This window comes from Haloarcula sp. 1CSR25-25, from assembly GCF_032027985.1.
Taxonomy (GTDB): domain Archaea; phylum Halobacteriota; class Halobacteria; order Halobacteriales; family Haloarculaceae; genus Haloarcula.
Genome location: NZ_JAHYBW010000008.1, coordinates 55,499 through 165,462 on the forward strand (window position 1 = coordinate 55,499; position 109,964 = coordinate 165,462).

At 66.1% G+C, this 109,964-nt stretch carries 121 protein-coding genes and 1 pseudogene (2 of these 122 running past the window's edge); 72 read left to right on the forward strand and 50 right to left on the reverse strand.

Annotated elements, in window-relative coordinates:
- On the forward strand, positions 1-1,614 hold the 3' portion of the coding sequence (gene ligA / locus KZ498_RS19275; RefSeq protein WP_312620862.1) for an NAD-dependent DNA ligase LigA. It extends 459 nt beyond the left edge of the window; 1,614 of the gene's 2,073 nt are visible here — the last part of the coding sequence; its start codon lies beyond the left edge, outside the window; the stop codon is at positions 1,612-1,614.
- On the opposite strand, the gene KZ498_RS19280 is transcribed toward ligA, so the two are convergent.
- From KZ498_RS19280 to KZ498_RS19290, 3 genes are all read right to left on the reverse strand, one after another.
- Positions 1,615-2,619: an ABC transporter permease gene (locus KZ498_RS19280; protein ID WP_312620864.1), complete on the reverse strand. Its 1,005-nt coding sequence runs from the start codon at positions 2,617-2,619 to the stop codon at positions 1,615-1,617.
- On the reverse strand, positions 2,616-3,554 hold the full coding sequence (locus KZ498_RS19285) for an ABC transporter ATP-binding protein (RefSeq protein WP_312620865.1): 939 nt from the start codon (positions 3,552-3,554) through the stop codon (positions 2,616-2,618). The genes KZ498_RS19280 and KZ498_RS19285 overlap by 4 nt, the downstream gene beginning before the upstream one ends.
- 93 nt (positions 3,555-3,647) lie before the next feature.
- A complete protein-coding gene (locus KZ498_RS19290) occupies positions 3,648-3,923 on the reverse strand; it encodes a hypothetical protein (protein ID WP_312620866.1) in 276 nt (91 codons plus the stop codon).
- 118 nt (positions 3,924-4,041) lie between these two features.
- Between KZ498_RS19290 and KZ498_RS19295 the strand changes: the two genes are divergently transcribed.
- Genes KZ498_RS19295 through KZ498_RS19310 form a run of 4 tightly spaced genes read left to right on the forward strand, consistent with a single transcriptional unit; the run spans position 4,042 to position 10,371 of the window.
- A complete protein-coding gene (locus tag KZ498_RS19295) occupies positions 4,042-6,774 on the forward strand; it encodes a transglutaminaseTgpA domain-containing protein (RefSeq protein ID WP_312620868.1) in 2,733 nt (910 codons plus the stop codon).
- Entirely contained in the window at positions 6,774-7,373 is a 600-nt protein-coding gene (locus KZ498_RS19300; RefSeq protein WP_312620870.1) for a hypothetical protein, read from the forward strand. Before KZ498_RS19295 ends, KZ498_RS19300 begins: the two co-directional genes overlap by 1 nt.
- Before the next feature lie 2 nt (positions 7,374-7,375).
- Entirely contained in the window at positions 7,376-8,755 is a 1,380-nt protein-coding gene (locus tag KZ498_RS19305) for a DUF58 domain-containing protein (protein ID WP_312620872.1), read from the forward strand.
- A gap of 2 nt (positions 8,756-8,757) precedes the next feature.
- Entirely contained in the window at positions 8,758-10,371 is a 1,614-nt protein-coding gene (locus tag KZ498_RS19310) for a hypothetical protein (protein ID WP_312620873.1), read from the forward strand.
- Between the two features lie 86 nt (positions 10,372-10,457).
- Here KZ498_RS19310 and KZ498_RS19315 read toward each other — a convergent pair whose 3' ends face one another.
- Positions 10,458-11,411 carry a MoxR family ATPase gene (locus KZ498_RS19315; RefSeq protein ID WP_312620874.1) on the reverse strand — a complete coding sequence of 318 codons (954 nt, stop codon included), beginning with the start codon at positions 11,409-11,411 and terminating at the stop codon, positions 10,458-10,460.
- A gap of 143 nt (positions 11,412-11,554) precedes the next feature.
- Between KZ498_RS19315 and KZ498_RS19320 the strand changes: the two genes are divergently transcribed.
- The 3 genes from KZ498_RS19320 (at position 11,555) to KZ498_RS19330 (ending at position 14,462) form a co-directional block, all read left to right on the forward strand.
- A complete protein-coding gene (locus KZ498_RS19320; protein ID WP_312620875.1) occupies positions 11,555-12,841 on the forward strand; it encodes an O-acetylhomoserine aminocarboxypropyltransferase/cysteine synthase family protein in 1,287 nt (428 codons plus the stop codon).
- The gene (metX, locus tag KZ498_RS19325; RefSeq protein WP_312620876.1) at positions 12,838-14,040 is read left to right on the forward strand and encodes a homoserine O-acetyltransferase; all 1,203 of its coding nucleotides are present in this window, start codon (positions 12,838-12,840) and stop codon (positions 14,038-14,040) included. Before KZ498_RS19320 ends, metX begins: the two co-directional genes overlap by 4 nt.
- Positions 14,041-14,159: 119 nt before the next feature.
- The gene (locus tag KZ498_RS19330) at positions 14,160-14,462 is read left to right on the forward strand and encodes a rubredoxin-like domain-containing protein (RefSeq protein WP_312620877.1); all 303 of its coding nucleotides are present in this window, start codon (positions 14,160-14,162) and stop codon (positions 14,460-14,462) included.
- A 79-nt stretch (positions 14,463-14,541) separates the two neighbouring features.
- Here the strand turns inward: KZ498_RS19330 and KZ498_RS19335 are convergent, their stop codons facing one another.
- Positions 14,542-15,099 carry a hypothetical protein gene (locus KZ498_RS19335; protein ID WP_312620878.1) on the reverse strand — a complete coding sequence of 186 codons (558 nt, stop codon included), beginning with the start codon at positions 15,097-15,099 and terminating at the stop codon, positions 14,542-14,544.
- An 89-nt stretch (positions 15,100-15,188) separates the two neighbouring features.
- On the opposite strand from KZ498_RS19335, the gene KZ498_RS19340 reads away from it, so the two are divergent.
- The 3 genes from KZ498_RS19340 (at position 15,189) to KZ498_RS19350 (ending at position 18,269) form a co-directional block, all read left to right on the forward strand.
- Entirely contained in the window at positions 15,189-16,070 is an 882-nt protein-coding gene (locus tag KZ498_RS19340) for a ketopantoate reductase family protein (RefSeq protein WP_312620879.1), read from the forward strand.
- Between the two features lie 213 nt (positions 16,071-16,283).
- Complete coding sequence (dgoD, locus tag KZ498_RS19345) at positions 16,284-17,459, forward strand: galactonate dehydratase (RefSeq protein WP_312620880.1); 1,176 nt, start codon at positions 16,284-16,286, stop codon at positions 17,457-17,459.
- A 150-nt stretch (positions 17,460-17,609) separates the two neighbouring features.
- Positions 17,610-18,269, forward strand: coding sequence for a DUF502 domain-containing protein (locus tag KZ498_RS19350; protein ID WP_312620881.1), 660 nt, complete (start codon positions 17,610-17,612; stop codon positions 18,267-18,269).
- A 9-nt stretch (positions 18,270-18,278) separates the two neighbouring features.
- Here KZ498_RS19350 and KZ498_RS19355 read toward each other — a convergent pair whose 3' ends face one another.
- The 5 genes from KZ498_RS19355 to twy1 all read right to left on the reverse strand — a co-directional run bounded on the left by KZ498_RS19355 (position 18,279) and on the right by twy1 (position 22,517).
- Positions 18,279-19,211: a branched-chain amino acid transaminase gene (locus KZ498_RS19355; RefSeq protein WP_312620883.1), complete on the reverse strand. Its 933-nt coding sequence runs from the start codon at positions 19,209-19,211 to the stop codon at positions 18,279-18,281.
- Between the two features lie 189 nt (positions 19,212-19,400).
- A complete protein-coding gene (locus KZ498_RS19360; protein ID WP_312620884.1) occupies positions 19,401-19,844 on the reverse strand; it encodes an RDD family protein in 444 nt (147 codons plus the stop codon).
- Positions 19,845-19,976: 132 nt separating this feature from the next.
- Positions 19,977-20,651 carry a 3,4-dihydroxy-2-butanone-4-phosphate synthase gene (gene ribB, locus KZ498_RS19365; protein WP_312620885.1) on the reverse strand — a complete coding sequence of 225 codons (675 nt, stop codon included), beginning with the start codon at positions 20,649-20,651 and terminating at the stop codon, positions 19,977-19,979.
- On the reverse strand, positions 20,638-21,336 hold the full coding sequence (locus tag KZ498_RS19370; RefSeq protein ID WP_312620886.1) for a DUF120 domain-containing protein: 699 nt from the start codon (positions 21,334-21,336) through the stop codon (positions 20,638-20,640). The genes ribB and KZ498_RS19370 overlap by 14 nt, the downstream gene beginning before the upstream one ends.
- 200 nt (positions 21,337-21,536) lie before the next feature.
- The gene (gene twy1, locus KZ498_RS19375; protein WP_312620887.1) at positions 21,537-22,517 is read right to left on the reverse strand and encodes a 4-demethylwyosine synthase TYW1; all 981 of its coding nucleotides are present in this window, start codon (positions 22,515-22,517) and stop codon (positions 21,537-21,539) included.
- A gap of 251 nt (positions 22,518-22,768) precedes the next feature.
- Here twy1 and KZ498_RS19380 point away from each other — a divergent pair, with 251 nt between their 5' ends.
- On the forward strand, positions 22,769-24,007 hold the full coding sequence (locus KZ498_RS19380) for a hypothetical protein (protein ID WP_312620888.1): 1,239 nt from the start codon (positions 22,769-22,771) through the stop codon (positions 24,005-24,007).
- A gap of 33 nt (positions 24,008-24,040) precedes the next feature.
- A complete protein-coding gene (locus KZ498_RS19385) occupies positions 24,041-24,466 on the forward strand; it encodes a hypothetical protein (RefSeq protein WP_312620889.1) in 426 nt (141 codons plus the stop codon).
- 99 nt (positions 24,467-24,565) lie between these two features.
- On the opposite strand, the gene KZ498_RS19390 is transcribed toward KZ498_RS19385, so the two are convergent.
- The gene (locus KZ498_RS19390) at positions 24,566-24,703 is read right to left on the reverse strand and encodes a hypothetical protein (RefSeq protein WP_004964745.1); all 138 of its coding nucleotides are present in this window, start codon (positions 24,701-24,703) and stop codon (positions 24,566-24,568) included.
- Positions 24,704-24,848: 145 nt separating this feature from the next.
- Between KZ498_RS19390 and KZ498_RS19395 the strand changes: the two genes are divergently transcribed.
- A complete protein-coding gene (locus tag KZ498_RS19395) occupies positions 24,849-25,016 on the forward strand; it encodes a zinc ribbon domain-containing protein (RefSeq protein WP_312620895.1) in 168 nt (55 codons plus the stop codon).
- Positions 25,017-25,027: 11 nt separating this feature from the next.
- On the opposite strand, the gene KZ498_RS19400 is transcribed toward KZ498_RS19395, so the two are convergent.
- Positions 25,028-25,600 (reverse strand): peroxidase-related enzyme, encoded by a 573-nt coding sequence (locus tag KZ498_RS19400; RefSeq protein ID WP_312620896.1) that lies wholly within the window; start codon positions 25,598-25,600, stop codon positions 25,028-25,030.
- Between the two features lie 148 nt (positions 25,601-25,748).
- Between KZ498_RS19400 and KZ498_RS19405 the strand changes: the two genes are divergently transcribed.
- Positions 25,749-26,222, forward strand: coding sequence for a DUF6789 family protein (locus KZ498_RS19405; RefSeq protein WP_312620898.1), 474 nt, complete (start codon positions 25,749-25,751; stop codon positions 26,220-26,222).
- Positions 26,223-26,234: 12 nt separating this feature from the next.
- Here the strand turns inward: KZ498_RS19405 and KZ498_RS19410 are convergent, their stop codons facing one another.
- Complete coding sequence (locus KZ498_RS19410) at positions 26,235-26,759, reverse strand: helix-turn-helix domain-containing protein (protein WP_312620900.1); 525 nt, start codon at positions 26,757-26,759, stop codon at positions 26,235-26,237.
- Between the two features lie 134 nt (positions 26,760-26,893).
- Between KZ498_RS19410 and KZ498_RS19415 the strand changes: the two genes are divergently transcribed.
- The 7 genes from KZ498_RS19415 (at position 26,894) to KZ498_RS19445 (ending at position 32,291) form a co-directional block, all read left to right on the forward strand.
- Positions 26,894-27,268 (forward strand): NifU family protein, encoded by a 375-nt coding sequence (locus tag KZ498_RS19415; RefSeq protein WP_058993009.1) that lies wholly within the window; start codon positions 26,894-26,896, stop codon positions 27,266-27,268.
- 391 nt (positions 27,269-27,659) lie between these two features.
- A complete protein-coding gene (locus tag KZ498_RS19420; RefSeq protein WP_312620902.1) occupies positions 27,660-28,205 on the forward strand; it encodes a CDP-2,3-bis-(O-geranylgeranyl)-sn-glycerol synthase in 546 nt (181 codons plus the stop codon).
- Positions 28,199-28,387: a hypothetical protein gene (locus KZ498_RS19425; RefSeq protein ID WP_312620904.1), complete on the forward strand. Its 189-nt coding sequence runs from the start codon at positions 28,199-28,201 to the stop codon at positions 28,385-28,387. The genes KZ498_RS19420 and KZ498_RS19425 overlap by 7 nt, the downstream gene beginning before the upstream one ends.
- Positions 28,384-29,538 (forward strand): hydroxymethylbilane synthase, encoded by a 1,155-nt coding sequence (gene hemC / locus KZ498_RS19430; protein WP_312620905.1) that lies wholly within the window; start codon positions 28,384-28,386, stop codon positions 29,536-29,538. Before KZ498_RS19425 ends, hemC begins: the two co-directional genes overlap by 4 nt.
- Positions 29,535-30,287 carry a uroporphyrinogen-III C-methyltransferase gene (gene cobA / locus KZ498_RS19435; RefSeq protein WP_312620907.1) on the forward strand — a complete coding sequence of 251 codons (753 nt, stop codon included), beginning with the start codon at positions 29,535-29,537 and terminating at the stop codon, positions 30,285-30,287. The genes hemC and cobA overlap by 4 nt, the downstream gene beginning before the upstream one ends.
- Positions 30,287-31,087 (forward strand): uroporphyrinogen-III synthase, encoded by an 801-nt coding sequence (locus tag KZ498_RS19440; RefSeq protein WP_312620908.1) that lies wholly within the window; start codon positions 30,287-30,289, stop codon positions 31,085-31,087. Before cobA ends, KZ498_RS19440 begins: the two co-directional genes overlap by 1 nt.
- A 19-nt stretch (positions 31,088-31,106) precedes the next feature.
- Positions 31,107-32,291 (forward strand): MFS transporter, encoded by a 1,185-nt coding sequence (locus KZ498_RS19445; RefSeq protein ID WP_312620909.1) that lies wholly within the window; start codon positions 31,107-31,109, stop codon positions 32,289-32,291.
- A gap of 8 nt (positions 32,292-32,299) precedes the next feature.
- Here KZ498_RS19445 and KZ498_RS19450 read toward each other — a convergent pair whose 3' ends face one another.
- A complete protein-coding gene (locus tag KZ498_RS19450; RefSeq protein ID WP_312620910.1) occupies positions 32,300-33,022 on the reverse strand; it encodes a PspA/IM30 family protein in 723 nt (240 codons plus the stop codon).
- 215 nt (positions 33,023-33,237) lie between these two features.
- Between KZ498_RS19450 and KZ498_RS19455 the strand changes: the two genes are divergently transcribed.
- The 6 genes from KZ498_RS19455 to KZ498_RS19480 all read left to right on the forward strand — a co-directional run bounded on the left by KZ498_RS19455 (position 33,238) and on the right by KZ498_RS19480 (position 38,658).
- A complete protein-coding gene (locus tag KZ498_RS19455; RefSeq protein ID WP_312620912.1) occupies positions 33,238-33,492 on the forward strand; it encodes a hypothetical protein in 255 nt (84 codons plus the stop codon).
- A gap of 4 nt (positions 33,493-33,496) precedes the next feature.
- Positions 33,497-34,144: a hypothetical protein gene (locus KZ498_RS19460; RefSeq protein ID WP_312620913.1), complete on the forward strand. Its 648-nt coding sequence runs from the start codon at positions 33,497-33,499 to the stop codon at positions 34,142-34,144.
- Positions 34,145-34,209: 65 nt separating this feature from the next.
- On the forward strand, positions 34,210-35,730 hold the full coding sequence (locus KZ498_RS19465; RefSeq protein WP_312620915.1) for a DHH family phosphoesterase: 1,521 nt from the start codon (positions 34,210-34,212) through the stop codon (positions 35,728-35,730).
- A 106-nt stretch (positions 35,731-35,836) separates the two neighbouring features.
- Positions 35,837-36,070: a hypothetical protein gene (locus KZ498_RS19470; protein WP_312620916.1), complete on the forward strand. Its 234-nt coding sequence runs from the start codon at positions 35,837-35,839 to the stop codon at positions 36,068-36,070.
- A 42-nt stretch (positions 36,071-36,112) separates the two neighbouring features.
- Positions 36,113-36,430, forward strand: a complete 318-nt coding sequence (locus KZ498_RS19475; protein ID WP_312620917.1) for a DUF5783 family protein — start codon at positions 36,113-36,115, stop codon at positions 36,428-36,430.
- A 218-nt stretch (positions 36,431-36,648) separates the two neighbouring features.
- On the forward strand, positions 36,649-38,658 hold the full coding sequence (locus KZ498_RS19480) for a heme-binding protein (protein WP_312620919.1): 2,010 nt from the start codon (positions 36,649-36,651) through the stop codon (positions 38,656-38,658).
- A gap of 211 nt (positions 38,659-38,869) precedes the next feature.
- On the opposite strand, the gene KZ498_RS19485 is transcribed toward KZ498_RS19480, so the two are convergent.
- The 5 genes from KZ498_RS19485 to KZ498_RS19505 form a co-directional block, all read right to left on the reverse strand.
- Positions 38,870-39,298, reverse strand: a complete 429-nt coding sequence (locus tag KZ498_RS19485) for an iron-sulfur cluster assembly scaffold protein (protein ID WP_312620921.1) — start codon at positions 39,296-39,298, stop codon at positions 38,870-38,872.
- A 169-nt stretch (positions 39,299-39,467) separates the two neighbouring features.
- The gene (locus KZ498_RS19490) at positions 39,468-40,715 is read right to left on the reverse strand and encodes a cysteine desulfurase (protein WP_312620922.1); all 1,248 of its coding nucleotides are present in this window, start codon (positions 40,713-40,715) and stop codon (positions 39,468-39,470) included.
- An 83-nt stretch (positions 40,716-40,798) separates the two neighbouring features.
- Positions 40,799-41,257, reverse strand: coding sequence for a hypothetical protein (locus KZ498_RS19495; RefSeq protein WP_312620924.1), 459 nt, complete (start codon positions 41,255-41,257; stop codon positions 40,799-40,801).
- 90 nt (positions 41,258-41,347) lie between these two features.
- A complete protein-coding gene (locus KZ498_RS19500) occupies positions 41,348-41,638 on the reverse strand; it encodes a DUF424 domain-containing protein (protein ID WP_312620926.1) in 291 nt (96 codons plus the stop codon).
- Positions 41,635-42,363: a tetratricopeptide repeat protein gene (locus KZ498_RS19505; RefSeq protein WP_312620927.1), complete on the reverse strand. Its 729-nt coding sequence runs from the start codon at positions 42,361-42,363 to the stop codon at positions 41,635-41,637. The genes KZ498_RS19500 and KZ498_RS19505 overlap by 4 nt, the downstream gene beginning before the upstream one ends.
- 200 nt (positions 42,364-42,563) lie before the next feature.
- Here KZ498_RS19505 and thpR point away from each other — a divergent pair, with 200 nt between their 5' ends.
- Both thpR and KZ498_RS19515 read left to right on the forward strand, forming a co-directional pair.
- On the forward strand, positions 42,564-43,127 hold the full coding sequence (thpR, locus tag KZ498_RS19510) for an RNA 2',3'-cyclic phosphodiesterase (protein ID WP_312620928.1): 564 nt from the start codon (positions 42,564-42,566) through the stop codon (positions 43,125-43,127).
- A 302-nt stretch (positions 43,128-43,429) separates the two neighbouring features.
- Positions 43,430-44,242 carry a ZIP family metal transporter gene (locus KZ498_RS19515; RefSeq protein WP_312620929.1) on the forward strand — a complete coding sequence of 271 codons (813 nt, stop codon included), beginning with the start codon at positions 43,430-43,432 and terminating at the stop codon, positions 44,240-44,242.
- 21 nt (positions 44,243-44,263) lie between these two features.
- On the opposite strand, the gene KZ498_RS19520 is transcribed toward KZ498_RS19515, so the two are convergent.
- Positions 44,264-44,716 (reverse strand): hypothetical protein, encoded by a 453-nt coding sequence (locus tag KZ498_RS19520; protein WP_312621119.1) that lies wholly within the window; start codon positions 44,714-44,716, stop codon positions 44,264-44,266.
- Between the two features lie 186 nt (positions 44,717-44,902).
- On the opposite strand from KZ498_RS19520, the gene KZ498_RS19525 reads away from it, so the two are divergent.
- Genes KZ498_RS19525 through KZ498_RS19535 form a run of 3 tightly spaced genes read left to right on the forward strand, consistent with a single transcriptional unit; the run spans position 44,903 to position 46,001 of the window.
- A complete protein-coding gene (locus KZ498_RS19525; RefSeq protein WP_004518346.1) occupies positions 44,903-45,055 on the forward strand; it encodes a 50S ribosomal protein L39e in 153 nt (50 codons plus the stop codon).
- On the forward strand, positions 45,055-45,333 hold the full coding sequence (locus tag KZ498_RS19530) for a 50S ribosomal protein L31e (protein WP_312620934.1): 279 nt from the start codon (positions 45,055-45,057) through the stop codon (positions 45,331-45,333). Before KZ498_RS19525 ends, KZ498_RS19530 begins: the two co-directional genes overlap by 1 nt.
- Positions 45,334-45,335: 2 nt before the next feature.
- The gene (locus tag KZ498_RS19535) at positions 45,336-46,001 is read left to right on the forward strand and encodes a translation initiation factor IF-6 (RefSeq protein WP_312620935.1); all 666 of its coding nucleotides are present in this window, start codon (positions 45,336-45,338) and stop codon (positions 45,999-46,001) included.
- Between the two features lie 15 nt (positions 46,002-46,016).
- Here the strand turns inward: KZ498_RS19535 and KZ498_RS19540 are convergent, their stop codons facing one another.
- Positions 46,017-46,181: a hypothetical protein gene (locus KZ498_RS19540; protein WP_312620936.1), complete on the reverse strand. Its 165-nt coding sequence runs from the start codon at positions 46,179-46,181 to the stop codon at positions 46,017-46,019.
- Positions 46,182-46,277: 96 nt separating this feature from the next.
- Here KZ498_RS19540 and KZ498_RS19545 point away from each other — a divergent pair, with 96 nt between their 5' ends.
- The 7 genes from KZ498_RS19545 (at position 46,278) to KZ498_RS19575 (ending at position 52,949) form a co-directional block, all read left to right on the forward strand.
- Positions 46,278-46,415 carry a hypothetical protein gene (locus KZ498_RS19545; RefSeq protein ID WP_312620938.1) on the forward strand — a complete coding sequence of 46 codons (138 nt, stop codon included), beginning with the start codon at positions 46,278-46,280 and terminating at the stop codon, positions 46,413-46,415.
- 131 nt (positions 46,416-46,546) lie between these two features.
- A complete protein-coding gene (gene rpl18a, locus KZ498_RS19550) occupies positions 46,547-46,720 on the forward strand; it encodes a 50S ribosomal protein L18Ae (protein WP_004964648.1) in 174 nt (57 codons plus the stop codon).
- The gene (gene pfdA / locus KZ498_RS19555; RefSeq protein ID WP_312620942.1) at positions 46,717-47,178 is read left to right on the forward strand and encodes a prefoldin subunit alpha; all 462 of its coding nucleotides are present in this window, start codon (positions 46,717-46,719) and stop codon (positions 47,176-47,178) included. Before rpl18a ends, pfdA begins: the two co-directional genes overlap by 4 nt.
- Positions 47,179-47,184: 6 nt before the next feature.
- Positions 47,185-48,519: a signal recognition particle-docking protein FtsY gene (ftsY, locus tag KZ498_RS19560; RefSeq protein ID WP_312620944.1), complete on the forward strand. Its 1,335-nt coding sequence runs from the start codon at positions 47,185-47,187 to the stop codon at positions 48,517-48,519.
- Between the two features lie 230 nt (positions 48,520-48,749).
- Positions 48,750-50,489, forward strand: a complete 1,740-nt coding sequence (locus KZ498_RS19565; protein ID WP_312620946.1) for a ferredoxin--nitrite reductase — start codon at positions 48,750-48,752, stop codon at positions 50,487-50,489.
- Positions 50,482-52,062, forward strand: a complete 1,581-nt coding sequence (locus KZ498_RS19570) for a Coenzyme F420 hydrogenase/dehydrogenase, beta subunit C-terminal domain (RefSeq protein ID WP_312620947.1) — start codon at positions 50,482-50,484, stop codon at positions 52,060-52,062. Before KZ498_RS19565 ends, KZ498_RS19570 begins: the two co-directional genes overlap by 8 nt.
- A 440-nt stretch (positions 52,063-52,502) precedes the next feature.
- Positions 52,503-52,949, forward strand: a complete 447-nt coding sequence (locus tag KZ498_RS19575; protein ID WP_312620949.1) for a cell wall anchor protein — start codon at positions 52,503-52,505, stop codon at positions 52,947-52,949.
- Positions 52,950-53,012: 63 nt separating this feature from the next.
- On the opposite strand, the gene KZ498_RS19580 is transcribed toward KZ498_RS19575, so the two are convergent.
- From KZ498_RS19580 to KZ498_RS19590, 3 genes are read right to left on the reverse strand one after another with little or no spacing between them, the layout of a single operon-like run.
- The gene (locus tag KZ498_RS19580; RefSeq protein WP_312620950.1) at positions 53,013-53,663 is read right to left on the reverse strand and encodes a bifunctional 4-hydroxy-2-oxoglutarate aldolase/2-dehydro-3-deoxy-phosphogluconate aldolase; all 651 of its coding nucleotides are present in this window, start codon (positions 53,661-53,663) and stop codon (positions 53,013-53,015) included.
- 56 nt (positions 53,664-53,719) lie between these two features.
- On the reverse strand, positions 53,720-54,094 hold the full coding sequence (locus KZ498_RS19585; RefSeq protein ID WP_312620951.1) for a cupin domain-containing protein: 375 nt from the start codon (positions 54,092-54,094) through the stop codon (positions 53,720-53,722).
- Between the two features lie 45 nt (positions 54,095-54,139).
- Positions 54,140-55,048: an AEC family transporter gene (locus tag KZ498_RS19590; protein WP_312620952.1), complete on the reverse strand. Its 909-nt coding sequence runs from the start codon at positions 55,046-55,048 to the stop codon at positions 54,140-54,142.
- A gap of 162 nt (positions 55,049-55,210) precedes the next feature.
- Between KZ498_RS19590 and KZ498_RS19595 the strand changes: the two genes are divergently transcribed.
- Positions 55,211-56,620 carry a signal recognition particle protein Srp54 gene (locus KZ498_RS19595; RefSeq protein WP_312620953.1) on the forward strand — a complete coding sequence of 470 codons (1,410 nt, stop codon included), beginning with the start codon at positions 55,211-55,213 and terminating at the stop codon, positions 56,618-56,620.
- A gap of 108 nt (positions 56,621-56,728) precedes the next feature.
- Positions 56,729-57,124 carry a universal stress protein gene (locus tag KZ498_RS19600; protein WP_312620955.1) on the forward strand — a complete coding sequence of 132 codons (396 nt, stop codon included), beginning with the start codon at positions 56,729-56,731 and terminating at the stop codon, positions 57,122-57,124.
- An 8-nt stretch (positions 57,125-57,132) separates the two neighbouring features.
- On the opposite strand, the gene KZ498_RS19605 is transcribed toward KZ498_RS19600, so the two are convergent.
- The 6 genes from KZ498_RS19605 to KZ498_RS19630 form a co-directional block, all read right to left on the reverse strand.
- The gene (locus KZ498_RS19605) at positions 57,133-57,816 is read right to left on the reverse strand and encodes a thioredoxin family protein (protein WP_312620957.1); all 684 of its coding nucleotides are present in this window, start codon (positions 57,814-57,816) and stop codon (positions 57,133-57,135) included.
- The gene (locus KZ498_RS19610) at positions 57,817-58,560 is read right to left on the reverse strand and encodes an ABC transporter ATP-binding protein (RefSeq protein WP_312620959.1); all 744 of its coding nucleotides are present in this window, start codon (positions 58,558-58,560) and stop codon (positions 57,817-57,819) included. It lies immediately after the preceding gene.
- Complete coding sequence (locus KZ498_RS19615) at positions 58,557-59,315, reverse strand: ABC transporter ATP-binding protein (RefSeq protein ID WP_312620960.1); 759 nt, start codon at positions 59,313-59,315, stop codon at positions 58,557-58,559. The genes KZ498_RS19610 and KZ498_RS19615 overlap by 4 nt, the downstream gene beginning before the upstream one ends.
- A complete protein-coding gene (locus KZ498_RS19620) occupies positions 59,312-60,403 on the reverse strand; it encodes a branched-chain amino acid ABC transporter permease (RefSeq protein WP_312620962.1) in 1,092 nt (363 codons plus the stop codon). Before KZ498_RS19620 ends, KZ498_RS19615 begins: the two co-directional genes overlap by 4 nt.
- The gene (locus KZ498_RS19625; RefSeq protein WP_312620964.1) at positions 60,400-61,338 is read right to left on the reverse strand and encodes a branched-chain amino acid ABC transporter permease; all 939 of its coding nucleotides are present in this window, start codon (positions 61,336-61,338) and stop codon (positions 60,400-60,402) included. Before KZ498_RS19625 ends, KZ498_RS19620 begins: the two co-directional genes overlap by 4 nt.
- Positions 61,339-61,470: 132 nt before the next feature.
- Complete coding sequence (locus KZ498_RS19630) at positions 61,471-62,883, reverse strand: substrate-binding protein (RefSeq protein WP_312620966.1); 1,413 nt, start codon at positions 62,881-62,883, stop codon at positions 61,471-61,473.
- A gap of 131 nt (positions 62,884-63,014) precedes the next feature.
- Between KZ498_RS19630 and KZ498_RS19635 the strand changes: the two genes are divergently transcribed.
- The 4 genes from KZ498_RS19635 to KZ498_RS19650 all read left to right on the forward strand — a co-directional run bounded on the left by KZ498_RS19635 (position 63,015) and on the right by KZ498_RS19650 (position 66,234).
- On the forward strand, positions 63,015-63,863 hold the full coding sequence (locus tag KZ498_RS19635; protein ID WP_312620968.1) for a hypothetical protein: 849 nt from the start codon (positions 63,015-63,017) through the stop codon (positions 63,861-63,863).
- Positions 63,864-63,917: 54 nt separating this feature from the next.
- A complete protein-coding gene (locus KZ498_RS19640) occupies positions 63,918-64,496 on the forward strand; it encodes a magnesium transporter (RefSeq protein WP_312620969.1) in 579 nt (192 codons plus the stop codon).
- On the forward strand, positions 64,497-65,063 hold the full coding sequence (locus KZ498_RS19645; RefSeq protein ID WP_312620970.1) for a magnesium transporter: 567 nt from the start codon (positions 64,497-64,499) through the stop codon (positions 65,061-65,063). It begins immediately after the preceding gene.
- Positions 65,064-65,187: 124 nt separating this feature from the next.
- Positions 65,188-66,234 (forward strand): nucleoside recognition protein, encoded by a 1,047-nt coding sequence (locus KZ498_RS19650; RefSeq protein ID WP_312620972.1) that lies wholly within the window; start codon positions 65,188-65,190, stop codon positions 66,232-66,234.
- A gap of 21 nt (positions 66,235-66,255) precedes the next feature.
- Here KZ498_RS19650 and KZ498_RS19655 read toward each other — a convergent pair whose 3' ends face one another.
- Positions 66,256-66,990, reverse strand: a complete 735-nt coding sequence (locus tag KZ498_RS19655) for a GNAT family N-acetyltransferase (protein ID WP_312620974.1) — start codon at positions 66,988-66,990, stop codon at positions 66,256-66,258.
- Positions 66,991-67,099: 109 nt separating this feature from the next.
- Entirely contained in the window at positions 67,100-67,993 is an 894-nt protein-coding gene (locus KZ498_RS19660; protein WP_312620975.1) for a CBS domain-containing protein, read from the reverse strand.
- An 87-nt stretch (positions 67,994-68,080) separates the two neighbouring features.
- Between KZ498_RS19660 and KZ498_RS19665 the strand changes: the two genes are divergently transcribed.
- From KZ498_RS19665 to KZ498_RS19675, 3 genes are all read left to right on the forward strand, one after another.
- Positions 68,081-69,043 carry a lamin tail domain-containing protein gene (locus tag KZ498_RS19665; protein ID WP_312620977.1) on the forward strand — a complete coding sequence of 321 codons (963 nt, stop codon included), beginning with the start codon at positions 68,081-68,083 and terminating at the stop codon, positions 69,041-69,043.
- Between the two features lie 48 nt (positions 69,044-69,091).
- Positions 69,092-70,147: a molybdopterin-dependent oxidoreductase gene (locus tag KZ498_RS19670; protein ID WP_312620979.1), complete on the forward strand. Its 1,056-nt coding sequence runs from the start codon at positions 69,092-69,094 to the stop codon at positions 70,145-70,147.
- A 236-nt stretch (positions 70,148-70,383) separates the two neighbouring features.
- Entirely contained in the window at positions 70,384-70,728 is a 345-nt protein-coding gene (locus tag KZ498_RS19675) for a hypothetical protein (protein WP_312620981.1), read from the forward strand.
- 55 nt (positions 70,729-70,783) lie between these two features.
- Here the strand turns inward: KZ498_RS19675 and KZ498_RS19680 are convergent, their stop codons facing one another.
- From KZ498_RS19680 to KZ498_RS19710, 7 genes are all read right to left on the reverse strand, one after another.
- Complete coding sequence (locus KZ498_RS19680; protein WP_312620983.1) at positions 70,784-71,407, reverse strand: HAD family hydrolase; 624 nt, start codon at positions 71,405-71,407, stop codon at positions 70,784-70,786.
- Positions 71,404-71,826 (reverse strand): RNA-binding domain-containing protein, encoded by a 423-nt coding sequence (locus tag KZ498_RS19685; protein ID WP_312620985.1) that lies wholly within the window; start codon positions 71,824-71,826, stop codon positions 71,404-71,406. Before KZ498_RS19685 ends, KZ498_RS19680 begins: the two co-directional genes overlap by 4 nt.
- Complete coding sequence (locus KZ498_RS19690) at positions 71,823-72,386, reverse strand: AAA family ATPase (RefSeq protein WP_312620987.1); 564 nt, start codon at positions 72,384-72,386, stop codon at positions 71,823-71,825. The genes KZ498_RS19685 and KZ498_RS19690 overlap by 4 nt, the downstream gene beginning before the upstream one ends.
- 49 nt (positions 72,387-72,435) lie before the next feature.
- The gene (locus tag KZ498_RS19695) at positions 72,436-73,278 is read right to left on the reverse strand and encodes a polyprenyl synthetase family protein (protein ID WP_312620989.1); all 843 of its coding nucleotides are present in this window, start codon (positions 73,276-73,278) and stop codon (positions 72,436-72,438) included.
- A gap of 61 nt (positions 73,279-73,339) precedes the next feature.
- Complete coding sequence (locus tag KZ498_RS19700) at positions 73,340-74,290, reverse strand: electron transfer flavoprotein subunit alpha/FixB family protein (protein ID WP_312620990.1); 951 nt, start codon at positions 74,288-74,290, stop codon at positions 73,340-73,342.
- Entirely contained in the window at positions 74,290-75,081 is a 792-nt protein-coding gene (locus KZ498_RS19705; RefSeq protein WP_312620992.1) for an electron transfer flavoprotein subunit beta/FixA family protein, read from the reverse strand. Before KZ498_RS19705 ends, KZ498_RS19700 begins: the two co-directional genes overlap by 1 nt.
- Before the next feature lie 85 nt (positions 75,082-75,166).
- Entirely contained in the window at positions 75,167-76,264 is a 1,098-nt protein-coding gene (locus tag KZ498_RS19710; protein ID WP_312620994.1) for a hypothetical protein, read from the reverse strand.
- 154 nt (positions 76,265-76,418) lie between these two features.
- Here KZ498_RS19710 and KZ498_RS19715 point away from each other — a divergent pair, with 154 nt between their 5' ends.
- On the forward strand, positions 76,419-77,651 hold the full coding sequence (locus tag KZ498_RS19715) for a hypothetical protein (protein WP_312620996.1): 1,233 nt from the start codon (positions 76,419-76,421) through the stop codon (positions 77,649-77,651).
- Between the two features lie 231 nt (positions 77,652-77,882).
- Here KZ498_RS19715 and KZ498_RS19720 read toward each other — a convergent pair whose 3' ends face one another.
- A complete protein-coding gene (locus KZ498_RS19720; RefSeq protein WP_312620998.1) occupies positions 77,883-78,503 on the reverse strand; it encodes a methyltransferase domain-containing protein in 621 nt (206 codons plus the stop codon).
- A gap of 115 nt (positions 78,504-78,618) precedes the next feature.
- On the opposite strand from KZ498_RS19720, the gene ahaH reads away from it, so the two are divergent.
- From ahaH to KZ498_RS19775, 11 genes are all read left to right on the forward strand, one after another.
- Positions 78,619-78,951, forward strand: a complete 333-nt coding sequence (gene ahaH, locus KZ498_RS19725; protein ID WP_312621000.1) for an ATP synthase archaeal subunit H — start codon at positions 78,619-78,621, stop codon at positions 78,949-78,951.
- The gene (locus tag KZ498_RS19730; protein WP_312621002.1) at positions 78,938-81,166 is read left to right on the forward strand and encodes a V-type ATP synthase subunit I; all 2,229 of its coding nucleotides are present in this window, start codon (positions 78,938-78,940) and stop codon (positions 81,164-81,166) included. The genes ahaH and KZ498_RS19730 overlap by 14 nt, the downstream gene beginning before the upstream one ends.
- Positions 81,167-81,384: 218 nt before the next feature.
- On the forward strand, positions 81,385-81,645 hold the full coding sequence (locus tag KZ498_RS19735; RefSeq protein WP_004518385.1) for a F0F1 ATP synthase subunit C: 261 nt from the start codon (positions 81,385-81,387) through the stop codon (positions 81,643-81,645).
- 22 nt (positions 81,646-81,667) lie between these two features.
- Positions 81,668-82,252, forward strand: a complete 585-nt coding sequence (locus tag KZ498_RS19740) for a V-type ATP synthase subunit E (protein WP_312621010.1) — start codon at positions 81,668-81,670, stop codon at positions 82,250-82,252.
- Complete coding sequence (locus KZ498_RS19745) at positions 82,249-83,322, forward strand: V-type ATP synthase subunit C (protein ID WP_312621012.1); 1,074 nt, start codon at positions 82,249-82,251, stop codon at positions 83,320-83,322. Before KZ498_RS19740 ends, KZ498_RS19745 begins: the two co-directional genes overlap by 4 nt.
- Positions 83,319-83,642: a V-type ATP synthase subunit F gene (locus KZ498_RS19750; RefSeq protein WP_312621013.1), complete on the forward strand. Its 324-nt coding sequence runs from the start codon at positions 83,319-83,321 to the stop codon at positions 83,640-83,642. The genes KZ498_RS19745 and KZ498_RS19750 overlap by 4 nt, the downstream gene beginning before the upstream one ends.
- Positions 83,643-83,644: 2 nt before the next feature.
- Positions 83,645-85,405, forward strand: a complete 1,761-nt coding sequence (locus KZ498_RS19755) for an ATP synthase subunit A (RefSeq protein ID WP_312621015.1) — start codon at positions 83,645-83,647, stop codon at positions 85,403-85,405.
- Positions 85,406-85,407: 2 nt separating this feature from the next.
- Positions 85,408-86,820, forward strand: a complete 1,413-nt coding sequence (locus KZ498_RS19760; RefSeq protein ID WP_312621017.1) for an ATP synthase subunit B — start codon at positions 85,408-85,410, stop codon at positions 86,818-86,820.
- 94 nt (positions 86,821-86,914) lie between these two features.
- Positions 86,915-87,667 (forward strand): cruxrhodopsin Cop3, encoded by a 753-nt coding sequence (gene cop3 / locus KZ498_RS19765; RefSeq protein WP_312621019.1) that lies wholly within the window; start codon positions 86,915-86,917, stop codon positions 87,665-87,667.
- Positions 87,668-87,779: 112 nt separating this feature from the next.
- Entirely contained in the window at positions 87,780-88,472 is a 693-nt protein-coding gene (locus tag KZ498_RS19770) for a V-type ATP synthase subunit D (protein WP_312621021.1), read from the forward strand.
- Positions 88,473-88,527: 55 nt separating this feature from the next.
- Positions 88,528-88,920 (forward strand): DUF6276 family protein, encoded by a 393-nt coding sequence (locus tag KZ498_RS19775; RefSeq protein ID WP_312621023.1) that lies wholly within the window; start codon positions 88,528-88,530, stop codon positions 88,918-88,920.
- A 22-nt stretch (positions 88,921-88,942) separates the two neighbouring features.
- Here the strand turns inward: KZ498_RS19775 and KZ498_RS19780 are convergent, their stop codons facing one another.
- Positions 88,943-90,232: a hypothetical protein gene (locus tag KZ498_RS19780; RefSeq protein WP_312621025.1), complete on the reverse strand. Its 1,290-nt coding sequence runs from the start codon at positions 90,230-90,232 to the stop codon at positions 88,943-88,945.
- Between the two features lie 112 nt (positions 90,233-90,344).
- Positions 90,345-91,601 (reverse strand): peptide chain release factor aRF-1, encoded by a 1,257-nt coding sequence (prf1, locus tag KZ498_RS19785; RefSeq protein ID WP_312621027.1) that lies wholly within the window; start codon positions 91,599-91,601, stop codon positions 90,345-90,347.
- A 483-nt stretch (positions 91,602-92,084) separates the two neighbouring features.
- On the opposite strand from prf1, the gene KZ498_RS19790 reads away from it, so the two are divergent.
- The 3 genes and pseudogenes from KZ498_RS19790 to KZ498_RS24745 all read left to right on the forward strand — a co-directional run.
- Positions 92,085-92,897 (forward strand): P-loop NTPase, encoded by an 813-nt coding sequence (locus KZ498_RS19790; protein ID WP_312621029.1) that lies wholly within the window; start codon positions 92,085-92,087, stop codon positions 92,895-92,897.
- 188 nt (positions 92,898-93,085) lie between these two features.
- Positions 93,086-93,484 carry a universal stress protein gene (locus tag KZ498_RS19795; RefSeq protein ID WP_312621030.1) on the forward strand — a complete coding sequence of 133 codons (399 nt, stop codon included), beginning with the start codon at positions 93,086-93,088 and terminating at the stop codon, positions 93,482-93,484.
- 212 nt (positions 93,485-93,696) lie between these two features.
- A pseudogene (locus KZ498_RS24745) lies at positions 93,697-93,824 on the forward strand (ATP-binding protein); the annotation flags it as partial.
- Positions 93,825-93,859: 35 nt separating this feature from the next.
- On the opposite strand, the gene KZ498_RS19800 reads toward KZ498_RS24745, so the two are convergent.
- The 4 genes from KZ498_RS19800 to KZ498_RS19815 form a co-directional block, all read right to left on the reverse strand.
- Positions 93,860-95,038, reverse strand: coding sequence for a PAS domain-containing sensor histidine kinase (locus tag KZ498_RS19800; RefSeq protein ID WP_312621032.1), 1,179 nt, complete (start codon positions 95,036-95,038; stop codon positions 93,860-93,862).
- 41 nt (positions 95,039-95,079) lie between these two features.
- The gene (locus KZ498_RS19805) at positions 95,080-96,282 is read right to left on the reverse strand and encodes an FIST N-terminal domain-containing protein (protein WP_312621034.1); all 1,203 of its coding nucleotides are present in this window, start codon (positions 96,280-96,282) and stop codon (positions 95,080-95,082) included.
- 400 nt (positions 96,283-96,682) lie between these two features.
- A complete protein-coding gene (gene argS, locus KZ498_RS19810) occupies positions 96,683-98,422 on the reverse strand; it encodes an arginine--tRNA ligase (RefSeq protein WP_312621036.1) in 1,740 nt (579 codons plus the stop codon).
- Between the two features lie 134 nt (positions 98,423-98,556).
- Positions 98,557-100,323 carry a site-2 protease family protein gene (locus tag KZ498_RS19815; protein ID WP_312621037.1) on the reverse strand — a complete coding sequence of 589 codons (1,767 nt, stop codon included), beginning with the start codon at positions 100,321-100,323 and terminating at the stop codon, positions 98,557-98,559.
- A gap of 103 nt (positions 100,324-100,426) precedes the next feature.
- Here KZ498_RS19815 and KZ498_RS19820 point away from each other — a divergent pair, with 103 nt between their 5' ends.
- Positions 100,427-101,323 carry a universal stress protein gene (locus KZ498_RS19820; protein ID WP_312621038.1) on the forward strand — a complete coding sequence of 299 codons (897 nt, stop codon included), beginning with the start codon at positions 100,427-100,429 and terminating at the stop codon, positions 101,321-101,323.
- Between the two features lie 85 nt (positions 101,324-101,408).
- Positions 101,409-101,585, forward strand: coding sequence for a hypothetical protein (locus KZ498_RS19825; RefSeq protein ID WP_312621039.1), 177 nt, complete (start codon positions 101,409-101,411; stop codon positions 101,583-101,585).
- A gap of 54 nt (positions 101,586-101,639) precedes the next feature.
- Here the strand turns inward: KZ498_RS19825 and lysS are convergent, their stop codons facing one another.
- Positions 101,640-103,277: a lysine--tRNA ligase gene (gene lysS, locus KZ498_RS19830; RefSeq protein WP_312621040.1), complete on the reverse strand. Its 1,638-nt coding sequence runs from the start codon at positions 103,275-103,277 to the stop codon at positions 101,640-101,642.
- Complete coding sequence (gene pyrH / locus KZ498_RS19835; protein ID WP_312621041.1) at positions 103,278-103,964, reverse strand: UMP kinase; 687 nt, start codon at positions 103,962-103,964, stop codon at positions 103,278-103,280. It abuts the gene before it with no gap.
- A 438-nt stretch (positions 103,965-104,402) separates the two neighbouring features.
- Between pyrH and KZ498_RS19840 the strand changes: the two genes are divergently transcribed.
- Both KZ498_RS19840 and KZ498_RS19845 read left to right on the forward strand, forming a co-directional pair.
- On the forward strand, positions 104,403-104,651 hold the full coding sequence (locus tag KZ498_RS19840) for a hypothetical protein (protein WP_312621042.1): 249 nt from the start codon (positions 104,403-104,405) through the stop codon (positions 104,649-104,651).
- A gap of 96 nt (positions 104,652-104,747) precedes the next feature.
- Positions 104,748-105,974, forward strand: coding sequence for a site-2 protease family protein (locus KZ498_RS19845; RefSeq protein WP_312621043.1), 1,227 nt, complete (start codon positions 104,748-104,750; stop codon positions 105,972-105,974).
- A gap of 25 nt (positions 105,975-105,999) precedes the next feature.
- Here the strand turns inward: KZ498_RS19845 and thiL are convergent, their stop codons facing one another.
- A complete protein-coding gene (gene thiL / locus KZ498_RS19850; protein WP_312621044.1) occupies positions 106,000-106,866 on the reverse strand; it encodes a thiamine-phosphate kinase in 867 nt (288 codons plus the stop codon).
- Positions 106,867-106,962: 96 nt separating this feature from the next.
- Between thiL and KZ498_RS19855 the strand changes: the two genes are divergently transcribed.
- From KZ498_RS19855 to KZ498_RS19870, 4 genes are all read left to right on the forward strand, one after another.
- On the forward strand, positions 106,963-107,997 hold the full coding sequence (locus tag KZ498_RS19855) for a lysylphosphatidylglycerol synthase transmembrane domain-containing protein (protein ID WP_312621045.1): 1,035 nt from the start codon (positions 106,963-106,965) through the stop codon (positions 107,995-107,997).
- A 114-nt stretch (positions 107,998-108,111) separates the two neighbouring features.
- On the forward strand, positions 108,112-108,573 hold the full coding sequence (locus tag KZ498_RS19860; protein WP_312621046.1) for a 30S ribosomal protein S19e: 462 nt from the start codon (positions 108,112-108,114) through the stop codon (positions 108,571-108,573).
- 87 nt (positions 108,574-108,660) lie between these two features.
- The gene (locus KZ498_RS19865; protein ID WP_312621047.1) at positions 108,661-109,005 is read left to right on the forward strand and encodes a DNA-binding protein; all 345 of its coding nucleotides are present in this window, start codon (positions 108,661-108,663) and stop codon (positions 109,003-109,005) included.
- Complete coding sequence (locus KZ498_RS19870; RefSeq protein ID WP_312621048.1) at positions 109,006-109,623, forward strand: alpha hydrolase; 618 nt, start codon at positions 109,006-109,008, stop codon at positions 109,621-109,623.
- A 38-nt stretch (positions 109,624-109,661) separates the two neighbouring features.
- Here the strand turns inward: KZ498_RS19870 and KZ498_RS19875 are convergent, their stop codons facing one another.
- Positions 109,662-109,964, reverse strand: partial view of a transcriptional regulator gene (locus KZ498_RS19875; RefSeq protein ID WP_312621049.1) — the 3' portion only. It continues 363 nt past the right edge of the window; 303 of the gene's 666 nt are visible here — the last part of the coding sequence; its start codon lies beyond the right edge, outside the window; it ends in the stop codon at positions 109,662-109,664.

Below are 109,964 nucleotides of genomic sequence, written 5' to 3' on the forward strand. Positions count from 1 at the left end.
TACCAGCGGGCGGCGACCCGCGGCGACGGGGCGGTCGGCGAGGACGTGACCGAGAACGTCCGTACCATCGCCAGCGTCCCCCAGCGGCTCCGCGGCGAGTACCCCGACTTCCTGGCCGTCCGCGGCGAGGTGTACATCCCGCGGGACGCCTTCACGGCGTTCAACCGCGAGCGCGTCGAACGCGGCGACGACCCCTTCGCGAACCCGCGCAACGCCGCCGCCGGGACGCTCCGCCAGCTCGACCCCTCGGTGACTGCAGAGCGGCCGCTGTCGGTGTTCTTCTTCGGCGTCCTCGACGCTTCCGTCGACTTCCAGAGCCACAGCGCGATGCACGAGCAGTTCCCCGAGTGGGGACTGCGGGTCTGTGACCGGACCGCCGTCGTCGAAGACATCGACGCCGCCATCGGCTATCGGAACGAGCAACTGGCGGCCCGGGACGACCTCGACTACGAGATCGACGGCGTCGTCCTCAAGGTCGACGACATGGATGCCTGCGAGGAACTCGGGTCGACGTCCCGCGCCCCGCGGTGGGCCTTCGCCTACAAGTTCCCGGCCCGCAAGGAGGAGACCACCGTCCGGGACATCGTCGTCCAGGTCGGCCGGACCGGCCGGCTCACGCCCGTCTCGCTCATGGACCCCGTCGAGGTCGGCGGGGTCACCGTCTCGCGGGCCTCGCTGCACAACCCCTCGCTCATCGCCGACCTCGGCGTCGACGTGGGCGACCGCGTCCGCATCAAGCGGGCCGGCGACGTCATCCCGGACGTCGTCGAAGTGCTCGACGACGACGGCGACGGCCACTTCGAGTTCCCCGAGACGTGTCCGGTCTGTGACAGCCCCGTCGAGCGCGACGGGCCGATGGCCTTTTGCACCGGCGGCCTCACCTGCCCTGCCCAGCGCGAGCGCAGTGTCGAGCACTACGCCAGCCGCGACGCGCTGGACATCGAGGGCCTGGGAGAGAAAGCCGTTCAGCAACTGCTGGACGCCGGCCTCGTCTCGGACCCTGCGGACCTCTATGAACTCACCGTCGCGGCCCTCACCGACCTGGAGGGATGGGGCGAGACAAGCGCCCGGAACCTCGTCACGGAGATGGAGGCTGCCCGGGAGCCACCGCTCGCTGACTTCCTCGTCGCGCTGGGCATCCCCGACGTGGGGACCGTCACGGCGCGGAACCTCGCCCGAGAGTTCGGCACCTTCGAGGCGATACTGGACGCCGCCGACGACGGCGACACCGACGCCTTCGAGGCTGTGCCCGACGTCGGCCCGACCGTCGCGCGCTCCATCGTCGAGTTCTTCGAGGGCGAGGGTAACCGCGCCGTCATCGACCGCCTGCTCGACCACGTCGACCCGCAAACCGCCGCGGAGACGGGCGGCGACGCCTTGGACGGTCTGACGTTCGTCTTCACCGGCTCGCTCGAGGGCTACACCCGCAGCGACGCCCAGGAACTGGTCGAACGAAACGGCGGGTCGGCGACGAGTAGCGTCTCCGGCAACACCGACTATCTCGTCCTCGGCGAGAACCCGGGACAGCGGAAACGCGACGACGCTGAGGAACACGGCGTGGAGACACTCGACGAGGACGAGTTCGAAGAACTGCTGGACGACGCTGGCGTGTAGCTACAGGTCCTTCGCTTCGAAGACGTAGTAGCCGGCGACCAGCGGGACGACCAGCCACAGCAGGAGGTAGGCGATGACCGCGACGGTTCCGTACTGGGGCGGCAAGGCGGCGTTGGTACACTCGGCACCGGTCTGTGTTATTTCCAGTGTCCCACCCAGCATCTCCTCACAGGTCACCTGCGGGTTCGACGTCAGGAGGAGCCGCGAACGTATCGGTGACCCCTGCAGTATCTCCTGGACGAGCGTGCGGTACGCCGTAATGGGGCTCAACAACGAGACGAACAGCTCGACGTGGAGCTGGGTCACCTGGTCGATGTTCGCGTGGTCCGACAGCAGGTTCCCGAGGCCCGCGCCCAGGTTCGACCAGAACACCTGCAGGTAGACGTAGATCCCGAGCGACGCCGCCATCGTCCGGCGCGCGGTCTTCATCGCCGCCGAGAGGCCGATTGCAAAGGCCGTGAACACGACCCCGTAGACCATCGTGGCCAGCGCAAACAGCAGGAACGACTCCCACGCGATCTCGATTTCCGACGGGAGGAGTACTAACAGGGTCGTCAGGAACCCGACGGTGACCGGGATGAGCGTGATCGCGCTCCGGCCGACGAACTTGCCCGCGAGCAGTTCACCCCGCGTGTACGGGAGCGACAGCAGTATCTTCAGGGAGCCGCGCTCGCTCTCGCGGGCGATTGCGGCGTAGCCGATGACGATCGCGACCGCGGGGAGCAGCGGCGCCGCGATCGGCAGCGCAAAGCGGACGTACGCGTCCGTCGTCAGCGACGCTCCGGCCTGGGCAAACTGCTGGCCGATGTTGAAATACAGGCCCAGCACCGCCGGGAGCGCGAAGAGTACGATGAAGATGAACGAGAGGACCCAGATCCACGGCGAGCGGACCGTGTCGCGGAACTCCTTTTTCGAGATGGGGTACCAGTCGACGAACTCGGAGTTCTTGATGCTCGTGTCGATGTCGCCGAGGAAGCGCTTGAGGGGGTTCTGTTCGGCGCTCATGCGTCGACCTCCGGTTGCTCTTGGTCCTGTTTCTCGGTGTAGGCGGCGAACACCTCGTCCAGCGAGGCCTCCTCCGTCTCGAAGTTTGCCACCTCGCTCCCGCTCTCCTCGACGGCGTTGAGGACGGCCATCTTCGCGTCGCTGTCACAGCCGACGGTGAGCGTGGTCCCGTCCGCGGTCACGGTCGACACCTCGTCGAGCCCTTCGATAGCCGCGACGGCGTCGTCGGTTCCGTCGCCGTCTGCAAGCGTCACGCGGAGGACGGTGTCCCCGGCGGCGGCCTCGCGCAGCCCGTCGACGCTGTCTTTCGCGATGAGGCGGCCGTCCTGGAGGATTCCGACCGTGTCACAGACGGCCTCGACCTGGCCGAGGATGTGACTGGAGAAGAAGACGGTCGCGCCGCGTTCGTTCTCCTCGCGGATGAGTTCCCGCATCAGCCGCGCCCCGTTCGGGTCGAGCCCGGTCGTCGGCTCGTCGAGGATGAGGAGGTCGGGCTCGCCGACCAGCGCCATCGCCAGCACGAGGCGCTGTTGCATTCCCTTGGAGTAGCCGCCGGCCTTGCGGTCGATGGCGTCGGCGATGCCGACCCGCTCGGCCAGTTCCTCGGGTGCGTCGTCCGCGTCTTTCGACTCGATGACAAAGGAGAGGTGCTGACGACCGGTGAGCCGGTCGTACACGTCGTAGCCTTCGGGGAGGACGCCAGTGCGGGCACGGATCTGCTTCGGTTCTTCGTGGATGTCGTGGCCGAGCACCGTCGCCGACCCGTCGGTCGCGCGGACGAAATCAAGGAGGATGTTTATCGTCGTCGACTTCCCGGCCCCGTTCGGGCCGAGGAAGCCGAAGATTTCGCCCTCCTCGACGGTGAGATCGACCCCTTGCAGCGCGGTGAGGCTGCCGAACTGCTTGGTGACGCCATCCAGTTCTATCGCTGCCATACGGCCGGTTTGTGACGGCCGCCTGTATAGTCTTTCGTGTTCGAAATATCAGTCGAAACGGGAGTACAGGGCCTCAACTGCTACAGCGGCCGTTCACACTTCGGCGTCCGGGTCGTGGCGCTCGGCCATCCGCTGGGCCTCCGTGGCGTAGCGCTCCCGCGTCTCCTCGTCGTTTACCGGTTCGAGCCGTTCGGGTTCGACGTCGGTGGCCGCCGTAATCCGTTTGCGCCTGAGCAGGTTCGGCGAGAGCTGTTTCGTCAGGTGGCGGTCGCCCGCCGGGGGCGCGTAGATGAGCGTCACCATGCGCTCGTCGCCGAAACTGGAGCGTTCGACCAGCCAGCACTGGACCGTCTCCTCGTCGTCGGTCATTGCTCTCCGGTTGCCGCGCCGACGGTTTATATCTTACAGCCGGCACGTCGGAGTCACTGTTACCCCACGCTGACAGCAGATTTATACCGACTGCGCCGGGACGGTACGGTAATCCGACGTGGGCTCCGACGACTCGCCGTTCGACGACGTTTCGGCTGGCCGGGACTACCTCCGGGTCCTGCTCACTGCCGTGTGTGTCGTCGCCGTGGTGCTGGCGGCGGCGACGCTCCCGATTCTGTCTCCCGGTGGGACACAGAGCCCGATGGAGTCTCTGGTCCCCCTCCCACAGGAGAACCCGTTCGGGTCGGCAGGGGGGGCCTCGACCGGCGGCAGCGGAGGGCAACTGGGCGCGCTGAACCCGGGGAGCCAGACCAGCGTGGGCGGGTCGCTCGACAGCGGCGACAGCCCCTACCGGTCACAGGACACGGAGCCGCATTTCACCGTCACGAGCTCGGAGCCGGCGTACTGGCGGACCGGGGCCTACGAAACCTACACCGGCACGGGGTGGGACGGACGGGCGGACCCGCAGGCCTACGAGGGGCCGATGGCGGTTGCGGGAATGGCCGACACGAGAGTCGAGTACGAGGTGCGACTGTCCAAGTCCGCCACGGCGCTGCCGACCGTCTGGCGGCCGAGATCGGTGTCCCGGGACGACGTGATGGTCACCGAGTACGGCGCGGTCACGTCCGAGCGGCCCCTGCCCGCCGGAACGACCTACAGCGCGACCAGCGTCACGCCGCCCGACGACCCCGAGGTGCTACAGACGAGCGACCGGGACTACCCCGACGGAATTGAGTCCCGTTACACCGGCGTGCCGGCGTCGACCTCGGCCCAGGTGGGGCCGTTCACCGACCGGCTGACCGAAGACAGCGACTCGCCCTACGAGACGGCGGCGACCATCGAGCAGTGGTTGGAGGCGAACAAGAACTACTCCCTGAACGTCAGCCAGTCGCCCGAGGACGACGTGGCCTCGGAGTTCATCTTCCAGATGGACGAGGGGTACTGCGAGTACTTCGCCACCTCGATGGTGGTGATGCTGCGGAGCCAGGACATCCCGGCCCGCTACGTCGTCGGCTACTCGACCGGCGAGCGGACCGGTCAGAACGAGTACACCGTCCGCGGGATGAACGCCCACGCGTGGGTCGAGGTGTACTTCGAGGGCGTGGGCTGGGTGCAGTTCGACCCGACGCCGGGCCGGGAGCGCCTGGAATCCGAACAGCAGGCGATGGAAAACAGCAGCCAGGAGTACAGCGCGGCGGAATCGGGGAGTCCCGACGAGGAGTTCGCCGTGGGGACGCCGGCGGACGAGGCCCGGACCGAAGCCCCGACCGGCGGGGCGGAGCAAGAGTCCGGCAGTGAGGGAACCGAGACAGGCGACAGCGAAACAGGCGACTCGGGCGACGGCCGGACGGTCTCTCAGTCCGGCGAGTTCGTCATCGAACTCAACCGGACGGCGACGCCGGGCGCGGCGGTCGCGGCGACGGTGACCCGCGACGGCGCGCCGGTCGAGGGCGCGACCGTCTCGTTCAACGGCGAGCCGGTCGGGACGACTGGGCCGGACGGCACCGTTGCCGGGACGGTCCCCTACGAAGACGAACTGACGATTACCGTCGACCCACCGGGCGACGAGGACTTACTCGCCGTTCCGTCGGTCCCGCGTGACAGCGACCGCGCCTTCGCCGTCGCCGGCCCGCAATCACAGGGGTCGACGAACGCGAGCTACGAACTGAACACGAGCGCGTCGGTGAGCGTCACCGGCGAACAGGTCACCGGCGGTGAGGTCACCGTCACCGCGACCGTCGACGGCGTCCCGGTACGGGACGGCGCCGTGGTGCTCGACGGCGACCGGGTGGCGGCGACGGACCGACGGGGACGTGCGGCGGTCACGCTCCCGACCGAGCCCGGCAACGTCACGATCGCCGTCGAGCGCGGCGCCGTCAGCGGCAACACGACCGTTGTGCTCGAACGGCTCTCGGTAGCGACGTCGCCGACGCTGCCGCTGGCGCTGCCCGTCGCCGGCCAGACTGTGAACGCGACGATGGGCGGGGCCCCTGTCGCGAACGCGACGGTGGCCGTGGGCGGGGAGCCGGCGGCCCGGACCGGCGCGACCGGTCTGGCGACGGTCGGGCTGCCGCTCGCGTCCGGGACCACGATTGCGGTCTCGAAGTACGGCCAGACGGCCACGACGACTGTGGGCGGGCTGTTGGTCAACGCCGCGGGCGTCGTGCTCGCGCTCGGCATTCTCCTCGCCGGTACGTTCGTCGGCGCTCGTCGGCGGAACGTCACGCCGGGGACGGTCGGGGCGTGGGTGCGGGCCGGGCGCGAACTCGCCGTTTCCGCGCTGGTGGGCGCTGCCGTCGCACTCGATGACCTGCTGGGCCGCCTCCGAACCAGAGCGAATCTGACCGCCGGGGCGCTCCGGGACCTGCTCGCCGGCCGCCGGTCGCCCGCGGCGCTGCTCGATGCGTTTCGCGCGTGGCTCGATGCGCGGCTCTCGGCGGCCGAAGACGCCGCCAGCACTGCGGTGGCGGCCGTCTTCGCGACCGAACCCGGCGGGGACGCGGAGACGCCCGCCGCTCGCGTCACCATCCGCGAGGCGTGGACGCGCTTCCTGACCCACGTCTCGCTCCGGCGGTACCGGACGCGGACGCCGGGTGAGATTGCGACCCACGCTATCGAACGGGACGGCCTCCCGCCGGCCGCGGTGCGGACGGTCCGGGACGCCTTCCGGGCGGTCGAGTACGGCCGGCGGGACCCACAGGAGCACGTGGCGGCCGTCGAGGACGCGATTCGGCGCATCGAGGCACAAGCAACCGACGACGCCGACGACGCGACGGAGGGGCGGCCCTGATGCGACTGCGGACCGTCGTCTTCGGGACTGTGGGGCTGCTGGCGACCGCCGCCGCGGTCGTCCTGACAGTCGCCCCGGCGGTCGCCGGCGAGTCGCTGGTCGCCGTGCTCGGCACCGTCTCCCCGACGACTGCCCTCCTCGCGGGGAGTCTGGTCGTCGGCGTCTGTGCGGCCGTCGCGGGCTGGCTCGGCGGGCTCTTCGGCAGTGGCTCGCCGACCGCCTTCGACGTGGCCGCCGACAGCCCGCCGGAGGCCGTCACAGCGACGGAGAGTCGGCTGGTCGCCGCCGACATCGACGCGGCCATCGACGACGCGGTTGCGGGCGACGACGCGGCGATGGACGCCGTCACCGAGCGACTCGCCGCCGCGGCGACCACAGCCTACGCTGTCGGCAGCAGCACCTCGCAGGCCTCCGCCCGCCAGGCGGTGCGCGCGGGGACGTGGACCGACGACGCCGTCGCGGCGGCCCTGCTCTCGCCGACAGAACCCCAGTCGCTTTTAGCTCGGCTGCGCCTGTGGCTCGACCCGGAGAGCGAGCGCCGCCGCCGCATCCGCCGGACGGTCGGCGCTATCGAGCGGGTGTCGGGAGGTGAGCGCTGACGATGCACCGCCGCGTGCGACGCTGGAGCGGCGGGCTCGCGGCCGCGCTGTTTCTCGTCAGCGTCTCGCTTCTGACCGCCGAGCCGCTGTTGCTCGCGGCCACCGCGATTCCGCTCGGCTACGTCGCCTACGGCGCACTGTCGCGGGTACCGCCGGGGACCGACCTGCAGGCGACACGCTCTGTCTCTGACGCCCAGCCGACGCCGGGCGAGCCGGTCGCGGTCGAACTGACCGTGACAAACACCGGCAGCGATTCGCTGACCGACGTGCGGGTCATCGACGGCGTCCCGGAGGAACTGGCCGTCGTCGAGGGGTCGCCGCGGCTCTGTACCTCGCTGCGGCCCGACGAGAGCGCGACGCTTTCCTACGCCGTGATGGCAAAGCGCGGGACCTACACGTTCGACGCCGCCGCGGTGCGGGTGCGGACGCTGTCGGCCAGCGACGCGGTGACCGTCGACCTGCCCGTCGCCGGCGACGGGACGCTGACGTGCTCGAACACCGTCTCGGAGGTACCGATGGCCGACGCGACGCTCCCGCGAGCGGGGACGCTCCCGACCGACACCGGCGGGAGCGGGCTGGAGTTCCACTCGACGCGGAGCTACCAGCCCGGGGACCCGGTCAACCGCATCGACTGGCGGCGCTACGCCAAGACCGACGAACTGACTACCATCGACTACCGGGAGGAACAGGCCGTCAGGACGGTGCTGGTCGTGGATGCGCGACCGCCGGCCCGCGTGACGCCGGAGCCGGGGTTCCCGACCGGAGCCGAGCTGTCGGCCTACGCCGCCGAGCGCCTGTTCGACGCCCTCTCCCGGACCAGCGTCGTCGCCAGCGTCTGTGCCGTCGGACTGGCCGAGTCGGATGTCCCCGGCGGGCTCGGTCCCGACGGGCTGGCGTGGGTCGACGCCTCGGGCGGTCACGCAGCCGCCCACGCGAGACAGGTGTTCGACAGCGTGGGCCGCGCCGCTGCCCGGCAGTCGGAGGCCGACGCGGCCGGTGACGCCGGGGGCGAATCAGAACGACAGCCCCACGCGAGCGACGCGCAGGTGACGACGGCCGACGGCGGGACAATCGAGGACCCAGATCTGCTCGCCGTGCTCGCCCGCTTGCCGCCGACCGCGCAGGTGGTCGTGTTCTCGCCGGCCGCCGACGACTGGTCCGTCTCGCTGGTGTCGTCGCTCGCGGTCCGTGACTACCCGACGACCCTGGTCAGTCCGTCGCTGGCTCGCGGGGACTCGCTCGGGGCGGCCGTCGCCGGCATCGAACGACGGGCCCGGCTCCAGCGGGCCGAACTGTCCGGCGCGACCGTCATCGACTGGGACCTCGACAGCCCCATCGACGTGGCGCTTCGGGCCTCGCTCGCGGACCTGTTCAGCGTGTAACTATGGACGACCCCACCACACTCTCGACCCGGATGCCCCGGACCAGCTTCGCGACCGTCGTCGGCGTGACGGCGCTGCTCGTCGTGGGACTGCTCCGGACTGTCGGCGCCGACCGAGTCGCGCTCGTCGGCGCGGCAACCGGCGTCCTGCTGGCGCTGTCGCTGTGGCTGAGCGGCTGGGACCGCTGGCGGGCGGTCGGCACCGTTCTGGCCAGTGTCCTCGCGCTGCCGGTCGCCGTCGGGCTCACGGCCGCCAGCGCCGGCACGGTCGTCTCGCTCGGTGCCGAGCTGTTTCCGGTCTCTTCACAGGCCGGCGTCAGACCGGCGGTCGTCACACTGGTGTCGCAGGTGGTCGTCGTCTTGGGCTGTCTGACCGCGGTCTTCGGTGCGGCCGCGGCCACCCGCGGCGTCGTCGACACCGAGCGGGTGGCGACCTACGGCGGCGTCGTCGTGCGGACGACCCTCGTTCCGTTCGTCGTCGCCCTCGCGCTGTTTACGCGGGGCGCCGTCGACTTCCTGCAGTCCAGCGCCGGGACACCGGGCGTCCAGCAGCTGACCGGCGAGGTCCTCACTCAGGTACTGGGGCCGGTGTTCGACCCGGTTCCCGGCCGAACGCATATCGCCATCTTCAGCCTGTTGCTCGCGCTCGCCACCGCGGCGCTTGCCCGTGGCGTTGATTCTCTGCCGCTTGCCGAACTCGTTCCGGAGACGAGCGACGCGCCCGACATCGAAACGACTGTCGACGCCGTCGGGCAGACGTTGCGGTGGACCGGACGGCTGGCCTTGCTGGTCGCTCCGGTCGCCGGACTGGTCGAACTGGCTCTCGGCCAGCAGTTCCTCGCCGGGATGCTCCCGGGCGGGCTGTACGACCTCGCCGTCGGGGTCACGGCCGCGCCGGGCCTCCGCGGACTCCTCTGGTGGCTGTTCCTCGGCGGGACGGCCGTCTCGGTGGCCGTCTGGTTCCTCCGGCGGGCGGTCCAGAGCTCGGCCGACCGCGTCGGAACCGTCCTCGCACCGTACGTCGGCGGGGTCGTCGTCACGCTCGCCGCGGTTGCGGTCGCGGGGCCGGCAATCGACGCCATCCAGACGGCGCTCCGGGCGACGCCGGCCGCGGCGGCCGTCGACCAGCTCCTCGTTCCGGTACTGGACGTGTACGGCCCGGAGACCGTCACGCTGGTCCTGGTCGTCGTGGCGCTGTTTTCGGTCATCGGCGCAGCCGGACAGCTGTGGGTGGCGCTGGCGACGAGCTACCTGCGCGAGCGGACGGCCGGCGTCACGCTCGCCGCGGCCGGCCTGTTCGGTGCGAGCGCCTTCGCCGCGACGCTTTCGACGCCGACGTGGCTGGTCCTGGCGGGTCTGGTCGGGGCGGTGGTCGTCTGGGACGCCGGCTCCTTCGGGACGACGCTCGGACACGAGGTCGGCACCGGGGCCGCGACGCGCCGCGCGGAACTCGTCCACACCGGCGGAACCGTCGCGGTCGGCGGCGTCGGCGCGGCGGCAACGCTGGGTCTGGCCGGCGTCGCCCGGGGTTCTATCGCCGTCGCCCCATCGGTCGCCGTGGCGGGACTTGTTGTCTGTCTCGTCGCCGTGCTGGCGCTGGCGGCCGCGATACGGTAGGGACGGCAAGCCACTGTGGCGTGTTGTCGAGACGAGGGTGTGACCGAGCGGTCCCTGCAAGCGCGAAACCGGGCGGTCCCCGGAGCTCAGGGACTGACCGCCGGCACTTCGACGCGGTCCAGCACGTCGTCGACGACGGTCGCCGGGTCGACGCCGCGGACCCCCGCGTCGGCGGTCAGCACGAGCCGGTGGGCGAACGCCTCCTCGACGACGCTCTTTACGTCGTCCGGGACGGCGTAGTCGCGGCCGTTGAGGACCGCGGCGGCGCGGGTGGCCTCGAACAGCCGCTGGATGCCCCGCGGGGAGACGCCGACCTCGACGCGGTCGTCCTCGCGGGTGGCGCGGCCGAGTTCGACGACGTAGTCCCGGAGCGTGCCGTCGACGGTGACCGATTCGACGGCCCGCTGGAGCGCCGGCAGGCGGTCGCCGTCGATGACGCTAGTGACGCTCGGCGCCTGTGCCGTCCGGTCGGCCCGACGGTCGATGAGTTCGCGCTCGCCGCCGAAGTCGGGATACCCCATCGACGTCTTGACGATGAAGCGGTCCCGCTGGGCCTCGGGCAGGCCGAAGGTCCCCTCCTGCTCGACGGGGTTCTGCGTGGCGATGACGAAGAAGGGGTCGGGCAGGTCGTGGGTCACGCCGTCGACGGTCACCTGCTTCTCGCCCATCGCCTCGAGCAGCGCGGCCTGGGTCTTTGGTGGGGCGCGGTTAATCTCGTCGGCCAGCACGACGTTGGCGAAGACGGGGCCGGGCTGGAAGTCGAACTCGCCGGTGGCCTCGTTGAACACGTTCGAGCCGGTGATGTCGGAGGGCAGCAGGTCCGGCGTGAACTGCACCCGCTTGAAAGATAGGTCGAGCGCCGTCGCGAACGACTGGGCGGTGAGTGTCTTCCCCGTGCCCGGCACGTCCTCCAGCAGGACGTGCCCCCGGGCGAGAATCCCGGTCATGACAGTTTCGAGGAAGTGGTCGTCAGCGATGACGGCACTGCCGACGGCGTCGAGGATCTGTCGGCTGGTTCGTCCGGCAGTGTCGTGGTCCATACCGGCGTGTAGACAGCCACCGACAAATACCCTCTCCCTCGGTTTCGCCGGCCGGCGGACCGATGGCGTGACACCCGGTCACAATCAGAGAGTATTGCCGTAACTCTCAGTTATAGATATCTGGAGATATATGCATACTGCACATGACCGACGACTACGGATTCGGGACGCGCTGTGTCCATGCCGGCCAGGAGGAGCCGGACCCGGCGACAGGGGCACGCGCGCCGCCCATCTATCAGACCTCCTCGTACGTCTTCGAGGACGCCGACACCGCGGCCGACCGGTACGCCCTGGAGGACGACGGCAACGTCTACTCGCGGTTCGACAACCCGACCGTGCGGATGCTCGAGAACCGCATCGCATCCCTGGAAAACGCCGTCGACGCCGTCGCGACGGGGTCGGGGATGGCCGCGCTCGACGCCGGGACCTCCGTCCTCGCGGCCAGCGGCGACAACATCGTGACGGCGTCCTCAATCTACGGCGGCACCCACTCCTACTATTCCAGTACTGCCAGCCGCCGGGGCATCGAGACGCGGTTCGTCGACACGCTCGACCCGGACGCCTACGCCGAGGCCATCGACGGGGACACGGCCTACGTCCACTTCGAGACCATCGGCAACCCCTCGCTGGTCGTCCCGCCGATAGAAGAGATTGCCGAGGTTGCTCACGACCACGGTGTCCCCGTTTTCGTCGACAACACGTTCGGGACGCCGGCGCTCTGTAACCCGCTGGACCACGGCGTGGACCTCCTCTGGGAGTCGACGACGAAGTGGATCCACGGTTCCGGGACGACCGTCGGCGGCGTCCTCGTCGACGGCGGCTCGTTCCCGTGGGCGGAGTACCCCAAGAAGTTCCCTGAACTGGGCGGTGAAAACGAGTCGTTCGGCAAGAACTTCGCCGACGCCTTCGGCGACCGCGCGTTCTCCGTGGCCGCCCGCCACCTCGCGCTCCGGTCGCTCGGAGACGGGCAGAAGCCGTTCGACGCCTGGGCGACGCTCCAGGGGGCAGAGACGCTCTCGCTCCGGATGGAGCGCCACTGCGAGAACGCGATGACTGTCGCGGAACACCTCGAATCCCACCCCGAGGTCGCCTGGGTCACCTATCCCGGACTGGAGAGCCACGAGACCCACGACCTGGCACAGCAGTACCTCTCCGGCGGGTTCGGCGGCGTCGTCACCTTCGGGCTGGAGGGCGGCTACGACGCCGGCCGGCAGTTCTGCGAGCAGACGGAGCTCGCCCAGTTCCTCGCCAACATCGGTGACGCCAAGACGCTGGTCATCCACCCCGCTTCGACGACCCACGCCCAGCTCACCGAGGCGGAACAGCATGCCAGCGGCGTCACACCGGACCTGGTCCGGATGAGCGTCGGCATCGAGGACCCCGAGGACATCGTCGCGGACATCGACGACGCCATCGCCCGTGTGACATGAACGTCGAACACAGCTCCGTCTCGCTGGGCGAGTTCGAGTTCGACTGCGGGGAAACGGTTTCCGACCTCGAAATCACCTACGAGGCCTACGGGGAGTTCGACGGCGACAACGCGGTGCTGGTCTGTCACGCGCTGACCGGCAGCGCCCACGTCGCCGGCCGTGACCGCGTCGACAGCGCCGACCAGGCCCGCGCCTGGTGGGACGACATCGTCGGGCCGGGCAAGGCCATCGACACCACGGAGTACTACGTCGTCTGTGCGAACGTTCCGGGCTCCTGTTACGGTTCGACGGGACCGAAAAGCGAACACCCCGAGACCGGCGAGCCCTACGGCACCGACTTCCCGCCGGTCACCGTCGGCGACTGGACCGAGGCCCAGCGCGCCCTGCTGGACGAACTCGGCATCCCTCACCTCCACGCCGTCGTCGGCGGCAGCGTCGGCGGGATGAACGTCCTGGAGTGGGCCAAGCGCCACCCGGACCACGTCGACCGCATCGTCCCTATCGCCGCCGCCGCGCGACTGGACACGCAGTGTCTCGCGCTGGACGCCATCGCCCGCCGGGCCATCACGACCGACCCGAACTGGAACCAGGGCCACTACTACGACGGCGACCCGCCCAGCGACGGCCTGGCGCTGGCCCGCCAGCTGGGCCACGTGATGTACCTCTCGAAGGCGTCGATGGAGCAACGGTTCGGCCGCCGCGCCGCCGGCCGTGACGCCGTCCGTACGTTCCCCACCGACGCCGCGGGCGCGTTCTTCCCGTACCGCGACGTGGAGTCGTATCTCGACTACAACGCAGAGAAGTTCACCGAGCGCTTCGACGCCAACAGCTACCTCTACCTGACGCGGGCGATGGACAACTACGACCTCGCCGCCGGGTTCGAGTCCGACGCGGACGCGCTGGCGGCGTTCGACGGCGACGCCTTGGTGATGTCCTTTACCGCCGACTGGCACTTCACCACCCAGCAGGCCGAGGCGCTGGCGGACTCGCTCAGGGAGGCCGACGCGAACGTCGCCCACCACGTCATCGATTCCGACCACGGCCACGACGCCTTCCTCGTCGAACCGGACAACGTCGGCCCGCCGCTCGCGGACTTCCTCGCCGACGGCGTCGCCGGCAAGGCTGTCACCGACTCGGTCGTCGAGGACAGTCAGGAGAGCGACTTCGCGCCGGTCCACAACAGCCTGTTCTCGCGGTAGCGACGCCGGCGTGCCGATTACCGGCGTGCAGACGTGCCGGATACCGGTTCGGCCCGCCAATCATGCATCGCACTATTCATGCTAGCATTTATCATATCTCGCTGCGACTAGGTCTACGCATGGCTGACATGACAACGAACATTGAAAGCGACGAGTACTCGTTCGGACAGACGGTGTACGACGAGGACGGCACCGAACTCGGGACCATCCGCGGGTTCGACGAACACGGGTTCTACGTCACGGTCGAGGACGGTATCGAGGCGCTGTCGAGCGAGCACCTCAGCGCCGGGACCGCGGGCGAGGCCGAACTGATGTGGCGGTGCTGGGAGTGTGGCGAGATGGGACAGATAGAGGACATCCCCGACGAGTGCCCGTCCTGTAACGCGCCCAAAGAGGACATCTACTACTGGCAAGAGGACTGATACGGACCGCTGTCGCTGTTTGTCGTCGATTTCTCACTGCGTGACCAGACGACGAGAGACGACACCAGCCCCGACGAGATTACGCCTGCTCGAACCGCTCTGTGTCGGCCGCCCCGACCGCTTCCTGTACTGTCTCGACGGCTGCCGGCGGAAGCGAGAACCGTAGCGTCGTCCAGTCCCGCTCGAGAATCGCCCGCCCGTCGTCGTCACAGACGACCGCGTACACCAGTGTCCGGCCGTGGACGCGCGCCAGCGCGTCGAACGTGTCTGCCGTCATCGGCACCGTCCCGGTCGTGTGGGTGTCGGCGGCCGAGACGTCGGTGTGGCCCGCAATAGTCTCGACAGCGAACCGTTCGTCCCCGGGGTTGTTCCGCCGCCCGAGTCCGAGGTGGACGAACGCGTCTGCGGGGAGTCGCGGTGACGCGTCCAGCACCGCCGCGAGCACGTCCAGCCCGACCGCTTCGTCAGGGGCGGACAGTTCGAACCGATACCTGGTCTCGTCCTGTGGCCAGGTCGGGCCTGGTTCGATACCGCTGCCGAGTCCCTCCCACGCCGCGACGATTGTCTCGGTCAGCCGGTCGATACCGATCTCGTCGATGGCCCGAACTACCGCCTCGGCGTCGTCGGAGTCGCCCATGGCCGCCCGTTCGTCGCTCGCGGGCAAGTGCGTGCTGATTCCGACCCGGCGGTGGTGGGTTTTTGTCCGGGCCGTCCCTGCCCGTCGACATGGATATCGTCGTCGTCGGGGCGGGGAGCCTCGGCAGCCTCGTCGGTGGCCTGCTGGCGCGGGCCCACGACGTGACGCTCGTGGGCCGTGACCCACACGTGGGCACCGTCAGCGAGGACGGCCTCTCGGTGGTCGGGACCGAGCAGTTCCGGGTCCACCCCAGCGCGCAGACGACGGTTCCGCGGCGTGCCGACCTCGCGCTGGTGACGGTCAAGGCCTACGACACCGCCGCCGTCGGGGCGGACCTCGCCGATTGTGCGCTCGACGCCTGTCTCTCGCTGCAGAACGGGATGGGCAACGAGGAGCGGCTGGCAGCCGAACTCGACTGTCCGGTGCTTGCGGGGACGTGTTCCTACGGCGCGAGACTTCGGGAGCCGGGCACCGTCGCGTTCACCGGTCGCGGCGAGGTCGTGCTGGGGGACCGAAACGGCGGCCGGTCCGCGGTCGCCGACGACGTCGGGACGGCGTTCCGTGCGGCCGGCATCGAGACGACCGTCGCAACGGACATGCCGACCCGCCTCTGGGAGAAACTCGCGGTCAACGCCGGCATCAACGCGGTGACGGCGCTCGCTCGCGTGGAGAACGGCGCGCTGGCCGACTCGCCGGCCGACGCTATCGCGGCGGACGCCGCCCGGGAGACGGCTGCCGTCGCCCGCGAGCAGGACATCGACCTCTCTGACGAGCGCGCGGTGTCGCTCGTCGAGCGCGTCGTCCGTGACACCGCCGCCAACCACTCCTCGATGTATCAGGACGTCTCGGCCGACCAGCAGACGGAGATCGACGCGATCAACGGCTACGTCGCCGACACCGCGACGGTGCCGGTCCCAGTCAACGAGACGCTTGCCGCCCTCGTGCGCACGTGGGAGCGACACCGCGGGTAGGGCGGCCGGCGCTCCACCCCCGCGACGTGACGGAGGACCATCCAGCCAGGCCTTCACGCCGGGTATCGGAGGCGATGAGGATGACACAACGGCTAAATATCGCGTCACCGATGTCTCTCGTATGACCGCAGAAACCGCCGGACGGCGTCTGGAACCGCCGCGTCGTCCTGCCGGCCGGACCCCTTCGGGGACCACAGCGGGGAGGCCACTGGCATGACAGCGGACGACCCGACCGGGAACCGCATCGTCGACTACGAACTGTTCGAAGCGCCGCCGCGCTGGCTCTTCCTTCGACTGGAGACGGCCGACGGCACCGTCGGCTGGGGCGAACCCGTCGTCGAGGGCCGGGCCCACACGGTGCGTGCGGCCGTCGAGGAACTGCTCGAGGGTTATCTCGTGGGGCAGAACCCCGAGACCATCCAGGACCACTGGCAGGCGATGTACCGCGGCGGGTTCTACCGCGGCGGCCCGGTCCTGATGTCCGCCATCGCCGGCATCGACCAGGCGCTGTGGGACATCAAGGGGAAGCAACTCGGCGCGCCGGTCCACCAGCTCCTGGGCGGCCAGGCACGGGACCGCATCCGCGTCTATCAGTGGATCGGCGGCGACGAGCCCTCGGACGTGGCCAGCGCGGCCCGGGAGCAGGTCGAGGCGGGGTTCACGGCACTGAAGATGAACGCGACGCCCGAAATCGAGCGCGTCGACACCCCGGCGACGGTCGAGGCCGCTGCGACGCGGTTGCGGGAGGTCCGCGAGGCTGTCGGGCCCGACATCGACATCGGCGTCGACTTCCACGGCCGCGTGACGAAACCGATGGTCAAACGGCTCGCGTCCGCGCTGGAGCCCTACGAGCCGATGTTCATCGAGGAGCCGGTGTTGCCCGACCACAACGACGCGCTGCCGGCGCTTGCGGCCCACACCGACATCCCGATTGCGACCGGCGAGCGGATGTACTCGCGGTGGGACTACAAGGAAGTGTTCGAGGACGGCGCCGTCGACGTGATACAGCCGGACCTCTCTCACGCCGGCGGCATCACCGAGGTGTACAAGATCGCGGCCATGGCCGAGGCCTACGACGTGGCGATGGCCCCCCACTGCCCGCTGGGCCCGGTCGCCCTGGCGTCGTGTGTCCAGGTCGACGCCTGCTCGCCCAACGCCCTCATCCAGGAGCAGAGCATCGACATCCACTACAACGAGACCACCGACGTGCTCGACTATCTGGCCGACCCGTCGGTGTTCGACTACGAGGACGGCTTCGTCACCGTCCCGACCGACCCCGGACTGGGAATCGACATCGACGAGGCGTTCCTCCGCGAGCAGTCCAAGCAGGACGTGGACTGGCACAACCCTGTCTGGCGACACGACGACGGCAGCGTCGCCGAGTGGTAGCCCGGCAGCGACCCCGAGTGGAGCCCGGCAGCGACCCAGCAGTGGTGGCCGACCGCCCTTCCACCTCATTCCGTCGACGGAGACCGTGAGACTGCCGTCGCGGACGCGTCAAAGGAAAGGGCTCATATCCCGCGCCCGATACGTACCTGTATGGCCACGTCAACGTCGTGGAAGCGCGATTTCGCGAGCGGCCTCATCGTCCTGTTGCCCCTGCTGGTGACGATTTACGTCATCCTCTACCTCTACTCCATTCTCGCGTCTGCGGCGGTCATACCGGCGATTGACGCCGAGTTGCTGGCGGCGCTCGGACTCCCGTCTGGCAACTCCACTGTCGAACTCGCCCGGGTGTTCACGACACTCATCATCTTCATCCTCATCGTGTTCTCCATCGGCTATCTGATGCGGACGGCCTTCGGCGACATCGTCGAACGGGCTATCGACGACGCGATGAACCACGTCCCGGGGCTTCGGGTGGTGTACAACGCCTCGAAGATGGCGGTCGAAACGGCCGTCTCGGGGACCGAGGACCTCCAGGCGCCGGTGAAGCTCGAAGTGTGGGACGGGATGCGGATGACGGCGTTCAAAACGGGCCAGACGACCGACGACGGCCGCGACGTGCTCTTCCTGCCGACCGCGCCGAACATCACGACCGGCTACGTCGTCGAGGTCGAACCCCACCGCTACGAGGAGGTCGACGAACGCGTCGAGGAAGCGCTGACGCGCATTCTCAGCGCCGGGTTCGGCGACACGGACCGCAGCAACGCCACGCCGATTCCGGTCGCCGACGAGGAAGAACTCGCGGACGACTGACTGCCCCACTCAGATGTAGCGGAACCACTCTTCGCGGTCGCCGCTCTCGATGACGTCGAAGAACGCCGACTGGATGTCGTCGGTGACCGGACCCTTCGTCCCCTCGCCGACCTCGTTGTCGTCGACGCTCCGGATGGGCGTGACTTCCGCGGCCGTGCCGGTGAAAAACAGTTCGTCAGCGGTGTATAGCTCACCGCGGGAGATGGTGGCCTCCTCGTGGACGGTGTACCCCATCTCCTCGGCGAGCGTGATGGCGGTGTTGCGGGTGATGCCTTCGAGGATGCTCTCGGCCAGGCCGGGCGTGTAGATTTCGCCGTCCCGGACCATGAAGATGTTCTCGCCGGGCCCTTCGGCGACGTTGCCTTCCTTGTTCAGGACGATAGCCTCGGTGTAGCCGTTCCGGCGGGCCTCCTCGCCGGCGAGCATGCTGTTGACGTATAATCCTGTGGTCTTGATGTTGGTCGGAATCTGGCTGGAGGCGTGCTTGCGCCAGGACGACACCATCACGTCGACGCCGTCTTCCAGCGCTTCCTCGCCCAGATACGCGCCCCAGGGCCACGCCGCGATGGTGGTCTTCGTCGGGCAGTTCTTCGGGCTCACGCCCAGCGAGTTGAAGCCGTAGTAGACGATGGGGCGGATGTAACACGACTCGAACCCCTCGGTCTCGATGAGTTCCGTCGTCGCCTCGGTGAGCTCCTCCTTGCTGAACTCGATGTCGAGGTCGTAGGGTTTCGCGGACTTGTACAGGCGGTCCAGGTGCTCCTCCCAGCGGAAGATAGCCGGCCCCTGTTCGGTGTCGTAACAGCGGACGCCCTCGAAGACGCCGGTCCCGTAGTGCAGCGCGTGCGTGAGGACGTGGGTCTGTGCGTCCTCGAAGTCGACGAACTCGCCGTCCATCCAGATGCGGTCGGCCCCTTCGAACATCTCCGGACGGTCGCTCATCGGCCGTCCCTCCCGGCGAGTCGGCAGTCGCGATACCCGCGGGCGATGCATCCTGCTGTCTCGTCGTGTGTCATATCTACTCCATTGATTCCCGTGTTTAAGAGTGTTGACGGTCCGAGCGAGAGCGCCCTCCCGCCGGCTGCGCTCGACAGCAGGGCTGCAGTTCGGTCGGGAACCCCGACCCGCGTCTCACATCCCTCCGGGTTCGCCGGCGCGGACGACGACCGTATCCGCGACGAGGTCACCGAGCCGCTGCTTGCGGTCCGTGACGAGAACGGCGACGATACCGACCAGGTAGAACGCCGGTAGTATGTCGACGATTCGCAGAAGGGTTCTGATAGCCGCCGGCCCGTAGTCGATCGGGTCGCCGTCCTCCGTCACGACGACGATGTCGAGAGCCATCTTACCGATCGTCTGGCCGTACGTCCCCTCCAGGTAGATGTAGTAGCCGAACCCGATGATGAGTCCGAAGAGATTCCCGAGCACTCCGAGCCGAATCTGCCCGAGGACGACGATGATGGCTGTCGAGACGACTCCGATAAGCACTACGTCGATTATTATCGCGACGATACGCCGCCAGACCACGTCGCCCTCGGTGCCCATCTCGGGCCGTGGGCGTTCGAACCAGGCCATACTCACCGGGTGACACGCCACTGATATAAATCCGTGTCAGGCGGTACTCCCGGAACCTTCCCTAACCTCTATACGATAGCCCGGTAAACGGTTTCGCGGTCAATTTTCGCCGCGGTGGGGGTCACGCCGGCGTCACTCGAACCGCTCTAGCAGATTGGCGCCTTCGACGTACACCAGCCCCTCGCGGTCGGCGTAGGCCCGTGCCGCCGCCGGGGGCAGCGCCGCGCCGGTCTCGTCGTCGAGCATCTCACAGACGACGGCGGCCTCTGGCAGGTCGGCCGCGTCGGCGAGTTCGAGCGCGAGTTCGGTGTGGCCCTCTCGGTCGGCCAGACCGTCCGGGGCTGCCCGGAGAAGGTGGACGTGGCCAGGCGACCGGAACGCCTCGCTGAAGGCCCCGGGCTCGGGGTCCGCCGCGACGGCGGCCAGTTCCCGAATCGTCAGCGAGCGGTCGTCGTCGGTGATGCCGGTGAACGTGTCGCGGTGGTTCACCGTCAGCGAGAACGACGAGCGCTCGTCGTACGCGAGGTCGTGGTCGGCCGACGTGGGGTGGTCGAGGACCTCCTGCATGAACGGCAGTTCCAGCGCCTCGGCGACGCGGTTCGAAAGCGCGACGCAGACGAGGCCGCCGGCGTCGTTGCGCATTCGGGCGACTGCCTCGGGGGAGACGGCACCGGCCGGATAGACGAGGTCCGTCTCGCCTTCGCGGTCGGCGGCGTCGTGGATCAACACCGGCTCGCCGCGGGCGAAGGCGGCGACGGCGTCGGCCACGCTGTCGGCCTCGACGGCGGCGTCCTCACTCCGAGACATGGACGATCACCTCGTCACCGTCGGCCAGTTCCAGCACCTCGCGGAGCTTCTCGGGCGCGATGACTTCGAGTTGCTCCTCGCCGTGGTGGGTCCGCTCGGGCGCGATGACGTGGGCCGGCTCGTACTCGCCGTCGTTCCCCTCTATCGAGGCGGGGTAGCAGTACGCGGGGCCGTACGTCCGCTCGTCGTCCTCCCAGCCCTCGATGGTGACCGGTTCGATAGCGCTCATCCGCGCTCGCTTGCGGACGCTCTCGGCCGTGAGCTCGAGGTTGAGCGTGCCCGCGAACGGCTCGTACCCCAGCCGCTCGATGAACTGCTTCATGTAGCCCGGCAGCGTGATGTAGTGTCGTCCCTCCCCCATCCCCGAGGTGACGACGCCGGTCAGGTCGACGCTGGCGTCGGATTCGAAGATTCGCCGGTAGTCGGCGTACTCTGACTGGAGGCGTCGCTCGCCGTCATCGGTCAGTTCGACCTCCTGACCGTCGCTGACGATGTTTCGGCCCAGCAGCCCGGCGTCTTCGAGCCGCTGGAGCCGCCGCGAGGCGGTCTGGTTCGAGGCGTCCAGCCGTTCGGCGAGATCGGCACAGGACACCTTGGTCGACTCGTCGAGCGCACCGTCGAGGGCGAGCAGTTTCAGCGTCGCCAGCTCGTCCCGACCGACGCCCTGTCCCGTTGATTCAGCCATGTGCCGACGTAGGGATTCCCGTCGCATAAGCATACCGAAGGTGGGATGCATCCCACATCTGGAACAGCATGAAACCCGCTTGGAGTTGGTAGCGGAACCGTACTGTTCTTTGATGCTGGACACGATTCAACCCGGGGGCTATCGACCGTCACACTGCTGTGACGGCGCTTTCTCATCACTGCTGGCGTCTCCTCGTCGCCTCAATACTCCACGAGCGAATCCTGTTCCCAGAACTCGCTGGACTTCTCCAGTTTCGGGACCCACGTGTTCTCCTCCTCGGCGAGCATCGCCACGCGGGAGTCCTCGACCTCTTTCAACACGTCGTGGTCGGGGAGGTACTCGCCCATCTCCCGGGCGAACTCCCGGACCTCGCTGTGGTCGGGCATCGAGTCGCGGTCGAGACGGCCCCGCGAGTGGCCGACGTGCATGTACGCCTTCATCTCGACGAAGTCCGCGTCGGCCCGGTCACACATCGCCGCGTACCACTCGGGGTGGTGCATGTTGTGCCCCTTGACCAGCGTCGTCCGGATGACGGTGCGGGTGTCTTCTTTCTCGGCCAGAGCGTCCAGCGTGTCGATGAGCGAGTCCCAGGCGTCGTCCTCCATCGCCTGCACCGTCGAATCGAAGGTCTGCCGGTCGGCGGCGTCGACGGAGACGTACAGCTGGGTCGGGTCACACCGCTCCAGCATCTCCGTGTTGGTCCCGTTGGAGACGAGGAAGGTGGTGATGTCGCGGTCGTGGAACTCCTCGATGAGTTCCGGCAGGTGCGGGTAGAGCGTGGGCTCGCCGTCCAGCGAGATGGCGACGTGGCGGGGCTCCATCGCCTGGTCGAACACCTCGCGGGGGACCTCGTCGTTGCCGCCAAAGCCCGACAACAGCTTCCGCTGGAGTTCCACGGAGGCGTCGGCGACCGCCGCGGGGTCGTCCCACTCTACGTCGCCGAGTTCGTAGGCGTGGCCCGCGTGGTCGCGCCAGCAGAACACGCACCGCTCGTTACATTTGACGACCGGCGTCATCTGGATGCAGCGGTGGGACTCGATACCGTAGAAGATGTACTTGTAACATTTCCCCTCCCCACGCAGGGCGTTTTTCGTCCAGCCGCAGGTCTGGGCGGCCGTGTGGTTCTCGCTGTGGTAGGCCGGGTCCGAGACCTGTTTCGGACCGCCGTCGGCGTCACTCATTGGACACTGGTTCAACAGCCAGCGGCAAAAACTGTTGGGAGATGGGTCGCTCTTCTCGGCGGACCCGCTTTTTGTAATACGACACGACTGAGCGGACTCAAGTACAATTCAATAGACTGTACTATCAGTGCAAGGTACTTACCAATTCAATAGATTTAATTGAAGTGAGTATACATCATGCAAATAGCCACGGGTGGAATGGCTCTCGTGGTGCGGTGCTGTTCCCCGTAGGGGGGGGAAAGGTGCAAACAATGTCAGAAGGTAGTTCAGGAGACGACAGTCTCTCCGTCGACAGGCGAAGCGCTCTGAAAATGCTCGGAACGGCCGGTGTCGCAGTGGCCGGCACGGGGCTCGGGTCGATCGCGTTCTCGGGCAGCAGTGCAGCGGCATCAGTCGATATCGGCGCGACGAACCCGGGCAGCGTCACAAACGACCGGGGTGACCTGAGTAAGGTCACCATTGACCCGACGTTTCGGGTGGAGTGGGACAACTTAGATACTGCCGTCGGGAAGGTGTTCTACGTCATCGAAGGCCGGACCAGGGATAACGGTACCTGGAGCGACTGGTCGCCGGTGTTCCGTTCGACGCCGTGGTTGACGCCACAATCGGGTAAGCCCGCCGGTGTGACTGTATCGAAGCCAGGAACCTCCGGCCATCTCGACTTCTACGTACCGCTGTCCACGTTTTTGAACCGGTCGTCGGCGAATCGAGACAACGATAACCCCAGTCCCGGTTTCGGGTCGACCGGGAAGGCCGAGGACCCGCGACCGCTGCCCCGTCCAATCGAGGTCGTCAACGAGCTCGGCCGGCCGGACTACGAGAACGCAGACGTAAACTACCCCAACGGTCACGAGTCGTACTTAGCTGGAAACTCCGTGGGGAGTGCGGACGACGCTTACTCCGAGCTTGATAACGGGAAACTCTCTCGGACGGCTGGTGGCGAAATTGAAACCGGTGACTCGTCGCTGACTGACAACGGGGGGACGCTCCCGCTGGTCAACAACTTCCCCGGCGCTGAAAGCGGCTACTACGGCGCGGCCGACGACACGTCCCGGTTCGACGTCGACGAGGACGGCGCTTCAGACACCGACACCGTCGAAATCAGGTACACGTTCGCGCTCCAGACACTGACCGAGGGTGATGTTCCGTACTTCACTGGGAGCAACTTCGATGAGAACTACAGCTCAGCGGAGGACCCAGTAGATACGGCTGTCAGGGAGGATTCGTGGCTCGAAAACGTCCGTCCAGCGGATGTCAACACCGGAAACTCCGAACTGGTGATGGACGGCACCGACGGCTATCCCTCGATAACGAACAACGGCGCAAACACAGCAGCGTCGAACGTCTACGACGCGTACCAGGCGATTGCCGACTCCCACCCGGCCGTTATCAGTACCACCGCGCAGTTCACCGTCTCCGTGACGAACGAGGCTGGTGACAGCGGTGTCACCGGGGATACTGGTGCGGGGGCAAGCGGCGGCGGACAGTAACCCCGCTACAGGACTCGGTCTTCCTCCGTTTCAATGAGCCCAGACCTCTCACTGGCATCCCCGCGGGCCGCGTTTCTGACCGTCGCTGTAGTCGTTGCGTTACTCGGCGTCGGACTCGGAACGTCGCCGTTCGGTGGCGGCGGCCAACAGCCTGGTGTGGTGCCCGCAACCGACACAGCAACTCCCGGCCCACAACCGGGGGCAGCCGGCAGTGGTGCCGGTTCGGAGCAACCGATGCAGACAACCCCGGCAGCGACGGCAACGCCAGTGCCCGAGACACCGCCGGAACCAGCAGAACCCGAGCCAGAAACCGACGGTGGAGCCGGCCCCGGCGACTCAATCGCTTCGGACGGTACGGATGGCGGCAACAGCGGCGCAACTGACGACTCGAACACACCGCAAACGGATGGGAAACCGAGTTCCGGAGTCGCCGGGTCGACTAACGCCAGCGTCCAGTAACGTCGGCCCGTCCGGTAGTCGTCGGCCGCTGTTTGCCGGACGGTGGGTCAGGAAAGTACGGTGCTTGCCAGGCGGTTCGATTCGGCGACAGTCAGCCGCTCACGTCAGTTTGACGATGGGGTTGCTCATGTGGTGGCCGACGACGTTGCCGTTCTCCATAATCCGGTCGTAGCCGTCGTCGTCGACTTCGATCCGCGTTTCGCTGTCCTTCTGCATCAGGTAGAGTGTTTTGTTCATACACCGGTGGATGCCCCTGATAGGCAAGACCGGAACTACTAGGTGTATAGATACGCGCTGTGATGTATGCTATATGTATCAAATCCCGGTGAAGATGTATCTCAGCCGGAAGATTTTGGGGGCTTGGGATACTGAGTACACTAGTATGGGAGTGCTTGACACAGTCTCCGAGCTGTTCGGCTCCGGGGACCACCACTACAGGTTCCGCTGTGACGACTGCGGGACCGAGTTCGCACAGCGCGCGGCGACGGTCGAGGACCTGACCTGTCCGGAGTGTGGCGCTGGGGCGGTGCGGCAGGCCGATACGGCGTGAGGCAGGTCTCGTCAGCGGCCCAGGTCGTAGAACTCGTCGTTCGGGCGGATGTCGGCGAGGTGTGCCAGGCGGTTCGAGAGGTTGAAGAAGGCGGCGACGCTGCCGATGTCCCAGACAGCGCGGCGGCTGTAGCCGTGCTCTTCTAATCGTTCGAGGTCCGCGTCCTCGATACGGGCGGGCGATTCAGTCAGTTTCACCGCGAAATCGAGCATCGCCCTGTGCGTCTCGTTGATGTCGGCCGTCCGGTGGTTCGCGGCGACCTGCTCGGCGAGTTTGGGCGCGTCGGCGTAGATCCGCAGGAGCGCGCCGTGGGCGACGATGCAGTAGAGGCAGTCGTTGACGCCGCTGACGGCGACGATTATCAGCTCGACTTCCTCCCGTTCCAGTTCCGTCTCCTCGACCAGGGCGTCGTGATACGCAAAAAAGGCCCGGAAATGCGAGGGTCGATACGCCATCGCCGGGAAGATGTTCGGCGTGAAGCCGGCGCGGTCGGTCTCCTCCGCGATGCGCTCCTGCAGGTCCTCGGGGAGGTCGTCGACATCAGGCGTCTCGAAGCGACTCATCACCGTGTCGGAGTCTACCATAGCGCATGTCGGGCCGCCCCCGGCTTGAAAGTTCGCCGCCTGCCTGGTCATGGCCGCCGAGCGCTGGCGTATAGTTCTTGCGGGGGCGTGGCCCGGGGCCGAACAGCCACGCCGGCTCTTTTGACAGACGGCACGACCAGTCGTATGCATGTCAACGACTACGGAAACGACACAGACGTACGAGTTCGGGACCGGCAACTGGAAAGCGGGCGTGCTCGGCGGTGTCGTCGGGAGCGCCGTCATGGGGGCACTGATACTGGTGATGAACCCGCCGACACTGGCCGTCGCAATCCCGTCCCTGTACGGGCTCGCGCCGCCGCCCAGTCCGGGGGCCGGGCTCGTCGTCCACCTCTCACACGGGGCTGTGATGGGCGTGATGTTCGCTGGACTGGCGAGTGTGTTGCGTCTGGAGACGTCCGGGAAACTGCTCGGGCTCGGCGTCGGCTGGGGCGTCGTCACGTGGGCCGTCTTCGCCGCGCTCGTGATGCCGGTCTGGCTGGGTGTCGTCGGCTCGCCGGCCTCGCCGCCGTTCCCGAACTTCGCGCCGCCGTCGCTGCTGTGGCACGTCGTCTACGGCGTCGTTCTCGGCGGCGTTTACGCCGCGACCGCCGACCGGCTCTGAAACGGCCGCTCCTTACTCTTCCTGGAACACGGTCCACTGGCGCTCGTCGGTCCCGGCGTCGGCTATCGCCTCGACTTTCTCGCGCTGCAGGCCGCCCAACTGCGCGGTGGCCAGCCGAACCCACGACAGGAACTCCCCGCGGAGCCGCTCCCGCACGACCTCGGGCGGCTGTGGGGTGTAGACGTACACGTGCCCGCCCTCCGGTCTGATGCGCCGGCGCTTCTCGACGACACCGAACTCGGCGAGGTGGTTGAGATGCCGCGCGACGACGCTCCGGTCGTAGCCGATCTGCTCGGCCAGTTCTGTCACGGTCAGCTCACCGCCCTCCATCACGCAGAGACAGACGTCCAGTTCGGTGCCGGACATGTCAAAGACGGTCCGCAACAGGGTTTCCAGCGACGGCTCGTCCACTGCCGCGTCCCCCGTCTCGACCGCGTCCATCGGCCCGCCACAGCACTCCGGCCGGTTGTCGCCGATGCCGACGCCGCCACAGGTCACACACTCGAACAGCCGCGTTTCGTCAGCGGAGGGTGTCATACGACGAGCTACTCGTCCCGCCCGTAGAAGCTTCAGGTATGTTCGGAGTAACTGACACGGGCCTCGGTCTGTGCCCCGTGATAGATATGTTAGTCCAAAGGTCTAAGCCCTCCCGGGACGGAATACAACTCACTATGAGCACTGAGACTGAGGACGCCAACGACCTGCGCGAGCGAATCACGAACTTCCTGCGCCGCAACTTCCCCCAGATCCAGATGCACGGCGGGAGCGCGGCCATCGAGGAGATCGACCGCGAGGAGGGTAGCGTCACAATCCGCCTCGGCGGCGCCTGTTCCGGCTGTGGCATCTCGCCGATGACCATCCAGGCCATCAAGACGCGCATGACCAAGGAGATTCCGGAGATCAACGAGGTCACCGCCCGAACTGGGATGGAACAGCAGGAAGGGATGTCCGGCGGCAGCGGCGGCATGAGCCCCTCGTTCCCCGGCGAGTCCCGCGGCGGCGACGTCGGCGGCGACGAGGACGAAGGCCCCGAAGCGCCGTTCTGAGGTCAGCTCTCGCTCTTTTTTAGAACCGTGGCTAGCCGCAGGTGTGGAAGCGTCTGCGCAGGTCGCCGTCTCTGTGTTCAACAGCCAGAAAGGGGCCGAGTTATCGACTCCCGTGGCTCGCTGTCGTTCGAAAGACGCTCTGTGTCTTTCGTGATGACGAGAGACCTGCGGTCTCTCGAACCACGTTCCTCCGTCGTTGCACTCCCTGCGGTGCTTTCGGCACCGAGGTCCGTCGATAACTCGGCTCCTTTCAGTCCGACCCGTTCCTGCTGGCTAAACAGCTACGGGTGGACCGAAAGGGGCGGCTGGCTCAACGTATTCACAGACATTGAGACACCTATCCCAGCAGCGAGTCACACAGATTAAGACGACGGGGGCAGACGGCGGGGGTATGGAGACGGTCGACATTGTCGTCTGGGCGCTGTGGGCGATGTTGCCGGCGTACATCCCGAACAACGCCGCGGTACTCGCCGGCGGTGGGAGACCGATAGACGGCGGCCGAACGTGGGGCGGCCGACGGGTGCTGGGCGACGGCAAGACCTGGCGCGGGACGCTGATCGGCACCGCCGCCGGAACGTTGCTCGCGCTCGGACTGACCCAGATGGCGCCCAGTGTGAGCGCCACACTGGGAATCGAGCTCCCGACGTTCCCGCTCCGGGCGGGGCTCGGACTCGCTTTCGGCGCGATGCTCGGGGACATCGGCGCGTCCTTCCTCAAGCGCCGGACGGGGCGCGAGCGCGGGGCCGCGTTCCCCGGCCTGGACCAACTGGATTTCGTCGTCGGGGCGTTGCTCTGTGCGCTCGTGGCCGCGCCGTCGTGGTTCACCGAGACGTTCACGGTCCCGGTGCTGGTCGCCGTTGTCGTCGCGACGCCGGTGTTACACGTCGTCACCAACGGTATCGCGTATCTGCTCGGGCTGAAAAACGAGCCGTGGTAACACGAAATGCCGACGCGCTCGACGGACTGACCGACTTCGCCACCGGTGGCGTGACGACGTTCGTTGCGCGGGTCGTTCCGCAGTGCGTGCTCGAACCCGTCCCCGCTGAGTCGACTGCGTACCGACATCGAACCGACGAAGAAGTGCGTTTTTACGCGCTGACCGAGGAGTGTCGGGTATGACAACACGCGGGGAGACACTGCAACTGGCGACGCGGGGCTCGGACCTCGCGTTGCGCCAGGCGGCGACGGTCCGGGACTCGCTGAGCAGTCGCCGGCTGACGGTCGAACTCGTCGAGGTGGAGACGACGGGCGACCAGATACGGGACGAACTCATCCACCGACTCGGGAAGACCGGCGCGTTCGTTCGCAGCCTCGACGAGAAGGTCCTCGACGGCGAACTCGACGCGGCGGTCCACTCGATGAAGGACATGCCGACCGAACGGCCCGACCGTCTCGTCGTCGCGGGGGTCCCCGAGCGGGCCGCCGCCGAGGACGTGCTGGTGACGCCCGATGGCCGCTCGCTCGACGAACTCCCGGAGGGCGCGACCGTCGGCACGTCGAGTCTCCGCCGCCGGGCGCAGCTGCTCGCCGAGCGCGACGACCTCACAGTCGAACCGCTCCGGGGCAACGTCGACACGCGCATCGCGAAACTGCTGGCTCCGTCGCTCCAGCGGGAACATCAGGAGCGCCACGAGGCCGAACAGGAGCGGAAGGGCAACGCCGGCGACCCCGACACCGACGAGGAGGCGGAACACCCCTACGACCGCACGGTCGAGGAGTGGTTCGACGACCTCACCGAGTTCGAGCGTCGAGCGATGGAACGGGACCCGGACACCGAGTACGACGCCATCGTGCTGGCGAAGGCAGGGCTCCACCGGGCCGGGCTGACGCGCTACGTCGGGATGGCCGACCTCGACCCCGACCGGTTCGTACCCGCCCCGGGCCAGGGTGCGCTGGCGGTGACTGCCGTCGACGGCGACCTCGCGCTGGACATCAAGGACAGGCTGGACGACCCACAGACCCGCGTCGAGACGACCGTCGAGCGGACGATTCTGGAGGAGCTCGGCGGCGGCTGTGTCGCGCCCATCGGCGTCCACGCCCAGCTCGAGGGCGGCGTCGTCCACACGCGGGTGCGCGTGCTCTCACAGGACGGCACGGAGGAGGTTTCGGTCGGGCGCGACGTCCCGGCCGAGCGCCACATCGACGCGGCTCAGGACCTCGCGGCGGAACTCGCCGAGCAGGGCGCCGACGACCTCATCGCCGAGGCCAAGCGCGACTCGACAGGAGCGGACGACGACGCCGCGACGGCGCGGGAGGAAGACGAGGAATGACCACAGGCAAGGTGTATCTGGTCGGCTCCGGCCCCGGCGACCCGGACCTGCTGACGGTCAAGGCAAAGCGCCTGCTTGAGGAGGCCGACGTGGTGTTACACGACAAGCTCCCCGGCCCCGAAATCATCGGGCTGGTCCCCGAGGAGAAGCGCGAGGACGTGGGCAAGCGCGCCGGCGGCGAGTGGACGCCCCAGGAGTACACCAACGCCCGGCTGGTCGAACTCGCCGAAGCGGGCAACACGGTCGTCCGGCTGAAAGGCGGCGACCCGACGGTGTTTGGCCGCGGCGGCGAGGAGCTGGCCCACCTCGCGGACAACGGGATTCCGGTCGAGGTCGTCCCCGGCATCACGAGCGCCATCGCCGGCCCCGAAGCCGCCGGCATTCCGGTCACGCATCGGGACTACACCTCCTCCGTCTCCTTTGTCACCGGCCACGAGGACCCCACGAAGGACGAATCGGCCGTCGACTGGGCGGCGCTGGCTGCGACCGGCGGCACGCTCGTCGTCCTGATGGGCGTCGGCAAGCTCCCGCAGTACACCGAGGCCCTTCGCGAGGCGGGGATGGACCCCGACACCCCCGTGGCGCTCGTCGAACGCGCGACCTGGCCGGACCAGCAGGTCGCCACCGGCACGCTCGACACCATCGTCTCGGTCCGCGACGAGGCCGGTATCGAACCGCCCGCCATCACCGTCATCGGCGACGTGGCCGGCGAGCGCGAGCGGGTGGTGGAGTTCCTGGAGGGGTACTGATGCGCGAGAAACCCCGCCTCCGCGTGGCCGCGTTCCGCCCCGCCGACGACCGACTCGATAGCGCGGTCGAACTGCTGGAGTCGCTCGGCGCCGACCCGGTCCCGGACCCTATGCTGGCGATAGAACCGGCGACGGCGGTCGAGGACAGCGACACCGGCGATGGCGACGATAGCGACGACCAGGTCACGCCGCGTACCGACGCCGACTACGTCGTCCTGACGAGCAAGACCGGCGTCGAACTCGCCGCCGCGGCCGGCTGGGACCCCGGCGAGGCGACGGTGTGTGCCATCGGCGAGGCGACCGCCGCGGCGCTCCACGAGGCCGGCTACGGCGTCGATATCATCCCCGCGGAGTACTCCTCGACGGGACTGGTCGAAACGCTGGCCGGGCCGGTGGCCGGCGCGAGAGTCGAGGTCGCCCGGTCGGACCACGGCTCCGCGGTGCTGACTGACGGGCTGGAGGACGCCGGCGCGTACGTCCACGAAACCGTGCTGTACCGGCTGGTCCGGCCGCCGGAATCGGGCGAATCAGCGGCGCTGGCAGCCGACGGGGACCTCGACGCGGCGCTGTTCACCTCCTCGCTCACCGTCGAGCACTTCCTCGATGCAGCCGCCCAGCGCGGCGTCCGCGAGGCCGCCATCGACGGGCTGAACGAGGCGACCGTGGGCGCTATCGGCGAGCCGACGCGAGAGGCGGCCGAAGCCGCCGGCATCTCGGTCGACGTCGTCCCCGACCAGGCCGACTTCGAGGCGCTGGCCTGCGAGGCCGTCGAAGCGGCGGCCCCGTCACACCACGAATGACGGGCGCAGCGACCCGATAATGGGGTCCTCGGCACGGCAGCTTGGACTCCTGACCGGCTGGCAAACGGTCGCGAGCACCTGCTTCTACGCCCTGTTCGCGGGCACAGCCCTGCTGAGCGACGCCATCGGGCTCTCCCGGTTCCAGGTCGGGCTCGTCGTGACAGCCGGAACGCTCGGGTACACCGTCGCCCTGTTCCCGGTGGGTGCGGCCGTCGACGGAGCCGGTGAGAAGCCGGTGCTGGTGGGCGGGCTGCTCGCGCTGGCGCTTGGCGTCGCTGCCGTCGGGCTCGCGGGCTCGTACTACCCCCTGCTCGCGGCGGCCTGCGTTCTCGGGGCCGCCTACGCAACGGCGATGCCGGCGACGAACCGCGCGATCGTGACCACCATCCCCGCGGCCATCCGCGGCCGCGCGATGGGAATCAAGCAGGTGGGCGTCACCGGAGGGAGCGGCGTCGCGGCTGTGCTCGTCGTCAGTTTCGCCCCCTCGGTCGGTGCCTGGAACCTGGGCTTTCTCCTTGTCGGTGGCCTTGCGGTCGTGGTGGCGCTCCTGTTCGCGCTGGGATACAGCGGGACGCCGGGCGGGGAGTGGCGACTGCCCGACGTCCGGGCGCTCGGTCAGAACACCGCCTACGTCTCGCTCGCGGGGGCCGGGTTCTTCCTCGGCGCGGCGCTTTTCACCACGGTCGGCTACGCGACGCTGTACCTGACCGACGCTGTGGAGGTGTCCGTCGCCGTCGCCGGCGCGGGCTTCGCCGCGATGCAGGTGTCCGGGAGTGGCGGCCGCGTCGTCGCCGGGTGGGTGGCCGACCGCCGAACGGAGCCGGAGGCGCGGGCCAACGCTCTCGTACTGCTGGGACAGGCAACCCTCGGCGTCCTCCTGCTGGCTGCGCTGGCGACCCCCGGGCTTCCGAAACCGATTGCGATGGCGGCGCTGGTCGGTGTCGGCGCGACAGTGCTGGGCTTTACGGGACTGTACTACGCCTGCATGACCGCGCTGGTCCCGACTGACGAAGTGGGCGCGGCCACTGCCGGCGGCCAGACGGCGCTGAACGGCGGGGCGCTCCTGGCGCCACCGGCGTTCGGGTTCCTGGCGGACACCATCTCGTTTCGGGCCAGTTGGGCGCTGCTCGCCGGCGTCGCGACGGTCGGGGTCGCGCTACTGGCGGTCACTGTCCGCCGCACGGGCGACCCGACCGCCGGATGACTAGTCCGTTACGCGGCTTCCTCGACTGCCTCGCGCTCGTCCATCTCGGCCCGCAGCGTCGCCAGTTCGTTCTCGACGGCCCGCTCGCTGGAGAGGCGGTCGAGCTCCTGGTCGATTGAATCGCCTTCGTCGAGCACGGATTCGAGCTGGCCGCTTTCTTCGAGTTCCTCCAGCGCGGCCGCACGCGCCTCCATCTGGTCCGTGCGCTCCGTCGCTCGCTCGATGGAGCGGTGCACGTCGGCCATCGTATCGCCGGCGCCGGTAAACGCCTCCGAGACCCGCGCCGAGGCCTCGGCGGCCTGATACCGGGCTTTCATCGTCTCCTTTTTGGTGCGGAACTGCTCTATCTGGCTGCTGAGTTCGGCCCGCTTGCCGACCAGGCGGTCCTGCGTCTCCTGCAGGTCGTCTATCTGGCCCGTCAGCTCCGTTATCTGGCTGACGTTGACCTGTTTCTTCTCAAGCGCCCGGCGCGCGAGGTCGTCGCGCCCCTCCTGCAGGGCGGCGCGGGCCTGTGTGTCGTGTTTCTCGACGTTGGACCGCAATCGGGTCCGGTGTATCTCCAGGCGCTTCTTCTGGGTCGTCACGTCGGCGATACCGCGGGTCACGTCCTGCAGTTCGTCCCGGAGTTGCTCGTAGGAGTAGTCCAGTTCAGCCGCCGGGTCCGACGTCCGGTTGAGCAGGGCGTTGAGTTTGGCGCGAATCGCGAACGCGAACCGCCGGAGCAGGCTCATCGCGGCCGCTCCGGCCGGCAGGTAACTCGAGGCGATTCCGACTGTGGCTCGGTCGTGACAGCGGGCATATCATCTCGTATGACTGACACGGTTATAATAGACGGTGTTACTCGATTTAACAGGGGTTTAATCGGGTAAATCGAGGGCAAACCGGCGGAATTCGACCTTATCGTCTGGTTACTTGATGGGGCCGCGGGGCCAACGAACAGGTGACGATGACACGAACTCTACTGCACACGGTCGGCACGCTGGTGCTCGGGCTGACACTCATCACCGGTGCGGCCGCGGCCGCACCCGCGGTGGACACCGACGACGCGACGAGCGCCGTCGGCCCGCCCGGCGGTCTCCCGGACCAGGTCCCCGACTTTGTGACGTCGATCATCGAAGCGATCCAGGAGTTCCTCACCGGCGGGAACGACGCCAGCCCCGGCTCGGACGTGAGTGGGGCGGCGACAGGGGCCGGTACGTAGGCCGATGAACGGGAAGCTACTCGCCGTCGGCGGTGTCCTCGTGCTCTTGCTCGCGGGCGTCGGCGGGGCGTTCGTCGCCGGCCTGGGCCCGTTCCAGGGGAGTAGCAGCAGCGAGGACATCTCTGAGTTCCCGACGGCGACTGCTGACGGCGGGACCGTCAGTGCCGACGACGGGACCGTCAGTGCCGACGACGGGACCGTCAGTGCCGACGACGGGACCGTCAGTGCCGACGACGGGACCGTCAGTGCCGACGACGGGACCGTCAGTGCCGACGACGGGACCGATTCCGACGGCAGCGCGGCCAGCACCCCGCCGTTTGCGTTCACCGTCGACGCTATCGAGGAGTGCGGCCAGACCTGCCGCGACGTGACCTCGACGCTGACGAACCAGCAAAACAGCACGGCCGAGGCCGTCACCGTCTCCACGCGGATTTACGCCGGAAACGACACCGACGGTGACGTGGTCTGGGAAGGCTCCGAAGACGTGGGCACGCTCGAAGCGGGGGAGTCTTACTCCACGACTCGGCGCGTCGACCTGTCGTTCCGTGACGCCTACGCCATCCAACGGGCGGACGGCCGGATAACCGTCCGAACGACCGTCGAGACGACCGACCGGACCGTCACGTTCACTGACCGGCGGACGGTCGCCTGAGGGGCTGCTGGGAGCGACCGTGCGTCTGAACGTTTTTATGCCAGAGCGCACCAATCTCCGGTACGATGACTACGACCGGCCCCGTTCCAGCGCTCGCCGACCGCGCGGCCGCATGTGCCGACCGGCTTCGGGCCGCCGACCGCGTGTTGCTGGCCTCCCACATCGACGCCGACGGGCTGACCAGCGCCGCCATCGCCACCGCGGCGCTGTCGCGGGCCGGCATCCCCGTCGAGACCGTGTTCAAGAAGCAACTCGACGCCACAGAAATCGAAAGCATCGCCGCCCGCGAGTATGATACCGTCCTGTTCACCGACTTCGGCTCGGGCCAGCTCGATGTCATCTCCGGGCACGTCGCCGCGGGCGATTTCGAGGCAATCGTCGCCGACCACCACCAGCCGTCGGACCCGGACGACTGCCACCCCGACGCGGTCGTCGACACCGACGGCTACGCCGACTTCGAGACCCATCTCAATCCGCTGCTCGAAGGTATCAACGGCGCGTCGGAGCTCTCGGGTGCGGGCGCGGCGTACGTCCTCGCCCGCGCACTCTCGACCGGGGAGACGGACAACCGCGACCTCGCCGCGCTCGCGGTCGTCGGCGCAGTCGGGGACATGCAGGCCGTCGGTGGCGAACTCGTCGGGGCCAACGCCGGCCTCGTCGAAGAGGGAATCGACGCCGGTGTCCTGGAAGAGGGCACCGACCTCTCGCTGTATGGCAAACAGACCCGACCACTGCCGAAACTGCTCGAGTACGCTACGGAGGTCCCGATTCCGGGCATCTCGAACGACCAGGCCGGCGCGACTCGGTTCCTCGAAGGCCTCGGGCTTGACCTGAAAGCTGACGGCGGCCGGTCGAGCGACGAGAGACCGGGTTCGGGAGGCGCGCGGAGCGCGTCTGCCGGCGACTGGCGCACGTGGGCGGACCTCTCCGACGACGAGCGCCGGACCGTCGCTAGCGGGCTGGTCCGGCGCGCCGTCGAGCGGGGCGTCCCGGCGGACAAGATAGAGACGCTCATCGGCACGACCTACACGCTGACCGCGGAACCGCGCGGGACGGAGCTCCGCGACGCGAGCGAGTTCTCGACGCTTCTGAACGCCACGGCCCGATACGAGCGGGCGGACGTGGGGCTGGCGGTCTGTCTCGGCGAGCGCGATGACCCGCTGAAACGCGCGCGGACGCTGCTGTCGAACCACCGCCGGAACCTCTCGGAGGGACTCACGCTCGTCAAGGAGCGCGGCGTCACGGAGGCGGGCTCCGTCCAGTGGTTCGACGCCGGCGACGCCGTCCGCGAGACCATCGTCGGCATCGTCGCCGGGATGGCGCTGGGGACCGACGGCGTCGATTCGGACAAGCCAATCATCGCGCTGGCCAGCACTGACGACGACGAGACGAAGGTGTCCTCGCGGGCGACCGGCCCGCTGGTCGGCCGGGGCGTCGACCTGTCGGTCGTGATGCGTGAGGCCGCCCAGTCCGTCGGCGGCGACGGCGGCGGCCACGACATCGCGGCGGGCGCGACCATCCCGACAGGGGAGGAATCGACGTTCATCGATGCGGCCGACGAGATTATCAGCGAGCAATTATCGTAGCGGCCCCCTCGCTTCAGCGGCGATATACGGATTGAGCGGCCGGGTTGTAACTCACTGCCAGTATCAGCAATAAAAGCTATACGTCCGCTTCTCCGAACACTCCACGATGGACTCTCGGGGCCTGTTCGATATCGCACTCGTCGTGGTCGCCGGCATCCTAGCCTACACTGAGACGTTCGGCCTCGCGAACCCGCGGACGACGCTCGAAGAGATCATCGCAGCCATCGCCGGCCTGGACATCCGCGTCTATCTCGTCCTGGGCGGCATCTTCGGCATCTGTTTCGTCGCGTATCTCACGATGTACCTGCCCCAGAAGGACGCACGAACGATACAACGGTGAACATCGGGCCATCTTTATTCCCGGCCCTGTACGGTTTTGCCAATGACGGAGTTCGACCCAGAGAAGTTCGAGGACAAGTACGCGAACTACTTCACGGAGCTGCAGAAGGCGTACAAGAACGCCTTCGAGCGGATGAACGACACGTACGACTCCGAACTGGTCCACGCCATCGACCAGCAGGTCCTCAACGAGTCAGAGCCGTTCTACGAGGACGGCGGATTCACGGTCGAACTGCCTGAGAACCCGGCTGATCGCCTGTCGGCGGTCATCGTCGACGACGAGAAACTCGACGCCGTCCTCTCCGAGTACGTCGACGAGATAGAGCGCGAACTGCGCCGCGTGTTCGACATCGACGACTGACTTCGCTCGCCGGAGGCCGGCAGCCCCTCGCTTGTATTCTTCAGGCGGCTCAGTCACAGTGGCCCCTGGCTCGGATGGGGTGGGCTGCCACTGGGGCTCGACACCGTCTCCGACTCGCCGACACGTCACTACACACACCGTTTGAGCCACTGGCCGAGAAGTCGCCGTCCCGGAACGACATGAGAAGCTTCCTTACTATCGACCTGTAACCGGCATCTATGGACCAACGCAAGCCTCCAGCCACGGAAGAGGGCTGGTATGCGCTACACGACTGTCGGAGTATCGACTGGGATGCCTGGCGCGAGGCCCCCCAGCGGGTCCGCGACCGTGCGCTCTCGGAGGGTATCGGCTTCCTCGACGCGTACGAAGCCGTCGAGGACGCCGAGGAGGGCCAGACGGCGGTCTACACCGTCATGGGTCACAAGGCCGACATCATGATTCTCCACCTGCGGCCGACGATGGGCGACCTCGACGCGGCCGAACGGCACTTCGAGCAGACGGAGTTCGCCGCCTTCACCGAGCGGGAGTTCTCCTACGTCTCCGTGACGGAGGCCTCGGGCTACACCGAAAAGTCCCGCGAGTACTTCGAGGGCGAGGTCGACGACGACTCCGGGCTGGCTCAGTACATCCAGGCCCGGCTCCACCCCGACGTGCCCGACGAGGAGTTCGTCTGCTTCTACCCGATGAGCAAGCGCCGCCAGCCCGACCAGAACTGGTACGACACGTCCTTCGAGGAGCGGGCGGCCCACATCAAGCGCCACGGCGACATCGGCCGCACGTACGGCGGCGACGTGAACCAGATGATCGCCGGCTCAATCGGTTTCGACGACTGGGAGTGGGGCATCACGCTCTGGAGCGACGACATGCGCCATATCAAGGAGCTGCTGACCGAGATGCGCTTTGACCCATCGACCTCGCAGTTCGCCGACTTTGGCCCCTTCTACGTCGGTCGGAAGTTCGACCCCGCCGAGTTGCCGGCCGTCCTGGCCGGCCAGCGGGTGCCGACCGACGACGAGTCGGTTCCGGAGACGCCGGCGGACGTTGCGGGACAGGAGCACGCTCCGGCCGACGCCGGTGCGAGTCACAGCCACGCCGAGGAGCCGGCTGCGAGTGACGCGCAGGCGGGGACACACGCCGGCGGCGACACCGGGAGCCACGGCGGTGCCCATCCCGGGAGCGCCAGCGAGGGCGACCATCCGCATTCGGAGGCGTCGCCTGAGGAGGACGAAGCGGACTCGTCGAGTAGCTCGGGCGGCCGGCCGGACGTCTCGGCCGACTTCGAGGAGGTCGAGGACGCCACACAGCGGCTCGGTCGACTGGGCCTGCACGAGGGCGACGCCTACGACGCCGGGGACTACGCGCTGGTGTTTCACTCCTCGGCGGACGCGGAGGACATCGTCGACGACGTGTCCGACCTCGAGAGCAGCTTCGACCACTACGACCGCCACGTCCGGACGGCCGTGCGAGCCGACAGCGGCCAGACCTACGTCGTCAGCATCTGGACGGCGAAAGACGCCGCCGAGACGGCGGCCGGGTTCCTGACCGACATCGACGGCATCGAGGAGCAACTCGGCGGTCCACTCGGCGAGGCTGACGAGAACGGCGAGGCCGAGGACGACAGTGAGGCCCAGACAGCCGAGTCCTCGAAGTCCATCCGCGAGACGCTCGAATCGGCGGGCGTCTACGCCGGGAAACCACACGGCGAGGACGTGTACGCGCTGGTCGTCTACTCCGAGGCCGACGCGGGGACGCTCGACGACGAAGTCTCGGACCTCCGGAGCGCGTTCGAGCGCTACGACACCCACGTCCAGACGACGGTGTACGGCGACACCGACGGCGACCTCTCGGCCGTCGCGTCGCTGTGGGACACCGAGGACGCCGCCGAGACCGCCAGCGACTACCTCACCGACCTCCCCGGCGTCGTCGGCCGCCACGGCGGGGGCGACGGGTTCGGGACGATGGGGATGTTCTACACGGTCAAGCCCGAGTACCACGAGGACTTCGTCGAGAAGTTCGACACTGTCGGCGGCCTCCTCGAAGAGATGGACGGCCACCGCGAGACGTCACTGCTTTTCAACCACGACGACGAGAACGACATGTTCATCGCGAGCCAGTGGGACTCACAGGAGGACGCGATGGCTTTCTTCCGCTCCGAGGAGTTCTCGGAGACGGTCGACTGGGGCCGTGACGTGCTGGCCGACCGACCGCGGCACGTCTTCCTGGCCTGAGGAACTGTCCGCTACCGGCCGGCGACGAACCGTAGCCGCCGGTAGTCGGCCACCCAGGTATCGCCGTCGAACAGGGTCGGCCGTCGAGGCGCTCCTCGACGGCCGACAGCACCGCGTTCCGCTCGTCGAGGTCGGTGCCCGTCGCTATCTGACACGGCCTCGGCTGTTCCGGGAGGAAGCGCAAAGAATACCGACGGTGCCTGAGTACGCCTCAGTCGTCGTCTTCGGTGGTCGTCCGGTCGATGTCCTTCTTACCGAAGTAGATCTCCGCCCCGTCCTGTGCCACCTTCTCGGCGAGGACGGCACACTTCACGCGCATCGGCGAGATGTCGACGCCGAGCATCTCCGTGATGTCGTCGCGGTCCATCGCTTCCAGGTCCTCGACCGCCATCCCCGCCAGTTCCTGTGAGAGCATCGACGCGGAGGCCTGGGAGATGGCACAGCCGTCGCCCTGGAAGGCGACCCGCTCGATGGTCTCCTCGCTCTCGTCGAGGACGACGTCCATCCGTATCTCGTCGCCGCACATCGGGTTCTCGCCGATGTGGGTAAACGTCGGGTCCTCGATCTCCCCGTAGTTACGGGGGTTCTTGTAGTGATCGAGGATCTGCTGCCGGTACATGTCCGAGCCACCGATACCCATAATTAGACTGTGATACGGCTGTCAATCGGAAAAGGCTTCCGAGCCACCTTTTTCATCGTCGGGTCGCCGAAGGCGACCACCCCTCGAAAAACGTGGGCGAAAAAGGCCGGACGCTCACTTTGTTCGCGTCCGGGGAAACCGCGCGCCGATGGCGCCCGGTAGAGGTTGACTACGCGAACAACTGCCGGGCGTCGTCGATAGCCGAAACGAGCTTGTCCACTTCTTCCCGCGTATTGTAGATGTAGAACGAGGCACGCGCGGAGGCCGGGACGCCCATCTTGTCGTGGAGGGGCTGGGTGCAGTGGTCGCCGGCACGGATGGCGACGGCGGAGTCGTTGAGAATCGAGGAGAGGTCGTGGGCGTGGACCGAATCGAGGTTGAACGCGACCAGACCGCCCCGTTCTGTTCCCGCGGGCGGGCCGTACGTCTCCACGTCGCCCTCGTCTCTGAGCTGTTCCAGCGCGTACTGGGCGAGCTGTTCCTCGTGGCGCTGGATTCGTTCCATGCCGATGTCGTCGAGGTAGTCACAGGCCTCGGCCAGCGCGATACCCTGACAGATGACCGGGGTGCCGGCCTCGAACTTCCAGGGGAGGTCGTTCCAGGTGGAATCCTCGAAGGTGACCTTCTTGATCATCTCGCCGCCGTAGAGGTACGGCTCCATCTCCTCGAGAATGTGTTTCTTGCCGTAGAGGACGCCGATGCCCGTCGGGCCGGCCATCTTATGTCCCGAGAAGGCCAGGAAGTCGGCGTCGATGGCCTCCACGTCGACGGGGCGGTTCGGGACCGACTGTGCGCCGTCGACGAAGATGTAGGCGTCGTGGTCGTGGGCGATGTCCGCCAACTCCGAGACGGGATTGACCGTCCCCAGCGTGTTCGAGACGTGGACGACGCTGACCATTGCAGTGTCGTCGGTGATGATCTCGCGGGCGTGGTCCATATCGAGCGTGCCGTCCTCGTCGACGCTGATGTAGCGACAGGTCGCGCCGGTCTTCTTGGCGATCTGCTGCCACGTCACGAGGGAGGCGTGGTGCTCCATCTCCGTGAGAACGACCTCGTCCTCGGGACCGAGTTCGTTCAGCCCCCAGGCGTAGGCGACCAGGTTCTCGCTCTCCGTGGTGTTCTTGGTGAAGACAATCTCCTCGCGCTCGCCGGAGGCGCCGATGAACTCGGCGACGCGGTCGTGGGCGTCCTCGTAGGCGACGCTGGCCTCCTGACTGAGCTGGTGGAGGCCCCGATGGACGTTGGCGTTGGTCGTCCGGTAGTAGTCCGCGATGGTCTCGACGACCGGCTCGGGCGTCTGCGTGGTGGCCGCGTTGTCGAGATACACCACTTGCTCGCCGCCGAACTCCCGCTGGAGGATGGGGAAGTCCTCGCGGATACGCCCCACGTCGAGCAGTTCGGATTCAGAATGTCCCATTACCTCCGTACAGGGGCTCGACGGTCAACATTCCTTCGGTTCACCTAGAACTCTGTCGGTGCGGCAGCGGTCGGTCCCCCGACCTATCCCGAGTCGGAGTCGGACACGGACTCGGCGGCCATCGCGTGCTGTTCCCGGTAGGTCTCAAGCAGGTAGTTGTCCCAGACGAGGTCGCCGAGGACGTGTGCGTACAGGACGACGGCGGTAAACAGCGCCAGTGGCTCGGAGACTAGCCAGAGCCCGAACACGACCGTGCCGCCGATGAGGTGGTGGCTGAGTAGTCGCTGGAGCGGCCAGAGGTCCTGTGGGCCGAAGATTTCGTCCTGGTCGAGCAGCACGATCTCCGGGTTTCGGAGACAGCGGCGGAGCGCGGCCCAGTCGCCGGTCTCCAGTCGAGCCACGGCGAAGTGGTCGAAGTCGATGGCGACGCCGACGACGGCCGCGTAGCCGACGGCGGCCCACCAGGGAAGGGGGACCGGCAGGGTGGCGACGCCGGCGGCCCCGACGGCCACAGAGACGATGGCGTGGTCTCGAGAATACATACGTGTCCCCCTCGTCGGGCGTGCGCAAAGACTGTCGTGGTCGAGCGGCATCGACCGGCTACATCCTCGGGGTCGAGCAAAAACGACCGGCTACATCCAGAGCAGCTGTGCGTGGCGCGTCTCGCCCAGGTCGAGCACGTTCTCCTCGTCGACGAAGCCGTGCTCGACGGCGACGCTGACAGCGTCGTCGCCGACGATGTTGGCGACGGAACAGCGGGCGAGGCTGTCGACGATCTCGTCTTCGGTGGCTGATTCGCCGCCGTAGAACTCCTCGTTGACCGTGAGCGATACGGGGCCGTTCTCGAACGTTTCGCCCATGATATCGGGGTCACAGACCGAGACGAGCAATCCCTCTTGAGTATCGCGTTCGTTGAGTATCATTCCAGCAGTTGCTGTTCGGCCTCCTCGCGCATCTCGTCGACTTCCTCGGCCAGTTCCTCGGCGCGGTCGAACTCGCCGACCTCTTCGAGGGCGCGGGCCTTCTCTTCGAGGATATCGGCGTTCCGGAAGCCGAGCCGGATGGCGTTGTCGAACGCGTCGATAGCCTCGTCGGCCAGCCCGCGTTCGAGCAGGAAGAAGCCGCGGTTGTACCAGCCCTCGCCGAAGCGGGGGTCGACCTCGATGGCGCGTTCGGCGTGTTCGAGCGCCTGTTCGGAGCGACCGGACTTCCAGAGCGCGTACGCGAGGTTCGTCTCCGCCGTGGCGGCGTGGTCGGACTCCTCGTCGAAGTTGAGCGCTTCCCTGTACGCGCCGATGGCGGCATCCCACTCTTCGAGTTCCGCGTGGGCCGCCCCCTTGTTCGTCCAGGCCTCCTGCTTGAGCCGGTCGTCGTCCGTGTACTGGGCGACGCGCTCGAAGGTCTCGGCGGCCTGTTCGTGGCGGTTGATGTGCATGTACTCCAGGCCGACGTCGAGCAGTTGCTCGGGGTCGACAGCATCAGAGGAGATGTTCCGCTGGTCCAGCAGGTCGGTGACGACACGGGAGTCGACGGGGTCGACCTTGTCCGGGTCCACTTCGAACTCAGGCGGCTCGAGGTCGAACCCCTCGTAGGGGTCGTCGAACCCCTGCCCCTCGGAGAACGCGTGGTCGTCGTCGTGGTCTGTCATACCTGCTGATTGACGGCCAATCCGGTTAAGGGCTACGTCCACGGCTCGCCAGGATTTCGGCGGCAAGCGACCGGATTTCCGGCTATGCGGGACCCGCTGGTGCTGGATGCGTTCCCCGTCTTCCGCGGGGTCGTTTTTCCCGTGAGTCCCCGACCGGGGTGCCCGGTGGTTTCTTGCGGACCGAGCCGGAATCTCCGACCATGTCAAAACGCCTGTTCGTCAGCGTCGACCTCGACGGGCTGGGCGACGCCGTGGCGGCCGTTCAGGAGCGGTTCGCCGGCGTGTCAGGCCTTCGACTGACCGACCCCGAGCAAGCCCACGTCACGCTGAAGTTCCTCGGTGACACCGACCCGGCTCGCGTTGACGACATCGTTGGCGCCCTCGAAACCGCGGTTGAAGACAGCGGTGTCGGCCCGTTCGAAGCCGGTTTCGGCGGTCTCGGCGTCTTTCCGTCACTGTCCTACATCAGCGTCGTCTGGGTCGGCGTCCGTGACGGCCAGGGCGGCGCGGAACTGTCCGCGCTACACGATGCCGTCGAAAGCCGGACCGTCGCGATGGGGTTTGACGCGGAGGACCACGAGTTCACGCCGCACGCGACCATCGCCAGGATGGACCACGCCGGCGGCAAAGAGACGGTACAGGACGCCGTCGAGAGCGACGACCCTGACGTGGGACGGCTTCAAATCACGGACGTCCGCCTGAAAGAGAGCGACCTGGGACCCGACGGTCCGACGTATCGGACCGTCGAATCGGTGTCGCTGTGAGCGCGTCCCGCTCCTGCCGCATGGGCCGATGCGTGGCGATACACTGAGGCGGTGCCGCGTCACGGCGCAGCGGTTGCGTCGGTGTGAGTTGCACACGAACGGAGCTCTCGGATAGAATCATGACGAACTTCTGTCAGAAAATACGTCGCAGTCGATGATTGCCCGGCACTGGCCGCTATCCGCGTTGCGAGCCCAATCTGGCATTCGAATAGCTACTCGGTTCGTCCCTGCAGGCCGTTTAGGTCGACCAAAACAATCAGATTAGTGACAATTTTTATCGGTCCGAACGGCGTAGTGCCGGTATGGTCACCGTCGAGAACGTTGCCTTCGTGTTCGTCGCGGGGTTGCTTACGGCACTCGCCACCGGCCTCGGTGCGATTCCGTTCTTCCTCGTCGATGAGTTCTCCGACCGGTGGAACGTCCTGCTGTGGGGACTGGCCTCGGGAATCATGGTCGCCGCCTCGCTGTTCGGACTCGTCCGCGAGGGGCTTGCCTACGGGTCGGCGCTGCTCATGGTTCCCGGAATCCTCGCCGGTGTCGGGCTCGTCGTCGTGGCGCATGAACTCCTGGACGACTTCGACCAGTCACCCAAGCAGTTCGAGCAGGCTGATTTCACCAAGCTCCTGTTGATTCTGGGCATTCTGACTGTCCATAGCTTCCCGGAGGGCGTCGCGGTCGGCGTCTCATTCGCGGAACTCGGATTGGAGTCGGCCACCCCCGAATCCGCTGTGGGTATCGTCGGCGTCTCCGTCCCGCTCCTGGCGGTGTTCATGACCGTGGCCATCTCTATCCACAACGTCCCGGAGGGGACTGCCATCGCCATTCCGCTTCGCTCGCTGGGCGTCAGTGAGTGGAAGATGGTCTGGTGGGCGGTGTTCTCCTCGCTGCCACAGCCGGTCGGGGCCGTCATCGCCTACTACTTCGTCACGCTGGCGAAGGCCTTTCTCCCGTTCGGCTTTGGCTTCGCCGCCGGGGCGATGGTGTATCTCGTCCTCACGGAGTTCGTTCCCGAGGCCCTGGAGTACGGGGACGGCCTGCCGGGTGGGGGCAAACGCGAACTGACCGCCGGCGTCGCTGTCGGCGTGTTGGCGATGGTCCCGCTGGCGTTCGTTTAGCTCGACACAGGGCGGAGTCGTTCACAGGGGGAGTTTGCTCTTGATGACGGTGAGATCGACGAACGCCTTCAGCGGGTCGTCGTAGTCCCCGACGCGGGTTTCCATGCGGTAGTTGGAGTGGTCGACGGCGAAGAAGTACGGCCCGGGTTCCTCGAGCGACTCCCGTGCGCCGTCGTTGTCCGTCGACGCCTGATAGATATCCGACCCCCCGGGCTGGACCGCCGTCTGGCTGAACTTCGGGTTCCCCGGCGGCGTCTCGTCGGGCTCTCGACCCTTGATGTAGGCGTCGTACCGCTCGAACTGCGCGGGGTCGGTGAAGAAGTACACGCTGAACGGGGTCTCGGACTTGACGATGTAGCGAATCTCGCCGCCGGGGTCGGACACGTCCGGGATGTCCGCTCGTGTCCACGCCCCCTGTGGCTCGACCCTGACGTCCCGCTGTACGCTGACGACGACCTCACCGCCACCACCCATACATCCAGCGCCGACGGCCGTCGCACCGACACCTGCCGTCTGGAGGAATCTCCGGCGCTTCATCCATTGATAATCAGGGTACTGTTCCACTTAGTTCTACGTCCGCAGTTACAGCCGCTGATAACGGGCCGCGACTGGTTCGAAAAGGAAGGAATTTAAACTACGACACGGAACAAGCACCATACCATGGGTAAGAAATCGAAGGCTACGAAGAAGCGACTGGCCAAGCTCGACAACCAGAACAGTCGAGTCCCGGCCTGGGTCATGCTCAAGACGGACCGCGAGGTCCAGCGCAACCACAAACGACGCCACTGGCGGCGCAACGACACTGACGAATAATGAGCGCCAGTGACTTCGAGGAGCGTGTCGTCACCATTCCGCTCCGAGACGCGCGAGCCGAACCGAACCACAAGCGCGCCGACAAAGCGATGGTCCTCATCCGCGAGCACCTCGCCAAGCACTTCTCTGTCGACGAGGACGCCGTCCGCCTCGACCCCTCGATCAACGAGGCGGCCTGGGCCCGCGGTCGCGCCAACACGCCGAGCAAGATCCGTGTTCGCGCCGCCCGCTTCGAGGAAGAGGGCGAAGCCATCGTCGAAGCAGAGACCGCAGAGTAACGTTGCTCCGCGCGGCTTTCTCCGGGTCGTCGTACGTGGGTGTGTTCGCCCGTGCGACCGACGACTGCGTGCTGGTTCGCCCAGACCTAGACGAATCGCTGCTCGACGACCTGAGCGACGAGCTCGATGTGCCGGCCGTGCCGACCACTGTCGGCCGCTCCGGGACTGTCGGCGCGCTCGCGACCGGCAACGAGAACGGGCTGGTCGTCTCCGAGCGCGTCCGCGAGACCGAAATCGACCGGATTCAGGACGCCGTCGACGTGTCCGTCACGCGGCTGCCCGGCCGGATCAACGCTGCCGGCAACGTCGTCTGCTGTAACGACTACGGCGCGTACGTCCACCCCGACCTCTCCAGAGACGCCGTGCAGGCGGTCAGAGACGGGCTGGACGTGCCTGTGGAACGCGGCGTCATCGCCGGTGTCACGACCGTCGGGACCGCCGCCGTCGCCACCAACAAGGGCGTGCTCTGCCATCCGAAGGCCACGGACGGCGAACTCGACGCCCTCGAGGAGGTCCTCGACGTGCCGGCCGACATCGGGACCATCAACTACGGCGGACCGCTCGTCGGTTCCGGCCTCATCGCGAACGACTACGGCTACGTCTGTGGCTCGGACACGTCCGGGCCGGAACTGGGCCGTATCGACGCGGCGCTTGGCTACATCGACTGACCCAGTTTTTACCGCTCAGGACGGGTGCTGGTGGCTGAGCCGCTCCGCGACCACGCCCGGAACGGGCAGTCCGCAGTCGCCACACGCCCAGGACCGACTGGTCCCGCCCCGTTCGGGCGTCAGGTCCTGCCTGAATCGCAGGGTCGCACCGCACTCGCATCGGTACGTCGTCTCGCCCATACCTCGACGTACGTGCTGCCCCGGCAAATCCGTCGGGGTCGGCGACCATGATACCCTGTGTCAAAGAATAATACGATGTGTTCCCAAGTACCACATATGGTTCAGCGAACCCCGTCCACGGACGACCAGAATCGCCTCGTCTGCCGGAAGTGTGAGTACTCGACAGGTGTGCTTCGCCCGTCCTGCCCAGAGTGTGGCGGCGACATGGTGTACGCCCCGGCATCCGAGGAGTAGGCTCCGTCGCTCGCTCTCCAGTCGCGTGGCCGTGTCCGGCATCCGGTCGGGCGGTCTACGCCCTGGCGGAGACACAACTCGGGAAGGGCGGAAGGGGAAGATACTTCCCTGCCCTGCCCGCACCTGCGTGTATGAGCACGTACACTGTTCGCGGTAGTTTCCCGGCCCGAGACGGCCCACAGCAGTTCGAGAAGGAGGTCGAGGCGCCGAACGAGAACGTCGCTGAGGAGCGCGTCTACAGCGACTTCGGCTCCCAGCACAACCTCAAGCGCACACAGATCACGATCGAGGAGGTGGCAGCATGATGGGCGGTGGCGGCGGTGGCGGCGGCGGTCAGATGCAGCAGGTCGCACAGGAGATCGAGCAGATGGAGCAGGAAGTCGATGCAATCGACGAGGAGATCGAACGTCTCCGCGAGAAGCAGACGGACATCGACGAGGCCATCGAGGCCATCAACACGCTCGACTCCGGCTCCACGGTGCAGGTCCCGCTCGGCGGCGACGCCTACATCCGCGCGACCATCGAGGACATCGACGAGGTCGTCGTCTCCCTCGGCGGCGGCTACTCCGCGGAGCGCGAGCAGGACGGCGCTGTCAGCACGCTGGAAACCAAGAAGGAGACGCTGGACGACCACATCAGCGACCTGCAGGAAGAGAAGGCCGAAGTCGAGACCGAGATGGAGGAGCTCGAACAGCAGGCCCAGCAGATGCAACAGCAGCAGATGCAGCAGATGATGCAACAGCAAGAGCAGGAAGACGAGTAAGGCCGTATGTTCGACGGACTGAAGGACAAGCTCAGCGGGTTCACGAGTGACGTCGAGGAGGATGTCGACGAGGACGCACTCGAGGCGGAGGACGAACCGGACGCCGAGGGGGAAGCCCCGGCTGACTCGGTAGCTGAAGCCGAGGCCGCACCCGACGCGAACCCGGTCGACGACGACGTGCAGACGGCAGAGGCGGAGCCGGCAGCCACGGACGACCAGTCCCAGGCTGTATCTGAACCGTCAACCGCCGAGGCCGACGCGGTATCGGAGTCCGCCACAGAACCCGACGCGGAATCGGAGTCCGCCACAGAACCCGACGCGGTATCGGAATCTGCCACAGCAGTCGAGGACGGAGCCGAAGCCTCCGACGGCACGGCGGAACCGGCCGACATCGCGGACGAGTCGGACGACGCCCCGGAGACTGAGGACGATTCGGCGTCCGGAGACGACGATGGCCGCGGCCTCGCCGCGAAGGCGAAGCTCATGGCCACCGGGAAGACGGTCATCGAGGAGGATGACTTACAGAGCCACCTCGACGACCTCGAACTGGCGCTGCTGTCGAGCGACGTGGAGATGAGCGTCGCCAACGAGATCCTCGACGGCGTCAAGGAGAACCTCACGGGCCAGACCCGCCGACGGCTCTCCAGCACGGGGAATCTCGTCCGGGACGCGCTCCGGGAGTCGCTGTACGACGTCATCAACGTCGGCCAGTTCGACTTCGACGAGCGCGTCCGAGCGGCCGACAAGCCGGTCACCATCGTGTTCACCGGCGTCAACGGCGTCGGCAAGACGACCTCGATAGCGAAACTCGCGCAGTACTTCGAGGACCGCGGGCTCTCGACGGTGCTTGCCAACGGCGACACCTACCGGGCCGGCGCGAACGAGCAACTCGAAAAGCACGCCGAGAACCTCGACAAGAAGATTATCACCCACGAGCAGGGCTCGGACCCGACGGCAGTCATCTACGACGCCGTCGAGTACGCCAAGGCCAACGACATCGACGTGGTGCTTGGCGATACGGCCGGCCGACTCCACACCTCTGACGACCTGATGGCTCAGTTAGAGAAGATCGACCGCAACATCGACCCGGACATGACGCTGTTCGTGGACGAGGCGGTCGCGGGTCAGGACGCCGTCAACCGGGCGCGCGAGTTCGACGACGCGGCCGAAATCGACGGTGCGATTCTGACGAAAGCCGACGCCGACCCGCAGGGCGGCGCGGCCATCTCCGTCGCACACGTCACCGGCAAGCCGATTCTCTTCTTGGGCACCGGCCAGGACTACGGCGACCTCGAACCGTTCGACCCCGAGGAAATCGTCGACAGCCTCATCGGCGAATAGGCCTCGGACTTCGCGGTCACTTTTGCTGCTACCTAGGGGCTACGAGGGGACCCATTCGACCCTGATTGTGTGGAACCCGCAGAGTCCGCGCTATGTCGAGGAGACAGCGCCGTGAAAAATCCGGTAAATGTTACCACGTCGGAGGAGGTGTGGTCCTTTTCGCCGGCAGGGGCGCGTTGAAGATGCCAGTCTGTCACTCCTACTACACACAGTACTGTGGTGTGCTAGTAATGAATACAGTTGAACGATGGAAACAGGAGAAGCACCCGCTGGATGTCATCGAGGACGTCGAGCAGTATGCGGCCGATGAGTTGAGTTTCGAGGAAATCGAGGCCCGGGCCGGCGACGGCGAGTGGGAGCGGCTGAAGTGGGCCGGGCTGTACGCCCACGGCCGCCAGGACGGGTACTTCATGATGCGGACCAAAGTCCCCGGCGGCTCCCTCTCGCCCGAGCAGGCCGAGGCCATCGGCGAGGTGGCCGACGAGTACGCCACCGCGCCCGAGGCCTTCGGCGGCGAGGAGCAAAACGACATCTGGGGCGACGCTTTCCTCGATATCACGACCCGGCAGGACGTCCAGATGCACTGGATCGAAATCGAAGACGTGCCCGACATCTGGGAGCGCTACGACGAGGTCGGCCTGACGACGGTACAGGGCTGTGGCGATTCCGCGCGGAACGTGCTGGGCTGTCCCGCCGCCGGGCTGGACGACCACGAGTGCTTCGACGCCCAGCCTGTGGTCGAGGCCGTCTCCGAGTTCTTCACGAAAAACCGGGAGTACGCGAACCTCCCGCGGAAGTTCAAGATGACTATCACCGGCTGCCGGCAGGACTGCGCGCAGTCCCAGATCAACGATGTGGGGCTGACGCCGGCCCGCCGCGACATCGGCGGGGAGCAACACTACGGCTTCCACGTCAGGGTCGGCGGCGGCCTCTCGGACGGACCGCGGATGGCCTCTGACCTGGACGTGTTCGTCCCACCAGAGGACACCGTGGAGTTCTGCCGGGCCGTCGCCCAGACGTTCAAGGAACTGGGCGACCGCACCAACCGCGGCGTCTGCCGGATGCGCTATCTCGTCCAGCAGCTGGGACCCGAAAAATTCGAGGAGGCGGTCCGGGACCGCTGTACGGTCGACCTGCCGACCCGCGGGACCGACTGCTCGGAGGGGTACCGCGGCGACCACGTCGGCGTCCACGACCAGCGCGAAGACGGCCTGAAATACGTCGGCTTCAACGTCATCGCCGGCCGGATGGGCGGCGACGAGTTCCGGCGGGCGGCCCGCGCCGCCCGGGAGTACGGCACCGACGACGCCTCGGTCAGGCTGGCGACCGACCAGAACTTCCTCGTCACCCACATCCCCGAAGCGAACCTCGGTGAACTGCTGAACGAACCGTTCGCCCGGAAGTACCAGCCCGACCCCGGCCCGTTCTCTCGGGGCGCGGTCGGCTGCACCGGCTCGGAGTTCTGTAACTACGGCATCATCGAGACGAAGAACCGCGTCCGCCGCTGGGCGAAGGCGCTGGACCGCCGCATCGACGTGCCCGAGGAAATCGACGTGGTCCGGATGCACATGTCCGGCTGCTCGGCCTCCTGTGCGCAGCCACAGATCGCCGACATCGGCTTCCGGGGCGAGACGGTGCAGATAGACGACCCCGAAGGAACGACCAACGAGGAGGGGGACAACATCGTCGAGGGGATGGACTTCGGCCTCGGCGGGAGCCTCGGGGCGGACAACGAGTTCCTCGACTGGGTCGAACACGCGGTCCCGGCCGACGCCGTGATTCCCGCCCTGGAGGAGCTGTTCGACGCCTACGCCGACGAGCGCACCGAGGGCGAGCGCTTCTACGAGTGGTGTCGCCGCGTCGGCAACGACCGCCTCCGCTCGGTCATGCGGCGGGCCGACGCGGACGTCGCCGGCGGCGTCGCACACGGGGACGGCGGCGGTCGCGGGGAGGTGGCCGACGATGACTGACCGGCGCTACCGGCAGCAGGCCGCGCCGGCCGACGCCGCGCCGGAGCTGGTGGAGGGCGGGCGAGCGGACGCCCGTCCGAGCGGCGGCGACCCCCCGCTTGTGACCGACGGCGGCCAACCGATGCCCGGCGTCCCGGGTGACGGGCGCGATGACTGTGGCTGCGGGGAGTCGTGTGGCTGTAGCGAGCACAGTCGCGACAGCGAGCGGCGGGTCCGCCCGGACGGCGGGACCGGCGCGGCCAACGTCGAACCCGACGGCAAACTCAAACCCATCCGGTTCACGGAGCCGGCGACGGGCACCAGCCAGAACGTCGACGACGGCCGGCCCGACGAGCGGGTGGGCGTCCCCGAGGGCGCCGACCTCGATACGCCCGGCGACGGCATCCGCGCGGAGATGAACGACATCGAGGAGCCCGAGGGCAAAACGTGGTTCATGGAACTCGACGAGGCCGTCATCGGGGCCGACCGATGCATCCAGTGTGGGACCTGCGTCGCGGCCTGTCCCAGTGACTCCATCGGCATAGGCGACGACGACCTGCCGAAGCTCGTGAAGATGTGTACCGGCTGCTCGCTGTGCTGGGATATGTGTCCCCGCGGCGGCCTGCGTTACGAGCGCCAGTGGAAGATCACCGGCGGCGACGACAACGTGAAAGGCGCGGGCGACCCCATCACGGAGTTCTCCGCGAGAGTCGAGGACGGCTGGCGGGAGGGCGCTCAGGACGGCGGCCTCGTGACCTCGGTGCTGTGTCACCTGCTTGCGGCCGGCGAGATCGACGGCGCGCTCATCGCCACCGAGAGCGACGAGGCCGAGTGGAAAGCCGAGTCGTTCCTCGCAACGACGCCCGCGGAGTGTATCGACAACGCCGGGAGCTTCTACAACCAGACGCTCGCGCTGGGCAACCTCGACCTCAAGCAATGGGAACACAAGCTCGACGTGCCGCTGTCGGAGGCCTCGCTCGCGCTGGTCGGCACGCCCTGTGAAATCGAGGGGATTCGCGCCCTGCAGGACTTCGACTGGGACTACGCCGCCCAGGAGGAGGGCGTCCGCGCCATCGACTACACCATCGCGCTGATGTGCACGAAGAACTTCAACTACTACTCGCTCATCGGCGAACTCATCGAGGAGGAGCGCGGCATCGACCGGGCGGACATCGGCAAGATGGACGTGCTCCACGGGAAGATGATGGTCTACGGCGAGGACGGCGAGATGCTCCTGGAGGAAGACGTCGAGAACTTCCACGACGCTGCCCTCAAGGGCTGTGACGAGTGTGCCGACTTCACCGGCTACTGCGCCGACCTCACCGTCGGGTCCGTCGGGTCAAGCGACGCGTACTCCTCTGTCATCGTCAGAACCGAAGCCGGCCTTCGGGCGTGGGAACTGACCGAACCGGACCTGGACTACCACGACCTCGAAGACCGCTCGGCGGTCGGAAAACTCCAGGGCTGGGACAAGAAACAGGCCTTCGATGCGCTCCAACGCCCCTTCGACCCCGACGCGCCGCGGTTCATCGACTACGCCGACCACGCCGACCAGTACGGGACCGAACTGCACCCCCACGAGAGCGGCCAGTGAGGCAGGTACCGCGTCGCCAGTCGACACGTGCTGTCTTATACCGTTGCTAAACGGCAGTCGGACGGATTCTGGCCGTGAAGCGGTCGCCTGGCTGGCACCGCAGCGCAACCAGCGAACCGATAGCGCGGTCCGGCGGGTGGGGATACCTATGTGTCCGATAACCGTCCGGGAAAGCGCGAACTGTCCGATTACTTCAGGTCGATAGCATCGAACCAATCCACGTCGGACACCGGGCGACCGGCGCGGTGACTCGACCGCAAAACCGCTGAAACACTCGATTCCAGACCCCGGTTCGCTCAATCATGGTCTGGAACGAACCGTTTATGTCCCGCTTCGCGAACCGGCCCAGCGCCGGATGTGGCGCCTCTCTGCTGTCGGCTTGCCGTCATATGCTTAGCAGGTCATTCATAAACTGCCCCGGTGGTCTCCGGGCAAACGCTATGGGACGACTCACATCTCGACGAAACGTTATCAAAATCGCAGGCGGCGCACTCGTGGCACTCGCTGGCTGTAGTGACACCGGCGGGAGCGGCGCTACGGAGACCGACGGGGGCGGGGCCGAAGCCCCGGGCACGCCTACGGCCGAAGAGACCGACGTAATGACGGAAGCCGAGACGGAGCCGGCGATGGAGACTGAGACCGAAGCGGACACCGGAATGGAGACCGAGACCGAGACGGAACTCGGCGAGACGGAGACCGACGCCCTCGGCAACGAGACGGAGACCGACGCCCTCGGCAACGAGACGGAGACCGACGCCCTCGGCAACGAGACGGAGACCGACGCCCTCGGCAACGAGACCGAGACGACCGAAAACGAGACCGAGATGTCCGGCAACGAGACGGAGACGACTGGCAACGAAACGACTGCGAACGAAACCGAAGAGTAAACCGCTGACGCTGTACCAGGGCGCTTTCTAACCGCCCGGGCGCGGTCGGTCCGCGGCCGGTCGCTACTCCCGTGCAGCTTCGACGGCGGCGACGAACTCCGCGGCCCGTTCGCGGACGCCGTCCATGTCGTCGTTCTCGATGGCCTCGTAGTTGACCAGTGCAGAGCCCGCGCCGACGGCGACCGCGCCGGCATCGAAGAACTCGTCGACGTTGTCCGTCGAGACGCCGCCGGTCGGCATGATCGGCACGTCGCCCAGCGGCCCCTGCAACGCGCCGATGTGGGCCGGGCCGACCGTTTTCGCCGGGAACATCTTCAGCATGTCCGCACCCGCTTCCATCGCGTCGGCGGCCTCCGTCGGCGTCATGACGCCGGGGATAGCGAGGACGCCTTCGCGGTTACACACGTCGATGACGTCCTCGTTGAGGTTCGGCGCGAGGACGAACTCCGCGCCGGCTTCGATGACGTTGCGGGCGGCGGCGGCGTCCATGACCGTGCCGGCCCCGATGATGGCGTCGGTGTCGTCCAGTGCCTTGTCGACGGCGGCGATCATGTCCGAACAGCGCTTCGCGTCGGCCGTCAGCTCCAGCGCCGTGACGCCGCCCTCGTGGACGGCCGTCGCCACGTCGACCATCTTCTCCTCGGGAATCCCCCGCAGGACCGCCGTGACGCCGCTGTCGACCAGTTCCTGTTGCACCGCCTGTTTGCTCGTCATGGGCGCACCTGCGACGGGGTGGCTCAAAAGCGTGTCTGAACTGCGAAGTCCCGAGGCTACGCGTCGGGGTCGTACGGGCGCGCGATGTCGGTCGGCGGTGCGCCGACGCCGAGGACGGTAACCGACTCGTCGGCGTCGTCGGGGTTGTGCGCGCGGTGCGGGCTCTCCGGTTCGGCGACGAAGGCCTCGTCGGCCGGAACGACGTACTCCCCGTCGGGCGTCTCGACGTGGAGTGTCCCGGCGAGCACGTAGAACAGTTCCTCGCGCGTCTCGTGGTAGTGGTAGGTCCGCGAGAGGTCCTCGCCCGGCGCCATCTCGTAGGTGGCCGCGTGGAGCGCGTGGAGTTCGGCGGTGTCGGAGATGCCCCGCCGGTCACAGGGGTAGTCCTCGGGTTCCGGCAGGTCGTCGGGGTCGATCTGGTGATAACCCATACCGTCGGTGGGGGCACCGGCGGACAAAAACGTGGCCACGGCGACCTAGGCGAACAGCCAGACCAGCACGGAGAGGGTCCCGACGGAGACGACCGTCGAAATGAAGACGTTCAGCGAGGCAAACGCCGTGTCGCCGCCCAACTCTGTGGTGTAGACGTACGTCGAGACGGCGGTGGGCGCGCCGAACATCACGACCGTCGCGCCCAGCGCAGTGGCACTGACGGACAGCGAGGAGTACACCAGCCACGCCAGCGCCGGCATCCACAGCACCTTCAGGCCGACGACGCTGACGGTCTCCTGTACGTCCGACAGCGGCAGGTCCGTATCGAGCGTCGCACCGATACACAGCAACGCGACGGGCAGCGCCAGCTCCGCCGGCAGGCCAAGCGCCCGGACGACCGTTTCAGGCACCGACAGCGACAGGACCGACGCCGCGATACCGGCAGCAAGCGCGACGAGCACCGGGTTCATCACGACCTTCTTACACTCGCCAAGCAGTGCGGCGTCGCTCCCGTTGATGCGGACCAGCAGGAACACCGTCACCGGGGCTTGCGTGACCGCGCCGATGCCGAGGATGACGCTGGCGACCGCCGTCGCGTCGCTGCCCATCGTCGCCGCCACCAGCGGGAGCCCGAGAAACCCCATGTTGCTGTGGTACGACTGGACCACCGACACGCTCCGCCGACCCGTCGACTCCAGCCGTCTGTGGACGACCCAGCCCAGGACGACCGTCAGCGCGGTGACGGCCCAGAAGCCCCCGAGCAGCGCCGGCGAGATAATCTCTCCCAGCGGGCGGTCGTACGTGGACCGGAACACGAGCGCCGGCAGCGCAACGATGAACACGAGGGAGGTGAGCACCTCCGTCCGTCGCTCGGTCAACAGCCCGAGGGACCCGGCGACGACGCCGGCCGAGAGAAACGCAACCATGAACCCGAGCTGCCCGAGAACGGCCATAGTGTCGCTCAGTCGGTTCGACCTTTTTACCCTTTCGTCACCGGTAGACGTGGAATTAATCATGTAGTTGCCGCCCCACACGGAGACGATTCCGTTCCCAGCCACGGCGTGGCGGCCCGACAACAAGCCTTTACCCGCGTGGTCGCGTATCTCGGTCCAACAATGGTACTCGACGATCTGGGGAGTTCGCTTCGGGGGACTCTCGACGACCTCAGGGGAAAGTCCCGGCTCTCCGAGGAGGACATCGAGGACATCGTCAAAGAGATCCAGCGGTCGCTGTTGCAGGCCGACGTGGACGTCGGGCTCGTACAGGACCTCTCGGACAGCATCGAGACGCGCGCCTTAGAGGAGGAACCGCCGGCGGGCACGACGCCGCGTGACTGGGTCCTGCGCATCGTCTACGAGGAACTGGTCGACCTCGTCGGCGAGTCGACCGACCTCCCGCTGGAAGAGCAGACCATCATGCTCGCCGGCCTGTACGGGTCGGGGAAGACGACGACGGCCGCGAAGATGGCGTGGTGGTTCTCGACGAAGGGGCTCCGGCCGGCCATCATCCAGACCGACACGGACCGACCCGGGGCCTACGACCAGGCCAAGGAGATGGCCGAACGCGCCGAGGTCGATTTCTACGGCGACCCGGACGAGGACGACCCCGTAACGATTGCCCGCGAGGGCCTCGCCGCGACCGAGAGCGCCGACGTTCGCATCGTCGACACGGCCGGTCGTGACGGCCTGAACGAGGAGCTCATCGAGCAGATCGAGCGCATCGAACAGGAGGTCCAGCCCGACCGGAACCTGCTCGTGCTGGACGCGGCGATGGGCCAGAGCGCCAAGAGCCAGGCCGCCGACTTCGAGGCGGCAATCGGTATCGACGGCGTCGTCATCACGAAACTCGACGGGACGGCGAAAGGTGGCGGCGCGCTCGCCGCCGTCAACGAGACCGACTCGACTATCGCCTTCCTCGGCGCCGGCGAGACGGTCAAGGACATCGAGCGATTCGAGCCCTCCGGGTTCATCTCCCGGCTGCTCGGGATGGGCGACCTCAAACAGCTCACCGAGCGCGTCGAGCGCGCAATGGAGGAGACCCAGGAAGACGACGAGGAGGACTGGGACCCCGAGGACATGCTGGAGGGCCAGTTCACCCTCAAGGACATGCGCAAGCAGATGCAGACGATGAACAACATGGGACCGCTGGACCAGGTGATGGACATGATTCCCGGGCTGGGCGGCGGGCTGATGGACCAGCTCCCCGACGACGCGATGGACGTGACCCAGGAGCGGATGCGGGATTTCGACGTCATCATGGACTCGATGACCGAGGCGGAACTGGAGAACCCCCGCGTCGTGGGCCAGTCCCGGACCGAGCGCATCTGCCGCGGGTCCGGCAAGCCCGAGGAGCGGGTGCGTGAACTCCTCCAGCAGCACAAACAGATGGAGCAGATGCTCAAGCAGTTCCAGGGCATGGGCGACGGCGACATGGAGCGGATGATGAAACAGATGCAACAGGGTGGCGGCGGTGGCGGCGGTATGGGCGGCATGGGCGGCGGCGGTATGGGGCCGTTCGGCGACTGACTCCGTTGGATCGGGCCGCAGGATGGGATACCCGGCGCGGTTTTTCGTGTCTGTGTTCGAAATCCGGGCCAGAACTAAGGGAGGGCCCGTCCTACGGATGAAGCGAGTATGTACGAAATTGTCGCTGGGGTAGACAAAAGTGAGGCTCGTGGGACCGCCATCGCGGAAGCGATAACCGAGATTCCGATGGACGCAAGCCAGGTCCGCGTGACACTGTTGCATGACTTCGAGGAGAACCCCGAAGGCGCGTCCGTCGACCAGGTGGCCTCCGTGCGCCGGGCACGGGAGGTCCTCGAGGACGCTGGCGTCGAGGTGACCTTAGAGGAGTCAAGCGGCGAACCGGCTGACGCGATTCTCCGGCTGGCCGACGAGCAGGACGCCGAGATGATCGTCGTCGCCGGACGCAAGCGGACGCCGACAGGCAAGGTGCTGTTCGGCAGCGTCACACAGAGCGTGATTCTGGGCACGGACCGCTCCGTGCTGGTCTGTAGCGGCAAAGAATAGCGCCGCAGTCAGACGCCGTACACTTCTTCGACCCGGTCCGCGAGCGGCGCCGGGTCCGTCCGGCCAGTGATCCGCTCGACGGGCTCGCCGTCCTCGAACAGCACGACGGCCGGCGCGGCGTTGACACCGACGGACCGACAGAACTCCGGCGACCGCTCGCCGGCGACGCCGCCGACCGGGACGCCGTCCGGGAACGCGGCCAGGACGTCGTCTAGCTCCGCTTTCATCGCTTCGCAGGGGTCACAGAACAGTTTCCACACCGTGACGACACACCGGTCGTGGGCGTCGACGAACGCCTCGTAGCTGTCGTCGTCGAGGTGTTCGACCCCGTCGGGGACCGGCGTCTCCGGACCCAGTTCGGTCGCCATCTGTGCCATCGTCGTCAGCTCCACGGTGGTGTAGGAGTCGTCGACGGTGGACCGCAGGGTCAGGAACGTGGCGAACTCCTCGCGCGAAACGTCGAGTTCGTCGACTCGTTGGGCCGCTTCGGCGGCCGAATCGAGGCCGAACACGTCGGCGACGGACTCGTGGAACTCCCCGTCGCCCATCGTGACGTAGGTGTCGTAGTACACCTCACGGTCGGCCTCGAACGCTTCCGTCGTGCTGACCTCGTCCGTGTCCGGGTCGACGACGACGACGTCTTCCGATTGCAGTGCCTCGAGCAACGCTTCGGGGGATTGTGGTTTCGACATTCAGACACCCAGATACTTGTCGCGCGTTTCCTGGTCTTTCCGTAGCTCCTCGGCGGGCCCCTCGAAGACCACTTGCCCGCGGTCCAGCACGTAACACCGGTCGGCGATTTTCATCGCCGCCACGGCGTTTTGCTCGACCAGCAGGATCGTCGTCCCGTCTTCGCTGATGCGCTCGATGGCGTTCTCGACGGACTGGATGATCTGCGGGGCCAGCCCCTCGTAGGGTTCATCGAGCATCAGCAGGTCGGTGCTCTGGTGGAGCGCGCGAGCGATGGCGAGCATCTGCTGCTCGCCGCCCGACAGGGTTCCGGCCTTCTGGGACCGGCGCTCGTCGAGCCGCGGGAAGTACTCGTAGATTTCGTCCGTCGACATCCCCTCGTCGCGGAAGTCGAGCTTCCGACGCCAAGTGTTCGATTTGTTACGGACCGTATCCGCCAGGTGGAGGTTCTCCGCGACCGTGAGGTCAGTGAACACCCGTCGCTCCTCGGGCACCAGCGAGATGCCGCGGACAGCGATGTCCTCCGGCGGGTCGTTGGTGATGTCGGTTCCGTCGAACTGGATCGTGCCGCTCCGGACGTCCGGCGGCGTCGCGCCGGAGATACACCGGAGCGTCGAGGTCTTCCCCGCCCCGTTGCGGCCAAGCAGGGCCGTGATCTCGCCGTCGTCGACGTTCATCGACACGTCCTGGATGATGTGGCTCTCGCCGTAGTAGCCGTTGATGTTGTCCACGTCGAGCAGTGTCATTCCTCGACACCTCCGAGGTACGCTTCCTGCACTGCGGGGTCGTCCTGCACTTCGTCGGGCGTCCCCTTCGCGATGACCGACCCGCGGTTGAGGACGACGATGCGGTCGGAGATGTCGAAGACGATCTCCATGTCGTGTTCGACCAGCAGGAAAGTCAGGTCGAGTTCCTGTTTGACCCGCTTGATGAGCTTGACGGTCGATTTGGTCTCGTCGGGCGACATCCCGGCGGTCGGCTCGTCCATCAGCAGCATGTCCGGCTCGGCGGCCAGCGCGATGCCGAGTTCGAGCCGTCGCTTGTTCCCGTAGTCGAGGCTGTCGGCGTTGTTCTCCCGCTCGTCGTACAGACCGACCGATTCGAGCACCTCGTTCGCCAGTTCATCGACTGCCGGATAGCTGTTCTGGTGCCGGAAGAAGTTGAACCGGAACGAGCCGTGTTCGGCCGCTAACGCCGCGATGGTGGCGTTTTCCTTGACTGTCAGTTCCGGGAAGATAGAGGCCGTCTGGAAGGACTTGCTCATCCCCAGCTGAACGACCTCGTGGGGGTCCATCCCGATGATGGAGTTGCCCTGGAACGCTATCTCGCCGTAGCTCGGTTCGAGCCGTCTCGTGACGAGGTTGATGAACGTGGATTTCCCAGCGCCGTTGGGGCCGATGAGGCTCACGCCCTCGCCCTGTTCTATCTCCAGGTCGACCTCGTCGACGGCCGTGAGGCCGCCGAACTGCTTTGTGAGTTGCTCTGTTTCGAGGACCGTCATTCGTCCTCACCTCCGACGACCATGTCACGGATGTAGTTGATCCCGCCCCAGATACCGTCGGGGAAGAGGACGACGGCGACGACGAACACGACGCCGAGGATGAGGTGCCAGAAGGGCCCCAGCGTCGGGAACCCGCTGACGATGTTCTCGATGTACAGGTACAGGCCGGCGCCGAACAGCGGCCCGAACAGCGACCCGACACCGCCCAGCACGGTCATGATGACGACACGACCGGACTCGGTCCAGTACAGCGACTGCAGGGGCACGTAGTTCCCCTCGATGGCGAACAGGCTCCCGGCGATGCCGGCGAAGGCTGCCGAGATGATGAACGCCATGAGCTTGTACCGCCAGACGTCCAGGCCGACGAACTCCGCTCGCCGCTCGTTCTCGCGAATCGCGCGGAACACGGTCCCGTACGGCGAGTGGAGGATGCGGTTCGCCATCGCGACTGCCAGCACCGTCATGACCGCCACGAACACGTACAGCATGTTGTCGACCAGCATCGACAGCGGGAACGGCACCCCGCCGTGGATGTCGATGACGCCCAGCAGGCTCCCGATGTCCACGGAGGTGAAGCCGTTCTCGCCGTTCGTGAGGAAGGCCAGCGGCGACGCCGCCAGGTAAAATGACATCTGGCCGAACGTCAGCGTCAGGATAGCGAAGTAGATTCCGCCGCGGCGCAGCGACAGGAACCCGACAATCCACGCCAGCAACACGGCAAACGCCGTCCCGGCGAGCAACACCAGCAGCGGCGAGCTACTGACGCTCGCGCTGAAGATGCCGGCGGCGTAGGCCGCACCGCCGAAGAAGACAGCGTGGCCGAACGACAGCAGGCCGGTGTACCCGAGCAGGATGTCGAACCCGACGGCGAAGATGCCGTAGATGAGCATCAGCGTCGCCAGCTGCGTGTAGCCGTCGAGGAAATTGTTGAAGAGGAACGGGAAGACGGCCACGCCCACGACGGTGAGCAGCACCGTCGATATCTCCCGGTCGCGGAAGCTGGCCCACCGGTCGGCAAAGCCGCCGGTGACCTCCGCATCCGCGTCGGCCGTCGCCGTCGCGGTCGCGTCGCGCGGTTCGTCGCTCACGAGACGTCCACCTCCGAGCCCAGCAGGCCCTGCGGACGTACCAGCAGGACGAGCGCCGCGAGCGCGTAGATGCCGACCTGGCTCCAGGCGGCGTTACCGGTCTGGATGAGGAATACCTGTAGCGTTCCGAGCATCAGCCCGGCCACGACGGCCCCCTCTATCTTCCCGACGCCGCCGATGACGACGGTCAGGAACGCCGGCACTAGCTGTTCGGTCCCGATGTTGGGGTTGACGTTGGCGAGCGGCCCGCCGACGACGCCGGCGACGCCGGCGAGCGCGGCACCGATACCGAAGACGACGAGGTACGGTCGGCTCAGTCTGATGCCCAGCAGCCGAACCATCTCGCCGTCGAGGGTACCGGCCTGGACGATGAGCCCGAAGTCAGTGTACTCGACGAGGGCGTACACGCCCAGGACGAGGACTGCCGTGATCGCGATGACGCCGAGTCGCCAGCGCGGGAAGTTCCCGATGACGGGCAGCGCGATTGGGCCGGAAGCCCACGAGGGCTGTGGGAACGGCTGGCTGTTCCCGCCGAGCATCGCCCGGAGGAGTTCCTGGACGATGATTGCGAGCCCGAAGGTCACGAGGATCTGGTCGGTATCGGGGCGGTCGTAGAACGCCTGTGCGACGAACCGCTCCATCAGGAGGCCGATGATGAACACGACGATCGGCACGATGATTAGCGCCGCGATGAATCCCAGTCCGATACCGAACGACTGGATACCCCATTCGGCTAACTGGCCGTCATTCAGCGGAACCTGTCCAGTTATGAACAGCCCCAGATACGCACCTACGAGGTACAGCGCCCCGTGGGCGAAGTTGACGAATTTCAGCGTCCCGAGGATAATCGACAAGCCAACCGCGAGCAGGACGTAGATAGCGCCCTGTTGCAGCCCGTTCAACAGGATGGTGAGGATATCCGCGAGTAGCGTCACGCCGGACTCCCCCCACCGCACTCTTCTCGTACTATTTCATCATTTCTAATCATGCTATTTCTGGTGTATCAAGTAAGGCGAACTCATGCACTATAAATCATGAGGGGCGCGGCCCCGTGTCCGGATTGTGACCTATTCGTCTCCGTACTCGCCGAGTTCGCACTCCGCGGCCGGACCGGAATCACACGCGTAACCGACGTCGTCTCTGGACGTGATCTCAACGATGTCGATGAAGTTCCCCTCGGACTGTTCGGCCTCCGGCAGTCCCCGGGCCACCGGGATGTCTCGCTGTGCCTGGTGGTCACAGGCTCGCATCGTCTCGGCGCCCATCCCGATGTTGTCGTACTCGTAGTCTTCCAGTTGGCGGATGACCTCCGGCGGGTAGAACGTGCCCGCTCGTTCGGCGGCGGCCGCGTACTGGAGCGTCTGAGAGTAGGCGAGCTGGGCCGGTCCGGACGGGACGCGGTCGTACTCCTCCTGGAACACCTCGGTGAAGGAGTTCGACGCCTCGTTGTCGATCTGGGAGTCCCAGGCAATCGTGCCGAACACGCCTTCGATAGACCCACCGGCTGCCTGGGCCATCGGGCGGTTGTACAGCGGGACGACGATTTCCATGTCCTCGTCGAGGCCCGCGTCGACCGCCTGTGAGACGGAGTTCGCGCCGTCCAGCCCGTAGTGGTCGAGCAGCAACACGTCGGCCCCGCTGTTTGCCGCCTCGGAGAGGTACGAGGAGAAGTCGCTAGTCCCGAGCGGCGTCGGTACGCTGTCGATCTCCTCCCAGCCGATGTCGGTGAGGAACTGGTTCATCGACTCCTGGACGGTCTGCCCCCAGGAGTAGTCGGCGTACAGCTGGTAGAAGGTGTTGTCCGAGCCGTACTCGCTTTCCAGCACCGGTGCGAGCGCCTGCCCGGTCATGTAGGCGTTGAACATCTCCCGGAAGCCGTAGCGGACACAGTCTTTCCCCGTCGTGTCGTTGGAGTGAGTCAGGCAGGCCATGAACATGACTCTCTCCGTCTGGCAGAGTCCCTGCACGGCGATGGCGACCGCGCTGGAGGAGCCACCCGAAATCATCACCGCGTCGTCACGGTTTATCATCCGCGATGCGGACTGGCGGGCAGTGTCGGCGTCGGTCGCCGTGTCGCCGTTCACCGACTCTACGGTGTAGCCGAGGACGCCGTCGCCGCTGAGGTCCTCGAAGTCGTCCACCCAGCCACCCCCGTTGTTCAGGTGTTTCTGGGCGAGTTCGTACGCCCGGAGTTCGTCCTGGCCTTCCGAGGAGTAGGGTCCCGACTGTGGGACGTTGAACCCGAAGGTGACCGTATCGCCCTCGACTGGGAAGTTCCCGAGCGCCGGGTAGTCGTCGCCACCGTCCCCGCCACCGTCGCCACCGTCGCCACCGTCGCCACCGCCGTCGCCGCCGTCGCCACCACCGTCGCCACCATCGCCACCGGAACAACCGGCCAGTCCCGTCAGACCTGCTACACCTGCGACGCCTGTACTCTTCAACAACTGTCGTCGGTTGACCGAACTGCCATTAGTTGGCATGTTCCATAGGGAGTCTGAATTCATCATAATAGTTTCGGTAAGTCAATCAACGATTTCACATCTAGGAACCGACATACTCCGGCCAAACGGCTATCCGTAGACTTATTTCGACCTGAATGGTTTGTTATAACATGACGAGGAATATGGGGTGGCAGCTGCTCGTCATCACCGTCGTCGTTACCGCGGGCTGTGGGGGGTTCGGGTTCAGTGGCGACGATTCGTCGGCGACGGTGACGCCTGCCCCGGTACCGACCAGTTCCGCGACCACGTACCCGGCCGGCGTCGGGCCGACGGGCGTCACCAGTCCAACGCTTCTCGGTTCCGCTCACGGCGACCGGCTCAACGGAACCGGGTACACGCTGACGATGAACCGGACCGTCCGGTATGCGAACGGGTCGTTGCGGTCCCACCTTCGCGTCCACGTCGCGCTGGACGCGAACCGGACACATCTCGCAAACATCTCGGTCCGCGGGCATGCGGCCCCGGTGCTCCTCGGTCGGCCGCCGGCGACCGCGTCGTTCTGGTCCGACGGGGACACCTATCTCCGCCGACTCGTGCGGGACAACCGGACCATCCACAACGAGTACGACCCGCCGGACAGCTACGCCGGAACGTGGCGATACTGGGTCCACGCCGTCGCGTTGAACGGTCGGCCTGCCGCCGACGTGACTCGGACCGTTGCTCCGTTTCACACGCGGACCCTGCAGTCCCAGCAGTCAGACGGGATCGTCTACGTCATCAGAGGTGACCGGTTGCGGGAGAACGAGACCCCGACAGCGTGGGCGTCCCGGGAGAACGCCACGCTCGTCGCCCACGTCACTCGGTCGGGACTCGTCCGCGACTACCGGACCGAGTACACGACGGCAACGGATGGCGGGGAACCGGTCACCGTAACCAGGACGGTCACGTTCACCGCGGTCGGGAACACGACGGTCGGGCCGCCACCGTGGTACGACAGGGCCCGGTCGACCGCCGGCTGAGTGGCAGCCAGCGGTATCGGGGGGCTTTTTTTGCTCGCCGTCTTTCGGCCTGCAATGACTGTCCGCGAGGTGGCACTCGAAGCCTACCGGGAATCGCTCCCGGTCCTGGCGCTCAGTGCGGTCGGCGGCCTCTTCGCGGGCCTCGTCCTCGGCGGCATGGACGCGGAGCTACAGGACGTCGCCGGGCTGCTCGTGCTCGTGCCGGCGCTGCTCGCCACCCGGGGGAACGTCTACGGCTCGCTCGGCGCACGACTGGGGTCGGCACTCCACCAGGGGCTCATCGACCCGAGGTTCTCCTTCGACGACGACCGCATCAACGCCGCCGTCGCGGCGGCACTGGCAAACGGTGTTCTCATCAGCGGCGTCGCCGCGGTGATGGCCGTCGCCCTGCTCGGACTGGTCGGTCGACCGTCGGCCTCCCTCGCAACCCTCGTTGCCATCGCGCTCATCGCTGGCTTCGTCTCCGGGCTGTTGCTGACTCTCGCCGTCGTGTCTGTCGTGTTCGTCGGGTACCGCCGCGGGCTCAATCCGGACACGCTGGCCGGCCCCGTCGTGACGACGACGGGCGACGTGGTCGGCATCGCGACGCTGCTGGGCGCGACCCGCCTCGTCCTCGCGCTGGGGGGTGGCTGAGTGGCGGAGTTCGCCTCTCAGTGGTCGGTTTCGGGCATCGTCCGGACGATGTTCCCCATCCTGGTCGTGCTCACCGCTATCGAGCTCGGGAGCGGCCTCGTCCTCGATACCTTCGAGGGAACGCTGCTGCAGTACCCGTCGCTGCTCGTGCTCGTCCCGGTGACTATCGGGATGGCGGGGAACCTCGGCAGCATCCTCGCGGCGCGGTTCTCGACGGCGTTTCACCTCGGCCTCCTGTCCTTTACCGCGACTGACGACCGACTGGCGGGCAACGCTATCGCCACCGTTGCCCTCGCGGTGACGCTGTTCCCGCTCGTCGGCGCTGGCGCGTGGCTCCTCCAGGCCGTCGTCGGCGGTACTGCGCTTCCGCTCCGGACGGTCGTCCTCGTCGCGCTCGTCAGCGGGAGTCTGCTGGCTGTGCTGGCTATCGTCGTGACGACGGTGACGACCTACGCCGCCTACCGGTTCGAACTGGACCCTGACGACGTGGTCATCCCCGTCGTCACGAACGTCTGTGACGTGCTGGGCGTGGTGGTGCTGTTCGGCGCTGTCCGCGTGTTCGTCTGAGGGCTCGGAGCCGCGCCTCAATCGACGGTCCCGAACGGTCGCCGCTGGCAGACACGCGACAGACTCCCTCGAAGCGACTGACGCTATCGATGGGCATTTGCGGGGTAAGGTCCAACTTTTCGGTGTGCAGTCGCTCGTCGCCACCGTGCTCAGCCACCCGGCAGTCGCTGTCCTCGGGGAGGTCGCCGTCCGGGTTCTGCGTATCACCGTCTTCCTCTCTCTCGGCGTGTTCCTCGCGGAACTGGCGGTCGCGTTCGGGCTGGTCGAGAAGATCGCCGTCGTCTCGCGCTACCTCACGTCGCCGGCGAACCTCCCGGACGAGGTCGGGACCGCCATCCTGACGACGACGGCGTCGACGACCGCCGGCTACGGCATGCTCGCCGACTTCCGGGAGTCCGGCGTGCTGTCCGACCGCGCGACGTTAGTCGCCGTCACCATCAACACGTTCTTCGGCTTCGCACAGCACATCATCACGTTCTACGCGCCGATTCTCATCCCTATCCTGGGCTTCCGTGTCGGGGTGCTGTACGTCGCCACGCGGGGACTCATCGCGCTGGCGATCACGCTGACGGGTATCGCCGCCGGCGCGGTTCTGCTGGACGGGTCAACCGTCGGTCGGCCGGCCGCCGGTGCCGGCCCGGCCCCCGACGGTGGGACGGCCGACGACGCGGGCGACGTGTTCGACGACCGCCCGTCCAGCCGCCGGGCGGCGGTCAGGACTGCCCTCGATGCGACGGGGGAGAAGGTCCGCGACATCCTGCCGCGGCTGGCGGCTATCTACACCGTCGTCTCGTTACTCGTGGCCTACGGCGACGAACTCCTGGCGGTCCTCGGGAGTGACGGGGCATCCGTGACCGCTGCCGCCGACGGGTTCGCCGGGGTGCTCGGCCTGCCCGGGGCGGCCATCCCCGTCATCGCCGCCTACGCCCTCGACACGACCTCGGGAGCGACGGTCATCGCGCCGCTCATCCGGAACGGGACCTTCACCGCCCGGACCGCCGTGGCGACGATGCTCGTCGGCGGCATCATCTCGTTTGCCGTCTCGACGTTCAAGCGGTCGATACCGTTCCAGTACGGCATCTGGGGCCGGGAGTTCGGCTCGAAAGTCATCGTCGTCAACACGGGCCTGAAAATCGTCTGGATCGCGCTGGCGCTGGTCGTCCTACTGTAGTGAGACGACGGTGGCCCAGCGTCACTCGAAGGTGTAGGCCATCATCACCTCGTCGACCTGCTCGCCGTCGATGGTGTAGTGGTTCCTGCGGATACCCTCGGTGTGCCAGCCGTGGTCCTCGAGAAACATCATCGCGTTCTCCGTGATTGCCGGCACGCTGTTGTACAGCTTCCGGTAGCCGTTGGCGTTCGCCCAGTCCAGCCCGCGTTGCATGAGCTGGCTTCCGATGCCCTGGCCTCGCTGCTCCTCTCTGACCCCGACCGTGAGCTGGGCCGTCTCGCGGAGCTTGTCCAGTTGCGGGATATCGAGGTGACACCAGCCGATGACCGCCCCGTCGACTGTGGCGACGAAGAACACTCTCGATTCGACCGTATTGTGCCGCGTGACGGCGTTCTCGTACAGCAGCTGCTCGGCGACGCTCTCGGCGACGACGTACGTGCCGCCGCTTGAGACGTTCCGAATGGTCTGGACGAGTCCCTCGAAGTCGTCGTTGCGGGCCGGCCGAATCGTGTACGTCAGCCCGTTCGTGGTGTGTTGCTCGACGGAGCCGACATCGAGCGCCAGCGTCAGGGTCCCGCCGTCGTCTTCGAGATACCCCTTCGAGAGGAGGTGCGACAGGGCCTCGTCGAAGGCGTCCGGCGAGAGGTCCACCATCTCACGGACCCTGTACCGTGCCGCCCTCCCGTGTCGCTCGACGGACTGATACACCTCCATCGCCGCGCTGGTCTCGAATGTCGGCCGTTCGACAGTGTCCATATCTGTTCTATCTGTTAGCGGATTCTTAACAATTGTTATTTGGTAACATGAAACACGGACTGTTGCGGGGTTCAGCCCCCGTCACACGTGCTATGACCCGGCCGTCGGCTCAGGCCGTGTCGGGAATCGGGTCGGAGATGACGACGGCGTCGCCTTCGACGACGCAGTTGCCCTCTGAGTCGTCGACGGCCGTGGCCAGTCGGAACCGGGTGTCGTTGATGCGCTCGACGACTTCGCAGTGGGCCGTGACCTCCTCGTCGATGTCGACGGGTCCCTGATAGCTCAGTTCCTGGGAGAGGTAGATCGTCAGCCCGGGGAGTCGCGCCAGGGCCGCGCTGATGAGTCCGGAGACGAGCGTTCCGTGGGCGATCCGGCGGCCAAAGCGCGTCCCTTCCGCGAACTCCGCGTCGAGGTGGAGCCTGTTCGTGTCGCCGCTCGCCTCCGCGAAGGCCTCCACGTCGGCCTGCGTTATCGTCTTGCTGAACCGGACGTGGTCCCCGACGTCGATACCGTCGGCGGTCCCGTAGCTCTCGAACGTCCAGTCCTCGTTCTCGTACAGCGTGTCCGGCCGAGTGAACCGCTCCCGCTGTGACGGCTCGCCGCTCGGGCCCCTCGTCCGCCGGATATGGGGGATGTAGTCCGAGAGGTCGGTCGTCGTGACGATGCCGACGAGAGACCCGTCCTCGACGACGGGCAGTTTCTTGACGTTGTTCGTCCGCAGTCGCTCCACGGCCGTACTGATGTCCGCGTCGGGGGTGATTGTCACCAGCGTCTCGGCCATTACGTCACCGACCGTCAGCGCCCGGGTGTCTCCCTCGGCTGCGGTGACCGCGACGATGTCGCTTTCCGTGATGATACCCACACAGCCGCTGTCGTCCTCGACGACGAGCGAGCCGATGTCCTCGTCGTGGAGCCGCTGGGCCGCCTCGACGACCGGGGCGTCGGGGCCGATAGTTCTGACCGGCGTCCGCATGATCTCTCTGACAGGCAGCGGGACGAGCATTGTGTCGAACCCCACTCATGGCAAACGTATAACAGTCCGCCCGCCGACACCGGCACCCTTGTGTCGCCGGCTTTCGATAGCCCGACAATGCGACGGCTCGGGGTCGGTTTCGTCGTTGTCCTGGTTGTTGTCGCCGGCTGTAGCGGCTTCACCGACCCGCCGTCCCGGTCGGCGGGGACCGCCGTCGACGGCCAGCCGGCAGTCGACGTCCCACAGCCCGCTGTCACCGTGACCGTCACGGCCGTGGTCGACGGCGACACGGTCCAGGTCGCCTACGGGAACGGGACTGCCGACACGGTCCGGCTCGTCGGTGTCGACACGCCCGAAGTCCAGGCCGAGAACGACCCTGCGGAGTTCGAGGGCGTCCCCGAGACGGCCGCCGGTGTGTCCTGCCTCCGCGGGGCCGGCACGAACGCGTCGTCGCTCGCCAAGCAGCGGCTCCTCGGCGAGACGGTCGGGCTCGCGTTCGACCCGGAACTGAACCGGCGCGGCTACTACGACCGGCTGCTGGCCTACGTGGTCCTCGAGGGGTCCCTGTTCAACTACCGGCTCGTCGAAACCGGGCACGCGCGCGTGTACGACAGCGGATTTGAACGAGCCGAGCGGTTCTACGCGGCCGAGGACCGCGCCCGCACCGAACGGCGCGGGCTCTGGCGCTGTGTGGACCCGGGTGAACTGACCCGTACAGCTATCGCTGACGGCGGGACCATCACCGGGAGCGCCAGCGATGTCGCAATCACGGACATCCACGCCGACGCCGCGGGCAACGACAACCAGAACCTGAACGACGAGTACGTCACGCTCACCAACACCGGCGAAACGGCGCTCGACCTGTCCGGGTGGACCGTCAGCGACGAGGCAGGCCACCAGTACACGTTCACGGACCTATCAATCGGCCCGAACGCGTCAGTGACCCTCTACACCGGTCGCGGAACCGACACTGACACCGAGCGCTACTGGGACCGGGACGGGGCGGTCTGGAACAACGACGGCGACACTGTCGTCGTCCGGACCCCCAGCGGCGAGACGGCCCTGCGGCAGTCGTACTGACCCCAGCACGACGTGACAGTATAAACCGCTCCAGTGCTAACGACTGACATGGCTCTCCGCCGGGTGACGCCGACGCCACGGGCGGTCGACTGGGGGCTGTTCGCGGCGGTGGCGACGCTGCTTGCCACCGGTGTCGCGACCGCCTTCGCTGGCATCCCCAGCCGCGCGTGGATAATCGACATCCACGCGGTCTCCGGCGTGGTTCTGACGCTCCTGTTGCCGGTGAAGCTTCATCGCGTCTCCCATCGCGTCGCCCCGTCGCGGCTCACCGGAGCACGGGTTCTCTCGGTCGGCCTGGCCGTGGTCGCGCTGGGCGCGCTGGGAACCGGCGTCTGGTGGATATTCGGCGGGACGCTCGACCTCGGGCCGTGGGGACTGTTTCACCTGCACGTCGCGCTGGGCTTGCTGGTCCCGCCGCTGTTGCTGGTACATCTCCGCAGCCGGTTCTACTCCCCGGCACAGGCCACCCGCGGCGGCCGCCGGGACGTCCTCCGGTACGCCGGGCTGGTGACCGCCGGTGCGCTCCTCTGGCGAGTCCAGGGACCGGTCAACGACGCGCTGGATTCGGCCGGCGCGGACCGACGGTTCACCGGCTCTCGGGAGGAGGGGACCGACGACGGCAACCGGTTCCCCGTCACCAGCTGGGTCGCCGACGACCCGGACCCGGTCGACGCGACCGACTGGTCGCTGTCGGTCGCCGGCCGGGTCGCCCACGAGACCAGCTACGCCGCCAGCGAACTCTCGCCGGTCGCGACCGAATCGGCGGTCCTCGACTGCACGAGCGGCTGGTACTCCGGGCACGAGTGGCAGGGCGTTCGCGTCGGCGACCTGCTCGATGCCGCCGACCCGGACGACGCGGCGGCGTGGGTCCAGTTCCGGTCGGTGACCGGCTACCGGTGGAGCCTCCCGCTGGCGGAGGCCCGCGATGCCGTGCTGGCCACCCACGTCGACGGCGAGCGCCTGGCCCACGGGCACGGCTACCCGCTCCGACTCGTCGCGCCCGGCCGCCGGGGCTTCCAGTGGGTGAAGTGGGTCGAGTCCGTCCGGGTCAGCAAGCGCCGGGAACTCGGGGAATGGCTCGCGATATTCGTCAGCGGGCTCTGAGTTCGTGGGCTGGGCCGCGGCACTACGGTCGGCGCTGTGGAGAGTCCCGTTCGGAAGGCAGTGGTTACCCGCAGTACAGACCTGCTTCGTCGGAACAGACGCCACCCGGTTGTCGGTCCTCGCCAACACACGGCTCAGGCAACACCGTGGTCTCCGCGTTCGAAAGAGTAGCTTACCACCTTTAGTTGTCAGTGAAGCGACTACTAACGAAGTACGGTGGCCCGGTAGCAGAGGCTATGAATTGGCGGCAGCCCTCCCGACTCGCCGGTCCGTCGAACACCGTCGTCGCCCTGTGGGCGGTCGCCGTCGCCTTCTTCGGTGTCGGCGACCTCGTCACGACGCTCGTCGGCTACAACATCAACGGCGTGACTGAACTCAGCCCGGTCGTCAAACTACTGCTGGAACAGCACGCGCTGCTGGTGCTGACTGGCCTGAAAGCCTTCGTGTTCGTCGGCTTTTTCGCCGTCTGGAAGTACGTCTCCTGGCCGTACTCCATCGGTGTCCCGCTCGGCCTGGCGCTACTGGGCGTCGCGGTGACGGCGTGGAACACCGGCATTATTCTCACTGCCGTTCTGGCCTGAACCCGCCGGCCGACCGTCTGACGCCCGTGCTGTCCAGTCGCGGCCACTGGGCGCGCTACACCAGTGCGTCGATAGCGTCCCAGAGGTCCGGCCCGCCGTCGTCGCCTGACTCGTAGTGAATCGGCACGAAGCCGGCGTTCCGTGCGCCCTCCACGTCGGTCTCGTACTCGTTGCCGACCATCACGTACTCGTCGGCCGGAAGCTTCTCCCGGACCCGGTCGAACGGCGCGCTATCGGGCTTGTGCGCACCGACCTCGTAGGAGGCGACGAAGCGGTCGAACAGGTCGGCCAGCCCGTGGTGGTCGAGCTTGCCCAGCTGTCGGTCCCGGACGCCGTTGGTGACAATCGCGAGCTGGTTGTCGGCGGCGAGTCCGGGCAGGCTATCCCGGGCCGCGTCGGGCACAGTCGTCGAGGCGTACTCGGTCTCTCTGAGCGTCTCGACCAGCGCGTCGATGTCCGCGTCCGCCCCGGCCGCCTCGACGACAGCAGCCATCGATTGCCGGAACGGTTCCGGCTCCAGCGCCTCGAAGGCCGTATAGAACACGTCCTTGCTAACCGCCTGGAGCTCGTCCGTGTACTCGATGTCGTGGGCCTGGACCGTCCTGCGGAGGATGTTCTCGTAGGGCTCCGGATAGTGGACGAGCGTGTCGTCGAGATCGAAACAGATGGTCGTCGTCATGTGTCGTCGTCGTAAATGGGCTGGCCGTCCTCGGTCGGCGGCGCGACGTAGTCGATGTACTCCTCGGCGCTTGGCTCGTGGACGGTCACGTTCACGTGGATGTCGCCCAGTTCCGAGGGGTCACCGACCGCGAAGTTGATCCGCCCCTCGAAGGCCGCCTGCTTCTTTAGGTCGAACGCGAAGGTATCGCCCTCCAGGTTGTCGAAGAAGACCGACCGAGCTGTATCCAGGATCTCGCGCCGGTGGAGGAGCTCGGAGAACCCGTTCATCGTATGCACCTCGGCGACGAGTTCGCCGTGCTGGTGGGTCGGGTCGGCCTCCGGGAAGAGGTTCCGAATCGCGTCGGCGACCCGGTCGGTCACTTCGGTGTCGTTGACCGGGGCTTCGATCCGGATGTCGACGGCGTAGACGGCGCTCATCGGTCCAGCGCCTCCGGTCCGTCCCGAATCAGCGTTCGGACGTTGCGCTGGAACGCGGCCAGCGTCTCCGTGTTCTCGATGGTCAGGTCGGCCATCTCCATGGCCTCGCCCATCCCGAACCCGAGTTCGCGGGCATCGCGGTCCTCCAGCGATTCGCCTCCGTCGGCTGCCGAGGTGTCCCGCCCGCGGAGGTCGAGGCGGTCGGCCCGCAGTTCGAACGGGGCGTCTATCTCGACGAGCAGGAATGTATCGCCGAACGCCGACTCGAACGCCTCGACCTCCACGTCCGACCGGATACCGTCGACGAGGACGGCGTCGTTCGACTCGAGTTCCGCCTCAATCATCGGCAGCGAGCGCTCGGCGATGGCGGCGGGGCCGTTCTCCTCCCGGAGCGCCTTCGCGACCGTCCCGTGGTCCGCTGCGGGGTCCAGCCCGCGGTCGCGGCACTCCTCGCGGATGACGTCGCCCATCGTCACGACCGGCACGCCCATCTCGGCGGCGACGTTCGCTGCCTCGCTTTTCCCGCTGCCCGGCAGCCCGACGATACCGATAACTGTCATTGCCGGGCGTAATCGAGCAGCGGGCAAAAGCCCTCCCGTTCGGAACGGGTCACCGCTCGCGGACGACGACGAACTCCGCGAGGTCGCGCAGGTACTCCATCGACTGGGAGTCCGGCGCGTTGATTGTCGACAGCGACTCCAGGGCGGCGTCGGACTGGGCCCGCGCCCGCTCGTTTGCCTCCTCGGTCGTCAGGTCCGTCACCTCGACCAGCGACGGGCGCTGCATCTCCGCGTCGGTTCCGGCCGGCTTGCCCAGGGTCTCGGCGTCGGCCGTCGCATCGAGCACGTCGTCGCGCATCTGGAACGCCACGCCGACCCGTTCGGCGTACCGACCGACCGCCTCGACCGTGTAGGGGTCCGAGTCGGCGGCAATCGCGCCCAGCTCCGCCGCAGCGCGGAACAGCGCGCCGGTCTTCCGGCGGGCCAGCTCCATGTACTCCTCCTCGTTTGAGGGCTCCGCGACCAGCTCCATCGCCTCGCCCTCGCCCAGTTCGACCATCGAGTCGGAGACGGTCTGCATGGCGCGCTCGTCCGTCGAAAAGAGGTCGAACGCCTCGCCGAGCAGGCCGTCGGAGGCGATGATGGCCGGGCCGTGACCGAAGGCCTCCCAGGCGGCCGGGGACCCCCGTCGGAGCTCGGACTCGTCGATGATGTCGTCGATGACCAGCGAGGCGTTGTGGACGAGTTCAATGCCGACCGCGAAATCGACGGCATCGGCCGGCTCCCCGCCCAGCGCCTCACACACCAGCACCGTTACCGTCGGCCGTACCCGCTTCCCGCCGGAGAGTGCGACGTGGCGGACTTCGTCGGCGAGCTCGTCCGGTTCGACGCTGTCGAGGACAGCCTCCAACCGCTCCTCGACCTGGTCCCGCCGGCGCTCGAGATACTCCATTACCGCTCCCTTAGGACTACCGTAAAAAGTACCTTGTCACCCGCGATTCGGTGTGTGACGGCTACTGGAACTGTTCGATGAGCGCCGGGACGACCTCGAACAGGTCGTCCTGGATGCCGTAGTCGGCGATGTCGAAGATCGGCGCGTTCGGGTCGGTGTTGATGGCGACAATCGTGTCCGAGCCTTTCATGCCGGCGACGTGCTGGACGGCCCCGGAAATCCCGATGGCGATGTACACGTCCGGCGTGACGACTTTCCCGCTCTGGCCGACCTGCCGGTCTTTCTCCAGCCAGCCGTTGTCGATGAGCGGTCTCGAACCCGACACTGTCGCGTCCAGCGCCTCCGCGAGGTCGTAGATGATGTCTAAGTTCTCCTCCTCCTCGATACCGCGGCCGACGGACACCAGCACGTCGGCGTCGGTGATGTCGACGTCGCCGCTGCCGACCTCTTCGAAGCCTTTCACAGTGGACCTGACCGCGCTCTCGTCGATGGCCGCGTCGAACGCCTCGATGGCGGCGTCCCCCGCTTCTTCGACGGTCGGCCACTCGGCCGGGCGGATGGTCACGGCCGCCTGGTCGGCGTGGACGTCAATCGTCGTCTCGGCTTTCGAGCCGTACAGCTCCCTGGCGACGGTGAGTCCGTCCTCGGCGTCGATGTCGACCACGTCGGTCACGAGCGGCCGGTCCAGCCGGTTGGCGACTGCCGGCGCGTAATCGAGGCCGTTGACGCTGTTGGGCATCAGGAGGACTGTCGGTTCCAGTTCCGTGGCCAGCTGGGTGACGACCTGCGTGTACACGTCGTGGTTGAACTCCTCGCCGATGTCGACGGTGTGGACGACGTCGACGCCCTCGCGGTTCAGTTTCGACCCGAACGACTCGACGTCGCCGCCGATGACGGCGGTGTGTAGCTCGCCGCCGAGTTCGTCGGCGAGGTGGCGACCGACCGCCAGCTGCTCCAGGCTCACTGGCCGGAGCTCTCCGCGCCTGTGTTCGGCGATTGCGAGGACTGACATCAGCTGGTCACCCCCTTCTCTTCGAGCAGCGCAGCGAGCTCGCTGGCCGTCTCCTCGGGACTCCCCTCGAACACCGTCGCCTCACCCTCCGTTTCAGGTTCGTACAGCGCGGTCTGCTCCAGCGGGCTCGCTATCGCGGCCGCGTCGAGGCCGACATCCGCCAGGGCGTACTCGGCGAGTTCCTTGCTCTGGGCCTGCCGGATGCCCCGGAGGCTCGCGTATCGAGGGTCGTTGATCCCGGTCTGTATCGTCAGCACGGCAGGGATCTCGATGTCGGTGAGTTCCTCGACGCCGCCTTCCAGCTCCCGGTGGACGCTGGCGACACCTGCCTCCAGGTCGAGTTCGAGGTCGTTGACGACAGCGCCCCACTCCACGTCGAGCTTATCCGCCAGCGTGACGCCAGTCGCCCCGAACCCGTCGTCGGCGGACTGGACGCCGGTCAACACCAGATCGGGGTCTTCCTCGGCCGCGACGGCGGCAAGCACCTCGGCTTTCGTCTCGGGGTCCAGCAGGCCGGCGTCTTCGAGCGCGTCGTCCCAGACGCGGACCGCGCGGTCGGCCCCCTTCGCCAGCGCCTGCCGGATCGTCTCGTCCGTCTCGGACGGGCCAATGGTGACGGTGACGACCTCGACGTCGTCGTGGGCCTCCTTTATCTGGACGGCCTCCTCGACGGCGTACTCGTCCCACTCGTTGAGGTCGGCTGTGACGTACCGGTCGTCGATTTCGAGTCCGTCGATTTCGAACTCGTCGTCGACGGCTGCCACCTCCTTCACCGTGACAAGGATTTTCATACCCGGCAGTCCGACGGGACAGCGAATAAACGTTTTCGAACCAGAAACCACGCCCGACTCGTTTACATCCGAGCCGCCCGGACCGTCACTCGTCGAAGTCGGTGATGTCCTCGTCCGGGAACGAGATGAGGTTCTCCCGACCAATACGGAGCTTGTCGATACGGCCCTCCTCGTCCATCGACGAGAGCAGCTGGGACACCTTCGCGTTCGACCAACCGGTCTCGGAGACGATCCGGGCCTGTTTCATCCGTCCGCCGTTCTCTTCGAGGAGCCGCTCGACGCGTTCCTCGTCGCTGAGCAGTTCGACGTCGACATCGTCCGAAGCCGCCGTGTCGCTCGCCGACGCTGCCGCCCCGGCACTGCTCTCTCCGCCGTCGTCGGACCCGCCTGCAACCGACGGCAGCCCGTCGGTGTACCCGCTTTTGAACATGTAACCGACGGCACCGACGAGCAGCACCATTAGCACTACCCCGCCGAGCCAAACCGAACTGATGCCGCTGAAAATCGACTCTGGGGTCTGTGCCGGCGTCTGTGTGCTTGGCTGTTCGCCGGTGTACACGACGGACAGATACCCCGGCTCGAACGTCCGCCGTCCCTCGAAGACCAGCTTTCCGTCTTCGACGGCGCTGGGGGCACTCTCGACCCCGTACCCGGGCGGCGGCGAGACGACGAGTCGCTGGTCGGCGGTCAGCGTCCCGAACCACGTGCCGTCCGTGGAGTTGAACGCGTCCCCGACGACGATGTTCTCGCCGTCGACGGTCGCGAAATTCGTCCACGTGAACTCGAGGACGAGCTGTCCCTTCCGGTCGGATACCTCGTACCGCCGGTTGATGGCGGTGATGTCCATCTCGCGGCCGGTGACGGTGCTGGCCTCGTCTTTCGCCTCCCGGAACGCTGGCAACCACACCGCCCCGCCGTCGTCACTCGCGAACTCTTCGCCGGTGTCTCTGAACGCTTCAGTTTCGGTCTCCTCGAGCGCGTAGGTGTCTGTTATCGTCCACCTGGCATCACCGTTTGACTGTATCTGCAGGGCGAACGTCGTGTTCTCGGCGACCGGTGTCGGCGTCCCGGTCGTCTGCTGGGCGGGGACGGCATCCGTCGCTGTCGCTGTCGCAAGCGGCGGGGTCGCCAACAGGGCAAACAGGACAAGGAGGAGGAGGGCACCTGATACCCGCGGGGTCATTCTCGTTCATCGATGCACGTTCTGGGGGCAAAACCCTTTCCATCCAAGAATAAAACGTCAGCGGGCGCTTTGAAAGGTCTCGTGCTCTCTCAGGTGATAGTAGAGATATGGAGAATGGGGGGATTTTTGTACGGTGGGCGAGTATCCAACGCTGATGCGTCCCCTCCCCGCAGTCGGTGTAATCCTCCTCATGGTCGTCTCTGTGGCCGCCCCAGTGGCCGGGTTCGCCCAACCGGCCCAGACCACTGACGGCAGCGGCCAGTTGCCACAGATTACGGTCGTGGACAACACGACGAACCACCTCGCAATCCCGGCCAGCGACGTGCGGTCGACGACGTACAACCGGTCCTCGCTCGACGTCGGCGTCGCGGTTGCGGCCGGGTCCCGCGACCTTCGGAGCGATTACGCGACGACGAACTTCGAACAGCAGTTCTTCCAGCAGGACAGTGTGGCCGCCCGCGACCGCCTCGTCGACGAGACGCTGACCGATATCGAAAGCCAGCGACAGAGCCTGGAACAGCGGCACCGACTCGCAATCCAGCAGTACGCCAGCGGTGCGATATCCGCCACCGAGTTCCTGCGAGAGCGGGCGCTGGTCGACGCCGAGTCCCGTCAGCTGGCCGACCGGCTCGAACGGGTTCGGACGGCCGCCGGCACCGCACCGGGCTACTCGCTGTCACCGGACCAGCGCTTCCGGCTTGAAAACAACAGGGGCGTGCTCAGGACGTACCGCGGCCCGATAAGCAAGCGTATCAGCGCCGAAACCGCTGGCACGACCGAGCCGAACGCGGTGTACGTCGAGGCGTCGTCGGAGGGATACATGCTGTCGACGGTCTCCGATGGCGAATACGTTCGCGAGACGTACCTCGGCCAGGACCGCGACCGGGCGGCGACCGACCAGTTCGCCCAGACCGACGACCCCCTCGGTGCGGTCAACACGCGGGCGGAGAACCTCTACCCGTGGCTCTACAGCGAGCAGTACCCGTCCGTCCAGGCGTACGGCCGGAGCGGAATCTACCAGATACAGGCCGACCACCCGAACGGACAGCTGACCGCCTATCTCGACGGCGGCACGACGAACGTCTTCTATGAGACCCAGCACCTCGAACTGACGACGGTCGACCGGTCGGAGGTGGCGACGAACGTGAACGGGTCGGTTCGCGTCCGCGTCCAGCAGTCCTTCGAGTCGGGACCGCTGCTCGTCACTGTGGCCGACAACAGCACGGGTTCCACGGCGGATGCGACCGTCAGGATCAACGGCAAGCGGATCGGGACGACCGGCGCGGACGGCGCCCTCTGGACGGTCGAACCCCGTGGTGAGTACACGGTTACCGCCACCACACAGGACGGCGACCGAGTACGGGTCCCGGTCAGTGGGTCGGCATAGCGACCCGAGCGGCTACGCCCGCCGCGAATCGGCGGCTGTTACTCGGTCACATTCGCGGTACTTCTGCAACCGCTGTTGCTCGGGCACTTCTGCAATCGTCGTAATGGCGCGCGGACTCCCCGGTCGGGACTGTCAGACCACCTTTTTCCGGTTCGGGTGACCTCCGGTCACCGCTCACCACAAAAACGTGGGCGAAAAAGCGGCCACTCGCTTCGCTCGTGGCCGGAGTGTTTATTCGGGCACTTCTGCAATCGTCGTAATCGCGCGCGGACTGCCTGGTCGGGACTGTTGGATGTGGTGTTCGAACTCCTCGAACCCGGCCTCGGTGAACATCCGGTCGGCCTCCTCCTCGTCGTAAAACAGCATGATAGCGTCGGCCATCTTTTGGAAGACAGTCGAGTTGGGGTAGTCGGGGCCGACGATGAGGACCTTGCCGCCGGGTTTGGTCAGTCGGCGGCACTCGGCGAGGGCGTCGACGGGGTTCGGCCAGTATTCGATGGACCCCGAGGACCACACCGCGTCGAAGGTGTCATCCTTGAACGGGAGTCGCTCGGCGTCGCCGAGATGGTAGCGGACGTCGCCGAACTTGCCGAACTTCTCGTAGGCTTTCGAGAGCTGGTGGGGGCTCTGGTCGAGCCCGTACACCGTATCGACGTGTTCGAGCAGTCCCTCGGTGGCGAAACCGGTGCCACAGCCGACATCGAGGACCATGTCGTCGGGCGAGAGGTCGAGCATCGCGATCGCCTCGTCGCGCATCCGCTCGTCCCAGATGAAGGGGTTGATCTGGTCGTACACCTTCGAGAGGTACTTGTAGAACGTCCGCGCGCGAGCTTTGTTCTCGAGGACTCCCATTACTGCCAGCTTAGGGTTTGGCGGTCATAATTCCCCGGATTTTGGCCCGTCTGTCAGGCGGGGAAACTTCGCAACTACCAAATAGCCGCTCTGGCAACGCTCACGTGATTAGAGAATGCCACGGCCAGAAGTTCTTGACAGGATACAGGAGGCCGAGCAGGAGGCCGACGAGATCGTCGCAGAGGCCGAACAAGACCGCGAGGACCGAATCGCGGAGGCTCGCGAGGAGGCCGAAGAAATCCGCGACTCAGCGCGGGAAGAGGCCGAGGCGGCTGCCGAGGACCGCCTAGAAGCCGCTCGCGAAGAGATCGAGGCCGAGCGCGAGCAGATTATCGAAGACGGTGAGAGCGCTCGCGACGACCTCGAACAGCAGGCCAGTGAACAGATCGACGAGGCAGTCGAATACGTCACAGACCTGTTTGAGGAGGCGGTGCATGCTCAGACCTGAGAAGATGTGCCGCGTCTCGGTGACGGGGTCGAAACGAACGATGGAGGGAACTATCGAGGCCGTCCACGACCTCGATATGCTCCACGTCACCGAGTACGACGGTACCTGGGACGGATTCGACCCGGGGAACTCACTCGACGGAACCAACGAGGTTGCGGACAAGCTCGTCACGGTCCGCTCGCTGCAGTCGATTCTGAACGTCAGCGAGGAGGACGCCGGTCCGACCCGGGTCGTCACCGACGAGGCGATCGAGGAGCAACTCGAAGAAGTTCGCACGGCGGTCAACGAACTCGACGACCGGCGCGACGACGTTCGCGACGAACTCCGGGCCGTCGAGGACCGCATCAACACGATGGCGCCGTTTGTCACACTCGGCATCGACCTCGATCTTCTCCGTGGCTACGACTCGCTGTCAGTCGTCGTCGGCGAGGGTGACAGCGACGAAATCGAAGCCGTCCTCACGGACAGCGACGTCGAGACGTTCGAGCTGTTCACCGAGGACGGTGTCGTCGCCGTGTTCGCACAGGCCGAGGAAGATACCCTGCAGGACGCGCTAGTCGGGGCGACGTTCTCCCGGCTCGAGATCCCGGAGGGCGACGGCGACCCGTCGACGTATCTCGAGGAGCTGGAACACGAGAGACAACAGCTCGAATCGAAGCTCTCGACCGTCGAGGACGAACTCGACGAGCTCCGTCTGGACCACGCCGGGTTCCTGCTTGCGGCCGAGGAGAAACTGGCTATCGAGGCCCAGAAGGGTGAAGCGCCGCTCACCTTCGCGACGACGAAGAACGCCTTCATCGCCGAAGGCTGGCTTCCGGACGAGCGCTACGAGGCGTTCGAACGCGCCGTCTCGAGCGCCGTCGGCGAGGCGGTCGACATCGACAAGATCGAAATCGCCGAGTACGACAGTGACGGGCACGCGGAGTCCCACGAGGAAGTCGAGCGGGAAGGCGGCAGTGGCGGCGAACCGGTCGGTAGTTCCGTCGACGCGCCTGAGCCCGAAAGCGAGCGCCAACCCCAGGAGACTGTCGCCGACGGCGGCATCATCACGATGGGCAGCGACGACCCGCCGGTCATTCAGGACAACCCAAGCGGCGTCCGGCCCTTCGAGGACCTCGTCGAGGTCGTCAATCGGCCGAAGTACGGCGAATTCGACCCGACGGTGGCCTTCTTCCTGACGTTCCCGGCCTTCTTCGGGTTCATGATCGGTGACCTCGGCTACGGCCTGCTGTACCTGGCACTGGGTTACGGACTGTACTCGAAAGTCGACAGCGACGTGATCAAGAGCCTCGGCGGCGTCGCGATGTGGGCCGGTGGGTTCACCGCGCTGTTTGGCGTGCTGTACGGCGAGTTCTTCGGGTTGCACCAGCTCGGGGAGATAGTCTGGGGCGGCAGTCCGCCGATGCACAAGGGACTCCAGCCGACCTACGCCGATTACGCGCTGGCCTGGCTGACTATCAGCCTGCTCGCCGGGACGGTGCATCTGGCCGCGGGCTGGGTATTCGACTTCGTCGAGAACCTGAGTCATAGCCTCTGGGACGCGATCACCGAGAGCGGGTCCTGGCTGCTGATGCTGTTTGGCCTCTGGGCGTGGGTGTTCTCCGGCGCGAACGGCGCAGCGCCTGACTTCCTCTACACCGCTGAGGCAGGCGTCTTCGCCGGGAACCCGTACGCATGGGGCTTTACCGGCCTGCCAGCAATCAACCTCTTTACGATTCCGGGCCTCGGCGCGCCGTTCTCGGCGTGGCTCGTCCTGTTTTTCGCCGGCCTCGTGTTGCTGGCACTCGCCGACCCAATCGAGGTCGTCGAGTTCCTCAACGTGCTGGTGAACGTCCTGTCGTACACCCGACTGGCCGCCGTGCTGCTGGCCAAGGCAGGGATGGCCTTCGTGGTCAACCTGCTGTTCTTCGGCGCGTACTCACACGACGGCGAGTTCCACTTCCTCATCGGGCACGGACCCGAATGGGCGATCTCCGAATACGGCGCGGAAGCGATCATGTTCCCCGGACTCATCCACTCCGGGATCGCCGCCGCGCTGGTCGGGGTCCTCATCCTGGTGATCGGTCACCTGCTCGTGCTGGTACTCGGTATCACTAGCGCCGGACTGCAGGGCGTCCGACTCGAGTACGTGGAGTTCTTCGGCAAGTTCTTCGAGGGCGGCGGGAAGCGGTACAACCCGTTCGGCTACGAGCGCAACTACACGACCGAGGACTGAGCGCGCGCTTCCCTTCTTCCTGGGCTAATAGCGGCTGTTTACCGCTGGTTTCGCCCACTGAATCGAGGGTGCTGACTGCTACACGCTCACAACCGACTACAGCTGAGCCCCTAAACCGCCCGAACAGCACGCTGACGAACCGCTTTGGGAAGCTTTATGAACTACGTGGATTCACATACGCCTGTTCGGACACGAGCAATTCCAGAGACTACACATCCATGATCGAAACCATCGCACTCCTTGTCAACGCAGTACTGCAGGAAGGTACCGCCAGTGCTCCAGCTATTCCGGCTTCGGCCGGCGCAGCGCTCGCCGTCGGACTCGCCGCGCTCGGTTCGGGGTATGCGGAACGTGGGATCGGGGCCGCCGCAGTCGGCGCAATCGCAGAGGACGAGAGCATGTTCGGCCGCGGGCTCATCCTGACAGTCCTGCCGGAAACGCTCGTCATTCTCGCGCTTGTCGTCGTCTTCGTCGTCTAACAACACTCCGCCTTTTCCAATAATGAGCCTTCAAACAGTCGTAGAGGATATCCGCGACGAGGCCCGCGCGCGTGCTCAGGAGATTAGCGACGAGGCCGACGAACGTGCCGAGGAGATTATCGCCGACGCCGAGGCCGACGCCGAGCAGATCCGCGAGGAACGCGAGGCCGAGGTCGAGCGGACCATCGAGCAGGAGCGAGAGCAGCGGCTCTCCTCCGCGAAGCTCGAGGCCAAGCAGGCACGACTCAACGCCCGGCGTGACATCCTCGAAGACGTTCACGGTGACGTAGAGGACGCGCTTGCGGCCCTCGAAGGGGACAGACGGGAGGAACTGACACGCGCACTGCTTGACGCCGCTGTCGATGAATTCGACGACAGCGACGAGCTGTCGGTGTATGGCCGTGCGTCTGACCAGTCGCTTCTCGAGGATGTACTCGAAGACTACGACGGCGCGACGTACGCCGGTGAGCGGGACTGCCTCGGCGGTGTCGTCGTCGAGAGCAGCGAGTCACGAGTCCGTGTGAACAACACGTTCGATTCCATCCTCGAGGACGTCTGGGAGGACAACCTGAAAGCAATCAGCGACCGCCTGTTCGAAGACCAATGAGTTCGCGAACGGGAACGAGCGGCCAGGGAAGCAACTACGAGTACGTCATCGCACGAGTTCGCGCCCGCAGCGCGTCGCTGTTCGACGATGACGACTACCGGAAGCTGGTCCGCATGGGGACGGGCGAAATCGCCCGCTTCATGGAGGAAACGGAGTACGAGACCGAGATGAACGCGCTCGGCTCTCGGTTCTCCGGCGTCGACCTCGTCGAGTACGCGCTGAACCGGAACCTCGCGAAACACTTCGACGACTTGCTTCGCTGGTCAGAGGGGGCGCTGTACGACTACATCGCCCGCTACCTGCGGAAGTTCGACGTGTGGAACGTCAAGACCGTCATCCGCGGGCTCTACTCCGACGCCGAACGGACCGAGGTCGAGGACGACCTCATCCGGGCCGGCGAGTTCAGCGAACGGCGCGTCGAGGACCTGCTGAACGCCGGCTCTATCGAGGAAGTCGTCGAGCAACTCGACGATACAATCTTCGGTGACACGCTGGCAGAAGCGTTCGACGTGTACGAGGAAAGCGGCGTCCTCGTGCCGCTGGAGAACGCGCTCGACCGCGCGTTCTACGAAACGCTGCTGTCGGGGCTTCCGGACAACCCGGAGATCGACAGCCCGACCGGACTGTACGTCGAGTTCCTGGAGACGGAAGTCGACTTCCGAAACCTCCGGAACGCCCTCCGGTTGGCCCACAGTGGCGCGGACATCGACCCATCAGAGTACTTCATCGAGGGCGGGAAGCTGTTCGACGAGCAGGAGATCGCACAGCTGTCGACGAACCTCGACCAGCTGGTCAGCGCCGTCCGCGAGAGCAAATACGGCGACGACCTCGACCAGGCGCTGTCGGCGCTTGAGGAGGCCGACAACCTCATCGACTTCGAGCGGGCGCTGGACGCGGCGCTGCTCGAATACGCCGACCGGCTCTCGAACCGCTATCCGCTGTCGGTCTGTCCGGTGTTGGCCTACGTCCTCAAAAAGGAGCGCGAGGTCGACAACATCCGGGCTATCGCCCGCGGTCGTGAGGCCGGGCTCGGCCCCGACGAAATCGAACAGGAGCTGGTGAACCTATGAGCCAGGAAATCGGTGTCATCGGGAGCCCGGATTTCACGACGGGCTTTCGGCTGGCGGGCGTCCGCAAGTTCGCGGACGTGCCCGCCGAGGAGAAGGACGAACAGCTCGACGACGCCGTCGAGGAGATGCTGAACGACGACGACATCGGTATCGTCGTGATGCACGACGACGACCTGTCGCATCTCTCACGCGGTGTCAGGCAGGACGCGGAGACCAGTGTCGAGCCGGTGATGGTCACGCTCGGCGGCGGCACTGGGAGCGGCGGACTGCGTGAGCAGATCAAGCGAGCCATCGGGATCGACCTGATGGACGAGGACTAACCATGAGTCAAGCAACAGACACAGACGTCCGCGAGGACGGCATTATCGAAAGCGTCTCGGGACCGGTCGTAACGGCTCGAGACCTCGACGCCCGGATGAACGACGTCGTCTACGTCGGTTCGGAAGGGCTGATGGGCGAGGTCATCGAGATCGAAGGAAACATCACCACGATTCAGGTGTACGAGGAGACCTCCGGCGTCTCCCCCGGCGAACCCGTCGAAGGGACGGGTTCGCCCCTCTCCGTGGACCTCGGGCCGGGCATGCTCGACGCCATCTACGACGGTGTCCAGCGCCCGCTCGACGTGCTCGAAGAGAAGATGGGGTCGGCGTTCCTCGACCGCGGTGTCGACGCACCGGGCATCGACCTGGAGAAGACCTGGTCGTTCACCCCTGAAGTCGAGGAAGGCGACGAGGTCGAGGCCGGCGACATCATCGGCACCGTCCCCGAGACGCCGAGCATCGACCACAAGGTGATGGTCCCGCCCGACTCCGACGGCGGCGAGGTCGTCGCCATCGAGTCAGGCAACTTCACGGTCGAAGAGACCGTCGTCGAACTGGACAGCGGTGAGGAGATTCAGATGCACCAGGAGTGGCCGGTGCGCCAGCAGCGCCCGACCGTCGACAAGGAGACGCCGACGGAACCGCTCATCTCCGGCCAGCGCGTACTCGACGGCCTGTTCCCGATTGCGAAGGGCGGGACGGCCGCCATTCCCGGACCCTTCGGCTCCGGGAAGACGGTCACCCAGCACCAGCTCGCCAAGTGGGCCGACGCGGACATCGTCGTCTACGTCGGCTGTGGCGAACGTGGCAACGAGATGACCGAGGTCATCGAGGACTTCCCGGAACTGGAGGACCCGACCACCGGCAACGCGCTGATGGACCGGACCTGCCTCATCGCAAACACGTCGAACATGCCCGTCGCGGCACGCGAATCCTGCGTGTACACGGGAATCACCATTGCGGAGTACTTCCGCGACATGGGGTACGACGTGGCGCTGATGGCCGACTCCACCTCCCGGTGGGCCGAGGCTATGCGTGAAATCTCCTCGCGTCTCGAAGAGATGCCCGGCGAGGAGGGGTACCCCGCGTACCTCTCCGCTCGCCTGAGCGAGTTCTACGAGCGCGCCGGCTTCTTCGAGAACATCAACGGCACCGAGGGCTCCGTGTCGGTCATCGGGGCCGTCTCGCCGCCGGGCGGGGACTTCTCGGAGCCGGTCACCCAGAACACGCTGCGTATCGTCAAGACGTTCTGGGCGCTCGACGCGGACCTGGCCGAACGCCGGCACTTCCCCTCTATCAACTGGAACGAGTCGTACTCGCTGTATCGCGACCAGCTCGACCCGTGGTTCGTCGAGAACGTCCGGGACGACTGGCCGGAGACGCGCCAGTGGGCCATCGACACGCTGGACGAGGAGGCGGAACTACAGGAGATCGTCCAGCTCGTCGGCAAGGACGCGCTGCCGGAGGACCAGCAGCTGACGCTCGAGATTGCCCGCTACCTTCGCGAGGCGTGGCTCCAGCAGAACGCCTTCCACGACGTCGACACCTTCTGTGAGCCCGAGAAGACCTACCGCATCATGGACGCCGCCAAGACGTACAACGATGCGGCCTTCGAGGCGCTCGACGCTGGTGTCCCCGTCGAGGAGATCACCGACATCGACGCCGCACCGCGGCTCAACCGTATCGGCGTGCAGGAAGACTACAACGAGTACATCGACGACCTCGAAGACGAAATCGAGTCACAGCTCAGGGAGCTGTACTAACAATGAAAGAGTATCAGACAATCACGGAGATCAGCGGACCGCTGGTGTTCGTCGAGACCGACGAACCGGTCGGCTACGACGACATCGTCGAAATCGAGCTCAGCGACGGCGAGATCCGCCGTGGCCAGGTGCTCGAATCCGCGAGCGACTACGTCGCCATCCAGGTGTTCGAGGGAACCGAAGGTATCGACCGCAACGCCTCGGTTCGCTTCCTCGGCGAGACGATGAAGATGCCTGTCACCGAGGACCTCCTCGGACGGGTGATGGACGGGACCGGCCAGCCTATCGACGGCGGCCCGGAAATCGTCCCCGACGAGCGCCGCGACATCGTCGGCGAGGCGATCAACCCCTACTCCCGGGAGTACCCCGAGGAGTTCATCCAGACGGGCGTCTCGGCCATCGACGGCATGAACACGCTCGTCCGCGGTCAGAAGCTACCGATCTTCTCCGCCTCCGGCCTGCCACACAACGACCTGGCGCTACAGATCGCGCGACAGGCGTCCGTGCCGGAAGAGGAGGAGGGCGAGGACGACGAGGGGTCGGAGTTCGCAGTCATCTTCGGCGCGATGGGTATCACGGCCGAAGAGGCAAACGAGTTCATGGACGACTTCGAGCGCACCGGCGCGCTGGAACGCTCGGTCGTCTTCATGAACCTCGCGGACGACCCGGCCGTCGAGCGGACGATCACGCCGCGGCTGGCGCTGACCACCGCCGAGTACCTCGCCTTCGAGAAGGACTACCACGTCCTGGTCATCCTGACGGACATGACCAACTACTGCGAGGCGCTGCGCGAGATCGGTGCCGCGCGTGAGGAGGTCCCGGGCCGGCGTGGCTACCCCGGATACATGTACACCGACCTGGCACAGCTCTACGAGCGTGCCGGTCGAATTCAGGGCCGCGACGGTTCCGTAACCCAGATCCCGATCCTGACGATGCCGGGCGACGACGACACGCATCCGATTCCGGACCTGACCGGCTACATTACCGAAGGCCAGATCTACATCGACCGCGACCTCAACAGCCAGGGCATCACGCCGCCGATCAACGTCCTGCCGTCGCTGTCGCGGCTGATGGACGACGGTATCGGTGAGGGACTGACCCGCGCCGACCACGCCGACGTGAAAGACCAGATCTTCGCCGCCTACGCGGAAGGTGAGGACCTGCGCGACCTCGTGAACATCGTCGGTCGCGAGGCACTGTCGGAACTGGACAACAAGTATCTGGACTTCGCCGACCGCTTCGAGGAGGAGTTCGTCGACCAGGGGACCGACACGGCCCGCAGTATCGACGAGACGCTCGAACTCGGCTGGGACCTGCTCTCGATGCTCCCGAAGGATGCGCTGAACCGCATCGACGAGGACCTCATCGAGGAGCACTACCGCGAGGACGAGACCGCCGAAGCCGTCGAGGCCTGACGGCACGGCTTGCTTTCTCCGGCAGCCCGCGTTCGATACCATATATTTTGGGTATGCGACTGTTTACGGTTGACCGCCTACACTAGCATGCACTATGCCAGCACCAGGGAGCGAAGGAATATGGTTGTGGTTAGGTACAGCGGGCATGTTCCTCGGCATGCTATACTTCATCGCGCGCGGTTGGGGCGAAACCAGTGACAGGCGCCAGAAGTTCTACATCGCGACAATACTTATCACGGCAATCGCGTTCGTGAATTACCTCGCGATGGCGCTTGGCTTCGGGTTGACAATCGTCGAGATCGCCGGGGAAGAACGCCCCATCTACTGGGCGCGATACAGTGACTGGTTGTTCACGACGCCGTTGCTGCTGTACGACCTCGGGCTGCTTGCCGGGGCAGACCGTAACACCATTAGCTCGCTCGTCAGCCTCGACGTGCTGATGATCGGTACCGGTCTGGTCGCGACGCTGAGCGCAGGAAGTGGCGTGCTGTCGGCCGGCGCGGAACGGCTGGTCTGGTGGGGTATCAGTACCGCCTTCCTGCTGGTCCTGCTGTACTTCCTGTTCAGCTCGCTGTCCGGCCGGGTCGCAGACCTGCCCAGTGACACGCGTAGCACCTTCAAGACGTTACGCAATCTCGTGACCGTCGTGTGGCTCGTCTACCCGGTCTGGTGGCTCGTCGGTACCGAGGGAATCGGCCTCGTCGGTATCGGCATCGAGACGGCCGGCTTCATGGTCATCGACCTGGTCGCGAAGGTCGGGTTCGGTATCATCCTGCTCCGGAGCCACAGCGTGCTCGACGGCGCTGCGGAGACGACCAGTACCGGCGCGACGGCCACGGCCGACTAACAAACCACTGCCGTTCGACGACCCCGTTTTTTTGACGCCAGCCCGATAGCCGCGGTGCTCGCGCCGAAATAACTGGAAACCGTTAACTGCCTACGCCGAAAAAAGGGCCGTAATGGCTAAGGACGTCAAACCCACGCGCAAGAATCTGATGCAGATCGAGGACCGCATCGAGCTGTCCGAGCGTGGGCACGACACGCTGGAGAAGAAGCGTGACGGCCTCATCATGGAGTTCATGGACATCCTGGACCAGGCTCAGGACGTCCGTGACGACCTCGACGGTTCCTACGAGCGGGCCCAGCGCGCGATTAACATGGCCCGGGCGATGGAGGGCGACGTGGCCGTCCGCGGGGCCGCCGCAGCACTGAAAGAACACCCCGAACTGACGACCCAGTCCAAGAACATCATGGGCGTCGTCGTCCCGCAGATCGAGTCAAGCAAGGTCCGGAAGTCCCTGGACGAACGCGGGTACGGCGTCATGGGGACCTCGGCCCGAATCGACGAGGCCGCCGAGGCCTACGAGGAACTGCTCGAGAACATCATCCTCGCCGCCGAGGTCGAGACGGCGATGAAGAAGATGCTCGAAGAGATCGAGACGACCAAGCGCCGCGTCAACGCCCTCGAGTTCAAACTCCTGCCCGACCTCTACGACAACGAGGAGTACATCGAGCAGAAACTCGAAGAGCAAGAGCGCGAGGAGATCTTCCGCATGAAGAAGATCAAAGCCAAGAAGGAAGAAGAAGAAGACGCGCTTGCGGCCGCAGAGGAAGCCGAAGAAGAGCCAGAGCCGGTCACTGCTGACGACTGAGCGGGGTGTACGTCCCGACCGGTATCGTTTTTGCGCTTTCCCGTTGTCCTTGAGTATGTCCTGTCCCGACTGCGGTGGCGACCTCGTCTCGTTCCCGGTCCCGGCCGACCTCCAGCAGTTGCTCCCCGGAAACGCACCGGGGGCCAGCGTCTGCCGGTCCTGTTTAGCCCTCCAACCGGAGACGGAGCCGCCCGCCGCTGCTCCGGATTTCACGAGTCTCGCCGGTGCGATTCCCGACGACGACTGTGCAGCGGTCCCGCTGGTGTTGCTCGTCGGGCTGCTCGATTCGCTCGCGATGCACCGCGAAGAGATCACCGCGCTGCTGGAGCGAGTCGAGCGCGAGGGCGTCGACCCGCTGCTGGTGCTTGACCGTCTCGACGCCAGTTTCGGCGAGGCGGCCCACGTCGACCTCGGCCGCCGTCGTCGGCAACTCGAACAGTTGCTGTAGCCTCCTCGCTCGCAAGCCGGTCTTACGGCGGGCTGGCGTTCGGGTCTTCGACCGCGGTGGCCCAGTCCTCCAGCCACTCGCGGAGGTCGCTGTTGGGGACGTTGAGCGAGTGGGTGTTCTCGGGCAGGCTTGGGAAGCCACCGGCGTCGTCCTCGTCGGCGACCCAGTAGTCGTACGGCGAGTCCAACTCGTCGGTGCCGGCCCGATTGCGGATTTCCTCGACGATACGCTCGTCGTGGGCCGTCCGGTCGGCGGGTCGTGCGCCTGCGTTGGCGAGGTTGTGGGCCTCGACGTCGTCGGACGGCATCGCGTCGAGTCCGTCGGGCCAGACCGGCCGCGAGTCAAGTTCGTTGTTGCCGTCGTACTTCGGTGTACCGGGGTCGAGGGCTGGCTCCGCGACAGTGTTGTCCTCGAAATATGCGTTGCCGCCCTCGAATACCCTGTCGCTCGTGTCGATCTGGCCGAGATACGCGTTGCCGACGAAACTCGCCCTCGTGTCGCCGTCCATGTTGCTCCCGCCGTCGAAGAAGTAGGCGAGGTTGTTGACGACGGCAGAGCGCGTCCCGTCTTTCAGTCGTGGCGTCCGGCGCTGAATCTTCGCCCAGACGTTGCCGGCGAGGGTCACGTCGTCGGCGTCGTCGCCGACGAGAGTCCCGTAGTGGTGTTCCGACCGGTTCCCGTGCGGACTGTACAGCCCCTCGTAGATGAGGTTGTTCGTGAACGTCGTGTCGCTGGTCCGGTAGCCGACGGACATGCACTCGTCGGTCCCCCACGCGGCGGTGACGTGGTCGATGACGTTGTTCTGGGTCGCGAAGGCCGTGTTGACCGAATCCTTGCCCTGGATGGTGTTGTCCGAGCCCGACCCGATGCGGGACCGGACGTGTTGGATAATACAGTTGTCACCGCTTATCTGGAGGCGGCCGTCGACGAACGTAATCCCGGGCGAGGGGGCGGTCTGGCCGGCAACCCAGCAGTTGTCTGCCTGTATCTTCAGCGGCGACCCGTTCAGGTCGATCGTGCCGCTGGTTTCGAACACGACGACGCGTGCCCCGCTCCCACTGATGGCCGCCTCGACAGCATCGCGTGTCGGTTCTGTGACTGTCCTGACCGAGACATCGTCGTCGAGCCACGGCGCAGGGTCGGCAAACCCCGAATCGAGACCGAACTGCGACGTTGCAGGACCGCTGGGTCCTTGCTTCTCTTCCGGTTTTTCGGCCTGTGCTGTCGTACTCAGAACCACCGTGCCGACACACCCTGTAGCTACCGACCGCAAGAACGTGCGTCTGGTGTTCATCACTGCATTGTCTTTCATGCCACCTCATCTGGACGAGGCCCGACATTTATAATCGCGTAGATAATTTCCAGGTAGAACGCCTTACCGCTGTATAATTACAACTTACCAGCTTTCTTGAAAATCAGACGGCTCACACGCCCGTCGAGTAGCGCAGCAGGCCCGCGACGCCGCCGAAGGCGGTCAGCAGCTGTTCGCCCTTCTCGAAGTCCGTCGAGATGAACACCGTCTCGGTGCCGCGCTGGTCGGCCAGTTCCATCAGGTGGTCGATAGCGTCATCGCGCTCGCCGTCCTTGGCGTCGACGGTCGCGCCACAGCGCGAGCACTCGTGGTCCTCGGTTCCGGCGTTGCTGTTGATGAGGTCGTACTCGTCGTGGCCGTTCTCGCAGGTGTAGGCGACGACGTCCTTCCGGAGGTCCTCGGAGATGAGCAGCTGCTCGACGGCTCCCATGTTGAGGTTCTGCCGAGTCTGGTCGAAGCCGTAGGTGGCCTTGTCCCCGTTGTGGAGCTGTTTGAAGAAGTCCTCCATGAGCTCCTTGTCCCGGAGCATCTCGTGTTCGGCCAGCACCTCGTCGGCCGCGTCGACGAGGTCGTACAGCCCTGACTCGTCGGTGTAGGCCACGTCGAACTTCCCGAGCACCATGTCCTGGAGCTCGTGGTGGAGGTAGTCGCCGTCGAGGAACTCGTCTTTGGTCGGCGAGGGTCCGCCGACGAGGATGCCGTCCAGGTCGTGGCGGTCGGCGACGAACAGGTCGTTGGCCATGCCGGCGACCTCCTGGTAGAAGTTGTCGATGGCTTCCAGCCGAAGGCGAGCGAACCGCTGGGCGGACTGGCCACCTTTCCGCTGTTTGCCCGGCACCAGCGAGGAGGCGGACTTGACAGGCTCGACCCGTTTGCCCTTCAGCCAGCCGACGTTGGCCTCGCGCCGGTCGAGCACGATGAGGCCGAACAGCCCTTTGTCGGCCAGCATGTGCTCCAGTGGCTCGGTGAGGAACTCCGAATCACAGTGGTAGCGGAACGATTCGATTGGGTCCGGCGGCGACTCGAGCGCCTTCGTCACCATGTCGGTCCGGCCGCCGCCGGTGTCGAACGCCCCCGAGAACAGCACCAGGCCGTTCTCCGGCGGCGTGTTGTCGTAGTATCGGAGCCGGTCCTTGATAGAGGTGAGCGCGTCCTGGACCGCCGTGCGGGTGTCTTTCGATTTGATGTTGGCGGCCTCGGAGTGCTCCTGGGTGACGTGGGCGACGACGTCGCTGATCTGCTTGTCCTCGGGCACGTAGATAGAGACGAGTTGGGTTCCCGAGCCCTGGTACCCCTTGAGTTCCTCTATGACCTTCCGGAACTCGTATTTCTGCTTGTCAGATTGCTCCTGTTCCTGCTGCTCGCTCATTACTCTGTGTTGGCCGAGGTGGCGTAAGAACCTGTTGACAGGGAGCGAAGGGCGCGCGAAGCGCGGCCTTCGGGTGAGCGAGCGGGGAGGTACGACCCGCGAGTAGCGAGAGCCCGAGCGAAGCGAGGGGTCTCGAACCGGACCGGCGACCGGCAGGAGCCGTGGAGGTTGTGCGATTCGAGCGAAGCGAGAATCGCAGGATGGGCGAGCGGGGATACGACCCGCGAGCACCGAGGGGCGCGAACGGAGTGAGTCCTCGAACCGGAACGGCGACGACAGGAGCCGTGAGCAGCGCGAGTCCGAGCGAAGCGGGGGGTCTCGGACTGGAATTCCGAGTCCGTGGAATCGGTCGACCGGCGTGACACGCGTCTGACTGGACCGGTCGTCGAAACGGCTATTCAGGGCGTCACCCGTCCCTTAGCGGTCCGGCAATTGACAGTCGCATTTATATGACTGCCTGCATTGTACCAAAGCAATCAGACTATGGCGGGGTATGTGTGTACGATTGCGGGCGGCAAAGGCGGCGTCGGCAAGACGACGACCGCGGTAAACCTCGGGGCCGCCCTCCAGGAGATGGACTACGACGTCGCCGTCGTCGACGCGGATCTGGGCATGGCGAACCTCGGCCCGATGCTCTCTCTGGCGCCCGAGAAGAGCCTCCACGAGATTCTGGCCGGCGAGGCCGCCGTGAGTGCGGCCCTGACTGACGCGCCGGGTGGTCTCACGGTGATTCCGGGGGAACAGTCACTGGAGGCGTTCGCTGACGCTGACCCCGCCAAACTCAGGACAGTCATCAAGACGCTCCGGAACGCCTACGACGTGGTGCTGATAGACACCGGGGCCGGACTGAGCCACGAAGTCGCCGTGCCGCTGGGACTGGCCGACGGGATCGTCCTCGTCACGACGCCAGACGACGTTGCGGTGGGCGATACGGTCAAAACAGCAGAACTCGCGAACCGCATCGACGGGACCGTCCTCGGCGCGATCATCAACCGTGCGACCCGCCACACGGACGTCGCGTCCATCGCCGAGCAGATGGAGTTCCCGCTGCTCGCGGTCATCCCGGACGACCCGCAGGCGACGACCGAAGAGCCGCTCGTGCTCAACGCCCCCCAGAGCGCGACTGCCGACGCCTACCAGCGACTGGCCGAGGCGCTGGAGGGGGTGTTCTTCAGCGGCGAACGCCCCGACGCGGACGTCGAGACGATACTGGACGACGAGTGGTTCCTCGAAGACACCGAGGACGACTCCGACGGCGACGAGGACTCCGGCGGTGTGTTCGGCCTGTTTAACTGAGGGGTGTCTCGCTCCGGTGGTGCTGCAATATCATGCCCTGAATGTCAATACTGCCCGATTCAGCGTGACCTGGCAGAGACGAAAGGCTCCGTGCTCCGCATATTTCGCCACCGTTACCGATTTGGCAACCAACGAGTGCAGAAGCGAAATGACTGCTGCTAATATAGTCTCCCCTCGTATACTGCTGTATGTACCAGATAGTGGTGCCAGTCGACGACGATGTCAACCGCGCAGCTGCACAGGCACGACATGTGACCGAGCTACCGGGCGAACCGACCGAGGTCAGCGTGACTGTCGCACACGCGTATCGTGACACGAACCGGACGGACGAGAACCCTGACGAGGAGAGTCCAGCAGTCATCAAGGCGGTTGAGTACCTACGAGATGCGGGTCTGGCTGTAGAGCAACGGGAACTGTACTTCCCGGTCGCCGAAGGGATACTCGAACTGGCAACCGATATCGAAGCGGATGCTATTGTGATGAGCGGACGGAAACGTAGCCCGGCCGGTAAGGCCATGTTTGGGAGCGTGACACAGTCCGTGATACTTGACGGAACGGTTCCGGTGACTGTCGTCGCTGTCGAGTGACGAAACGGGTTGCGGTCGACTCCGACAGTCCGCTTTTTGTATCGCATCTGTGTTTCGTCGAAAGGAGAACTGGACGACTACGTCGACGTGTAGTCGCTTCGCACCAGCTGAACTCTATCGCAAACTAACGCTGTGAAATGCCACACACTACACACGTATTCTCGTATGGGTTCTGTGAGACAGATGCCACAGGAAGATTCGAACAACAAGCCGACACGGGCACCGGGTTCGGGCTGTCAATCGCAAACGAAGTTACAGAACGCATGGCTGGCAACTCACTGCGACTGACAGCGAGACTGGCGGTGCTCGGTTTGAAATCACGGGTGTCAAAACGGACTAGTATCGTTTTCCCGACCCTGCGTCACGTTCGTGTGTTCAGACCGGGCGGGGTCGTTTGAGCTGCATTGTGACCGTCGTGCCGCTGTCGCTACCAGTGATTTCCAACTCCCCACCAGATTTCATAACGTACCAGTTCATCACCCACAATCCGACACCGGATCCGTGAGCAAGCGGCGTTTCCGTACCGCTGTTCAACATTTCTGTTTCATTGGCTGCGACTCCTTTACCGGTATCTGCAATGACCAGCGAGACTGTCTCATCGTCGGAATGGGCGGTGATATTGATCGTTAGCGGGGCGGAGTTGTGGGTAATCGCGTTCTCGATTGCATTACTGACTGCGCTGACGAACCCATCGACGACGTGTACTGTCTCGTCGGGCAGGGCTATCTGAACCGACACGTCGGGTGGTAGCTCTGACTGTTCATCGACAGCGCTATCGACGAGTTGCTTAACTGCTATTTCGGTCCGCTCAGGGGCAGTATCGATCAGTTTCTCTATGTCTCTCGTCTTTTCCGTATGCGACAGCAAGCGGTTGGCTGCGTTCAATGCAGTCCGTGCACTCTGTGCGAGAGAGTCGTCTGTGATCTGGTCCGCAATATGGGACAGTCGGCCCGTGACCACGGTCAACTCGTTACGGATATTATGACGGAACACCCGAGAGAAGAGTTGCTTTAGCATATCCAAATCCCGCTCGCGCTCGATCCGTTCGGTGATGTCCGTGTAAATCCCGTATCCCTCAACAGTCCCACCTATTGTGGTCTCCATGGCTGTCCGCTGTAGAAATGTCCGCTCCTCACCGCTCGCCGTGATCCGGGTCACTTCCTGATCAGTCTCATCGTTGGTCTTTGCCCACACATCCATCCCGTACTCTATTCCCGGTGGGACAATCAATTCGGAAAGTGGCTTCCCACGGATCGCTGCCTTCTCGTAACCGAAGACCGCCTCGAACTCTCTATTGACAGTTTTCACAACTGGTGCGGATTCATCAAACAGCACAACGACGGCCGGGTCTGGCACGTTCTCAAGCAGCGTATCGAACCGTTGTTGTGCCTGTGTCTGAATCCGCAGTTCCGTGGCGATCTCGGCTAGATATCCATCGTATTCAGCCGCGACCTCTTCGCATAAATCTCTGACATCGAACCCGGAGTATGTCTTCTGGCGTTCAAATCCGAGTGCTGCTTCCGCTTCGGTTACAATGCTCTCGGCTTTCGACATCCCGACAACTTGGCTGAACCTCGATATCAACTCATCCCGTTTCATTTCGGGAAGAGATTGATGACCGTCGTGCTGTTGTGGAACCCGCTTGTCTGTCCGAAGTTCATATTCATCTCCCCGTAGGTTTCGAACCCGACGAACGGCTTCGTAAGTTCACTTCGCATCGCATCGACAGCCGTATCGAATTCATCATCCAGAATCACGTGCCGACACGCACAATCGTAGATGAACGCGCCGGAATACTGACCGTCGGAAATCTCGTTGGCGGTTTGTGCTGCCGTGCGTGCCGAATCGATCTGTGAGTCGACGGTGCCGCGCATTACCTGTACGTGTGTTCCTTCAGGGATATTGACGAGCGACGACATTGTGCCCGCGTCGGGATTGGACTCGATACACGCCCGCATTTTGTACGATTCACCTTGGTCGATACCGAACTCGAAGACGCCCATCATCCGAAGCATCGTCTGATGGTCATCGGTCACTGCATCAAGTTCGATATCGAACATCTCGCGAGCATACGGCTGGACAGCCTCTCGCCACACTTTAAGCGCTGGTCGCCCATCAAGTTCGACCAGTTGGCGACCGTTAGCTTCCGTTACTTCGAGCGGTTCGGAAATCGCTTCGTGGCCATGGTTGCCAAAGACAAACGATTGATGTTCGGAATCGATAGTCGCAACGACGACGGCGTTGTTCTCAACCCTATCACCACAGAAGACGGGCGTTGATTCGAGCCGGTAGGTATCAGAGGCGGCTCCGCCCGCAAACGGGACCCGAGCTCCGAGCTTCCGACGGACACGATGGGCGAGCTCTTCGCCATCGCTGTTGAGACTGTCATATAGGACGAGTGCGGAACGGTACGGGTAGGTGTCATCAGTATCTGAGAGGTCCTTTCGGGCGTCGCGTAACGCCCGATGCATCCCCTCACTGAGTCCTGTCCCGATACCAGTCTGAAACGTCATTGCTTCGCTACTCACCACTGCGAGAGCGACTCCCGACTCAACACTACGTACATCGGTAAACGGGCCGGTTCCAGCACAACCAATCAACGCTGGTTCACCCCCAATAACCGATCGAATACCAGCCAGTACGTCGCTGTAATCGAAATCTACAGTACAGAACACCTGACAGAAATCTGCAGTGGCTCCATTCAAATCCGAAGTTGCTTCACGTCCGGCTTCCACGCCGACCTCATATCCATCCCCGGTCGCCCCATCAGCGATACCAGACGCGAACTGCGTTTCCATCGTAGTACATTCTCTCAAGAGACCAAACAAAATAAATACTCCTCTCAAATCGTATATTTTTGACACTTAACAGAGAACGTTTTGCTCAGTGCTATTGGCTCGACACTCCTATTCTTCGGGGATGCTTGTCTTCAGCCAGCCAGTTGGTACACCGCCCGTATCAACCACTATCTCTTCTGTCTAGTAGCCACCAGGACTGCTGACTATGCACACTGTATTCAGCACGGCCACTGAAACCTATCAACGCGCGGGGGTTTCAACAAGGCCGGTATAATATAAATTCTGTACCGGTTCGGCCTCTCCTGTCGTTTCACTCCTGGCCCGCCCGCTCTCGCTCACTCCGAGAGCGGACCGGTTCTTCGCTCAGCGCACCACAGCGGATACCCGAAGCGGACCGTTCCTACATCGAGGTCGGCGCTTCGACGCCCAGGGCGTCCAGCGCGTTCGCGACTGTCGTCCGGGTCCCGTCGACGAGCGCCAGCCGCGCGGCGCGGGTCTCGGGGTCGGCGTCGAGAACGGGACACTCCCGGTAGAAGGCGTTGAACGTCTCGGCGAGGTCGCGGGTGTAGGTCGCGACCGTGTGGGGCGTCAGGTCGTCCGCGGCCGCCTCGATGACGGCCGGGAACCGGGCCAGTTCGCGGAGCAGCGCGCGCTCTTCCGGTTCCGACAGCGGGTCGAGGTCGGGTTCGGCCGGGATATCGGCCTCCACGTCGCCCAGGATGCCACAGCAGCGCGCGTGGACGTACTGGACGTAGGGGGCGGACTGGGCCTCGAAGTCCAGCGCGCGGTCCCACTCGAAGGTGATGCCCTTCGTCGGCTGTTTCGAGACGATGTCGTAGCGCACCGCGCCGATACCGACCTGGCGGGCGATGCGGTCGACGTCGTCCTCGTCGAGGTCGCCGCGGGTCCGGTCGTCCAGCCGGGACTCGACCTCTGCGCGTGCGCGGTCGATGGCCTCGTCGAGCAGGTCGTCGAGGTCGATGCCGGTCCCCTCGCGCGTGCTCATCCCGCCTTCCGGAAGGTTCACCCAGGAGTAAAACACCTGCCGGAGCTGGTCGGTGTCGTTGTCGAGCAGCTCCAGGGCCGCCGAGAGCTGGTCGGCCTGGAGCTTGTGGTCCTCGCCAAGCACCGTGACGGCGCGGTCGTAGGTGTCGAACTTCCACTCGTGGTGGGCCAGGTCCCGGGTGGTGTAAAGCGACGTGCCGTCCGAGCGGAGGAACACGAGGTTTTTCTCGAAGTCGGGCAGGTCCAGCTGCCAGGCGTCCTCCTCGTAGACGGCGCAGTCGAGGTCCTTCAGCCGGTCGACCAGGTCGTCCGTGTCCCCGTTGCGCATGAACCGCGTCTCCTTGACGAACTCGTCGAACTCGGCGGGAAGCCGGCCGAGCGTGGTCCGCATCCCGCCAAGGACAGTGTCGACTACCTCGGCGACGCGCTCGTATGTCGCCTCGTCGCCGTCTTCGAGGCCCTGCAGAATCGACTGGATCTCGGCCTCAGCCGCCTCGACTTCCTCGGGGTCGCCCTCTTCGAGGACGGTGTTGCCCTTGCGGTAGTACCGGACCATCTCGTACTCCGGGGATTCGCGCTCGGGTTCGGGCAGGTCGCCCTCGTCGAAGGTCTCGTAGGCCCAGGTGAACACCGCGATCTGTCGGCCGGCGTCGTTTACGTAGTAGTGGCGGTCGATGTCGTAGCCGGCGTAATCGAGCACGCGGGCCACGGCGTCGCCGATGATCGGGTTGCGCGCCCGCCCGACGTGGACCGGCCCGGTCGGGTTCGCGGAGGTGTGCTCGACGACGACGCTGGTGTCGCGGTCGGGGAGCCGACCGAACTCAGGCTCTGTGACCGACTGCAGGGTCTCGGCGAAGTACGCCTCGCTCGGGAGGAAATTGACGTACGGTCCCTGTGTCGTCACGTCACTGACGTAGGTGAGGTCGTCGGGGTCGATCGCGTCGGCGATGTCGACGGCGACGTTCGGCGGCGCAGTACCGACCTCGCCGGCCAACCGGAAGGCGACGCTCGATGCTAACACGGCGTCGACGTCCTCCGGGGGTTCCTCGATACCGAGGTCCTCGGCCGGCAGGTCGAGGGCTGTGAGTGCGTCGGCGAGGGCGTCCTCGACCTCCGCACGGAGCTGCAGGAACATACGCCGGGCTTTCGCGGCGGGGAGTAAATGGGTAACGAAACCCCGACCGTGTCATACGGGCTGCTGTAGAACACAGTCGCATCGACCGCCTGGACCCATGCGACCGTCGCGGGAAACAGGCACAGCAGCCCGCATCAGGTCAGCAGCCGCGGCCCGAACACCATCAACAGGAGGCCGCTAATCATCGACACCGTGATGGCGATGGAGACGGCGGTCGTCAGCCGTCGCCCGTCAGAGACGGGGAGCCGCGAGACGAACGACTCGGTCGCGGCCCGGAGGATGTGGCCGCCGTCGAGCGGGAACGTCGGGATGAGGTTGAACTGGCCGATGACGAGGTTGATCCACCCGGTCCAGAACAGGGCGTTCGCGAGCAGGAACACCGGCGTCGCCCCGAGCGCGCCCAGCGGGCCCTGGACGGTGTAGAAGTTCGTCGCGATTCCGGTGAAGCCGGCGAAGTTGTAGCCGAAGCCACCGGCGACGCCAATGAAGGGGAGCAAGAGCGTGCTGAACACCCGCTGGGCGAACGAGAATTCGGAGACTGAGGTGGGCACGTCAGGCGACCCGCCGAGGAATTCGAGGAATGCGGCCGCGGGGTAGGCGTCGATACCGAAGTCGCTGACCTGGATGCCGCTGATACCCTGCTGGATGCTGACGCCGATGATTCCGTTGTCGACCTGCTCGCTCTCGGCCATCGTCACCTCGTAGGTCCTGCGCGAGCCGTCGACGTAGCCGGTGATCGACACCCGGTCACCGGGTTCGCCGCCTTCGAGGGCCTGCCGTAGCGCCGTCCCGCTGTGTGTCCGCTCCCCGTTGACCGCGGTGATTATCATGCCCTCGCCGCTCGGCGCCCCTTCCCCGGCGAGCGGGCCGTCCGAAGCGACCAGTACGTACGCGCCCAGCGGGGTCGTGACTGTCTCCCCGGACGCAGTTTCGACCGTCGCAACGGGATGGTTTCGGGCCGTTCGTTCGAACTCGCTGCTTGTGGCCACGGCAGTCCCGTTGACAGAGACAATCGTCTCACCGGTCCCGAGCGGTGCGCTCTGGAGGGCCGCCGAGACGACCACGGACCGCTCGACCGAGACGGGTTCGCCGTCCTTACGGGCCACTTCGACGGTCTGGGCGTCGCTTTCGGCCAGCACCGCTTCGAGCTCCTGCTGGTTCGCGACCGACTGGCCGTCGACTGCCGTGATGACGTCGCCCGACTCGATTCCCGCATCGGCGGCGGGGGTCCCGCTGATCGGGCTCCCGACCGGCACGCCGTCGACGACGGCGATAGCGCCGGCGACCGGTCCGAACAGCAACAGGAGCGTGATGATGGCGAGCGCGAAGTTGTTGGTCACGCCGGCCGTGTACATCCGGGCCTGCGCGCCGCGGTCGGACCGGAGGAGTTCGTCTTCGTCGGGTTCGACGAACGCGCCGACCGGAATGATCGCGAGCAGGGCGAGGCCCATCGACTCGATGCCGATGTCCTCGACGCGACAGAAGAGCCCGTGACCGCCCTCGTGGACGACGAGCCCGAGCAACAGTCCGAGCACGATTTCGGGCGCAACCGACAGCGGGAGGAAGTCGTTGACGCCGGGAATCGCCAGCGCGTTCCGCGGTTCGTTCAGTGCGGAGGGCTGGGGATTGACGAGCGCCTGGTAGGCACCGAGCGCAACGAGGAGGAAGGAGCCGACCATCACCACGAGCCCGAACCCGACGCCGAGGTTCCCCCAGGCCCGCCAGAACCGCTTTGGCCGCGCGAGCCAGTCGAGCACGGCCTTGCCTTTCTGCGTGTGAATCGTCGTAATCGGGCCGCTAAAACGGATATACTCGGGTACAACGCCGCGGGTCCGCAGTGCCATCGCGAGGAGGGTGTAAGCGACAAGGCCCGCGAGGACCCACGTCAGCGTGCTCACCATTTACCCGAAACTAGGTTTAGCCAAGCAAGAGGGTTTGGTTTGGGGAACACCGCCGCCCCGGAGCGGCCAACGGTGAAGTGATAGCGTCGCAAACGACCACACAGTGTACGACCACATCCTCTTTGCCGTCGACGGGAGCGACGAGGCCACGGCAGCCACACGGCGTGGCCTTGCACTGGCCAGGGACTTTGACGCGACTGCCGAGGCAGTCTACGTCGTCGAGCAGCGAGCACGCAGGCTCACGCGAACGGACCGTGAGAGCGCCCAGCTCCGGGACCACGGCGAGTCAGTCCTCGCTGAAATCGAGTCTCTCGCCGCCGATATCGGCCACCCCGTCACGACAGAACTACTGGAGGGAAAACCGAGCGTGCAGATAGACGAGTACGCGCGCGAAACCGGCGCTGCGCTCATCGTCCTCGGTCGACAGGGAATGACGGGCCTCGGAAAACGGCTTCTCGGCGGCGTCACCGAGCAGGTCCTGCACCGAACTTCGGTGCCTGTACTCGTCGTTTCGGATGTTGAGCAGACGCGACCCGACGGATTCGACTACTCGCGGATACTCGTCCCGACTGACGGCAGCGCGAACGCCGAAACGGCGACGCGACACGGTGCGGCGGTAGCGGACCGGTACGACGCGACGGTCCACGTCCTCAACGTCGTCGATATCCAGGCCGCTGGTGGGGCGTTCAACGCCGGTGGCCTGGACGAGACGTTCATCGAGCGACTGGAGGAGAACGGACGTGATGCTGTCGCGGCGACCGCGGACGAACTCGAGAACGCGGCCCCCGCCGTGTCGGTTGAGACCGCGGTGGAACGAACGGACTCGTTTGGGGGCGTCGCCCCCGGCATCCGTGAGTACATCTCCGACCACGACATCGACCTCGTCGTGATGGGCTCACACGGCCGCTCGAACCTGAAACGCCAGTTGCTCGGCAGTGTCACGTCCCAGCTCATCCGAACCGTTGCGGTTCCCGTGCTGGTGACGCCCCGGTCGGCCTGAACCTGTGTACCCGGTCGGCCTGAACCTGTGTACGAACCTACCGTTCTATGTATCGTGGGAACGTATCGCAAGCAGGTGTCAGGCAATGCCAGAAACCTGTGGTATCTGTGGCGAGACGGTCCCGTTTGACGCGACAGTCCATACAGTGATTCACACCCACAGCGAGGCCGGTGTACTCGACGCGTACGTCTGTCAGGACTGCTACGAGGAGCGCCTCGGACCGATGTTCGAGCGGGTCGACACGAAAGAACAGTCGCCCTGAGCGGTTCCTCTGGAGTCCGTTTCACAGGTGAGTAAGGCTTCCTTACCCCGAACGCTACCGGTTACGACGGAACCGCTCCACGACGAACTCCCGGTCCAACTTGGCGATAAACGTCCCGAGCTGGGGGCCTTCGGTGTCGTCGAACAGGAGCCGGTAGCCGGCCGAGAAGAACTCTCCGATGTCGATGTCGTTTCGCTTTGCCGTCTCGTAGATCTCGGCCTGAATCGCGTCGCCGTCGTGGCCCTCGGCGATGAACGCGGCCAGTTCGTCCAGCGCGGCCGCCGTCTCCTCGTCGAAGGACACGTCGGGGATTTCGGTTCGCTTGAGCTCGTAGTTGAACTCGTTGTCGGTGAGGCTGGCCCACTCCTGGGCGCGCTCGACGCGGGCGAGCGCCCCCTCGACGGCCCACTCCGGGGCGTCGTCGGGGATGTGGCCCTCCTTCCGGGCGATCTGTTCCCGAAGCGCCGGGTCGTCGGTCATCCCGAGCACGGCTGCGAACGTGTAGGGAATCCGAACGCGCTGTTCGCGCGGTTCGTCCACGACCATCGGGTAGGCTCGTTCGGCGAGCTCGGCGTCGTCCTCGCTGGCCTCGATTTCCCCGAAGTAGCGCCGCTCGAACCGGTCGAACTCGTCGACGAGCTGGTCGACGTTCGCAACGGAGAAGTCCCGCTGTTTCCGCGGGTCCTTCACGAAGAAGTACCTGAACACCTCCGGTTCGAGGATGTCAAGCACCTCGTCGACGGTGATGACGTTGCCCGAGGAGGAAGAGAGCGGTTCGCCGTCGAGCGTGAACCACTCGTACACCATCGGGACCGGCGGCTGGATGTCAAGCACGTTCTCGGCGATGTCCTCGCCGGAGGGCCAGGACCCTTCGGCGTGGTCCTTGCCGAACGGTTCGAAGTCGACGCCCAGGATCTCCCACTGGGCGGGCCATTCGAAGCGCCACGGGAGCTTCCCGTCCCGGAGCGTCGCCGTCCCCGCGTGGCCACAGCCCTCGATGGTCTGGTCGCCGGCCTCGACGTCTTCACAGACGTAGTCGACTTCGCCGGCGTCGAGGTCGACCGCCGTGACACCCTCCGTCAGCTTCCCGCACTCGGCACACTGGGGCAGGAACGGGACGTAGTCGTCGTCGACCTTGTTCTGGTACTCGGCGAGCACGTCGCGGGCCCGGTCGGCGCGTTCGAGCACGCGGCGGGTCACGGGTTCGAACTCGCCGTCGGCGTACAGCTCGGTGTTCGAGACGAACTCCACGTCGACGCCGACCAGTTCGGCGCTTTTCCGCAGGAGCGTCGTGAAGTGCGCGCCGTAGGAGTCACAGCAGCCAAAGGGGTCCGGGATGTCGGTGTACGGCTTCCCGAGGTTCCGCCCGAGCGCACCGGCGTCGACCTCGCCGAGGCCGACGACGTTCCAGTCGAGGTCGGCGAGCTGGCGTGGGACCGCCCGCAGGCGGTCCTTGTCGTCGGCGGTGAACACCTGTCGGACCTCGTGGCCGCGGTCCCGCAGGGCCTCGGCGACGTAGTAGCCCCGCATTATCTCGTTGAAGTGGCCGATGTGGGGGACGCCGGAGGGCGAGACGCCGCCCTTGATGACTATCGGGTCGTCGGGGGCACGCGCTTCGATAGCGTCGGCGACGGAGTCGGCCCAGAAGGCCCGGCTACTGCCGCGGCCGACCTCGTAGGGGTCTTCCGCCATCTATGCCTCCGGGAGGATTTCGGACCCGTCGAACTCGCCGTCCTCGACCGCGCGCACGACGCGCTCGGGGTCGGTGCCGTCAAGCACCAGCGTGCGGATGCCGGACCGCTGGATGATCTTCGCGGCCAGCAGGTCGACGGGGGCGCTGCTGCCGGCGTCCATCTCGATGTCGGCGATCACGTCGACGAGTTCGCTCGCGCCGAGTTCGTCGAACCGCGTCGCGTCGTCGTCCTCGTTCGGGTCCGCGTCGTAGACGCCCGGGACCGACGTGGCGTACACGAGCAGGTCGGCGCCGACGTACTCCGCGAAGGCGGCCGCCACGGCGTCGGTGGTCTGTGCGGCGACGATGCCGCCGAGGACGGGGATGTCCCCGCGACGGATGGCCTCCCGACCCTCGTCGTAGCTCTCGGCGGGCGTCGGTGCCGCGCGGTCGTCCAAGGCGGCGATGAGCAGCCGGCCGTTCAGCCGCGTGACGGCGATACCGAGCTGGTCGAGCTCGATCTCGTTCGCGCCGAGGTCCCGGGCAGTGCCGATGTAGTCGCGTGCGGTCGGGCCGCCGCCGACGACGGTACCGAGCGTGTGTCCCTGTGCATCGAGCGACTGGATGGCGTCGGCGTAGTCGGCGACCCGCTCCGCGTCGAGGTCCGGGGCCAGTACGCTTCCGCCGATGGAGACGACCACTTTCATTAGCCCGCCGTAACCGCGATGCACTCTTAAGGGTTGTCAAGGCCACTGGTCGCCGCCTCTATAGTCGCAACTGGACGTTGCACACACAGACCCCATTACAGTCGTGCGGTCGGGTGTGTCTTCGGTCGGCCGGGTATCGGAGCGAGCGTCCGTGTGACGCGCCTGACGTGCGTCTGACGGTTCCGTCACTCTACCGGCGAAATATGCCGTTTACTGGCGTCCCAGAAGGTGATATTCCTCTTTTACAGACTGTTCAAAACGCGCCAGATACAACGGGAATCTATAGGCTGAGAAAGCGTTGTAAAACGTCTAAAGAATTCTGAAAGCGTTGTAAAAAATGCGTTTTATCCCGATTTGTACTGAAAGTGACCGAAGTGGCCTGAAGGTTCCTTTCTTTATATACTCCCGGCGGGGTTACTGAGGAACGAGGTGACAAAGATGAGCGCTACCGCAACGCCCTCCGGCGAGGAAGAGCCCTCCAAAGAAGAGCGACTGAAGTCGTTCCTCGCAGACAAGGCAAGTGACGGCGAGATGTATTTCAAGAGCAAGTTCATTGCTGACGAAGTCGGTCTCTCCCCCAAAGAGATCGGTGCCCTGATGGTCAAGCTCAAGGACAGCGCGTCCGAGATCAACGTCGAGAAGTGGTCGTACACGAGTGCGACCACCTGGCGCATCGAGCCGGCGTAGGCGACTGGTCCCCGCGTACAGTTCTCGGACTGTCTCACTTGCCAGCTGTATGATCGTTCGCTGAGTATTTGTGCCCGCACCAGTTACGAGTAGCCGATGAGTGGCCCCGCCGTCGACCCGCCGTCGCCCGACCGACTGGCCGGCGCGTTCTCCGTCTCGTCAGTGCGGCGGACGGGTGGAACTGTCCAGTACATCGGTGACCCGCTGGTGCCACCAGACGTCGTCGTCGAGCAACTCGGGCCGGTGTTCCGACAGCGGGGCTACGACGTTCGGCTCGAAGAACTCGGCCCCGCGAGCAACGGCGGCACTACTGTTGTCGGCGGTCCGGGCGTCGATGACCCGATTGCAGCCCCCGGTGGCGCGTCGAACGCGGGCTCGAACCAGTACGCGCTGGTGGCCGAGCCGGTCGAGGCGGACTCCGGCGGCGTCCCCTGGCTCAACATCGGGCTCCTGCTCGCGACCATCGCGTCGACGCTGTACGTCGGGGCGAGCGCCTGGTACTACATCCCGGTCGCCGAGGACCCGGTTCGCGTTTTCGAGGCCTGGCCGTTCGTCGTGGCGATGCTGGGCGTGCTCGGCATCCACGAACTGGGCCACTACGCCGCGGCCCGCTATCACGGCGTCGACGTGACGCTCCCGTATTTCATCCCGTTCCCCTCGTTTCTCGGAACGATGGGCGCGGTCATCAACATCCGCGGGCGCATCCCGGACCGGACGGCGCTGTTCGACATCGGGGTGGCCGGCCCGCTGGCCGGGCTCGTCGCGACGACAATCGTCACCGTCATCGGCCTCTCGATAGACCCGATTACGGTCCCGGAGCGCGTGGCAAACAGCGACACCGGCGTCATCATCAGGTTCAACTATCCGCTCCTGTTCCAGGCGCTTGAAGCCATGGTGAACGCGCTGGGGCTCGGGAGCGACATCGGCCCCGGCGAGTCGGTCCACCCGATCGTGTTCGCCGGCTGGGCCGGGATGTTCTTTACCTTCCTGAACCTGCTCCCGGTGGGGCAACTCGACGGCGGCCACATCGTGCGGTCCATCGTCGGACAGCGCCAGGAGACCGTCGCCGCCGCCGTTCCCGGCGCGCTGTTTGCACTCGCCGGCTACCTGTATTTCACCCGCGACCCGCCGCCGGTCGGCTTCGGCGTCTGGGGGCTGTGGGTGTTCTGGGGCCTGTTCGCCACCGGGCTCGCCTACGCCGGTCCGGCCCGTCCGACCGTGGACGCGGCGCTTGACCGACGGCGGACGCTGCTTGGCCTGGTCACGTTCCTGCTGGGGCTGGCCTGTTTCACGCCGGTTCCGTTCGAGATCAGTGCGATATGACTGGTCGCGTCCGACCGGGCCGTTCTCAGTGTGAGTACCCCCGGTCGGGAAGCGCCTCGCCGTCGAGGGTCACGCCGCCGTCGGTGACCGTTCCGATCCGGTGGAGCTGGCACGGTACTGCCTGTCTGGCCTCCTGAACGTCGGATTCGGGTACCGTACTGACAAGCTCGAAGTCCTCGCCGAAGAACACGCCGAGCTCCCGGCGCTCCTGTGGCGTGTCCGTGAGCTCGTCGACCTGCGGGTCTATCGGGAGCGGTTCCTCGACAGCGAAGCCACAGCCGCTGGCCTCGGCCAGCTGGTGGAGCGAGCGGGCCAGGCCGTCGCTCGAATCCATCATCGCCGTCGCGTGCGGTCGGAGCGAGATGCCCGCACGCACGCGTGGTTCGAACTGGAACAGCTCGTTCGCCCGGGCCGTCTCACCCCGGTCGAACAGTTCGAGGGCGGCGGCTGACCGACCGAGTGTCCCGGTGACACAGACCGCGTCACCGGGTGTCGCACCCGACCGACGGACCGGGTCCGCGGCCGCCCCGATGGCCGTCGTCGCCACGGTGAACTCGTCGTGGCTGTCCAGGTCGCCGCCGACGTACTCCGCGTCGACCGCGTGACACACGTCCTGGGCGCCGTCGAGGAACGCCGCGAGCTCGTCCGCCTCGAACGACGGTGCGCCGTAGGCGGCCACCGCGGCGGTCGCGTCGGCTCCCATCGCGGCCACGTCCGACAGCGAGGCCCCGACGGCCCGCCAGCCGGCCGTGTAGCGGGTCGTCCCGGCCGGGAAGTCCGTCCGCTCGTGGAGCATGTCGGTCGTGATGACCTGCCCGTCCACGACGGCGCAGTCGTCGCCTGCATCGGGAAGTCGGTCGGCGAGGTCGGCGAGTGCAGCCCGCTCGTCCATACCCGGTCGTCGGTGCCCCACGGCAAAACCCCCGGTGGTATCGGCCGGCGGGTCAGGGTCGGTGGGTTGAAACCGGAGACTGACAATCCCATCCACATGGATGGGAACCGGCTGGCGACGGTCGTCGGGTTCGCGGCGGCGCTCGCCGTCCTCGCGGGGCTGGTGTGGCTCGTCGGCATCGGCGAGACGCTGGACGCGCTCACGACGGCAGACCCGGGGGCGCTTCTCGCCGTCGCGGGCATCGCCATGCTGTGGCTCCTCTCGTGGGGACTGGCGCTGTGGACGGTCCTGCAAGCGCTCGGCGCGCCGGTGGCCCCACACACTGCCGTTCTCGTGTTCGTCGCCGCCGTGTTCTCGAACAACGTCACGCCCTTTGGCCAGGCCGGCGGGGAGCCACTGAGCGCGCTGTTGATTTCGACGGCCGCCGACACCGAGTACGAGACCGGGCTGGCGGCTATCGCCACCGTCGATACGGTCCACTTCCTGCCGTCGGTCGGGTACGCCGTCGTCGGCTTCACCTTCGTCGCCGCCGGCGCGGTCCGGCTGACCCGGAATCTGGCGTTTGCCGCCGGTGCCGTCGCGGTGCTCGCGGTCGGCATCCCCGTCGTCGCCGTCCTGGGCTGGCGACACCGGTACCGGGTCGAGGCGGCGATTATTCGCGGCGTCGCACCCGCTCTCGCCGCCCTCTCGAGAGTCGTCCCCCGGTGGTCGCCGCCGTCCGCGGCCAACATCGAGGCGCGAATCGAGGGGTTCTTCTCGGCCATCGAACGCATCGCGACCGACCGGCGGACGGTCCTCCAGACCTTCGGCCTCTCGGCGTTCGGCTGGGCCTGTCTGTCGGCGTCTCTGTGGATGTCGCTGTACGCCGTTGGGACGCCGGTGTCGGCCGAGGTCGTCTTGCTCGTCGTTCCCGTCGCGAGCATCGCCAGCGTCGTGCCGCTCCCCGGCGGGTCCGGTGCTATCGAGACGGTTCTCGTGACCCTGCTGGTCTCGACGGCGCCGGTTTCAGCTGCCCTCGCCACCTCCGCGGTGTTGATCCACCGCGTCGGGAGCTACCTGTTGCCGACGATTATCGGCGGCGGCGTCGCCGCCGCGCTCAGCGTCGACCGGGCCGCATCGCCCGCGGAGTGACCCACCGGTGTTCGACGGGAGCGGTATCATCGCTGCCTCACGGGCGAGTGAACCGTTCACGCCCGCCGACTGCGAACGACGCGTTTAAATGACGGCGACGGAAAGAAATCTGCAATGGCTACACTCTACGACGTTCCCCCCGAGGAACTCATCGAGGCACTCACGGAGACGCTCGCGGACGAAGACGACATCGAAGCGCCGGACTGGGCCGAGTACACGAAGACCGGCGTCGACCGCGAACTCCCACCCGAGCAGGAGGACTTCTGGACACGACGCGCGGCCAGCCTCCTCCGAAAGGTCGCTGTCGACGGTCCCGTCGGCGTCAACGCTCTCCGCTCGGAGTACGGCACCTCGAAGCAGGGGACGACCCGCTACCGCGTCCGCCCCCACCAGAAGACCAAGGGCTCGGGCAACATCATCCGGACGGCGCTCCAGCAGCTCGAAGACGCGGGCTACGTCGAGACCAGCGAGAACGACGGCCGCCGCATCACCGGCGAGGGACGCAGCCTCCTCGACGACACCGCAGGCGACCTCCTGACGGAACTCGACCGTCCGGAACTCGAACGCTACGCGTAACTGACGCCTTTCTCGCTGTTTTTCAGCCGGTCCGTAGCACCTGCTCCGAAATCGTTTTCCGGCCGACTCCAGTAGTCTCATACAACTATGAGTGGCGACCCCAGCGAGGAGGAACTCGAAGAACTCCGGAAGAAGAAGATGGAGCAGCTCAAGGACCAGCAGGGCGGCGAGGGCGAGGCCCAGGAGGCGGCCCAGCAGCAGGCCGACGCCCAGAAGCAGGCGGTCCTCAAGCAGAACCTCACCGACGGCGCGCGAAAACGGCTCAACACGGTCAAGATGTCGAAGCCGCAGGTCGGCGAGCAGATCGAACAGCAGGTCGTCGCGCTGGCCCAGAGCGGCCGCGTGCAGGGCCAGATCGACGAGGACCAGATGAAAGAGCTCCTCTCGGAGCTGACGCCCGACTCCAAGAGCTTCGATATCAAGCGCCGGTAGATGCACTGTGCCCTGTTGTACAGCGGGGGCAAGGATTCGACGCTGGCGGCGCTCTTGCTCGACCCCTTTTACGACGTGACGCTCGTCAGCGGCTCCTTCGGCGTCGGTACCGTCGACCCTGCCCGGGAGAGCGCGACGGCTGTCGGCTTCGACCACGCCACGGTTGACCTGGACCCGGAGGTAGCCGACGACGCCGTCGAGCGGATGCACGACGACGGCTACCCCCGAAACGGCATCCAGCGGGTCCACGAACACGCCGTCGAAACCGTCGCTGCCGGCGACTGGCTCGACGACGCCGACGGCATCGACACGCTTGCGGCCGTTGCCGACGGCACCCGACGCGACGACCGGGTACCGACCATCGAGCGGCCGCTCGCCCAGAGCGTCGAGGACCGCTTCGTCGTGGACTACCTCGCGCCGCTTGCGGGTGTCGGCCGCGGCGCTATCGACGCGATGGCCGCCGACCGGCTCGTCGTCGAGAGCGGCCCCAGCGCCGAGGTTCCGAAGGCCGACTACGAGGTCGAACTCCGCGCGCTCCTGCGGGAGCGCTACGGCGCGGGTGCCGTGGCCGACGTGTTCCCCGAACACACGCAGTCCCGCGTGCGGGGCCTGCGATAGCCATCGGCGGTCCGAGTCCGGTGTGTATCTCTGACAGCCTAGGCGATGTCCCGGCTGGTGTCCACGCTGATGCGGTCGGTGAGGTCGAGACAGATCGGTTCGGTGAGCGCTCGGCCCCCGCGGAACTTCGGGACGAAGAGCCTGTTCTCGATGGCATCCTCGCCGCGCGTCGTTTCGAGATCGAACACGATATCGCTCGTGTACTCTGTCCGGTGGCGCTGTGACGGCGTGGCGTCGTGTTTGAGCGCGTACAGCACCGCGACGCTGTCGGTCTGTGCGAGTCTGGCCTGTAGCGTTTCGAGGAACGTCCGGAACTCCCCGGCGTCGGCGCGCTCGATCGG

Coding starts and splice junctions, on each gene's coding strand:
- KZ498_RS19610 (WP_312620959.1), bottom strand. CDS start 58,560: ATGACACTGCTCGACGTGGACAACATCAACGGCTACTACGGCGAGAGC.
- KZ498_RS19390 (WP_004964745.1), bottom strand. CDS start 24,703: ATGAACAAAACACTCTACCTGATGCAGAAGGACAGCGAAACGCGGATC.
- KZ498_RS19575 (WP_312620949.1), top strand. CDS start 52,503: ATGGGACGACTCACATCTCGACGAAACGTTATCAAAATCGCAGGCGGC.
- KZ498_RS19740 (WP_312621010.1), top strand. CDS start 81,668: ATGAGCCTTCAAACAGTCGTAGAGGATATCCGCGACGAGGCCCGCGCG.
- KZ498_RS19780 (WP_312621025.1), bottom strand. CDS start 90,232: ATGAAAGACAATGCAGTGATGAACACCAGACGCACGTTCTTGCGGTCG.
- pfdA (WP_312620942.1), top strand. CDS start 46,717: ATGATGGGCGGTGGCGGCGGTGGCGGCGGCGGTCAGATGCAGCAGGTC.
- KZ498_RS19695 (WP_312620989.1), bottom strand. CDS start 73,278: ATGGAGTATCTCGAGCGCCGGCGGGACCAGGTCGAGGAGCGGTTGGAG.
- KZ498_RS19730 (WP_312621002.1), top strand. CDS start 78,938: ATGCTCAGACCTGAGAAGATGTGCCGCGTCTCGGTGACGGGGTCGAAA.
- KZ498_RS19285 (WP_312620865.1), bottom strand. CDS start 3,554: ATGGCAGCGATAGAACTGGATGGCGTCACCAAGCAGTTCGGCAGCCTC.
- KZ498_RS19770 (WP_312621021.1), top strand. CDS start 87,780: ATGGCTAAGGACGTCAAACCCACGCGCAAGAATCTGATGCAGATCGAG.
- KZ498_RS19805 (WP_312621034.1), bottom strand. CDS start 96,282: ATGGAAACGCAGTTCGCGTCTGGTATCGCTGATGGGGCGACCGGGGAT.
- KZ498_RS19475 (WP_312620917.1), top strand. CDS start 36,113: ATGACGGAGTTCGACCCAGAGAAGTTCGAGGACAAGTACGCGAACTAC.
- KZ498_RS19615 (WP_312620960.1), bottom strand. CDS start 59,315: ATGACGGTCCTCGAAACAGAGCAACTCACAAAGCAGTTCGGCGGCCTC.
- KZ498_RS19775 (WP_312621023.1), top strand. CDS start 88,528: ATGTCCTGTCCCGACTGCGGTGGCGACCTCGTCTCGTTCCCGGTCCCG.
- KZ498_RS19570 (WP_312620947.1), top strand. CDS start 50,482: ATGACTGACCGGCGCTACCGGCAGCAGGCCGCGCCGGCCGACGCCGCG.
- KZ498_RS19595 (WP_312620953.1), top strand. CDS start 55,211: ATGGTACTCGACGATCTGGGGAGTTCGCTTCGGGGGACTCTCGACGAC.
- KZ498_RS19470 (WP_312620916.1), top strand. CDS start 35,837: ATGGACTCTCGGGGCCTGTTCGATATCGCACTCGTCGTGGTCGCCGGC.
- ribB (WP_312620885.1), bottom strand. CDS start 20,651: ATGTCTCGGAGTGAGGACGCCGCCGTCGAGGCCGACAGCGTGGCCGAC.
- KZ498_RS19685 (WP_312620985.1), bottom strand. CDS start 71,826: ATGAGCGCCGTCTACGCCGTCGACATCCGGATCGAAGCCCCGGTCAAC.
- KZ498_RS19680 (WP_312620983.1), bottom strand. CDS start 71,407: ATGACGACGACCATCTGTTTCGATCTCGACGACACGCTCGTCCACTAT.
- cop3 (WP_312621019.1), top strand. CDS start 86,915: ATGCCAGCACCAGGGAGCGAAGGAATATGGTTGTGGTTAGGTACAGCG.
- KZ498_RS19330 (WP_312620877.1), top strand. CDS start 14,160: ATGGCTGACATGACAACGAACATTGAAAGCGACGAGTACTCGTTCGGA.
- KZ498_RS19530 (WP_312620934.1), top strand. CDS start 45,055: ATGAGCGCCAGTGACTTCGAGGAGCGTGTCGTCACCATTCCGCTCCGA.
- KZ498_RS19590 (WP_312620952.1), bottom strand. CDS start 55,048: ATGGCCGTTCTCGGGCAGCTCGGGTTCATGGTTGCGTTTCTCTCGGCC.
- KZ498_RS19705 (WP_312620992.1), bottom strand. CDS start 75,081: ATGAAAATCCTTGTCACGGTGAAGGAGGTGGCAGCCGTCGACGACGAG.
- KZ498_RS19635 (WP_312620968.1), top strand. CDS start 63,015: ATGACGAGGAATATGGGGTGGCAGCTGCTCGTCATCACCGTCGTCGTT.
- KZ498_RS19305 (WP_312620872.1), top strand. CDS start 7,376: ATGCACCGCCGCGTGCGACGCTGGAGCGGCGGGCTCGCGGCCGCGCTG.
- KZ498_RS19755 (WP_312621015.1), top strand. CDS start 83,645: ATGAGTCAAGCAACAGACACAGACGTCCGCGAGGACGGCATTATCGAA.
- argS (WP_312621036.1), bottom strand. CDS start 98,422: ATGTTCCTGCAGCTCCGTGCGGAGGTCGAGGACGCCCTCGCCGACGCA.
- KZ498_RS19670 (WP_312620979.1), top strand. CDS start 69,092: ATGGCTCTCCGCCGGGTGACGCCGACGCCACGGGCGGTCGACTGGGGG.
- KZ498_RS19315 (WP_312620874.1), bottom strand. CDS start 11,411: ATGGACCACGACACTGCCGGACGAACCAGCCGACAGATCCTCGACGCC.
- KZ498_RS19665 (WP_312620977.1), top strand. CDS start 68,081: ATGCGACGGCTCGGGGTCGGTTTCGTCGTTGTCCTGGTTGTTGTCGCC.
- KZ498_RS19745 (WP_312621012.1), top strand. CDS start 82,249: ATGAGTTCGCGAACGGGAACGAGCGGCCAGGGAAGCAACTACGAGTAC.
- KZ498_RS19340 (WP_312620879.1), top strand. CDS start 15,189: ATGGATATCGTCGTCGTCGGGGCGGGGAGCCTCGGCAGCCTCGTCGGT.
- thpR (WP_312620928.1), top strand. CDS start 42,564: ATGTCAAAACGCCTGTTCGTCAGCGTCGACCTCGACGGGCTGGGCGAC.
- KZ498_RS19815 (WP_312621037.1), bottom strand. CDS start 100,323: ATGGTGAGCACGCTGACGTGGGTCCTCGCGGGCCTTGTCGCTTACACC.
- KZ498_RS19360 (WP_312620884.1), bottom strand. CDS start 19,844: ATGGCCTGGTTCGAACGCCCACGGCCCGAGATGGGCACCGAGGGCGAC.
- KZ498_RS19410 (WP_312620900.1), bottom strand. CDS start 26,759: ATGACACCCTCCGCTGACGAAACGCGGCTGTTCGAGTGTGTGACCTGT.
- KZ498_RS19800 (WP_312621032.1), bottom strand. CDS start 95,038: ATGTCGAAAGCCGAGAGCATTGTAACCGAAGCGGAAGCAGCACTCGGA.
- KZ498_RS19540 (WP_312620936.1), bottom strand. CDS start 46,181: ATGGGCGAGACGACGTACCGATGCGAGTGCGGTGCGACCCTGCGATTC.
- KZ498_RS19380 (WP_312620888.1), top strand. CDS start 22,769: ATGTCAGAAGGTAGTTCAGGAGACGACAGTCTCTCCGTCGACAGGCGA.
- KZ498_RS19445 (WP_312620909.1), top strand. CDS start 31,107: ATGGGGTCCTCGGCACGGCAGCTTGGACTCCTGACCGGCTGGCAAACG.
- KZ498_RS19460 (WP_312620913.1), top strand. CDS start 33,497: ATGAACGGGAAGCTACTCGCCGTCGGCGGTGTCCTCGTGCTCTTGCTC.
- KZ498_RS19300 (WP_312620870.1), top strand. CDS start 6,774: ATGCGACTGCGGACCGTCGTCTTCGGGACTGTGGGGCTGCTGGCGACC.
- KZ498_RS19465 (WP_312620915.1), top strand. CDS start 34,210: ATGACTACGACCGGCCCCGTTCCAGCGCTCGCCGACCGCGCGGCCGCA.
- lysS (WP_312621040.1), bottom strand. CDS start 103,277: ATGGCGGAAGACCCCTACGAGGTCGGCCGCGGCAGTAGCCGGGCCTTC.
- KZ498_RS19690 (WP_312620987.1), bottom strand. CDS start 72,386: ATGACAGTTATCGGTATCGTCGGGCTGCCGGGCAGCGGGAAAAGCGAG.
- KZ498_RS19385 (WP_312620889.1), top strand. CDS start 24,041: ATGAGCCCAGACCTCTCACTGGCATCCCCGCGGGCCGCGTTTCTGACC.
- KZ498_RS19735 (WP_004518385.1), top strand. CDS start 81,385: ATGATCGAAACCATCGCACTCCTTGTCAACGCAGTACTGCAGGAAGGT.
- KZ498_RS19310 (WP_312620873.1), top strand. CDS start 8,758: ATGGACGACCCCACCACACTCTCGACCCGGATGCCCCGGACCAGCTTC.
- KZ498_RS19355 (WP_312620883.1), bottom strand. CDS start 19,211: ATGAGCGACCGTCCGGAGATGTTCGAAGGGGCCGACCGCATCTGGATG.
- KZ498_RS19580 (WP_312620950.1), bottom strand. CDS start 53,663: ATGACGAGCAAACAGGCGGTGCAACAGGAACTGGTCGACAGCGGCGTC.
- KZ498_RS19605 (WP_312620957.1), bottom strand. CDS start 57,816: ATGTCGAAACCACAATCCCCCGAAGCGTTGCTCGAGGCACTGCAATCG.
- KZ498_RS19860 (WP_312621046.1), top strand. CDS start 108,112: ATGGCTACACTCTACGACGTTCCCCCCGAGGAACTCATCGAGGCACTC.
- KZ498_RS19500 (WP_312620926.1), bottom strand. CDS start 41,638: ATGATACTCAACGAACGCGATACTCAAGAGGGATTGCTCGTCTCGGTC.
- KZ498_RS19640 (WP_312620969.1), top strand. CDS start 63,918: ATGACTGTCCGCGAGGTGGCACTCGAAGCCTACCGGGAATCGCTCCCG.
- dgoD (WP_312620880.1), top strand. CDS start 16,284: ATGACAGCGGACGACCCGACCGGGAACCGCATCGTCGACTACGAACTG.
- KZ498_RS19840 (WP_312621042.1), top strand. CDS start 104,403: ATGAGCGCTACCGCAACGCCCTCCGGCGAGGAAGAGCCCTCCAAAGAA.
- thiL (WP_312621044.1), bottom strand. CDS start 106,866: ATGGACGAGCGGGCTGCACTCGCCGACCTCGCCGACCGACTTCCCGAT.
- KZ498_RS19790 (WP_312621029.1), top strand. CDS start 92,085: ATGGCGGGGTATGTGTGTACGATTGCGGGCGGCAAAGGCGGCGTCGGC.
- prf1 (WP_312621027.1), bottom strand. CDS start 91,601: ATGAGCGAGCAGCAGGAACAGGAGCAATCTGACAAGCAGAAATACGAG.
- KZ498_RS19455 (WP_312620912.1), top strand. CDS start 33,238: ATGACACGAACTCTACTGCACACGGTCGGCACGCTGGTGCTCGGGCTG.
- KZ498_RS19350 (WP_312620881.1), top strand. CDS start 17,610: ATGGCCACGTCAACGTCGTGGAAGCGCGATTTCGCGAGCGGCCTCATC.
- KZ498_RS19400 (WP_312620896.1), bottom strand. CDS start 25,600: ATGGTAGACTCCGACACGGTGATGAGTCGCTTCGAGACGCCTGATGTC.
- metX (WP_312620876.1), top strand. CDS start 12,838: ATGAACGTCGAACACAGCTCCGTCTCGCTGGGCGAGTTCGAGTTCGAC.
- twy1 (WP_312620887.1), bottom strand. CDS start 22,517: ATGAGTGACGCCGACGGCGGTCCGAAACAGGTCTCGGACCCGGCCTAC.
- KZ498_RS19525 (WP_004518346.1), top strand. CDS start 44,903: ATGGGTAAGAAATCGAAGGCTACGAAGAAGCGACTGGCCAAGCTCGAC.
- KZ498_RS19630 (WP_312620966.1), bottom strand. CDS start 62,883: ATGCCAACTAATGGCAGTTCGGTCAACCGACGACAGTTGTTGAAGAGT.
- KZ498_RS19655 (WP_312620974.1), bottom strand. CDS start 66,990: ATGGACACTGTCGAACGGCCGACATTCGAGACCAGCGCGGCGATGGAG.
- KZ498_RS19865 (WP_312621047.1), top strand. CDS start 108,661: ATGAGTGGCGACCCCAGCGAGGAGGAACTCGAAGAACTCCGGAAGAAG.
- KZ498_RS19335 (WP_312620878.1), bottom strand. CDS start 15,099: ATGGGCGACTCCGACGACGCCGAGGCGGTAGTTCGGGCCATCGACGAG.
- KZ498_RS19825 (WP_312621039.1), top strand. CDS start 101,409: ATGCCAGAAACCTGTGGTATCTGTGGCGAGACGGTCCCGTTTGACGCG.
- KZ498_RS19395 (WP_312620895.1), top strand. CDS start 24,849: ATGGGAGTGCTTGACACAGTCTCCGAGCTGTTCGGCTCCGGGGACCAC.
- KZ498_RS19565 (WP_312620946.1), top strand. CDS start 48,750: ATGAATACAGTTGAACGATGGAAACAGGAGAAGCACCCGCTGGATGTC.
- KZ498_RS19855 (WP_312621045.1), top strand. CDS start 106,963: ATGGATGGGAACCGGCTGGCGACGGTCGTCGGGTTCGCGGCGGCGCTC.
- ahaH (WP_312621000.1), top strand. CDS start 78,619: ATGCCACGGCCAGAAGTTCTTGACAGGATACAGGAGGCCGAGCAGGAG.
- KZ498_RS19845 (WP_312621043.1), top strand. CDS start 104,748: ATGAGTGGCCCCGCCGTCGACCCGCCGTCGCCCGACCGACTGGCCGGC.
- KZ498_RS19795 (WP_312621030.1), top strand. CDS start 93,086: ATGTACCAGATAGTGGTGCCAGTCGACGACGATGTCAACCGCGCAGCT.
- KZ498_RS19290 (WP_312620866.1), bottom strand. CDS start 3,923: ATGACCGACGACGAGGAGACGGTCCAGTGCTGGCTGGTCGAACGCTCC.
- KZ498_RS19760 (WP_312621017.1), top strand. CDS start 85,408: ATGAAAGAGTATCAGACAATCACGGAGATCAGCGGACCGCTGGTGTTC.
- KZ498_RS19515 (WP_312620929.1), top strand. CDS start 43,430: ATGGTCACCGTCGAGAACGTTGCCTTCGTGTTCGTCGCGGGGTTGCTT.
- KZ498_RS19700 (WP_312620990.1), bottom strand. CDS start 74,290: ATGTCAGTCCTCGCAATCGCCGAACACAGGCGCGGAGAGCTCCGGCCA.
- KZ498_RS19490 (WP_312620922.1), bottom strand. CDS start 40,715: ATGGGACATTCTGAATCCGAACTGCTCGACGTGGGGCGTATCCGCGAG.
- rpl18a (WP_004964648.1), top strand. CDS start 46,547: ATGAGCACGTACACTGTTCGCGGTAGTTTCCCGGCCCGAGACGGCCCA.
- KZ498_RS19495 (WP_312620924.1), bottom strand. CDS start 41,257: ATGTATTCTCGAGACCACGCCATCGTCTCTGTGGCCGTCGGGGCCGCC.
- KZ498_RS19870 (WP_312621048.1), top strand. CDS start 109,006: ATGCACTGTGCCCTGTTGTACAGCGGGGGCAAGGATTCGACGCTGGCG.
- KZ498_RS19280 (WP_312620864.1), bottom strand. CDS start 2,619: ATGAGCGCCGAACAGAACCCCCTCAAGCGCTTCCTCGGCGACATCGAC.
- cobA (WP_312620907.1), top strand. CDS start 29,535: ATGACCACAGGCAAGGTGTATCTGGTCGGCTCCGGCCCCGGCGACCCG.
- KZ498_RS19505 (WP_312620927.1), bottom strand. CDS start 42,363: ATGACAGACCACGACGACGACCACGCGTTCTCCGAGGGGCAGGGGTTC.
- KZ498_RS19585 (WP_312620951.1), bottom strand. CDS start 54,094: ATGGGTTATCACCAGATCGACCCCGACGACCTGCCGGAACCCGAGGAC.
- KZ498_RS19320 (WP_312620875.1), top strand. CDS start 11,555: ATGACCGACGACTACGGATTCGGGACGCGCTGTGTCCATGCCGGCCAG.
- KZ498_RS19370 (WP_312620886.1), bottom strand. CDS start 21,336: ATGGCTGAATCAACGGGACAGGGCGTCGGTCGGGACGAGCTGGCGACG.
- KZ498_RS19480 (WP_312620919.1), top strand. CDS start 36,649: ATGGACCAACGCAAGCCTCCAGCCACGGAAGAGGGCTGGTATGCGCTA.
- KZ498_RS19440 (WP_312620908.1), top strand. CDS start 30,287: ATGCGCGAGAAACCCCGCCTCCGCGTGGCCGCGTTCCGCCCCGCCGAC.
- pyrH (WP_312621041.1), bottom strand. CDS start 103,964: ATGAAAGTGGTCGTCTCCATCGGCGGAAGCGTACTGGCCCCGGACCTC.
- KZ498_RS19715 (WP_312620996.1), top strand. CDS start 76,419: ATGCGTCCCCTCCCCGCAGTCGGTGTAATCCTCCTCATGGTCGTCTCT.
- KZ498_RS19420 (WP_312620902.1), top strand. CDS start 27,660: ATGGAGACGGTCGACATTGTCGTCTGGGCGCTGTGGGCGATGTTGCCG.
- KZ498_RS19415 (WP_058993009.1), top strand. CDS start 26,894: ATGAGCACTGAGACTGAGGACGCCAACGACCTGCGCGAGCGAATCACG.
- KZ498_RS19520 (WP_312621119.1), bottom strand. CDS start 44,716: ATGGGTGGTGGCGGTGAGGTCGTCGTCAGCGTACAGCGGGACGTCAGG.
- KZ498_RS19675 (WP_312620981.1), top strand. CDS start 70,384: ATGAATTGGCGGCAGCCCTCCCGACTCGCCGGTCCGTCGAACACCGTC.
- KZ498_RS19545 (WP_312620938.1), top strand. CDS start 46,278: ATGGTTCAGCGAACCCCGTCCACGGACGACCAGAATCGCCTCGTCTGC.
- KZ498_RS19405 (WP_312620898.1), top strand. CDS start 25,749: ATGTCAACGACTACGGAAACGACACAGACGTACGAGTTCGGGACCGGC.
- KZ498_RS19660 (WP_312620975.1), bottom strand. CDS start 67,993: ATGCTCGTCCCGCTGCCTGTCAGAGAGATCATGCGGACGCCGGTCAGA.
- KZ498_RS19600 (WP_312620955.1), top strand. CDS start 56,729: ATGTACGAAATTGTCGCTGGGGTAGACAAAAGTGAGGCTCGTGGGACC.
- KZ498_RS19750 (WP_312621013.1), top strand. CDS start 83,319: ATGAGCCAGGAAATCGGTGTCATCGGGAGCCCGGATTTCACGACGGGC.
- ftsY (WP_312620944.1), top strand. CDS start 47,185: ATGTTCGACGGACTGAAGGACAAGCTCAGCGGGTTCACGAGTGACGTC.
- KZ498_RS19720 (WP_312620998.1), bottom strand. CDS start 78,503: ATGGGAGTCCTCGAGAACAAAGCTCGCGCGCGGACGTTCTACAAGTAC.
- hemC (WP_312620905.1), top strand. CDS start 28,384: ATGACAACACGCGGGGAGACACTGCAACTGGCGACGCGGGGCTCGGAC.
- KZ498_RS19710 (WP_312620994.1), bottom strand. CDS start 76,264: ATGACCCCGCGGGTATCAGGTGCCCTCCTCCTCCTTGTCCTGTTTGCC.
- KZ498_RS19450 (WP_312620910.1), bottom strand. CDS start 33,022: ATGAGCCTGCTCCGGCGGTTCGCGTTCGCGATTCGCGCCAAACTCAAC.
- KZ498_RS19485 (WP_312620921.1), bottom strand. CDS start 39,298: ATGGGTATCGGTGGCTCGGACATGTACCGGCAGCAGATCCTCGATCAC.